Origin of the sequence: Streptomyces sedi (assembly GCF_006335015.1) — a bacterium.
Taxonomy (GTDB): domain Bacteria; phylum Actinomycetota; class Actinomycetes; order Streptomycetales; family Streptomycetaceae; genus Streptomyces; species Streptomyces sedi.
In genome coordinates this window covers 1-113796 of sequence record NZ_VDGT01000022.1, presented here as the reverse complement: position 1 = coordinate 113796, position 113796 = coordinate 1, and the positions used below count along the sequence as shown (strand labels likewise).

At 73.5% G+C, this 113796-nt stretch carries 101 protein-coding genes and 1 CRISPR repeat array; of the genes, 55 read left to right on the top strand and 46 right to left on the bottom strand.

Going from position 1 to position 113796, the window contains the following annotated elements; all coding sequences use genetic code 11:
- Positions 1-286: 286 nt before the first annotated feature.
- The gene (locus FH715_RS23925; protein ID WP_139648774.1) at positions 287-880 is read left to right on the top strand and encodes an Eco29kI family restriction endonuclease; all 594 of its coding nucleotides are present in this window, start codon (positions 287-289) and stop codon (positions 878-880) included.
- 299 nt (positions 881-1179) lie between these two features.
- Here FH715_RS23925 and FH715_RS23920 read toward each other — a convergent pair whose 3' ends face one another.
- The 3 genes from FH715_RS23920 to FH715_RS23910 form a co-directional block, all read right to left on the bottom strand.
- A complete protein-coding gene (locus tag FH715_RS23920) occupies positions 1180-1557 on the bottom strand; it encodes a thioredoxin family protein (protein WP_139648772.1) in 378 nt (125 codons plus the stop codon).
- A 10-nt stretch (positions 1558-1567) separates the two neighbouring features.
- On the bottom strand, positions 1568-1975 hold the full coding sequence (locus tag FH715_RS23915) for a MerR family transcriptional regulator (RefSeq protein WP_139648770.1): 408 nt from the start codon (positions 1973-1975) through the stop codon (positions 1568-1570).
- Between the two features lie 99 nt (positions 1976-2074).
- Positions 2075-3055 (bottom strand): glycosyl hydrolase, encoded by a 981-nt coding sequence (locus tag FH715_RS23910; protein ID WP_139648768.1) that lies wholly within the window; start codon positions 3053-3055, stop codon positions 2075-2077.
- Positions 3056-3345: 290 nt separating this feature from the next.
- Between FH715_RS23910 and FH715_RS23905 the strand changes: the two genes are divergently transcribed.
- Complete coding sequence (locus FH715_RS23905; RefSeq protein ID WP_139648766.1) at positions 3346-4506, top strand: pyridoxal phosphate-dependent aminotransferase; 1161 nt, start codon at positions 3346-3348, stop codon at positions 4504-4506.
- Between the two features lie 95 nt (positions 4507-4601).
- Here the strand turns inward: FH715_RS23905 and FH715_RS23900 are convergent, their stop codons facing one another.
- From FH715_RS23900 to FH715_RS23885, 4 genes are all read right to left on the bottom strand, one after another.
- The gene (locus FH715_RS23900) at positions 4602-6554 is read right to left on the bottom strand and encodes a DUF2264 domain-containing protein (protein WP_139648764.1); all 1953 of its coding nucleotides are present in this window, start codon (positions 6552-6554) and stop codon (positions 4602-4604) included.
- The gene (locus FH715_RS23895; protein ID WP_139648762.1) at positions 6551-7426 is read right to left on the bottom strand and encodes a carbohydrate ABC transporter permease; all 876 of its coding nucleotides are present in this window, start codon (positions 7424-7426) and stop codon (positions 6551-6553) included. Before FH715_RS23895 ends, FH715_RS23900 begins: the two co-directional genes overlap by 4 nt.
- Complete coding sequence (locus FH715_RS23890; RefSeq protein WP_246108934.1) at positions 7423-8286, bottom strand: carbohydrate ABC transporter permease; 864 nt, start codon at positions 8284-8286, stop codon at positions 7423-7425. The genes FH715_RS23895 and FH715_RS23890 overlap by 4 nt, the downstream gene beginning before the upstream one ends.
- 115 nt (positions 8287-8401) lie before the next feature.
- Positions 8402-9667: an ABC transporter substrate-binding protein gene (locus FH715_RS23885; protein WP_170184804.1), complete on the bottom strand. Its 1266-nt coding sequence runs from the start codon at positions 9665-9667 to the stop codon at positions 8402-8404.
- A gap of 189 nt (positions 9668-9856) precedes the next feature.
- Here FH715_RS23885 and FH715_RS23880 point away from each other — a divergent pair, with 189 nt between their 5' ends.
- Positions 9857-10990 carry a substrate-binding domain-containing protein gene (locus FH715_RS23880; RefSeq protein WP_139648756.1) on the top strand — a complete coding sequence of 378 codons (1134 nt, stop codon included), beginning with the start codon at positions 9857-9859 and terminating at the stop codon, positions 10988-10990.
- Between the two features lie 366 nt (positions 10991-11356).
- Here FH715_RS23880 and FH715_RS23875 read toward each other — a convergent pair whose 3' ends face one another.
- Positions 11357-12478, bottom strand: coding sequence for an ADP-ribosylglycohydrolase family protein (locus tag FH715_RS23875; RefSeq protein ID WP_139648755.1), 1122 nt, complete (start codon positions 12476-12478; stop codon positions 11357-11359).
- Positions 12475-15090 (bottom strand): bifunctional FO biosynthesis protein CofGH, encoded by a 2616-nt coding sequence (locus tag FH715_RS23870; RefSeq protein WP_139648752.1) that lies wholly within the window; start codon positions 15088-15090, stop codon positions 12475-12477. Before FH715_RS23870 ends, FH715_RS23875 begins: the two co-directional genes overlap by 4 nt.
- A gap of 207 nt (positions 15091-15297) precedes the next feature.
- On the opposite strand from FH715_RS23870, the gene afsR reads away from it, so the two are divergent.
- The 3 genes from afsR (at position 15298) to FH715_RS29395 (ending at position 19028) form a co-directional block, all read left to right on the top strand.
- On the top strand, positions 15298-18228 hold the full coding sequence (gene afsR / locus FH715_RS23865; protein WP_139648750.1) for an SARP-family global regulator AfsR: 2931 nt from the start codon (positions 15298-15300) through the stop codon (positions 18226-18228).
- 188 nt (positions 18229-18416) lie between these two features.
- A complete protein-coding gene (locus FH715_RS23860) occupies positions 18417-18725 on the top strand; it encodes a hypothetical protein (RefSeq protein ID WP_139648748.1) in 309 nt (102 codons plus the stop codon).
- A gap of 168 nt (positions 18726-18893) precedes the next feature.
- The gene (locus FH715_RS29395) at positions 18894-19028 is read left to right on the top strand and encodes a hypothetical protein (protein WP_281290774.1); all 135 of its coding nucleotides are present in this window, start codon (positions 18894-18896) and stop codon (positions 19026-19028) included.
- Between the two features lie 324 nt (positions 19029-19352).
- Here FH715_RS29395 and FH715_RS23855 read toward each other — a convergent pair whose 3' ends face one another.
- Entirely contained in the window at positions 19353-20108 is a 756-nt protein-coding gene (locus tag FH715_RS23855) for a helix-turn-helix domain-containing protein (RefSeq protein ID WP_139648746.1), read from the bottom strand.
- A 145-nt stretch (positions 20109-20253) separates the two neighbouring features.
- Between FH715_RS23855 and FH715_RS23850 the strand changes: the two genes are divergently transcribed.
- Positions 20254-21279, top strand: a complete 1026-nt coding sequence (locus FH715_RS23850; RefSeq protein ID WP_139648744.1) for an NAD(P)/FAD-dependent oxidoreductase — start codon at positions 20254-20256, stop codon at positions 21277-21279.
- A complete protein-coding gene (locus tag FH715_RS23845; protein WP_139648742.1) occupies positions 21276-22004 on the top strand; it encodes an SAM-dependent methyltransferase in 729 nt (242 codons plus the stop codon). Before FH715_RS23850 ends, FH715_RS23845 begins: the two co-directional genes overlap by 4 nt.
- A gap of 241 nt (positions 22005-22245) precedes the next feature.
- A CRISPR array of direct repeats spans positions 22246-22577; the repeat unit is 27 nt; unit sequence AGTCCCCGCGCGAGCGGGGGTGTTCCG.
- A gap of 116 nt (positions 22578-22693) precedes the next feature.
- Here the strand turns inward: FH715_RS23845 and FH715_RS23840 are convergent.
- A complete protein-coding gene (locus tag FH715_RS23840) occupies positions 22694-23719 on the bottom strand; it encodes an aminoglycoside phosphotransferase family protein (RefSeq protein WP_139648739.1) in 1026 nt (341 codons plus the stop codon).
- A 137-nt stretch (positions 23720-23856) separates the two neighbouring features.
- Between FH715_RS23840 and FH715_RS23835 the strand changes: the two genes are divergently transcribed.
- Positions 23857-24468: a dihydrofolate reductase family protein gene (locus tag FH715_RS23835; RefSeq protein WP_139648737.1), complete on the top strand. Its 612-nt coding sequence runs from the start codon at positions 23857-23859 to the stop codon at positions 24466-24468.
- Here the strand turns inward: FH715_RS23835 and FH715_RS23830 are convergent.
- On the bottom strand, positions 24402-26330 hold the full coding sequence (locus FH715_RS23830; protein ID WP_139648735.1) for a polysaccharide lyase family 8 super-sandwich domain-containing protein: 1929 nt from the start codon (positions 26328-26330) through the stop codon (positions 24402-24404). The genes FH715_RS23835 and FH715_RS23830 overlap by 67 nt on opposite strands.
- A 155-nt stretch (positions 26331-26485) precedes the next feature.
- Between FH715_RS23830 and FH715_RS23825 the strand changes: the two genes are divergently transcribed.
- On the top strand, positions 26486-27127 hold the full coding sequence (locus FH715_RS23825; RefSeq protein WP_170184803.1) for a TetR/AcrR family transcriptional regulator: 642 nt from the start codon (positions 26486-26488) through the stop codon (positions 27125-27127).
- Positions 27124-28368 (top strand): acyltransferase, encoded by a 1245-nt coding sequence (locus FH715_RS23820; RefSeq protein ID WP_170184802.1) that lies wholly within the window; start codon positions 27124-27126, stop codon positions 28366-28368. The genes FH715_RS23825 and FH715_RS23820 overlap by 4 nt, the downstream gene beginning before the upstream one ends.
- Here FH715_RS23820 and FH715_RS23815 read toward each other — a convergent pair.
- On the bottom strand, positions 28349-30169 hold the full coding sequence (locus tag FH715_RS23815) for an endonuclease/exonuclease/phosphatase family protein (RefSeq protein ID WP_139648732.1): 1821 nt from the start codon (positions 30167-30169) through the stop codon (positions 28349-28351). The genes FH715_RS23820 and FH715_RS23815 overlap by 20 nt on opposite strands.
- A gap of 120 nt (positions 30170-30289) precedes the next feature.
- Between FH715_RS23815 and FH715_RS23810 the strand changes: the two genes are divergently transcribed.
- Positions 30290-30883: a hypothetical protein gene (locus FH715_RS23810; protein ID WP_139648730.1), complete on the top strand. Its 594-nt coding sequence runs from the start codon at positions 30290-30292 to the stop codon at positions 30881-30883.
- A gap of 175 nt (positions 30884-31058) precedes the next feature.
- Here FH715_RS23810 and afsK read toward each other — a convergent pair whose 3' ends face one another.
- Positions 31059-33521 carry an outer membrane protein assembly factor BamB family protein gene (gene afsK / locus FH715_RS23805; protein ID WP_139648729.1) on the bottom strand — a complete coding sequence of 821 codons (2463 nt, stop codon included), beginning with the start codon at positions 33519-33521 and terminating at the stop codon, positions 31059-31061.
- A 386-nt stretch (positions 33522-33907) separates the two neighbouring features.
- Between afsK and FH715_RS23800 the strand changes: the two genes are divergently transcribed.
- Together FH715_RS23800 and FH715_RS23795 are read left to right on the top strand one after the other, a co-directional pair.
- On the top strand, positions 33908-34555 hold the full coding sequence (locus tag FH715_RS23800) for a TetR family transcriptional regulator (RefSeq protein ID WP_097232057.1): 648 nt from the start codon (positions 33908-33910) through the stop codon (positions 34553-34555).
- A 154-nt stretch (positions 34556-34709) separates the two neighbouring features.
- On the top strand, positions 34710-35870 hold the full coding sequence (locus FH715_RS23795) for a flavin-containing monooxygenase (RefSeq protein ID WP_139648727.1): 1161 nt from the start codon (positions 34710-34712) through the stop codon (positions 35868-35870).
- 427 nt (positions 35871-36297) lie between these two features.
- Here the strand turns inward: FH715_RS23795 and FH715_RS23790 are convergent, their stop codons facing one another.
- Both FH715_RS23790 and FH715_RS23785 read right to left on the bottom strand, forming a co-directional pair.
- Complete coding sequence (locus FH715_RS23790) at positions 36298-36789, bottom strand: ATP-binding protein (protein WP_211367753.1); 492 nt, start codon at positions 36787-36789, stop codon at positions 36298-36300.
- Positions 36790-37064: 275 nt separating this feature from the next.
- Positions 37065-37442 carry an STAS domain-containing protein gene (locus tag FH715_RS23785; RefSeq protein ID WP_139648724.1) on the bottom strand — a complete coding sequence of 126 codons (378 nt, stop codon included), beginning with the start codon at positions 37440-37442 and terminating at the stop codon, positions 37065-37067.
- Between the two features lie 278 nt (positions 37443-37720).
- On the opposite strand from FH715_RS23785, the gene FH715_RS23780 reads away from it, so the two are divergent.
- A complete protein-coding gene (locus tag FH715_RS23780) occupies positions 37721-38290 on the top strand; it encodes an RNA polymerase sigma factor (protein ID WP_139648721.1) in 570 nt (189 codons plus the stop codon).
- 131 nt (positions 38291-38421) lie between these two features.
- On the top strand, positions 38422-39681 hold the full coding sequence (locus FH715_RS23775) for an MDMPI N domain containing protein (RefSeq protein ID WP_246108933.1): 1260 nt from the start codon (positions 38422-38424) through the stop codon (positions 39679-39681).
- Between the two features lie 33 nt (positions 39682-39714).
- On the opposite strand, the gene purU is transcribed toward FH715_RS23775, so the two are convergent.
- The 4 genes from purU to FH715_RS23750 form a co-directional block, all read right to left on the bottom strand.
- Positions 39715-40614, bottom strand: a complete 900-nt coding sequence (gene purU / locus FH715_RS23770) for a formyltetrahydrofolate deformylase (RefSeq protein ID WP_139648720.1) — start codon at positions 40612-40614, stop codon at positions 39715-39717.
- A 33-nt stretch (positions 40615-40647) separates the two neighbouring features.
- Entirely contained in the window at positions 40648-41094 is a 447-nt protein-coding gene (locus tag FH715_RS23765) for an SCO4402 family protein (RefSeq protein ID WP_246108932.1), read from the bottom strand.
- 74 nt (positions 41095-41168) lie between these two features.
- Entirely contained in the window at positions 41169-42869 is a 1701-nt protein-coding gene (locus tag FH715_RS23760) for a hypothetical protein (protein WP_170184801.1), read from the bottom strand.
- A gap of 96 nt (positions 42870-42965) precedes the next feature.
- The gene (locus tag FH715_RS23750; RefSeq protein WP_139648714.1) at positions 42966-44387 is read right to left on the bottom strand and encodes an NsdA family TPR-like regulatory protein; all 1422 of its coding nucleotides are present in this window, start codon (positions 44385-44387) and stop codon (positions 42966-42968) included.
- A 659-nt stretch (positions 44388-45046) separates the two neighbouring features.
- On the opposite strand from FH715_RS23750, the gene FH715_RS23745 reads away from it, so the two are divergent.
- Entirely contained in the window at positions 45047-45877 is an 831-nt protein-coding gene (locus tag FH715_RS23745) for an ABC transporter ATP-binding protein (RefSeq protein ID WP_139648712.1), read from the top strand.
- The gene (locus FH715_RS23740) at positions 45874-47529 is read left to right on the top strand and encodes a transporter (protein ID WP_139648710.1); all 1656 of its coding nucleotides are present in this window, start codon (positions 45874-45876) and stop codon (positions 47527-47529) included. Before FH715_RS23745 ends, FH715_RS23740 begins: the two co-directional genes overlap by 4 nt.
- A 120-nt stretch (positions 47530-47649) precedes the next feature.
- On the opposite strand, the gene FH715_RS23735 is transcribed toward FH715_RS23740, so the two are convergent.
- The 3 genes from FH715_RS23735 to FH715_RS23725 all read right to left on the bottom strand — a co-directional run bounded on the left by FH715_RS23735 (position 47650) and on the right by FH715_RS23725 (position 50436).
- Positions 47650-48477: a hypothetical protein gene (locus tag FH715_RS23735; protein WP_139648708.1), complete on the bottom strand. Its 828-nt coding sequence runs from the start codon at positions 48475-48477 to the stop codon at positions 47650-47652.
- 62 nt (positions 48478-48539) lie between these two features.
- Positions 48540-49385 (bottom strand): alpha/beta fold hydrolase, encoded by an 846-nt coding sequence (locus FH715_RS23730; protein ID WP_139648705.1) that lies wholly within the window; start codon positions 49383-49385, stop codon positions 48540-48542.
- Positions 49386-49743: 358 nt separating this feature from the next.
- Positions 49744-50436, bottom strand: coding sequence for an iron-dependent transcriptional repressor DtxR (locus FH715_RS23725; protein WP_139648703.1), 693 nt, complete (start codon positions 50434-50436; stop codon positions 49744-49746).
- A 178-nt stretch (positions 50437-50614) separates the two neighbouring features.
- On the opposite strand from FH715_RS23725, the gene FH715_RS23720 reads away from it, so the two are divergent.
- Positions 50615-51370, top strand: coding sequence for an SIS domain-containing protein (locus tag FH715_RS23720; protein ID WP_139648701.1), 756 nt, complete (start codon positions 50615-50617; stop codon positions 51368-51370).
- A 28-nt stretch (positions 51371-51398) separates the two neighbouring features.
- On the opposite strand, the gene FH715_RS23715 is transcribed toward FH715_RS23720, so the two are convergent.
- Both FH715_RS23715 and pdxH read right to left on the bottom strand, forming a co-directional pair.
- Complete coding sequence (locus FH715_RS23715) at positions 51399-52817, bottom strand: PAS domain-containing protein (protein ID WP_246108931.1); 1419 nt, start codon at positions 52815-52817, stop codon at positions 51399-51401.
- Positions 52818-53305: 488 nt separating this feature from the next.
- Positions 53306-53929 (bottom strand): pyridoxamine 5'-phosphate oxidase, encoded by a 624-nt coding sequence (pdxH, locus tag FH715_RS23710; RefSeq protein ID WP_139648790.1) that lies wholly within the window; start codon positions 53927-53929, stop codon positions 53306-53308.
- A 339-nt stretch (positions 53930-54268) separates the two neighbouring features.
- Here pdxH and FH715_RS23705 point away from each other — a divergent pair, with 339 nt between their 5' ends.
- Positions 54269-55186 (top strand): PhzF family phenazine biosynthesis protein, encoded by a 918-nt coding sequence (locus tag FH715_RS23705; RefSeq protein ID WP_139648699.1) that lies wholly within the window; start codon positions 54269-54271, stop codon positions 55184-55186.
- A gap of 105 nt (positions 55187-55291) precedes the next feature.
- Here FH715_RS23705 and FH715_RS23700 read toward each other — a convergent pair whose 3' ends face one another.
- The 3 genes from FH715_RS23700 to FH715_RS23690 all read right to left on the bottom strand — a co-directional run bounded on the left by FH715_RS23700 (position 55292) and on the right by FH715_RS23690 (position 61470).
- Complete coding sequence (locus FH715_RS23700; protein WP_139648697.1) at positions 55292-56812, bottom strand: sodium:solute symporter family protein; 1521 nt, start codon at positions 56810-56812, stop codon at positions 55292-55294.
- 81 nt (positions 56813-56893) lie between these two features.
- Positions 56894-58153, bottom strand: coding sequence for a glucarate dehydratase family protein (locus FH715_RS23695; protein ID WP_139648695.1), 1260 nt, complete (start codon positions 58151-58153; stop codon positions 56894-56896).
- Positions 58154-58602: 449 nt separating this feature from the next.
- Complete coding sequence (locus FH715_RS23690; RefSeq protein WP_139648693.1) at positions 58603-61470, bottom strand: FAD-binding and (Fe-S)-binding domain-containing protein; 2868 nt, start codon at positions 61468-61470, stop codon at positions 58603-58605.
- Positions 61471-61624: 154 nt separating this feature from the next.
- Here FH715_RS23690 and FH715_RS23685 point away from each other — a divergent pair, with 154 nt between their 5' ends.
- The 7 genes from FH715_RS23685 (at position 61625) to serC (ending at position 68645) form a co-directional block, all read left to right on the top strand.
- A complete protein-coding gene (locus FH715_RS23685) occupies positions 61625-63142 on the top strand; it encodes an ATP-binding protein (RefSeq protein WP_139648691.1) in 1518 nt (505 codons plus the stop codon).
- On the top strand, positions 63139-63597 hold the full coding sequence (locus tag FH715_RS23680; RefSeq protein ID WP_139648689.1) for a roadblock/LC7 domain-containing protein: 459 nt from the start codon (positions 63139-63141) through the stop codon (positions 63595-63597). The genes FH715_RS23685 and FH715_RS23680 overlap by 4 nt, the downstream gene beginning before the upstream one ends.
- Positions 63594-63950, top strand: a complete 357-nt coding sequence (locus FH715_RS23675; RefSeq protein ID WP_139648686.1) for a DUF742 domain-containing protein — start codon at positions 63594-63596, stop codon at positions 63948-63950. The genes FH715_RS23680 and FH715_RS23675 overlap by 4 nt, the downstream gene beginning before the upstream one ends.
- Positions 63931-64542, top strand: a complete 612-nt coding sequence (locus FH715_RS23670) for a GTP-binding protein (protein WP_139648685.1) — start codon at positions 63931-63933, stop codon at positions 64540-64542. Before FH715_RS23675 ends, FH715_RS23670 begins: the two co-directional genes overlap by 20 nt.
- On the top strand, positions 64539-65816 hold the full coding sequence (locus tag FH715_RS23665; RefSeq protein WP_139648683.1) for a cytochrome P450: 1278 nt from the start codon (positions 64539-64541) through the stop codon (positions 65814-65816). Before FH715_RS23670 ends, FH715_RS23665 begins: the two co-directional genes overlap by 4 nt.
- Complete coding sequence (locus FH715_RS23660) at positions 65813-67078, top strand: cytochrome P450 family protein (protein ID WP_139648681.1); 1266 nt, start codon at positions 65813-65815, stop codon at positions 67076-67078. Before FH715_RS23665 ends, FH715_RS23660 begins: the two co-directional genes overlap by 4 nt.
- Before the next feature lie 448 nt (positions 67079-67526).
- Complete coding sequence (gene serC, locus FH715_RS23655; RefSeq protein WP_139648679.1) at positions 67527-68645, top strand: phosphoserine transaminase; 1119 nt, start codon at positions 67527-67529, stop codon at positions 68643-68645.
- A 76-nt stretch (positions 68646-68721) separates the two neighbouring features.
- Here serC and FH715_RS23650 read toward each other — a convergent pair whose 3' ends face one another.
- The 3 genes from FH715_RS23650 to FH715_RS23640 are packed head-to-tail and all read right to left on the bottom strand — an operon-like array spanning position 68722 to position 71219.
- Positions 68722-69300, bottom strand: a complete 579-nt coding sequence (locus tag FH715_RS23650) for a Uma2 family endonuclease (RefSeq protein ID WP_139648678.1) — start codon at positions 69298-69300, stop codon at positions 68722-68724.
- A 24-nt stretch (positions 69301-69324) separates the two neighbouring features.
- Complete coding sequence (locus FH715_RS23645; RefSeq protein ID WP_139648676.1) at positions 69325-70179, bottom strand: ABC transporter permease; 855 nt, start codon at positions 70177-70179, stop codon at positions 69325-69327.
- Complete coding sequence (locus FH715_RS23640; RefSeq protein ID WP_139648674.1) at positions 70176-71219, bottom strand: ATP-binding cassette domain-containing protein; 1044 nt, start codon at positions 71217-71219, stop codon at positions 70176-70178. Before FH715_RS23640 ends, FH715_RS23645 begins: the two co-directional genes overlap by 4 nt.
- A gap of 153 nt (positions 71220-71372) precedes the next feature.
- On the opposite strand from FH715_RS23640, the gene FH715_RS23635 reads away from it, so the two are divergent.
- Positions 71373-72212 (top strand): TetR/AcrR family transcriptional regulator, encoded by an 840-nt coding sequence (locus FH715_RS23635; protein ID WP_139648672.1) that lies wholly within the window; start codon positions 71373-71375, stop codon positions 72210-72212.
- A 7-nt stretch (positions 72213-72219) separates the two neighbouring features.
- Here the strand turns inward: FH715_RS23635 and FH715_RS23630 are convergent, their stop codons facing one another.
- Complete coding sequence (locus FH715_RS23630; RefSeq protein WP_246108929.1) at positions 72220-73275, bottom strand: esterase-like activity of phytase family protein; 1056 nt, start codon at positions 73273-73275, stop codon at positions 72220-72222.
- 128 nt (positions 73276-73403) lie between these two features.
- Between FH715_RS23630 and FH715_RS28645 the strand changes: the two genes are divergently transcribed.
- Both FH715_RS28645 and FH715_RS23620 read left to right on the top strand, forming a co-directional pair.
- A complete protein-coding gene (locus tag FH715_RS28645; protein ID WP_211367756.1) occupies positions 73404-74261 on the top strand; it encodes a hypothetical protein in 858 nt (285 codons plus the stop codon).
- Positions 74262-74537: 276 nt separating this feature from the next.
- On the top strand, positions 74538-75047 hold the full coding sequence (locus FH715_RS23620; RefSeq protein WP_139648670.1) for a hypothetical protein: 510 nt from the start codon (positions 74538-74540) through the stop codon (positions 75045-75047).
- A 171-nt stretch (positions 75048-75218) separates the two neighbouring features.
- On the opposite strand, the gene FH715_RS23615 is transcribed toward FH715_RS23620, so the two are convergent.
- Positions 75219-76058, bottom strand: a complete 840-nt coding sequence (locus FH715_RS23615; protein WP_139648668.1) for an NAD(P)-dependent oxidoreductase — start codon at positions 76056-76058, stop codon at positions 75219-75221.
- A gap of 55 nt (positions 76059-76113) precedes the next feature.
- On the opposite strand from FH715_RS23615, the gene FH715_RS23610 reads away from it, so the two are divergent.
- The gene (locus tag FH715_RS23610) at positions 76114-76473 is read left to right on the top strand and encodes a MerR family transcriptional regulator (RefSeq protein ID WP_139648665.1); all 360 of its coding nucleotides are present in this window, start codon (positions 76114-76116) and stop codon (positions 76471-76473) included.
- A gap of 85 nt (positions 76474-76558) precedes the next feature.
- On the top strand, positions 76559-77557 hold the full coding sequence (locus FH715_RS23605; RefSeq protein WP_139648664.1) for an aldo/keto reductase: 999 nt from the start codon (positions 76559-76561) through the stop codon (positions 77555-77557).
- Between the two features lie 292 nt (positions 77558-77849).
- Here FH715_RS23605 and thpR read toward each other — a convergent pair whose 3' ends face one another.
- The 4 genes from thpR to FH715_RS23585 all read right to left on the bottom strand — a co-directional run bounded on the left by thpR (position 77850) and on the right by FH715_RS23585 (position 81674).
- Positions 77850-78419, bottom strand: coding sequence for an RNA 2',3'-cyclic phosphodiesterase (thpR, locus tag FH715_RS23600; RefSeq protein ID WP_139648662.1), 570 nt, complete (start codon positions 78417-78419; stop codon positions 77850-77852).
- Between the two features lie 65 nt (positions 78420-78484).
- On the bottom strand, positions 78485-79660 hold the full coding sequence (locus FH715_RS23595; RefSeq protein WP_211367752.1) for a phosphotransferase family protein: 1176 nt from the start codon (positions 79658-79660) through the stop codon (positions 78485-78487).
- A gap of 104 nt (positions 79661-79764) precedes the next feature.
- Positions 79765-81123, bottom strand: a complete 1359-nt coding sequence (locus FH715_RS23590; RefSeq protein ID WP_139648660.1) for an MFS transporter — start codon at positions 81121-81123, stop codon at positions 79765-79767.
- 110 nt (positions 81124-81233) lie between these two features.
- Entirely contained in the window at positions 81234-81674 is a 441-nt protein-coding gene (locus FH715_RS23585) for a MarR family winged helix-turn-helix transcriptional regulator (protein WP_139648658.1), read from the bottom strand.
- Between the two features lie 201 nt (positions 81675-81875).
- Between FH715_RS23585 and FH715_RS23580 the strand changes: the two genes are divergently transcribed.
- Positions 81876-82181 carry a DUF2530 domain-containing protein gene (locus FH715_RS23580; RefSeq protein ID WP_139648656.1) on the top strand — a complete coding sequence of 102 codons (306 nt, stop codon included), beginning with the start codon at positions 81876-81878 and terminating at the stop codon, positions 82179-82181.
- Between the two features lie 34 nt (positions 82182-82215).
- Positions 82216-83094 (top strand): phosphotransferase, encoded by an 879-nt coding sequence (locus tag FH715_RS23575; RefSeq protein WP_139648654.1) that lies wholly within the window; start codon positions 82216-82218, stop codon positions 83092-83094.
- 4 nt (positions 83095-83098) lie between these two features.
- Here FH715_RS23575 and thrS read toward each other — a convergent pair whose 3' ends face one another.
- Positions 83099-84364 carry a threonine--tRNA ligase gene (gene thrS / locus FH715_RS23570; RefSeq protein WP_139648652.1) on the bottom strand — a complete coding sequence of 422 codons (1266 nt, stop codon included), beginning with the start codon at positions 84362-84364 and terminating at the stop codon, positions 83099-83101.
- A gap of 290 nt (positions 84365-84654) precedes the next feature.
- Between thrS and FH715_RS23565 the strand changes: the two genes are divergently transcribed.
- Positions 84655-84849, top strand: a complete 195-nt coding sequence (locus FH715_RS23565) for a hypothetical protein (RefSeq protein WP_139648650.1) — start codon at positions 84655-84657, stop codon at positions 84847-84849.
- Positions 84850-84919: 70 nt separating this feature from the next.
- On the opposite strand, the gene FH715_RS23560 is transcribed toward FH715_RS23565, so the two are convergent.
- A complete protein-coding gene (locus FH715_RS23560) occupies positions 84920-85321 on the bottom strand; it encodes a hypothetical protein (RefSeq protein ID WP_211367751.1) in 402 nt (133 codons plus the stop codon).
- A 156-nt stretch (positions 85322-85477) separates the two neighbouring features.
- Here FH715_RS23560 and FH715_RS23555 point away from each other — a divergent pair, with 156 nt between their 5' ends.
- The 4 genes from FH715_RS23555 to bla all read left to right on the top strand — a co-directional run bounded on the left by FH715_RS23555 (position 85478) and on the right by bla (position 87895).
- Positions 85478-86329 carry a helix-turn-helix domain-containing protein gene (locus FH715_RS23555; protein WP_139648648.1) on the top strand — a complete coding sequence of 284 codons (852 nt, stop codon included), beginning with the start codon at positions 85478-85480 and terminating at the stop codon, positions 86327-86329.
- Positions 86330-86341: 12 nt separating this feature from the next.
- Positions 86342-86545, top strand: coding sequence for a DUF397 domain-containing protein (locus FH715_RS23550; RefSeq protein ID WP_139648646.1), 204 nt, complete (start codon positions 86342-86344; stop codon positions 86543-86545).
- A complete protein-coding gene (locus tag FH715_RS23545) occupies positions 86542-86730 on the top strand; it encodes a DUF397 domain-containing protein (protein ID WP_139648643.1) in 189 nt (62 codons plus the stop codon). Before FH715_RS23550 ends, FH715_RS23545 begins: the two co-directional genes overlap by 4 nt.
- 163 nt (positions 86731-86893) lie before the next feature.
- The gene (gene bla / locus FH715_RS23540) at positions 86894-87895 is read left to right on the top strand and encodes a class A beta-lactamase (RefSeq protein WP_139648641.1); all 1002 of its coding nucleotides are present in this window, start codon (positions 86894-86896) and stop codon (positions 87893-87895) included.
- A gap of 12 nt (positions 87896-87907) precedes the next feature.
- On the opposite strand, the gene FH715_RS23535 is transcribed toward bla, so the two are convergent.
- Both FH715_RS23535 and FH715_RS23530 read right to left on the bottom strand, forming a co-directional pair.
- Positions 87908-88762 carry an endo alpha-1,4 polygalactosaminidase gene (locus FH715_RS23535; protein ID WP_139648639.1) on the bottom strand — a complete coding sequence of 285 codons (855 nt, stop codon included), beginning with the start codon at positions 88760-88762 and terminating at the stop codon, positions 87908-87910.
- The gene (locus FH715_RS23530) at positions 88750-91926 is read right to left on the bottom strand and encodes a sacsin N-terminal ATP-binding-like domain-containing protein (protein WP_246108928.1); all 3177 of its coding nucleotides are present in this window, start codon (positions 91924-91926) and stop codon (positions 88750-88752) included. The genes FH715_RS23535 and FH715_RS23530 overlap by 13 nt, the downstream gene beginning before the upstream one ends.
- 114 nt (positions 91927-92040) lie before the next feature.
- Here FH715_RS23530 and FH715_RS23525 point away from each other — a divergent pair, with 114 nt between their 5' ends.
- Positions 92041-92760, top strand: coding sequence for a sulfite exporter TauE/SafE family protein (locus tag FH715_RS23525; protein WP_211367750.1), 720 nt, complete (start codon positions 92041-92043; stop codon positions 92758-92760).
- Between the two features lie 21 nt (positions 92761-92781).
- Here FH715_RS23525 and FH715_RS23520 read toward each other — a convergent pair whose 3' ends face one another.
- Positions 92782-93552 carry a DUF3027 domain-containing protein gene (locus tag FH715_RS23520; RefSeq protein WP_139648637.1) on the bottom strand — a complete coding sequence of 257 codons (771 nt, stop codon included), beginning with the start codon at positions 93550-93552 and terminating at the stop codon, positions 92782-92784.
- A gap of 882 nt (positions 93553-94434) precedes the next feature.
- On the opposite strand from FH715_RS23520, the gene FH715_RS23515 reads away from it, so the two are divergent.
- The 4 genes from FH715_RS23515 to FH715_RS23500 are packed head-to-tail and all read left to right on the top strand — an operon-like array spanning position 94435 to position 98013.
- Entirely contained in the window at positions 94435-95814 is a 1380-nt protein-coding gene (locus tag FH715_RS23515) for an MFS transporter (RefSeq protein WP_211367754.1), read from the top strand.
- Positions 95815-95841: 27 nt separating this feature from the next.
- Positions 95842-96420, top strand: a complete 579-nt coding sequence (locus tag FH715_RS23510) for a hypothetical protein (protein WP_139648635.1) — start codon at positions 95842-95844, stop codon at positions 96418-96420.
- A 23-nt stretch (positions 96421-96443) separates the two neighbouring features.
- Entirely contained in the window at positions 96444-97163 is a 720-nt protein-coding gene (locus tag FH715_RS23505; RefSeq protein ID WP_139648633.1) for a futalosine hydrolase, read from the top strand.
- Positions 97147-98013, top strand: coding sequence for a 1,4-dihydroxy-6-naphtoate synthase (locus FH715_RS23500; RefSeq protein ID WP_139648630.1), 867 nt, complete (start codon positions 97147-97149; stop codon positions 98011-98013). The genes FH715_RS23505 and FH715_RS23500 overlap by 17 nt, the downstream gene beginning before the upstream one ends.
- A 68-nt stretch (positions 98014-98081) precedes the next feature.
- On the opposite strand, the gene FH715_RS29390 is transcribed toward FH715_RS23500, so the two are convergent.
- Positions 98082-98465, bottom strand: a complete 384-nt coding sequence (locus FH715_RS29390) for a cold-shock protein (RefSeq protein WP_139648628.1) — start codon at positions 98463-98465, stop codon at positions 98082-98084.
- A gap of 161 nt (positions 98466-98626) precedes the next feature.
- On the opposite strand from FH715_RS29390, the gene FH715_RS23490 reads away from it, so the two are divergent.
- Entirely contained in the window at positions 98627-98881 is a 255-nt protein-coding gene (locus tag FH715_RS23490; protein WP_342782188.1) for a hypothetical protein, read from the top strand.
- Here FH715_RS23490 and FH715_RS23485 read toward each other — a convergent pair.
- The gene (locus tag FH715_RS23485) at positions 98878-99606 is read right to left on the bottom strand and encodes an HAD family hydrolase (RefSeq protein ID WP_170184800.1); all 729 of its coding nucleotides are present in this window, start codon (positions 99604-99606) and stop codon (positions 98878-98880) included. The two genes, FH715_RS23490 and FH715_RS23485, sit on opposite strands and share 4 nt — an antisense overlap.
- 135 nt (positions 99607-99741) lie before the next feature.
- Between FH715_RS23485 and FH715_RS23480 the strand changes: the two genes are divergently transcribed.
- The 4 genes from FH715_RS23480 to FH715_RS23465 all read left to right on the top strand — a co-directional run bounded on the left by FH715_RS23480 (position 99742) and on the right by FH715_RS23465 (position 103804).
- Positions 99742-100797, top strand: coding sequence for a FecCD family ABC transporter permease (locus FH715_RS23480; protein WP_139648598.1), 1056 nt, complete (start codon positions 99742-99744; stop codon positions 100795-100797).
- 28 nt (positions 100798-100825) lie between these two features.
- On the top strand, positions 100826-101917 hold the full coding sequence (locus tag FH715_RS23475) for a FecCD family ABC transporter permease (RefSeq protein WP_139648596.1): 1092 nt from the start codon (positions 100826-100828) through the stop codon (positions 101915-101917).
- Positions 101914-102759, top strand: coding sequence for an ABC transporter ATP-binding protein (locus FH715_RS23470; protein ID WP_139648594.1), 846 nt, complete (start codon positions 101914-101916; stop codon positions 102757-102759). Before FH715_RS23475 ends, FH715_RS23470 begins: the two co-directional genes overlap by 4 nt.
- Before the next feature lie 76 nt (positions 102760-102835).
- Positions 102836-103804 (top strand): ABC transporter substrate-binding protein, encoded by a 969-nt coding sequence (locus FH715_RS23465; protein ID WP_139648592.1) that lies wholly within the window; start codon positions 102836-102838, stop codon positions 103802-103804.
- A 29-nt stretch (positions 103805-103833) separates the two neighbouring features.
- Here FH715_RS23465 and FH715_RS28375 read toward each other — a convergent pair whose 3' ends face one another.
- On the bottom strand, positions 103834-104886 hold the full coding sequence (locus FH715_RS28375) for a hypothetical protein (protein WP_170184799.1): 1053 nt from the start codon (positions 104884-104886) through the stop codon (positions 103834-103836).
- A gap of 407 nt (positions 104887-105293) precedes the next feature.
- Between FH715_RS28375 and FH715_RS23450 the strand changes: the two genes are divergently transcribed.
- From FH715_RS23450 to pstB, 5 genes are all read left to right on the top strand, one after another.
- Positions 105294-106091: a response regulator transcription factor gene (locus tag FH715_RS23450; protein WP_246108927.1), complete on the top strand. Its 798-nt coding sequence runs from the start codon at positions 105294-105296 to the stop codon at positions 106089-106091.
- A 259-nt stretch (positions 106092-106350) separates the two neighbouring features.
- Positions 106351-107463 carry a phosphate ABC transporter substrate-binding protein PstS gene (pstS, locus tag FH715_RS23445; RefSeq protein WP_139648589.1) on the top strand — a complete coding sequence of 371 codons (1113 nt, stop codon included), beginning with the start codon at positions 106351-106353 and terminating at the stop codon, positions 107461-107463.
- 118 nt (positions 107464-107581) lie between these two features.
- Positions 107582-108565 (top strand): phosphate ABC transporter permease subunit PstC, encoded by a 984-nt coding sequence (gene pstC, locus FH715_RS23440; RefSeq protein ID WP_211367749.1) that lies wholly within the window; start codon positions 107582-107584, stop codon positions 108563-108565.
- On the top strand, positions 108565-109662 hold the full coding sequence (gene pstA / locus FH715_RS23435; RefSeq protein ID WP_139648587.1) for a phosphate ABC transporter permease PstA: 1098 nt from the start codon (positions 108565-108567) through the stop codon (positions 109660-109662). The genes pstC and pstA overlap by 1 nt, the downstream gene beginning before the upstream one ends.
- Before the next feature lie 61 nt (positions 109663-109723).
- Entirely contained in the window at positions 109724-110503 is a 780-nt protein-coding gene (pstB, locus tag FH715_RS23430) for a phosphate ABC transporter ATP-binding protein PstB (protein WP_139648585.1), read from the top strand.
- A 79-nt stretch (positions 110504-110582) separates the two neighbouring features.
- On the opposite strand, the gene FH715_RS23425 is transcribed toward pstB, so the two are convergent.
- The gene (locus FH715_RS23425) at positions 110583-111437 is read right to left on the bottom strand and encodes a helix-turn-helix domain-containing protein (protein ID WP_139648583.1); all 855 of its coding nucleotides are present in this window, start codon (positions 111435-111437) and stop codon (positions 110583-110585) included.
- 189 nt (positions 111438-111626) lie between these two features.
- Between FH715_RS23425 and FH715_RS23420 the strand changes: the two genes are divergently transcribed.
- Positions 111627-113796 (top strand): helicase-associated domain-containing protein (locus FH715_RS23420; protein WP_139648581.1); only part of this gene is annotated, 2170 nt, incomplete at its 3' end.

The window sequence follows — 113796 nt, the reverse complement described above, 5'->3', positions numbered from 1 at the left end:
TCACTCCCGCAGCCAGGCCTGTGATCCGCCGATTACTGATGATCACCGCACGCGTTGAGTTCCCCACCACCTCACCATGATCAACCCTCCAGGCTCGACGACCCCTGCCTACCGTGCACGAGCTCGTTAGAGTGGCCATCCGCACCACGAGAAGCCGGTCAGGGGAGGGGACACGTCAGTGTCCGATGGACTTTTTGAGTCGCAAGGTCAGAAGCGGTCGCCACGAGGAGGCTGGAGACGGGACGCAGCGCGTCCCGATCCCTACGATCCGCTCAAGCTGGAGAACTTGGGGCGAAGCATCGAGGCAGAGATGCTACGGATGCGACCGAGACCCATCACGAACGTCCCCCCGATGTACGGCGCTGGGATCTACGCGATCTACTACGTGGGCGACCACGAGCTCTACCAGGAGATCGCCGATGAGTGCCGCACGCCTATCTACGTCGGAAAGGCGGCGTACAAGGGCGGACGCAAGGGGCTGACGACATCTGAGAAGGATCAGGCCCCGTTGTGGACGCGCATAAACGAGCACCGAGTATCGCTGGAGCACGCTCACGATCTGGACGCCGAGGACTTCCGCGCCCGGTACCTCGTCGCTGAGGAATTCTTCGTAACCTTGGCAGAACAACTCATGATCCGACAGTTCCGCCCAGTGTGGAATACGCTCGTAGATGGGTTCGGCAACCACGCCCCGGGCGGCAAGAGGACAGCCCAAGCTCGGCCGCCCTGGGACGAGCTCCACCCCGGTCGGCCGTGGTCCACCCCGGATCGCATGCCCACGCCAAGCAAGCAGTCTGCCGCCGAGTCCCGGAAACGCGTCCTGGCCCATTGGAGGCTGCGAAGGGAGACGCCCGTCGTTCCAGGCATCCCGATGGATTGAGGCCGTTGCGCTACCGCGGCGGAGTGCGACAGCCACCATGCCTTCGAGGGCCGACTTGCCAACTCAGATGACCTGGCCTAACCGCCCCGTCCGTAGAACGCACCGTGGTCACTTCTCGACTGTCTGGAGTAGTGCGGCCGTGGCGTGGGGGCCGGTGCCGGCCGGACGGAGCGGTCGGCGACATGGGCGAGCGTTCCGTCCTCGCACGCCAGGGAGCCGTCAGGGCGCGCAGCGTCAAGGCGGTGTCCTTCGGGTCGTCGCCGCCGGATGGCCGAATACCCGCGGGACGCGACGGGGGGCTACGCGGTGGCGCGGCCTCGCTGGGCGGTTTCTGGTGACAGCACGTCGGCCAGTTCCTCCGTCAGGCGGGCCTTGGAGCGGGCGCCGACGAGGGAGCGGATCGGTTGGCCGGCCTGGAAGAGGAGGAGGGTGGGGGCGGCGAGGACGCCGTAGGTGGTGGGGGTTTCGGGGTTGTGGTCGATGTCGAGGGTGACGACGCGCAGGGTGTCGGGGTGTTCGGCGGCGAGGGCGGTCAGGACGGGGGCCAGCATCCGGCACGGTGGGCACCAGTCGGCGGTGAAGTCGACGAGCACGGGGAGTTCGGAGGCAAGGACCTCCGAGGCGAAAGTGGCGTCGGTGACGGGGGTGACGGGGGCGACAGGGATGGGGTGGGGCATGGCGGGCCTCTCAGTGTGGGTGGGAGGGGGGTGTGAAGACGCAGGCGGGGGCGGGGGCGGGGGCGGTCGCGGCCTCGGCGTGTTGGAGGCGGCTGCGGACCTCGTCCCTGACCTGGGTCAGCTCGGCTATGACGGCGTCGAGTTCGGCGAGCTTGGCGCGGTAGGTGGCCAGCGAGGCGGGGCAGACGTCGCCGCTGGGGTGGCCGGCGCGCAGGCATTCGACGAAGGGGCGGGTCTCCTCCAGGCCGAAGCCGAAGTCCTGGAGGACGCGGATCTGCCGCAGCAGTCGGAGGTCGTTCTCGTCGTAGTCGCGGTGTCCCCGGTGGTCACGGCGCGCGGGGAGCAGCCCGAGTGACTCGTAGTGGCGCAGTGCGCGGGGGCTGGTGCCGGCCAACGCGGCCAGTTCTCCGATGCGCATGGGCTCCCCTCGGCCGTCGTGGCGACCGGCGGCGACCGGTCGTCCACGACGGTAGGCCCTGACGTCGGTGTCAACGCCAGCCCCCGGTGGGTGGGAGCGTCAGGCGAGGTTCGTGATGCGCGGGTGGTGGTAGAGGGCGCGGATGGCGGCGTCGGTGTTGCTGTCGGTCACGACGTCGGGCCAGGCCAGGAACCAGGTCCAGTGCGGCTGCTCGGCCAGCACCTCGGGCGTCGGCAGGTCGCCGACCTCGCCGAGGCCGAGGGGGCGTCCCTCGGCGAGGGTCAGCAGGTTGGCGTGGTGTTCGGGTTCGTAGTGGTTCTTGTAGGTGTCCATGGCCAGCACGTCCACGACGTCGTGGCCCGGGTAGTAGGGGGCGAACGGTGCGGCCTCCCCGTAGGCGGCGTTGGGGCTCCAGACCCACAGGAGGTTGCGCAGCCCGTGGTGGTGGACCAGCCGGTCGAAGAGCTGGCGCCAGAGGGCGACGAGGCGGGTGGGCTGGGCTCCCCACCAGAACCAGGGGCCGTTCATCTCGTGGTACGGCCGCCACAGCACCGGCACGTCGGCGTCGGCGAGTTGGCGCAGCACGGCCGCCGCCGTGTCGACCTGGGCGCACCAGCGGGCGTGGAGCGCGGTGCCCGGTTCCAGCACGGAGTCGAAGTCCGCCGGGGCGAGGTCGCGGATGATCCCACCCTGGAACTCGACGGGTTCGTCGTCGGTCGGGCAGACGGAGTGCCAGGTGTAGGTGATGACCGCGCCGCGCCGGTGCCAGGCGATGGCCTGCTCGGCGTTGGCCTCGCGGCGGTCGACGGCGTCGAGGGTGCCCGGCGCTGAGAAGCCGATCTCGCCGCCCCAGACGGCGGGGACGTGGTCGGTGATGCCGGTGAGGCGTTCGGTCCAGGCGGAGCCGTGGCGTGGCTGGTTGTGCTGGCCGGAGAGGGTGGTCTCGCCGGTGGCGCGGTGGAGGCGGTCGAGCAGCCGGCGGGCGGCCGGGGTGGCGTCGGGGGTGACGGGCGGGAACGGTGCGGCGGTGGACTGTGCGGCGCTGGACTGTGCGGCGACGGGCGGCTGTTGGGGTGGCATGAGGGCACGGTACCGGCGCTGAGCTGGGGTGACGAGGGTCGGTCCGGGCCGCGGGGCCGGGGAACGGACGGCACGCGGTCGGGAGCCGGCGCGTGGCCGGAACCGGGCGGCCTGAGGAGGGAGAGTGGGCCCGAGCGCGTGGTCGGCCACCTGCCAGTCCACGGTCAACTCGCGCTGGTCAAGGAGAGTGAGGCAGAAATCGACGCCCGGTCAGTCCGCGCGCTGGGTGCGGTGGATCTCCCCATGATGTGATGGATCGCGCCAAGCATCGTCGATGGAGGGGGCCATTGATGCCCGTCAGCAGGCTGCGCGACATCCCGGGGATCGGGGTGGACGCGCTCGGGGACCGGGCAGACGCCCTGGCCGACCCCGAGCTGTTGCGGCTGGAGAATCTGGACACCGATCTGCGACCGCCGCACGCCGCGGTGGTCGCCACCCACCAGGCGATCGACCTGGACTCCGCCAACAGCTATCTGCCGTTCCAGGGCAGCGGCGAGCTGAGGCGGGCGGCGACCGCCCACGTGGGCAGGATCGCGGAACGTTCCTACGACCCCGAGACGGAGTGCGTCTCGGTGGCCGGCGGGCTCAACGGGGTGCTCAACGCGCTGCTGGCCACCGTCGAACCGGGCGACGAGGTGGTGCTGACCGACCCGGTCTACGCGGGGCTGGTCAACCGGGTGCGGCTGGCGGGTGGCGTGCCGCGGTTCGTGCCGTCGCGGCCGACGCCCGGGGGCTGGCGGGTGGAGCCCGAGGAGTTGGCCGCCGCCGTCGGACCGCGCACGGCCGCCGTGTTGCTGATGAGCCCGGCGATGCCGAGCGGGGAGCTGTTGGGCGCCGAGCACTGGGCGGCGCTGGCCGAGCCCTGCCGACGGCACGGCGCCTGGTTGATCTACGACGCGGCGATGGAACGCGTCCGCTTCGACGGCCTGCCGCCGCAACACCCGGCCGCCGAGCCGGGCTTGGCGGAACGCACCATCACCGTCGGCTCCGCCTCCAAGGAGCTGCGGATGATCGGCTGGCGGGTCGGCTGGGTGGTGGGCCCGGCGGAGATCGTCGCGGACATCAGGATGGTGGGGTTGACCAACGTGGTCGCCCCGGTGGGGCTGGCCCAACGCGCGGTGGCTGAGGCGCTGACCGCGCCGGACGCGGACGCCGACGTGGCGGCGGCGACGGACGAGTGGCGGCGGCGGGCCGAGACGGTGGTCGCCGAGCTGGCCGGCTATCCGCTGGTCCGGCCGGGCGGCGGCTGGTCGTTGCTGGTGGACGCGGATCAACTGGGCTTTACGGCGAGCGAGTTCTCCGAACGCCTGCTGACCAGGGGCAAGGTGGTCGCCACCCCGATGGACGGCTGGGGCCCGAGCGGCGGGCGTTACGTTCGGCTCGTCTACTCCAACGAGCCGGTGCACCGGCTGACGGGCCTGGCCGAACGGGTCAGGTCCGCCCTGCTGTGACCCTGACGGTGCGAGCGGTCGGCCGGACGGGGTGAACGGGCCGCGCGCGGGGGGCGCGGGGAAGTTCCCCGCGCCCCCGGCGTGCGTTCTGCCGTTCACTCCCCCAGGGGCACCGTCGTCTCGCCGCCGTCCGGCCAGCGGACCTGGGCGGTCTCCGCGTCCGGGAAGCTGACCGAGGGGGCGGGCGGCAGCCCGGCGTCGGCCTCGGTGCGGCCGAGGAAGACCGCCACCGCGTGTAGCTGCCCGGCGCCCCGGTAGGCGGGGGTCGCGCTGTGCGGGCCGAGGGCGTTGGTGCCCTCGGAGCGGTGCACCGTGATCTCGCCGCCCGCCGGGTGCAGCGGAAGCAGGGCGCTGGTCAGCCCGTCGGCGCGGCGCACCACACCGCCGGCGGAGGCGGCCGGCGGGAGGTCGTCGGCGAGTGCGTGGCCGCCGACCAGCAGCCGGTGGTCGCCCGCCGGGTGGCCGACGCGCGCCAGCCGCACCTCCCACGGGCCGCGCACCGCGGACGCCGTGGTCACCCAGGGGCCGCGCGCCCACCCCAGGCTGTCGGCGGTCTCCTCGTCCGGCCAGTGCGCGCGGTGCCGCGAGACGGCGAACTCGTCGGTGAGGGCGAGCCGTTGGAACGGGCTGCGGTGCGCGGGAACGCCGTCCGCGTCCAGCGGGGTGACCTGGCCGTCGTAGGCCACGCCGTCCCGCGCGTCGCCGTCCCGCTGGTGGATGTCGCGCCCGGCGGCGGGGGAACGGGTGGCGCCCAACTCGGGCCCGGTGTGGGTGGAGTAGGCGACGCGGGCGTAGAACGGGTCGTCGCGGCCCGGCTGGTGCGGCGGGGTGTGGTCGGTGCCGTGGTTGGCGACGCGGACGACGCCGTCGGCGCGGGTGCCGGAGGCGAGCCAGCCGGGCACGGGCAGGGCGCGGGTGAAGTCCCCGCGTTCGACGGGTGACTCCTCCTCGGTGGCGGCCCACACCGGGTGGTCGGCGGGCAGCAGCAGGCCGGCCATGCCCTTGCTGGCCCAGTAGGGCGAGGCGGGGCCCGAGTAGGTCTGCCGCACCGGCTCGAAGCGGTGGTGCCAGCCGAGGGAGAGCACCCCTTCCTCGGCGGTGGCGCCCCGGTCCACGAAGTGGCGGAGCATCCCGGAGGCGATCCGCCGGGTGCGTCCCGGCGGCAGCGGCGAGGCGTCGAAGACCGCGCCGGTCCAGAACGGCGCGGCGGCGGCGAACCGGTAGGTGAGCGAGCGTCCCTGGAAGAGCGGCCCGCCGTCGGCGGCGACCAGGTGTTCGGCGTCGGCGAGGAAGGCCCGCAGCCGCGCGCGGTACCGCTCGGCGAGCCCCGGCTCGGCGTCGGCGCCGGAGATCCGGGTGTACCAGAGCGGGTAGAGGTGCATCGCCCAGGCGTTGTAGTAGTCGAAGTTCCGGAACTGGCCGCGCTGTTGGGCGCCGTCGGTGTACCAGCCGTGGCCGGCGTACCAGCCCTCGGTCTCGTCGATGGCGTAGGCGATGTCGCTGGCCTGGTGGGGCGCGCCCACGGAGCGGAGGAACGCGGCGACGGTGGCGCGGAACCACACCCAGTTGTTCTCCGGGACCCAGACGTCGGCCATCTCGGACAGCCAGTCGACCGTCCGTTCCTGGACCTCGGCCGGCAGCCGGTCCCAGAGCAGCGCGCGGGTCTCGTGGAGGCCGAGGGCGACGGAGGCGGCCTCGACCCTGGCCTGCGGGATGTCCAGCGGGCGGGGCCAGGCGTGGGGGTGGGCGGGGTCGGTGCCGGCGGCCAGGCCCTCGGCGTAGGGCGCCAACAGCTCGGGCGCGCGCGGGTCTTCGAGGTTGGCGCCGCCGGTCCGGAACGCGGCGAGCAGGAACGTCCTGGCGTAGCCCTCAAGCCCGTCGCTGTGCTTGCCGGAGCGGCTGGGCGGCCCGGGGAGGTGGATGAGGGAGTTGCCGGGGGTCGCGTGCGGGCGCACGGCGGCCAGCAGCCGGTCGGCCGTGGCCAGCCAGTCCGCCCTGGTCCAGCCGGTGTGGGGGGAGAGTTCCGGGTCGTGGTGCGCTTCGGTCACTTGATGCCACCTTCGGTGAGTCCGGCCCGCCAGCGCCGCTGAAGCGGGATGAACAGCAGGATCAGCGGAATGGTGGCGACGGCGGAGCCGACGACGACCATCCGCGTGTAGTCGGGGTTCTGGTCGACGGCGGTGTTCCAGACGAAGAGTCCCTGCCCGAGGGTGAAGAGGTCGTTGTTGGTGATCATGACCATGGGCAGGAAGAAGTTGTTCCAGATCGCGATGAACTGGAAGAGGAAGATCGTCAGCGCGCCCGGCCCCATCAGCCGCAGCCCGACGGAGAAGAAGGTGCGCAGCTCGCCGGCGCCGTCCATGCGGGCCGACTCCAGCAGCTCGTTGGGGATCGCGCCCGAGGAGTAGGCGCGGGCGAGATAGACGCCGAACGGGTTGACCATGACGGGGATCAGCACCGACCACATGGTGTCGGTCATGCGGATCTCGGACATCATCAGGTACATCGGCACGACGATGGCGGTGTGCGGGACCAGCACGCCGGCGATCACCAGGCCGTACCACTTCTCCCGGCCGGGGAACTCGAACTTGTCGAAGGCGTAGCCGGCCGCGACCGACACCAGTGTGGCGACGGCGGCGCCGCCGAAGGCGTAGACGGCGGTGTTCAGCAGCCAGCGGCCGTAGAGCCCGCCGTCCTGGGTGAAGAGGTCGCGGACGTTCTCCCAGACGTGGAAGCCGGTCGAGGGCGCGAAGCCGTTGCTGCCGTAGAGGTCGGGCAGCGACTTGGTGACGCCGAAGAGCAGCCAGACCAGCGGCATCAGCGTGTAGAGCGCGGCCAGCGCGCACAGCAGGGTGGCAAAGGAACGCCGCATCCACCAGGCGCGGTCGCCGCTGCCGACCTGGGTTCCCACGGTGCTCATCGCAGCGCCCTTCTGTTGGAGATCTTGGTGACGGTGAAGGACAGCACGCCGGCCAGGACGGCGACGAGCACGGAGACCGTGGCCGCGTAGTGGTAGTCGTTGGACTGGAAGGCGGCGGTGTAGGACAGCATGTTGGGCGTCCAGGTGCTGCTCACCGAGCTGTTGCCGGAGGCCTGGAGGATGTACGGCTCGGTGAAGAGCTGGAGCGAGCCGATGATGGTGAAGAGCGTCGCGACCATCATCGCGGGCAGCACCTGCGGCAGCTTGACGCGCAGCCCGATCCTGGCCTCGCCCGCGCCGTCGAGCCTGGCGGCCTCGATGGTGGAGCGCGGGATCGCCTGGAGCGCGACGAAGATCAGCACCACGTTGAAGCCGAGGTTGCTCCAGACCGCGATGTTGACCAGGGAGAAGAGCACGGTGGCGCCGTGCAGGAAGTCGACTTCCCAGCCGAGCACTTCCAGCCCGTCGATCACCGGGCTGAGCCCCGGGGTGTAGAGGTAGAGCCAGACGATGGAGGCGATCAGGCCGGGGACGATGTGCGGCAGGAAGAGCACGGTCTGCCAGGTCTTGCGGAACGCGGTGACCGCGCTGTCCAGCAGCAGCGCGAAGACGGAGGCGAGCGCGATCAGCAGCGGCACGTAGATCAGGCCGTAGAGCAGCACCCGCCCGACGCCGGTGAGGAACTCGCTGTCGGTGAGCGCCCTGCTGTAGTTGTCGAAGCCGGCGAAGACCTTCTCCGGCCCGTCCCAGCCGATGCCGTCGAAGCGCTCGCGGAAGAGGCTGAGGCCGAACGCGTAGAGGATCGGGCCCAGATAGGTGAAGGCGAAGAGGAAGAAGAACGGTCCGAGCAGGAGCAGCACGCTGGAGCGTCGTCTCCCGCGCGTGGCCCGGGGCGTCCGAGGCGTCCGGGGTGAGGTGAGTGAGGCCATGGGGTGTCCCCTGGGTCGAGGAGTACGGGGCGGGTGGTGAGGTGGCCTAGTCGGCGACGTTGTAGCCGCGGAGGCGCAGCTGGTCGATCACGGCGTCGCCCCAGCCGGTCACGGCCCGTTCGAGCCCGCCGTCCCTGCCGATCCGCGCGCTGGTGGCGTTCGTCAGCCGGGCGAAGCTCTCGGTCATGTCGGGGCCCCACTCCCAGGCGGGGTTGATCTCCTCGGCGGCGGTGGAGGTGACCTCGGGCAGTCTCATGCCCTGCACCCACTCGTTGGCCGAGCTGACCTCGGTGGCCCAGGTGTCCTGGAGGTTGATGTTGGCCGGGTAGGCGGTGGAGGCGGGCGCGGCGGCGGCGACGGCGTCGGGCGAGGTGGAGGCCCAACGGGCGAAGACCATGGCCGCGTCCGGGTTCGGGGAGCCGACGGGCAGCGCCATGGTGGAGCCGCCCAGGTTGCCGGCGGACGGTTCGTCGTCCCACCGCGGGATGGGCGCGACGTCGAACGTGCCGGCCAGCTCGGGCAGGTAGCGGGAGAGATGGCCGGCCGACCAGGGGGCGCCGACCAGGGTCAGGGTCCGGCCCGCCTTGAGGTCCGAGATGTGCGACTCGGCGAACTGCGGCTCGGCGGTGACCAGCCCCTCGGTGATCATGTCGTCCCAGAGGGCCGCCATGCGCCGGGTGTTGTCGTCCCCGGTCTCGACCGACCACTCACCGGTCGAGGTGTCGAACCACTCGGCGCCGGACTGCCAGGCGAGCGAGGCCACCAGGCCAGCGTCGTTGTGGCCGAGCGAGGTGAGCTGCGCCTCCGGGTTCAGCTCCTTCACGCGCACGGCGGCCTCGCGGAAGTCGTCCCAGGTCTCCGGGGGCGTCAGTCCGTACTCCTCGAAGAGGTCGGCCCGGTAGAAGAGCACGGTCGGCGCCACGTCCCTGGGAAGCGCGTACACGTCCTCGCCCGTCGGGGAGATCTGCTCCCAGGTCCACTCCGGGTACTGGTCCTCCAGCTCCGCCACGTCCCAGTCGGTCATGGGCTGGATCAGGTCCTGGGTGATGAAGCTGTTGAGCTGCGGATACTCCACCGTCATGATGTCGGGCGCCTTGCCGGCGCGCACCGCGTTGAACATCTTGGAGTACCCGCCGTCGCCACCGCCCGGTATGAGCTGGAAGTCGACCTGGACGTCGTCGTGGGTCTCGTTGAACCGGTCGACGATCTCCTGCGAACCGGAGGTCCAGGACCAGTAGGTGATCGTGGTGGTGCCGTCATCGGAGGAACCACCCGAGAGCGCGCAGGAGGTCAGCAGGGCACCTGCTGCCACTGTCGTCAGGATGCTCCGCGACAGCGCATGGCATCGGCGAGGAAACACGAACGGCTCCGCTTCCTAGGTGACGGATGCCTGCACCCTGAACCAGCTTCAATCACGAGTCAAGGGAAAGTGTTCAAAAACGTTAATGAGCATCTACGAACAACCATTAAGCTCTACGACCAACCGAGAGGGGTCGCCGAGATGCTGGTAGAACAACGGCAGGAGCTGCTGCTGCGGGAGCTGCGCGCCAGCGGTGCCGTGCGTGTCGCCGAACTCGCCGCCCGCTTCGGGGTGTCGGCCGGCACCATCAGGCGCGACCTGGCGGAGCTGGCGGAGCTGGGGCAGCTCACCAAGGTGCGCGGCGGCGCGATACCGGTGGGCCGGCGCGGCGAACAAGGCGGCGAGCCGCCACCTGACGCGCCCCCGCCGCTGGCGCACCCCACGGCGCCGACGCCCGAGCGGGAACCGCCGTCGGCGGGACGCACCATCGGGCTGCTCGTACCCTCGGCCACCTACTACTACCCGAGCGTGGTCGCCGGGGTGCGCACGGTAGCCAACCGTCGGAACACGCGGATCGTCATCGGCCTCAGCCAGCACGACACCCCGCGCGACAACCAGCAGATCGAGGAGCTGTGCGCCGCCGGCGCCTCCGGGCTGCTGATCGCGACGGCCGGCGGCCACCACCTGCCGGTGCCCACGCTGGAGGCGCTGCGCGCCACGGGGCTGCCGTTCGTGCTGCTGGAACGGCGACCCGAGGACCCGTATGAAGCCTGCGAGTTCGTGGTCTCCGACCACCGGCTCGGCGCGTTCAACGCGCTGCGCCAACTGCGCGGCCTCGGCCACGAGTCGGTCGGGCTCTACCTCAACCACACGCCGACCGCGCCGCTGATCCTCGACGGCTACCGGCACGCGGTGGAACGACTCGGCCTCGACGCGACCGCGCCGGTCGTCCACGGGCGCCGCCCGGCGCCGGACGCGCAGGGGGCGGGGCAGGAGTACGACCGCTTCGTCGAGGGGCTGTTGGCGAGCGGGGCGCGCGCCGCGCTGGTGCACTCCGACTACGACGCGATAGAGCTGCTGCAACGGCTCCGGTCGAGGGGGCTGCGCACGCCGGACGACATGGCGCTGATCGCCTACGACGACGAGATCGCGTCACTGGCCGAGGTGCCGCTGACGGCGGTGGCGCCGGCCAAGCGGCTGCTGGGGGAGGTCGCGGCCGGGCTTCTGCTGGACCGGGTGGACGCGGGCCCCGAGGCCGACGCGATGGCCACGCGGCACGTGGTCCTCCACCCGCACCTCACCGTCCGCGACTCCTGCGGCGGGAAGGGGAGTTAAGCCGGCGGGAAGGTGTAGGCGGCGGGGGCGACCACGAGGGCGCGTCCGCTGCGGGCGGGGGTGACCACCGAACCGATCGGCCAGGTGCGCCGTCGACTGCGGCCCGTTGGACGGTTGCCCGCGCAGTTCCCCGCGCCCCTGGGGCCGGTAGGCGGCTTGGGAGCGCGGTCCGTGGCAGGGCGGGGGCGACCACCGAGCCGGTCGGCGAGGTGCGTCGTCGACCGCGGCCCGGCAGACGGTCGCCCGCGCAGTTCCCCGCGCCCCTGGGCCGGTAGGCGGCTTGGGGGCGCGGGGAACTGCGCGAATGCTGGGTGGCGGGGCGAGGACGACAACGGTCCGTCGTCGGCGAACGCGTCGTCGCTCCCGCTACGCCCCGCGAGGGTACCGTTCGAGCCAGACTCGGGCGGAGTCGCCGGGGCCGTGGAGGGCCGGGCCCTGGGTCATCTCCATCGCGAAGTCGTCCGCCAGTTCCAGGATCGTCGCGCGGCCCTCCAACTCCGCCAGCCACGCCGGCGGGAGGGCCGTCTCGCCGTGGAGGGCGCCGAGCAGGTTGCCGCAGATGGAGCCCGTGGAGTCGGAGTCCCCGCCGTGGTTGACCGCCAGCAGCAGCCCGTGGCGGATGTCCTGCGCGACCAGCGCGCAGTAGACGCCGATGGCCAGGGACTCCTCCGCCGTCCAACCCTCGCCGAGCGACGCGACGCGTTCCGGCGTCGGCAGGCCCTGGCGGACCGCGCCGAGGGCCTGCTTGAGCGCCTCGGTGGTCTCCTCGTGGCCGGGCCTGGTGGCGAGTTGGGCGAGGGCCTTCTGCACCGCCGCGTCCAGGTCGTCGCCGCGCACCAGCGCGTGCACGATGGCGGCGAACGCGCCGGCCGCCAGCATCCCCGTCGGGTGGCCGTGGGTCTGGGCGGCGCACTCGACGCCGAGTTGGAAGACCAGCTGCGGCTCCCAGCCGACGAGCAGCCCGAACGGCGCGGAGCGCATCACCGTGCCGCAGCCCTTGGAGTCCGGGTTCTTGGGCTTCTCGACGGTGCCCATCCGCTCGTCGGCCAGCCCGCCGAGGCAGGCCCGGCCCGGGGCGCGCTGGCTGTAGAGCCACTCCTCGCGCGCCAACCAGCCGTCGCCGGGACGGCGTTCGTCCGGACCCCACTCGCTCTGGGTGCGGTACCACCGCCGGTGGGCCGCGTGCACGTCGGTCGGCGGGTGCCAGGCGCCGGTGTCGCGGCGGACATGGGCCCGTATCAGGCCGTCCACCGTGAAGAGGGTCATCTGCGTGTCGTCGGTGACCGCGCCCCGCCTGCCGTAGGCGGGAACGTAGTCGGTGACGCCGTCCGGCCCGTGGGCCGTGCGTATCGCCTCCCACGAGTCGAACTCCACGCCGGCGCCCAGCGCGTCGCCTATCGCGCCGCCGAGCAGGCAGCCGCGCACCCGGCTGCGGAAGTCCTGCTGGTCCCCGCGCCCCCACAGGGCGCCGCCGACCGGGGCGGTCACCCGGCACCGCCGGCGAGCGGCAGCAGCCTGGGCAGTCGGCCGTCCTCGGCGAGGGCGGTGGCGACCCGTTCGGGGTCGACGGTGCCGTAGGTGGTGGTGCGCGGCCTGGCGGGGCGGCCGGCCAGTTCGGCGATGGCGGTCAGCTCGGCGACGCTGCGGTGCGAGCCGTAGGCCGAGCCGGCCATCCGCGAGATCGTCTCCTCCATCAGGGTGCCCCCCAGGTCGTTGGCGCCGGACCTCAGCATCTCGGCGGCGCCCTCGGTGCCGAGCTTGACCCAGCTGGTCTGGATGTTCCGGATGTGCGGGTGGAGCAGCAGCCTGGCCATCGCGGTGACGGCCCGGTTCTCGCGCGCGGTGGGCCCGGGCCTGGCGATGCCGGCGAGATAGACGGGCGCGTTGGTGTGGACGAACGGCAGCGTCACGAACTCGGTGAAGCCCTCGACGCCGCGTTCCTCGTTGCGCCGCTGGAGGTCGGCGAGCGTCCGCAGGTGCCCCAGCCAGTGGCGCGGCTGGTCGACGTGGCCGTACATCATGGTGGACGAGGAACGCAGGCCCAGCTCGTGGGCGGTGGAGATCACCTCGATCCAGGTGTCGGCGGGAAGCTTGCCCTTGGTGAGCACCCAGCGCACCTCGTCGTCGAGGATCTCGGCGGCCGTGCCGGGGATGGTGTCGAGCCCGGCGTCGCGGGCGGCGGTGAGCCACTCGCGGATCGACATCCCGGTGCGGGTCGCGCCGTTGACGACCTCCATGGGCGAGAACGCGTGGATGTGCATCCCGGGGACGCGTTCGCGCACCGCGCGCACCAGGTCGAAGTAGGCGGTGCCGGGGAGGTCGGGGTGGATGCCGCCCTGCATGCAGATCTCGACGGCGCCGACGTCCCACGCCTGTTGGGCGCGGTCGGCGACCTGGTCGAGGGAGAGGGTGTAGGCGTCCTCGTCGGTGCGGCGCTGGGCGAAGGCGCAGAACCGGCAGCCGGTGTAGCAGACGTTGGTGAAGTTGACGTTGCGGGTCACGATGTAGGTCACGTCGTCGCCGACGACCTGGCGGCGCAGTTGGTCGGCCACGTCGGTCAGCGCGTCCAGCGCCGGCCCGTCGGCGTGCAGCAGGGTCAGGGCCTGTGCGTCGGTGAGCCGGGTGGGGTCGTCGGCGGCGACGGAGAGCGCGGCGCGGGCCTCGCCGTCGAGGCGGGGGGAGGCGCCGGCGTCGGGGGTGAGGCCGGGCTGGGCGAGGGCCCGCAGCTCGTTCCAGTCGCCGTAGACGGAGTCGAAGTCGGCGCGCCGGTCGCCGGTGCGTCCCTCGGTGTCGATGGTGCGGTGGAGTTCGGTGCGGCCCCTGGCGGCGAGCGGTTCGTCGGGCTCCTGCCAGGGCAGGCCGCGGGGGGTCGCGTCCTCGTCGGCGAGCCCGGTCTCGGGGTCGGCCAGCGCCTGGACGTGCGGCAGCAGCCTGGGGTCCAGCCAGGGTTCGCCGCGGCGGACGAACTCCGGGTAGATGGTGAGGCGTTCGCGCAGCGTGAAGCCGGCGGCGCGGGTGCGGGCGGCGAGCTCGTCGATGGCGGGCCAGGGGCGTTCCGGGTTGACGTGGTCCGGGGTGACGGGCGAGACGCCGCCCCAGTCGTCGATGCCGGCGCGGATGAGCAGCGCGTACTCCTCGTCGACCAGGTTGGGCGGGGCCTGGAGGCGCGCGGAGGGGCCGAGCAGCAGCCGGGCGACGGCCACGGCCGCGGCCAGCTCGGCGAGTTCGGTGTCGGGCATGGCGCGCATCGCGGTGTCGGGCTTGGCGCGGAAGTTCTGGAGGATGACCTCCTGGATGCCGCGGTAGGTGCGGGAGATCCGGCGCAGCGCGAAGATCGACTCGGCGCGTTCGGTGAAGTCCTCGCCGATGCCCAGCAGCAGCCCGCTGGTGAACGGGACGCTGGAGCGGCCGGCGTCCTCCAGGGCGCGCAGCCGGACGGCCGGCTCCTTGTCGGGCGAGCCGTGGTGGGGGCCGCCGGGCTCGGACCACAGCCGGGTGGCGGTGGTCTCCAGCATCATGCCCATGGAGGGAGCGACGGGCTTGAGCCGCTGGAAGTCGGTCCAGGTGAGCACCCCGGGGTTGAGGTGGGGCAGCAGTCCGGTCTCCTCCAACACCCGGATGGCCATGGCCCGCACGTAGGAGAGGGTGTCGTCGTAGCCGGCCGCGGCGAGCCACTCGCGCGCCTCGGGCCAGCGGTCCTCGGGGCGGTCGCCGAGGGTGAAGAGCGCCTCCTTGCAGCCGAGGGCGGCACCCCGACGGGCGATTTCCAGCACCTCGTCCGGGGACAGGAACATCCCGTGTCCCTCTCGACGAAGCTTTCCCGGAACGGTCACAAAGGTGCAGTAATGGCAACGATCACGGCAGAGCCGGGTCAGTGGCACAAAGACCTTGCGGGAGTAGGTGATCACCCCGGGCCGTCCGGCCTCGGCGAGCCCCGCGTCCCGCACCCGGCCGGCAGCCTCGGCGAGCCGTTCCAGGTCAGCGCCGCGCGCCTGGAGCAACACGGCAGCCTCTGTCACGTCCAGGGCCACCCCGTCACGAGCCCGGCGCAGCGCCCGGCGCATGGCGTTGGCCGTGGGAACATCCGCGCTTCTCGTCATGGTTCGAGGATAAGAGGCCGCTCCCCGGCTCCACAGGACGCGGTGCGGGTGTGGCCTGGAGTGGCGCCTCTCACGGACACCGACTCCCGGCGGGGCCCACTCCGTGCCACACTGCGATGGCCACCTTGGTCTTTATCGGACTCCGTGATGACGGATAGACTCCAACGTTCGCCCCATACACGCAGAGGTTGAGAAGCAGAGGAAACCATGGCCGTTGGTGAGGGGACCACGGGGGGTTACACACCTACCTTGCGCTTCGCGGTGCTCGGGACGGTGCGCGCATGGCAGGGAGAACAGCTCCTGCCCCAAGGATCACCTCAGCAACGCGCCCTGCTCGCCACGCTGTTGCTGCGGCGCGGTCGGCTGGCCTCGGCGACGGAGCTGGTGGACTCGCTGTGGGACGAGCCGCCCCAGCAGGCGATCGCCGCACTGCGCACCTACGCCTCCCGGCTGCGGAAGTCCTTCGGCTCCCGCGCCTCGGTGCTGGTCAGCCAGTCCGGCGGCTATCTGCTGCGGCTGGGCCCGCGCGACGAGTTGGACCTGGACGAGGTCGGCAGGCTCAGCGCGGCGGCCGAGAAGGCCGCCGGCGGCGGTGACCTGACGCAGGCCCACGAGCTGTACGGCGCGGCCGTCGACATGTGGCACGGCGAGGCGCTCGCCGGACTGCCGGGCCCCGAGGCCGAGATGCAACGCAACCGGCTGGCCGAACAGCTGCTGACGCTGCGTGAGCAGCGGCTGGACGTCGGGCTCCAGGCCGGGCTGCACGCCGACTCCGTCGCCGAGCTGACCGCGCTGTCCGCCGCGCAGCCGATGCGGGAACGGCTGCGGGAGCTGCTGATGCTGGCCCTCTACCGCAGCGGCCGGCAGGCGGAGGCGCTCGCGGTCTACGCGGACGCGCGGCGGCTGCTGATAGACGAGCTGGGCGTCGAGCCGCGCGCCGAGCTGTCCGAGTTGCAGCAGCGCATCCTCAACGCGGACAGCTCGCTGACCCTGAAGACCGTACCCACGGGCTCCCCGGCGCGCCCCAGCGTGCGGCCGGCGCAACTGCCGGCCGCCGTGCCCGACTTCACGGGCCGCGGCGCGTTCGTCGCCGAGCTGGGGTCGCAACTGGCCGGCTCCGGCAGCCAGGTGATGGCCGTCTCCGCGGTCGCCGGCATCGGCGGCGTCGGCAAGACGACGCTGGCCGTCCAGGTGGCGCACTCCGTGCGGGAGCACTTCCCCGACGGGCAGCTGTACGTCGACCTCCAGGGCGCCGGCGACGCGCCCGCCGAGCCGACCGCCGTACTGGCGGCGTTCCTGCGCGCGTTGGGCATCCCGGACGACGGCATACCGGACGGCGTGGACGAGAGGTCCGGCCTCTACCGCTCGCTGCTGGCCGGCCGGCGGGTGCTGATCCTGCTGGACAACGCGCGCGACGCGGCGCAGGTCCGCGACCTGCTGCCGGGCGCTCCCGGCTGCGCGACGCTGATCACCAGCCGGCTGCGGATGGTGGACCTGGCGGGCGCGCACCTGGTCGACCTGGACGTGATGAGCCCCGAGGAGGCGCTGACCCTCTTCAGCAGGATCGTCGGCGAGGACCGGGTCTCCGGTGAGCGCAAGGCGGCGATGGCGGTCGTGGGCGCCTGCGGCTTCCTGCCGCTGGCGATCAGGATCGCCGCCGCCCGGCTGGCGGCCCGCCGCACCTGGACGGTCTCGACGCTGGCCAGGAAGCTGAGCGACGAACGGCGCAGGCTCGACGAGTTGAAGGCCGGCGACCAGGCGGTGAAGGCCACCTTCGAGCTGGGATACGGCCAGCTGGAGGCCGAACAGGCGCGCGCGTTCCGGCTGTTGGGCCTCACCGAGGGCCCGGACATCTCGCTGGCCGCGGCGTCGGCGCTGCTGGACCGCGACGCGGAGACGACGGAGGAGCTGCTGGAGTCCCTGGTGGACACCTCGCTGCTGGAGTCCGCGCCCCTGGGCCGCTACCGGCTGCACGACCTGGTGCGGCTCTTCGCCCGCGCCTGCGCGGAGCGCGACGAGCAGCCGCCGGCCGAGCGGGAGGCGGCGCTGGCGCGGCTGCTGGAGTACTTCCTGGCGTCCAGCGCCCGGGTCTACGCCTTCGAACGCCCCGGCGACCGGCTGATCGACCATCTGGCGCGCACCGACCATCTCGGGCTCACCTTCCGGGACCGCGCCTCGGCGCTCGACTGGCTCTTCAGCGAGGCGGAGTGCCTGCTGGCCAGCGTCCGCCAGCAGCGTTCGTCCGAGGGGCTGCGGCGCGCGGTCGACACCCTGCTGACGGTGCAGGACCTCTCCGAGTCCGGCGCGTTCTCCCACCAGTTCGACCAGGTGGTGCGGGGGATGCTCGCCACCGCGCAGGAGGCCGACGACGACCTGGTGCAGGGCCGGCTGCACGCGCTGCTGGCCCACGGGCACTCGGTGGACGGCCGGTTCGACGAGGCCGACGCGGAGAGCCAGCACGCGCTGCTCCTGGGCACGGCGGCCGGTGACCCGTACGCGGTCTCCACGGCGCTCAACGACCGGGGCATCATCGGCATCTACCGGGGTGACCTGGAGGCGGCCGAGAGCTATCTGGCGCGCGCGGTCGAGGAGTACCGCGCGGACGGCAACCTGCCGGGGCAGGCCAGCGCCCTGTGCAACCTGGCGCGCGTCCATCTGGACACCGGCCGGGTCGACAGCGCCATAGAGATGGCGCGTGACTGCGTCGCGATGCTGCTGGGCGGCGCGCGGCAGCCGCTGCGGCTGGCCAACGTCCGCTACACCCTGGGCGTGGCGCTCAACAGGGCGGACCGCCACCGGGAGGCGTTGGAGGAGTTCGACCGGGCGATGGAGGTCTTCCGGGCCACCCGGCAGCGGCTCTGGGAGGGCGTCACCCACTACCGCGTCAGCGAGGTGCACCTCGCGGCCGGCCGCCCGGGGGACGCGGCCCGGCACGCGGAGCGGGCGCTGGCGCTCGGCGGCATCGGCGGCGAATGGCGGCGCGGCACCGTGCTGTTGGTGCTCGGGCGGGCCCTGGCGGAGCTTCAGCAGACGGACCGCGCGCGGGCCTGTTGGCAGGAGGCGCTGAAGATCCTGGAGACGATGGGCGCGCCGGAGGCCGGCGAAGCGAGGAACCTCCTGACTCCCACCCGCGTCTAGAGACCCAGGACGGTTCGGAATATCTTGCGTTCAGACGTTTAGAGATCATTTATTTCGGCGTGCCAGGCTGCGGACCGTCTCGACAACACGGGGGCGGACGATCTTTGGCTGGGATCGACCGAAGCACAACGGGGGGTTGCTGCCTGACCGTGTCGCCCCATGACAGCCACACCGTCAAGGAGCTGACAATGACCGACACCACGACCGCGAGCAAGAAGCCCGAGCAGGTCCGTCCGCTGGGCGACCACTACGCCTCCAGCGAGCCGGCCGAGGGTTCCGTGGAGACCAAGGGCGACCACTACGCCTCCGGCGAGCCCGCCGAGGGTTCCGTGGAGACCAAGGGCGACCACTACGCCTCCGGCGAGCCCAAGGCGGCGGGCCACGTCCCCGAGCGGGACGGCGACGGCGAGGTCGAGACCAAGGGCGACCACTACGCCTCGGGCGAGCCGAAGGACAAGCCGGGCCCGGTGGCCCCTGTGGACCACTACGCGTCCTGAGCACACAATGGTCTTATCCGAGGCCGGCTCCCGTTGTCCCGGGGGCCGGCCTTCGTGTTGGAAGGCGCACGGCACCACCTCGCACGACGCCCGGTACCGCACGCGGTACCGGGTTCCACAACGCCACGGGAGGGGACGCGTGTCGGCGTTCCCAGTGAGGAGTCCGTCATGACCCGCATCAGGAAGTTCGCCGTCGGCCTGGCCCTGGTCACCGCGGTGTGGGGTGCCTCCGCGGGGGTGGCCCAGGCGGACCACTACAGCAGCGGCGGGCCCGGGGGGAGCGCGCAGGCCACGGGTAGCTGACGCCGGCTCAGCCACCGCCGGCGGCAACGGGCGGCCCCCTCGCGGGGGCCGCCCTCACGCGTTTATCGACTGTTTATGGCGGCCTGACATGCTCAGTGTTGTCCGGCCGCACAGGGGTGCGCGGCCGGGCCTCCCCGGTGGTGTGCCTGCTCGGCGGCGACGGGGGAGTCGCCGGGCAGGTTCCGAGCGACGGGTCGGGCGGCGTGGAGGGGGCGCCGTCCGAACCGGCTCGACAACCACCCAGACATCGGCCGCCGGTGGGGGCCGGCGGCCGATGTCCCAGGCGGGTCCGCTCCGTTCGGGCGGCCCCCCGGGCCCCGGGCCTCAGGCCCCGGCCCAACCCTCCTCGTCGGGCACCGCCTCGCCGGCGCCACTCGCGCCTTCCTCGCCGCCGGCGCCACTCGTGCCGCCCGCTCTCGGCCGGGCGCGGACATGCATCCGTTCCCCCTGGGCCCCGAAGAGGCTGAGGTACTCGGCCGGTTGCTCACCCGGGTTGCCGAACGCGTGCGGCACCCGGGTGTCGAACTCGGCCGCCTCCCCCGCCGACAGCGTCAACACCCGGTCCCCCAACCGCAGTCGCACCTGCCCCGAGAGCACGTAGCACCACTCGAACCCCTCGTGCACGCGCGGCTCGGCGTCGCAGCCGTAGCCCGGCGGCAGGATCTGCTTGTACGCGTGCAGCCCGCCGAGATAGCGGGTCAACGGGATGAACGTCTGCCCGTAGCGCACGAACGGGCGCGGATGGATCCTCGGGTCACCCGTCGTGGGCGCGCCCACCAGCTCGTCCAGCTGCACCCGGTACGCCCGCGCCAGCGGGAAGAGCAGCTCCAGCGTCGGCTTGCGGCGCCCGGACTCCAGCCGGGAGAGCGTGGAGACCGAGATCCCGGTCTCCTCGCTCAGCGCCGCCAGCGTGACGTCCCGCTCCCGGCGCAGCGCCCGCAGCCTCGGACCCACGTCGTTCAGCACCCGCGCCAGGTCGGTCGCCGCCGCTGCCGCCGCTGCCTTCTCGGCCGGCTCCGCCGTTCGCCGCTCGCCCTCGTTCGTGCCGCCGTTCGCGCTGTCGTTCGCGCTGTCGTTCATGGCCCCATCATGAGCCCATCCGCTCACTTTTTGCCATCCCGGCAACGAGGTTTGTCGTCCCGACCCCGCGTGCCGCAGGCTCCGAGTCAGTGGCAACGACATTCATGACGGCGAAGCCGTGAACGCACTCTCGCAGGAGGAAGCGATGACCGTGACCGAACGGACCCCGCCGCCCGGGGACCGCGCCGAGGCCGCGTACGACGTCGCGGTGATCGGCGGCGGCCCGGCCGGCCTCAGCGGCGCCCTGGTCCTGGCCAGGTCCCGCCGCGGGGTGCTGGTGATCGACGCGGGCGAGCCGCGCAACGCACCGTCCGCACACGCCCACAACTACCTGACCAGGGACGGCGCCCCGCCCGCCGAGATCCTGGCCGCCGGCCGCCGGGAGGTGCGCGGCTACGGCGCCGAGATCCTCAGCCCGGTCTCCGTCGTCGCCGCCGAGTCCCTGGGGGACGGATCCGGCGCGCCGCTCTTCCGGCTCGGCCTCAGCGACGGCCGTTCCGTCACCGCGCGACGGCTGCTGGTCGCCACCGGCGTGCGGGACGAGCTGCCCGACGTGCCGGGGCTCGCCGCGCACTGGGGCGCGTCCGTGCTGCACTGCCCCTACTGCCACGGCTGGGAGGCCCGCGACCAGCCGATCGCGTTGCTCGCCAGCAACGGGCTCGCCGCGCATATGGGCCTGCTCTGGAGCCAGTGGAGCGACGACGTGACCCTGGTCACCCACACCGCCCCCGCCTCCGCGCTCGACGACGCGAAGCGCGCGCGGCTCGCCGCCGCCGGCGTGCGCGTCGTCGACGACCGGGCCGACGGCGTCGCCGTCGACGCGGACGGCGCGCTCAGCGGACTGACCCTGGCCGGCGGCGGCTCCGTGCCGTGCCTGGCGGTGGTGGTCTCGCCGCGCTCGACCGTGCGGCTGGGTCCGTTGGCCGCGTTGGGGCTCGAACCCGCCGAGGTGGTCATGGAGGGCGACGTACTCGGTACCCAGATCGAGACCGACCCGACCGGCCGCTCCCCCGTCCCCGGCATCTGGGTCGCGGGCAACGCCGCCTCCCCTCACGAACACGTCGTCGGCTCGGCGGCGGCCGGCGTCCGCGCCGGCGCGATGATCAACATGGACCTCATCGAGGCCGACACCCCGTCCGTTCCCACCCCCTCCCGGAGGAGTTCCCGATGACCCGACACCAGCACGAGCGTCAGCACGACCACCACCACGGCGAGGAGCACGGCCACGGCGAGGAGCACGGCGGCGGCCAGGCGCGCGACCTGGACCAGCTCGACGACCACGCGTACTGGAACGGGCGCTACGCCTCCGCCCAGGGCGGCCACATCTGGAGCGGCAGCGCCAACGAGGTGCTGGCCCGCCAGACCGCCGACCTCTCCCCCGGCAGCGCGCTCGACCTCGGCTGCGGGGAAGGCGGCGACGCCATCCACCTGGCGCGCCTGGGCTGGCGGGTCACCGCCGTCGACGTCTCCGACGTGGCCCTCGGCCGCGCCGCCGACCACGCGGCGGAGGCCGGCGTCGCCGACCGGATCGAATGGCAGCGCCACGACCTGGCCGAGACCTTCCCGACCGGCGTGTTCGACCTGGTCAGCACCCACTTCCTGCACTTCAGGGACGGAACGCTCAGCCCGCGCGTCCTGCGCGCGGCGGCAGCGGCGGTGGCACCGGGCGGCACGCTGCTGATCGAGGCCCACGGCGGGCTCCCGCCGTGGCAGGACGAGATCAGCGACATCCACTTCCCGACGCCGGAGGAGACCGTCGCCTCGTTGGAGTTGGCGCCGGGCGCATGGGAGATCCTCCTCGCCGAACGCCACCCGCGCCAGCAGACCCACCCCCACACGGGCGAGACCGTCACCCGCACCGACCAGACGGTCAAGGCCCGCCGCCGAGCGGGGTGAAGGCAGGTGGGGGTGGCCCGTTGAACGATGAGACGTTGGCCGCCGCGCCGAGACAAGGCGGCCGACGGGCCCCCACACAACACCGCCGGGTTCCCGCCGGGGGCTACGAGCCGTCGGTAAGCTAAACCACCGTATCCCGCCCCCAGTTGGGAGCCCTAGCCTTGCCCACGGACCCCGCCCACCCCGCGCCGGCAGGCAAAAGGACGGCAAACCCGACCTAACACCCCCGGTCAAGAAGGGTAGTCCCCGCGCGAGCGGGGGTGTTCCGGACATGTTCGCCCGATGAGCCAGACCTCCGACGTAGTCCCCGCGCGAGCGGGGGTGTTCCGGAGGGGCTGACCCTCGCGCAGCTCCGCGAACTGTAGTCCCCGCGCGAGCGGGGGTGTTCCGCCGCAGGTGGTGCAGATGCCGCTGGTGGAGGGGCAGTCCCCGCGCGAGCGGGGGTGTTCCGGACCACGACCGGGCCCCCTCGGTGTCCTGGTCGTAGTCCCCGCGCGAGCGGGGGTGTTCCGAAGACACCCGCCCGAATCCTCCGGGAGATCGCGTAGTCCCCGCGCGAGCGGGGACGTTCCGACGGTCACGGCCGCCCACGCGGCGCAGCGGATGCAGTGCCGCCCCCGCGCACCCCGGTGTGGTGACCGTGGTGTGGCCGTCGCGCCCCCCGAACCGTTGGGGGCGCGGCGGCGTGGCTACAGCAGTTCCCGTAGCCACCGCGCGATGTGGGCGTCGCGGTAGGCCGTCGTCAGCGACATGCTCGGGAAGACGCGGTCCCAGGTGTCCGCGCGGCAGACGGCGGCCACGCGGCAGGCGACCGTCGCGAGGGTGCGCAGCTCGGGGAGGCCGGTGCCGCGTTCCGCCCAGGCGTCGAGGTAGGCGTCCCATGCTCGGGTGCGGGCCGCCGGGTCGCGGTCGAAGCGTTCGTCGAGGACGCGGCCGACGACCAGCAGGCTGGCGAAGGGGTGGGTGACGGAGGAGTCGCCCCAGTCGAAGAAGAGATAGCCGCCGTCGCCGGTCAGCGCGCCCGTCGGGGTGAGGTGTTGGCCGCCGGTGAGGACCGAGGCGGGGTGGAGGTCGGACTGGTCGAGCGAGCAGGCGACGGGGGAGTCCGCGAGGAGTTGGCACCACTCCTCGAAGCGGGGGGTCGCCGCGCGCAGCGTCTCGCGTTCGGAGTCACGGAGGCCGCCGGCGGTCTCGACGAGGCAGCGGTAGCGTTCGACGAGGCGCGACGGCCGGAAGTCGGGGACGCCCATGGCGAGCAACTCGTCGGCGTGCGACTCGACCTCGCGTTGCAGCTGGGCGTACTGGCGGAGCATGTCGCTCCAGGCCGCCAGGTCCTCGGGGTCGTTGGTGAGGACCTCGGCGAACATCGGTCCGGCGTCGGGGAGCAGGGACCAGGCGCGGGTGGTGTCGACGGCGAACGGTTCGACGACGCGGCCGGGGACCCAGCGGTGGAGGGCGGCCATGACGGCCGGTTCGTAGGCGGAACCGGGCGGGTTGGCCTTGAACCAGGCGGTGCGGCCGTCGGCGACGGGGACGCGGAGGACGACGGACCACGGGCGGAGCCGCGCCCAGACGGGGTCGTCTCCGGCGACCAGGTCGCGGTGGACGAGCCGCTCGGAGATCCAGGCGAGCGCCTCGGCGCGCCACTTCTCGTCCTCCCAAGGGGTCACGGCGCGGTAGCCGCCGGTCTCCACCACGATCCCATTGACGTCCATAGGACTACCCCATCACACAACTGCCCTTGACGTGCCTGAACTTGACGTCTTCCTCACTGGTTCCGCCCGCTCGTGATCTCCTGGGGTGCGCTGGGCGAACGTCTCAGCGTTCTCGTTCCGGAAAGGACGCGACGCTCATGGCCGGTCGACTGATCTACTCCGCCATCACCTCGCTCGACGGATATCTCGCCGACGAGAGCGGCGCCTACGAGTGGAGCGCACCCGATCAGGAGGGGATGGCGCTCGTCAACGAGTGGGAACGTTCCCTCGGCACCTATCTGCTCGGCCGCCGGATGTACCTGGAGTCGGTCTACTGGGAGACGGCCGGCGAGGGCACGGAACTGACGCCGTTGGAACGGGAGTTCGCCGACATCTGGCTGTCGGCGGAGAAGGTGGTCTACTCGCGGACCCTGGCCTCGGTGGAGACGGCACGCACCAGGATCGAGCGGGAGTTCGACGTGGAGGCGGTGCGGGCCATGAAGGCCGAGGCCACGGCGGACCTGGCCGTCTCCGGGCCGACGCTGGCCGCTCCCGCGTTGGCGGCCGGGCTGGTGGACGAGGTCAGGTTGCTGCTCCACCCGGTCACGGTCGGCGGCGGCCTGGCGGCCTTCCCGCGTGGACTGCGGCTGCGGCTCGGCCTGTTGGAGGAGCGCCGCCTCAAGAGCGGGACGATCGGGCTCCGTTACTCGGTGGACGGCGTCACGTCTGACGAGGGGGAGCGGCCGGAGAGCGGCGGCGCCCCGGCGTGATCCGCGTCCGGCTCGCCGAGGAACAGCGAGCCGTCCGGGTCGAGGCGCGCGGCGAGCACACGGCCGGTGCGGTCGCAGCGAACGGCCTGATGGGCGGGCTCGTTGACGAGCACCGTGACGCCGGGGGCGGCGGCACGGCGGCGGGTGGCCTCCGCGTCGGCGGCGGGGAGGATCAGCCAGGCGTAGCCGGCGTTCTCCGGGCGCGGGCCGTGGTCCACGCCGAGGTGGAAGACCCCGGCGGTGACCGGGTCGGAGGCTCCGCTGGTCGAGAGGTCGGACCAACGGCCGGTGCGTGAGGTCGCGTTGACGACGACCACGGGGTGCGCGGTCAGCGGAACGTAGCCGATCCGGCCGTGGTGCACCCAGGTCGGTGGCCCGCCTTCGGGGCCGCCGACGGTGGGGCGGGCGACGGCGAGCCGCTGGTCGACGGTGGTGACCACGGGGCGTTCCGCTTCGGGGGCGGTGATGCCGGAGCCGAGGGCGACGACGGCGTCGTCGAGGCAGAACCACGCCTTCCACCCGTCGGCGAACCGGTCCGTTCCGGCCAGCCGGAACACGGCGACGCCGTGGACGCCGTCGCTCCAGCAGCCGACCTCGTCGGCGGCGCCGTGCCGGTCGTTCGGGCGGGGGCGCAACCCGGCGGTGTCGGCGGGCAGTTCCACGGTGGTGCCGGGGAGGCGGGCCCAGTCCCAGACGGGGAGGACCCCCCGGTAGCCGTCCTCGGGGGCGCCGCCCACCCGCACGGTCGCGACGCCGTCGGCGAGGTGGCGGCCGAGCAGGTTCTCCCCGTTGAGGCACTCGGTGGGGACCGTGCGGGTGGAGGACATCCGCACGGCGAACGACCAGCCGGGGCGGCGGTGGACGAGGTGGTCCGAGCGCGGGTAGGCGCGGCTGCCGACCGGCCCGGCCGTCTCGCCGCCCTCGGCGGCCGTCCGCGACTCGGCCGCGAAGGCGGCGAGTTCGTCCCTCCGGTAGGGCGCGCGCGCCAGCAGCCGGTCGAGGGCGCGGCCCAACTCCCCCGCGACATGGTGCGCCTGGACGCGGGCGATCTCGCGGCCCATCAGCGTGAAGTCGTAGCCGTCTCCGTGGAGCGCCCAGCGGTGCGCGTCGAGGACATGGTCGACGAGGAGACGCTCCTCCGCCGGGTCGAAGGCCCAGGGTGTGCCGTGCACGGCGTGCACCCAGCGGGAGACCTCGGTGACGAGGGAACGTCCGTAGCCGCCCAGGTAGGGCAGGGCGCCGTGGTGGTGGAAGCTGAGGTCGTCCTGGATTCCCTCCTCGCGGGTGGGGCGGAGCACGGGCGCCATCCGGCGCACCGCGGCGGCCAACGCCCCCGGGTCCTCGGCGAGCACGGCGCGGCGCAGCTCGACGCCCTGGCTCCAGACGAGGTTCTGCCCGGTCAACTCGACGGGCCCGGCCGCCTCCGCCAACCATGCGGCCCAGTCGCGGCGTTGGGCGGGGGTGAGCCGGTCGTGGAGCAGCAGCACGGCGTCGCCGAGGTGCTGGGGCGCGCCGATCTCGTTGAACCACCAGTTGGCCGAGCGCGGGGCGAGCCGCCGCCAGGCGGCCAACGCGCGGAGTGCCGCCGGGTGTCGGGCGGGGACCCGGGCCAGCGTGACGGTGCGCAGGGCGTGGTGGAACGGCGGCCAGTCCGGGGTTTCGGTGTCGTCGTAGTCAAGGTCGGGCCAGCGGCCGTCCCCGGTGAGCGCGTCGGCGAGTGAGGCGGCGTCCAGGCCCCCGGGGGCCGGCCCAGGCGCCGCCAGAACGTGCCCGACCAGCCGTTCCCGCACTCGCGCGTACGCGTTGGCCTGCCCGCAGGCGTTCCCTCGTCCGTCCGGGTGCCCGTCGCCGTTGTCGCCCATGGCGGCACCCTTCCCGAACCGCCGCCGGGCCGCATCCCGTTAAGCGCGTCCCGTTGAGCGCGTGGCGTTGAGCGCGTGGCGTTGAGCGCGCGTGAGGGCACCCGATCTCGATACCGATGGGTACTGGATACCCGGAGGTATGCAACACTGGGGTCATGCCAGAAGCAGAGAGCCGCAGCCATCCACCGGGGCCCGTTCCCCGACTCCCCCGCGACGAGGTGCGCCGGCGGCTGCTCGCCGCCGCGGGGCGGGTGTTCGCCGAGCGCGGGTACGCGGACAGCAAGCTGGAGGACATCGCGCGCGCCGCCGGCTTCACCAAGGGCGCCGTCTACTCCAACTTCGGCAGCAAGCAGGAGCTCTTCGCGGCGATCCTCACCGAACGCTCCGAGGCGGAGCTGTTCGGCGTGATGGCCGGTCTCGACGCGGCGGCGGACGTGCCCGCCTTCATCGAGCAGGCCGCCCGCGCCGTCGCGCGGCGGATCATCGACGACACCGAGCGGGGCCGGCTCGGCCTGGAGATCGCCACCCGCGCCCTCCACGACGAGGAGACGGGGGCCGTCGTCGCCCCGATGCGCCGCGCCCAGCGCGCGGCTGCCGGACAGGCGGTCCGGGCGGTCACCGAGCACGCCGGGACCACACCCCCGGTCGACCCCGAGCTGGCCGGGACGATCCTGCACTGCCTGACCAACGGCCTGGCGATGGAACACCTGGTCGACGCCGAGGGCGTCGACTCCGACACCGCCGAGCGTGCGCTGCGCGCCGTGCTCGGCTGGCTGACCGAGGAAGCGGACAAGTGAAGCGCAAGGAACACATCGACTGGCTGCGGAACCTGGCCATTCTCTTCCTGTTCCCGTTCCATACGGCCAGGATCTTCAACGACAACCCGGAGTTCTATGTCAAGGGTCCGGAGAACGACTTCTCCTCGGCCCTGGTCAACGTCTCCTCCTTCTGGTTCATGCCGCTGCTCTTCCTGCTGGCCGGCATGTCGAGCTACTACGCGCTGCGCAAGCGTTCCGCGGGGAGCTATGCGAAGGAACGGTATCTGCGGCTGTTGATACCGTTCTTCTTCGGCTGCCTCGTCGTCGTGCCGCCGCAGGCGTACTACGCGATGAAGTTCCACGACGGCTACGAGGGCGGCTACTTCGAGTTCCTGGAGACCTACTTCACGGACTTCTCCGAGTGGACCGTGCTCACCGGAATCTCACCGGCGCACCTGTGGTTCATCCTGTTTCTCTTCCTGATCTCGCTCGCCCTGCTCCCCCTCATGCTCAGGGTGATCCGGAGCGGCTACACGCCGGACTGGCTGGGCAGGCCGGTTCTCGCCCTCGCTCCGGCGGTGGGCCTCGCGCTGCTGTCGTTCCTCCCGGAGATCGGAGGGGAGAACATCTTCGTGTACGCCGGCTATGTGCTGCTCGGATTCCTGATCGCCACCGACGACTCGATCACCGAAGCGCTGGTGAGGCACCGCCGCGCCTATCTGCTCATCGCCGTTCCCGGAGCGGCCGGAATCGTCGTCGAGCGCTTCACGATCGACAGTCAGACAAGCCTGCTCTTCACCGCCTGGCACTACCCGGTGTACTGGGCGACCGTGCTCGCCCTCCTCGGGTACGGGAAGAGGTATCTCGACCGCAGGTCGGCCTTCATGGACTATTTCAGCCGGGGCGCCTTCCCCGTCTACATCCTGCACCAGACCTATCTGATCGTGATCGCGTACTACGTTCTCCAGAGGGACGCACACGGTGCCGTCAATTTCCTGGCCATCATGGTGCCGGCGCTTCTTCTGAGCGTCGCCACCTACGAGGTCATTCGCAGGACTCCGGGGCTGAGGACCATGTTCGGCCTGCGGGCACCTCGCCGGTCACCGCGTCCGCTCCCGGCGGGGGAGGCCCGAACGGCGGAGCCCCGCGCGACCGCTCAGGAGAACACGGCCACGCGGCAGAACGCCGCCACTCCGCGAAGCGTGGCCACCCCGCGAAGCGCCGCCGCTCCGGAAAGCGCCGCCGCTCCGGAAAGCGCGGCTACTCCAGAAAGACGGTGACGGTCAACGGCAGATGATCCGAGGCGGCGGTGTCGATCAACTCGAAGCCGCCGAAGGCCACCTCGGGCGCTCCGAAGATCCAGTCGACGCGGCGCTCCGGGCGGAACGCGGTGTCCAGCGACGGGTCGCCGACCTCGTCCTGGGCGCTGCGCAGCCCGGTCCCGCGGACGGTCTCGATCTCCTCCGAGTCGGGGCGCGCGTTGAGGTCGCCCGCCAGCACCGCGCTCGGGTCGCCGGCGACCCGGTCCAGCAGCGGGTCGAGTTGGGCCAGCCGCGGCTCGGGCGACGAGCCGCCGTGCAGATGGGTGCCGACGATCCGGGCGGTCTCGCCGTCGGTGAGACGCACCGTCACGTCGGCGAACGAGCGGTCCATGTCGCCACCGGCGCGCGGGAGCGCGCCGGTCTCGGCGTTGACCACCGGCAGCGAGGTGAGGAGCAGGTTGCCGAACCGCTCGTCGGCGGCCGGCGCCCAGACCGCCGTCACGTCCAGCCTGCGTTCCAGGAACGCCACCAGGTCCAGCCCGCCGGCGCCCGGGGTGCCGCGCGGCACCTCCTGGAGGACGACGACCTGCGCCCCCGAGTCCTGGATCACCGAGCGGAGCTCGTCCGGCGTCAGCTCCCCGTCCCGCGCGACGGCCGAGTGCACGTTCCACGTCATCAGCCGGTACATGCCGCCGGCCGTGTCGGTCGGCAGCGGCTCGGGCCCGGGGCGCAGCGCGCCGACCAGCGGCGACCAGGCGAGCAGCAGCACCGCGGCCACCACCGGCACGAACGCCCGCGCCAGCGGCGGCGCCTCGGTGACGCGCGTCGCACGCGCGGCGAGAACGAGGGCGAGCAGCAGCGCGAACGCCCAGGGCAGCAGGCGGAACTCGTAGCCGGCGGCCAGCAGCACGCAGGACAGCCCGGTGCCGAGGCCCGCGAGCGCCAGGTCGAACTGCGGGCCGTGCCCGAACCCCGTCGGCACCGCGAGCGCCCGCCGCAGCACCGAGGGCAGCACCGCGAGCCCCAGCAGCGCCGACGGCGCGACCAGCGCCGTCGGGCCGAGCGTCACGCCGGCGACGGCCAGCGGCAGCGCGGCGGGCAGCGCCCAGCGCGTCCACCGGCCGAGGCCCGCCGGCTCCGGCAGCGAGAGCAGCGCGATCCCGGCCGCGGCGCCGGCCCCCAGCCACAGCCCCGCCGTGGTCAGCGAGACCCCGCCGGCCACCGCGACGGCGCCCGGCGCGGCCAGCACCATCGCGTAGAGGGCGAACGCGGGGCCCAGCACCGCGAGTTGCGCGCCGCCCTCGGGGCGGGTCAGCCGTTCCGTCGCCGCCGCCCTGGCCAGCGGGCCGAGCATCGCGGCCAGCGCCAGCACCAGCAGCCAGCCCAGCATCCGGCCGCGCCAGATCAGGTCCAGCAGGTCGAGCGGGAGGCGCAGCGCCAGGTCGAAGGCGACGGCCAGGCCGATCGCCCTGGCCGCGCGGCCGGGGCCGGCCGCCGCGTCGCCCATGTCGCGCCGGACCACCAGCACCAGCGCCACCAGCGCCGACGCGAGCGCGAACCCGACGAGCGGCACCGAGCGCCCCACCGGGAACTGCACCAGCAGCCGCGCGCCCGCCAGCACACCGACCGCGACGGTCAGCCCCTGACGCGACCCCAACCACCAGGTCAGCGGCCCGGCGAAGCAGGCCAACGCGGGCACGGCGGCGACCGCGACGGTGCCGGAACCGCCCAGCACCGTGGTCCCCAGCCGCAGCAGTTCGAGGGTGATCAGGGCGACGACGGCGGTGAGCAAGGGCAGCGGGCGCGCGACGGGGCTCATGGCCGGTGAGGTTAGTGCCCGCATCCGGTGCTCCGCCGTTCGGGGTGCGAGCCCGCCCGAGTGGACGTAGCGTCGAAAGCACGAGCCGGAATCAGACAGTCGTGCCTAGGGAGGCTCGTCATGGTGCGTAACACCCTCGGAGCGATACTCGCTCTGATAGCCGCCGTCGTGGGTATCGGCAGCGTGTTCTTCAACTGGTACGGAGGACGCGACGGCCATAACTACCGATGGTGGGACCTGTTCAACGGTGCCGGTGTGACAGGAGGGAACGCGGAGCTCTTCGCGGGCCTGTTCCTGCCGATGCTGGTCGCCGCCGCCCTGGCCGTGGCCGGAATTCTGCTGCGGTCCCGTCTGCTGACCACCCTGTCCGGCATCGCGATCCTCGCGTTCACCGTGCTGTGGATCATCCGTCAGTACAACGCCGGCAACGGTCTCACCGTTGGTGAGGGCGGCATGTCCTGGCCGGTGCTCGCCGCACTGGGCTCGGGCCTGCTGATGCTGTACGCGGCCACCACCATGGCCGGCCGTCATCTCGCGGAGCGTGGCCTGCGCGGTCACGGGCGCCACGAGCACGAGGGGCGCCCCGCTCACCACGGGCGTCACCGCGAGGAGAGGACGGGCGGCGAGGTGCGGCAGGGCCCGTGGCGCAAGCGCCACGAGGAGCACCCCGTACACGGTGAGCACGAGGAGCACGGCCGGCGCGACGTCGCGTAGCCACCCAGCAACCTCGTCGAACCACCGGTTCGCGCGCCACCGCCGCCCCCGCACGTGGGGGACGGCGGTGCGTCGCGTTTCGCCTCACCCGCGGGGCCCAGGACCACGGTCGCCCGCGGCCAGCCACCGGTCACACCCTGGCCCGCCACGGCCCGCCGCGGCCGGCACCGTGCGGTCAGGACTGCCGGGTGCCCCGCGCCGCGTCGAGGGCGTAGACGCAGTGGTCCTTGCTGCAGGCGAAGACCATCCCGTTCTCGGCCGCCGGTGTCCCGGTGATCGCGCCGCCGGTCTCCAGCTTCCAGCTGAGCCGGCCGCTCACCGCGTCCAGGGTGTACAGGCAGTGGTCCTCGGAGCCGAAGTGCAGCCGGCCGTCCCGCACCACGGGCGCGCCCACGATGGACTCCCCCGCGGCGAACCGCCAGCGCGGGGTGCCGCTGACCGCGTCGAGCGTGTACATCGCGGTGCCGCTGCCCAGGTGCACCAGCCCGTCGGAGACCAGCACCGGCTCCGTCGACTGCCGCGCCTCGGTGGCGATCCGCCAGCGGTCGTCGCCGCTCGCCAGGTCCAGGGCGTAGACCGTCCCCAGGTAGTCGGTGAAGTAGATGCCCGCGTCCCGGCCGCCCGCGGGCTGGTACGTCGGCGGGCAGAGGATCGCGGCGGGCGCGTCGAACCGCCAGCGCTCGGCGCCCGACGCGGCGTCCAGCGCCAGCACCCGGGAGCCGGCGCAGACGTACACCGTCCCGTCCTCGGCCGGTGTCACCCGGACGGGTACCCCGCCGGTGACCGAGGTGTCACCCACCGGGTAGCGCCACAGCTCCGCGCCGGTGCGCGCCTGGAGGACGTAGAGCTGTCCCTCGCCCCAGGCGTAGACCACGCCGTCCCGCAGCACGGGCACCGCGTCCTGCGTCTCGAAGTCGCTCTGCCCGCCGGTCAGCTCCCACAGCTGCTCGCCCGTTCCCGCGTCCCAGGCGGTGACCAGGCCGCCGCGCGAGGCGGTGAGCACCGTGCCGTGCTCGGCGCGCAGCCCGTAGATCCATCCGTCGGTGCCGACCCGCCAGCGGTCGGTGCCGTCGGCGGCGTCCAGCGCGAAGAGGCTCGGGCCGTCGGAGGCGAGCACGAGGCCGCCGTCCACGGCCATCGACCAGGCGACCTCCCGGGTGCGGAAGCGCCGCCGGCCGCTGGCCACGTCCAGCGCGTGGACCTCAAGGGAGGTGACGTAGAGCGCGCCGCCGTGAACCGTGGGCGATCCCCACAGGTCGTTGCTCATCCGGAAGCGCCAGGGCCGCCAGCGCGGGGTGGTGCCGGCCTCCTGGCCCATCGCGTGGTCGGCCGTCGAGCCCGGCTTGTGCATCTGGCCCGGGTGCGCCGTGTTGGGGCTGGGAACGGCCGCCTGCTGGTGGGCCGTCGGCGGTCTGCCCCACTCCTGCGGCTGCTCGCGCCGCGGCTCGGCCTGCGGCGGGGGCGGCTGCGCGGCCACCGACGGCTGCCGCACGATCGGCGGTCCGGTCGGCGGGCTGTCGTGCGTCGGCGGCGGAGGTGTGCTCGGCGGGGGTGTGCTCGGCGGGGGAGGCGGCGGCATCGACGGCATCGGCGGCGCGTAGGAACGCGGCGCCGCGCCGGACGGCTGCGGCTCGGGCCGCGCCTGGGAGGGCGGCGGCGGGGACGGCGGCATCTGCCCGCCCGTGGGCCCGGGCGGCGGGGGCGCGTCCGTGCCGCTCCACGGCTGCTGCCGGGGCGCCCCGCCGGGCCGGCCCCTGCGGGTCTCGATCATGGCCACGGCGTCCGGCGGCAGCCACGCGGAGGCGCTGCCGCCGTCGTCGCCGGCGGCGAAGAGGTAGGGCGCCAACTGGGCCTGGAGGTCGGCCGGCGAGGGCCGGTCCTCCGGCTTGTGCTCCATCAGCGACTCGATCAACGGCCGCAGCTCGTCCGGCAGTCCCGCGAGGTCGGGGCGCTCGCGCAGCAGCATGAAGACCGTCTCCACCGGGTTCCCCCCGTGGTACGGCGGGTGGCCGGTGGCGGCGAAGACCAGGGTGGAGGCGAGCGAGAAGACGTCGCTCGCGCCGTTGACCGAGCGGGAGTCCTTGGCCTGCTCGGGAGACATGTACGCCGGGGTGCCGACCGCGACGTTGGTCATGGTGAGGCGGGTGTTGGAGACGCCGGACGCGATACCGAAGTCGATCACCCGGGGGCCGTCCTCGACGACCAGCACGTTGGAGGGCTTCAGGTCGCGGTGGACCAGGCCGGCGCCGTGGATCGACTGGAGCGCCTCGGCGATGCCGGCGGCCAGCCAGCGCACCGACTGGGCGGGCAGCGGCCCGCAGTCGGTGATGATCTCCTCCAGGGACGGCGCGGGCACGTAGGCGGTCGCCAGCCAGGGAACGGCGGCGCGCGGGTCCGCGTCCACCACGGCGGCCGTGTAGAAGCCGCTGACGGCGCGGGCCGCCTCCACCTCCCTGGTGAAGCGCACGCGGAACAGCTGGTCCTCGGCAAGCTCGCTGCGCACGGTCTTGATCGCCACCCGCCGGCCCGAGGCCGAACGGGCCAGGTACACCAGTCCCATGCCGCCGGCGCCCAGCCGTCCGAGCACCTCGAACGGCCCGATCCGCCGGGGATCGTGCTGCGTCAGCTGCCCCACCATGTGCTTGCCACCTCCCCGTCTGGGCGCTTGCGTGTCCCGCCCCCCTCGCAGCATCTCATTGCCGTGAGACAGGGGCGGCCTTCCGAGACGATTCTTCCCCCCGACACTGACAGAGACGAACGCGGGGCGCGGGTGATCCCGACCGCCCCCGCCCGCCGGCAGCCCTCGGGACACGTCGGACCCCGCGGACGAAATGTGGCGGGTCGCACACGGCCACGGCCCCCGGGTGACCGGCGCCCCGCCGCCCGTCGTCCGTTGCCCTCGTCGACCGGAAGAGGCCCTGCCCACAGGCTGTGGACGGCCGCGCGTGGCCGGGAACGGCGGGTGGTTCCCCATTCGGATGCGATCAAATCGCGCCGAGTTCACGCGTCGATAAGCTGACTGGCATGACAGGAAAGGTAACGACCGTTGACGGCCGGGTCGCCGGCCGACGCGGTCAGGCGACGCGGCAGAAGCTCCTCGACTGCCTGGCGAAAATGCTCTCCGGCTCCCCGTATCGAGACGTCAAGGTGATCGACGTAGCGCGCAAAGCGGGCACCTCGCCGGCCACTTTCTACCAGTATTTCCCGGATGTCGAAGCCGCGGTGCTCGAACTGGCGGAGGAGACGGTGCGGGAGTCCGCCGCCCTCTCCGAGCTGGTGACGGGGCGCTCGTGGACCGGCAAGGCGGGCGCCGCGACGGCGGACAAGCTCGTCGACGGGGTACTCGCCTTCTGGCGCAAACACGACGCCATTCTCCGAGTGATCGAACTCGGCGCCGCCGAGGGCGATCGGCGTTTCGTCCGGATCAGGACCCGGGTGCAGGGCGCGCTGGTGAAGCCGTTGACCGAGGCGGCCGAGAGCCAGTTGGGGCGCGGCCGGGCCAAGCCACCGGCGTCGCCCGCCGCGTTGGCCGGCTCGCTGGTCACCATGCTGGGCGCGGTCTCCGCACAGTCCAAGAGCCTCCAGTCGTTGGGCGCCAAGCAGTCGGAACTGAAGCCGGCGCTCTCCCTCCTCGTGCATCTCGGAGTCACGGGTCGCAAGCCGACCAAGTGAGGGATCGGGCGGCGCCGCCCGGCCCCTGTCTCCGGGACGGCGCGTCCCGCCCCCTCCGCGCGCCGGCGCGCGGAGCCGGCCGACCAACGATCGGGCGTGTTCCGGCACCAAGGCCCTCTGCTGGTGAACGGGCCGGCTGCGTATGCTCCTGACCATGCCGAACCCGCCCACCCCCTCGGAGTCCACCGCGCCCGTGCACGTCATCGGGGCAGGCCCGGGAGGGCTCGCCACCGCGGCAGCGCTGGCCCGACGCGGCGTTCGCGCCGTGGTCGTCGAGAAGTCCCCCGACGTGGGCGCCAGTTGGCGCGGCCACTACGAACGCCTGCGGCTGCACACCACCCGACGGTGGTCGTCGCTGCCGGGACTGCCCCTCCCCAGGTCGGCGGGCCGCTGGGTGGCGCGGGACGACTTCGTGGCCTACCTGGAGGAGTACGCCCGCCACCACCGGATCGATCTCGCCGCGGGCGTCGAGGTGTTCCGAATAGAACGGGCGGCGGAGACCGGCGACTGGTCTCTCACCGCGACCGGCGGGCGCCGGCTGCGCGCCTCAGCCGTGGTGGTGGCCACCGGGTTCAACCACACGCCGCACGTGCCCGACTGGCCCGGCGCCGACGGCTTCGCCGGCGAGCTGGTACACGCCCGCTCCTACCGCGCGCCCGAGCCCTACCGCGACCGGGACGTGCTGGTGGTCGGCACCGGCAACACCGGCGCCGAGATAGCCGCCGAACTCGCCGCCTCCGGCGCGGGCAACGTCTGGCTGGCGGTGCGCACCCCGCCGCACATCATGCGCCGCGCCACCCTCGGCTGGCCCTCCCAGGCCAACGCCATCCTCTGCCGCCGGCTCCCGGTCGGCCTCGTGGACCGCGGCGCACGCCTGCTGGCCCGCACCCTCCCCGACCTCGGCCCCCACGGCCTGCCGCGCCCCGAGGCCGGCCTCTACACGCGCGTGCGGCAGGGCGCGATCCCCGTGCTGGACCGCGGCCTCGTGCGCGCGGTCAAGCGCGGACGGGTGCGGCCGGTCGCCGCGTTGACGGCGTTCGAGGGTGAACGGGCGCTGCTGGCCGACGGTTCGGAGCTGCGGCCCGACGTGGTGATCGCCGCCACGGGCTACCGGCGCGGGCTCGAACCGCTGGTCGGACACCTGGGCCTGCTGGACGGCTCGGGCCGACCGCTGGTGCACGGCAAGCAGTCCCATCCGGCGGCGCCGGGGCTGCACTTCATCGGCTACACCAACCCCATCAGCGGCACCCTCCGCGAACTGGGCTACGACGCCCCGAAGATCGCGACCGCCGTCGCCGACCACGTCACGCGGTAGGCAGCCACCCGCCTTGCCGGCGCGCCCACCGGCGGCGGCAGGGGCGCGGGGAACCCCACACCGGGCTCACGCCGACAACCCACCGCGCCGGTACGGCACCGTGGTCGTCTGCACGCCGCCACGAATGCACCGCGCAGTTCCCCGCGCCCCCAAGCAGGCCGCCCACGGCAGTGCAGGGGCGCGGGGAACTGCGCGAGCAACCACACACCGAGCCGAGGACGACAAACCCGCCCCCGCCGGCAAGGCGAAAAGCCGGGTGCCCCTCCCCGCCAGGAGGAGGGGGCCCGTCGGGTGGTCCGCACTCGCCGAGGGCTCCGGCCTCCGGCCGGCCTCGGCGTCCCCTCGCGGCGCTCCACCCGCGTCCGTTCGAGCCGGCCTCCACGGCCGAACGGAACCCTTCACAGGGTCATCAAGCCAATACGGGACGTCAATACCTGGCTGGAACCCGGCGTCCCACCCACGAGGCGCCGTCGGGGGGTTGACGCGACGGCGAGCAGTCCAACTCGCACCAGACGCGTTTGCCGTCCCCCTCGCGCTGCCACCCCCAGCGCGCCGCGAGGATCTCGATCAGCTCCAGCCCGCGCCCACCGGTGTCGCAGTGGGTCGCCTGGCGCGGCAGCGGCGCGACGGCGCTGCCGTCCACCACTTCGAGCCGCACCGGCGCGCCGGCGCATCCCCGTTCGGCCCGGGACGCCTCCGGGCTCCGCACCGCCAACCGCAGCAGCGCGGGACGGCCGGTGTGCACCACCGCGTTGGTCACCAGCTCGGAAACCAGCAACACCACCGTGTCTCCCGGGGTCGCGTCGGGACAGGCCAGGCAGGGCCGTCCACGACCGATCTGCGCCCGCGCCCAGCGGCGCGCGCGGGCCACCTCCGAGGACTCGGGGGCCACCTCCAACTGTCTTTCCAGCTCCTGCACCGTTCACACCATCCGAACCGCCGGACAAAACACCTCACACCGAGGCACAACCCCAGCTCAGGACAGCATGATTGACGGGCGAGTCGGACAACAAGCGCTTCCGGAATAATCCGGCGCAAAGGAGTAAGCCGGGGGGTGGCTGTGCGAGCCCCGAAACGTTCGCTCGAACAGGAGTAAGGCAAGGCTCATCAGGGTGAGTTCACCGACCGGCGACGACCGAACCCCAGCGAGCACCCGCCCCGAGAAAGCCCAGCGGCAGCGTCACGCGTCACGCGTCACGCGCTGAGCTGCGCGTCCGTCTCGCCGACGGCGGAGGCCAGGTCGGGGTGACAGTCGAAGAGGCGGCGCACGCCGAGCGCGGCGAGCACGCGGTTGACGTGGGAGCCGTCCTCGGCGCCCCTGGCGGGCAGGATCAGCCGCAACTCCCCCGCGCAGGAACGCATCAGCCTGCGGGCGCCGACGAGGACGCCGACGCCGCTGGAGTCGCAGAAGAGGACCTCGGAGAGGTCGAGCACCACCCGTCGTCTGCCGTCGGCAACCGCGTCGTGGACGCGCTGCCGCACGGTAGGCGAGGTCGCCAGGTCGAGCTCACCGACGACGCGCAGCACGGTCCACTCCCCCCGCTGTTCCGCCCGCACCGTGAGAGCCGTCATCACGCGTCCTTCCCTGCTCGCCGACCGGTCCCCATCGCACTCCTTCTACGCGACCTGCCCACTTTCCCGACGAGCACGCGTCACCATCCGTGTCCGGCCATGGCCGCCTCGGTCATCCGGCCACCGTACGCCCGGTCCCGGCGGCGGATTCGTGGGCGCTCCCGGCCCGCGCCCCACGGGGCTCCTCGCGCGGGGGAGCGCCGGGACAGCACCGCACACTACATTTGACGTCGGCGAGGTGCCTGAGGTTGTCGGCGGGCGGACGAAATGGGGGCCGAATGGCGCACGAGACGCCGCCACACTGGGACCGGAACATGCGGGAGCGGCTGCGCCGGGGCGAGGCCGCGGCCCTGGCCGAGCTGTACGACCGTTTCGCCTCGCTCGCGTTCGGCATAGCGCAGCGGGTGCTCGACGACGAGGCCGCGACGGGCCAGGTGACCCGTGAGGTCTTCGCCACCATCTGGGAGTCCCCCGACCGCTTCGACCCGCGCCAGTCGACGATGCGCGCCTGGATCGCGGGGCAGGCGCACCGGCTCGCGGTGAGCAGGCTCCGCCAGCGGGCCGCCGGGCCCGAGACCCACGCGCAGGTGCGGGACGCGGCGACGGCGGCGAGGGCCGACTACATCGTGACGGCGATGCCGGCCCCGCTGCGCGAGGCGCTCGAACTGACCCGCTTCCAACGGCAGGACTACCGGCAGATGGCCGAGCGGCTCGGCATCAACGAGAACGAGGCGAGGCGCCGACTGCGGCTGGGACTCCAGCTGCTGTCGTCGGCCGCGCGGTACGGGGCCGAGAGCGCGGAGGCGTCCGAGGCGCCGGCGCACGCGGGGGAGCGGGAGGCACGGTGAGCGCCCCTCGGCCCGGCGGGCGCCCACCGAACGGCGCCGGCGCGCGCGGCGCCTCCGACGATCCCGGGGAGAAGGGGGTGCCCGGGGGCGAGGCCGCGCGGGTGCCGAGACCGCGCCGAGGAGAGGCCGAAGTGGCGGGGAACCACGAGGACCACCGGGGGAACGCGGAGCGCCGGGGAGAAGTCGAGGCGGGGCCGCCGCCCGACGCCCATGAACGGGTGACGGCGCTGCTGGGCGCCTGGGCGCTGGTGGCCTGCTCGGTCGAGGAGTCGGTGCTGGTGGAGGGGCATCTGGCCGACTGCGCGGCGTGCGCCGACGAGGCGGACCGGCTGGCGGACGCGGCGATGCTGCTGGAGCCGCCCCGGAGCCTGGACCTGGCCCCCGAGCTGCGGGCTGAGGTGTTGGACGGCTGCCTGGCGAGGCGCCCGGCGCGGCTGCCGGTGCCGTCGTGGGCCGCGCCGTTGGACGCGGAGGCGGCGAGGCTGGACGCGTTGCTGCTGGACATGGCCGACGACGAGTGGCTGGCCAAGGTGCCGCTGCGGTGGTTCGAGGACGACGGGGAACGCGGTCACACCACGACCGTCGCCGGCGTTCTGGACCATCTGCGGGCGCTGGACGGGCTGTTGGCGCGGCTCATGGGGCTGCCCGACCCGCTGGCGGGACTGCCGGGGCTCGCCGACCCGGACGACCCGACCGCCCGCACGCTGGCGGCGTGGGCGACCACCGGCCACGGCTCCGCTGAGGCCACGGGGGGTGAGGGGAACGGGACCCGGGCGAACGGGGCCGCGTCCTGGGAGCCGTGGCGTTCCCAGACCAGGGCGCTGGTCTGGGCGGCCTCGCGCACCGGCGGCCGGATGGGGGAACGGCGGGTGCCGGGCGCGCTCGGCGACCCGGGGCGGCTGCCCGCGGTCGGCGGCGCGTGGTCGCTCTCCGACCTGTATCTGGAGCGGGCGTTCGCCTGTTGGACGCACGCGGGGGACATCGCCCACGCCGTCGAGTACCCGTACGAGCCGCCGCTGCCGCCGCATCTGCGGCTGCTGGTCGACCTGACGGCGCGCAGGCTTCCCGGCAGCATCGCCGGGCGCCGAAGAGCGGGGCTGGCCCGGTCGGCCACCCGGCTGACCACGGCCGGTTCGCCGGGGCGCACGCTCCATCTGGAGGTGGAGGGCGCGGGCGGCGGCGACTGGTACATCCCGCTGGACTCGCCGGTGGCCGGCGTCAGCCGCACGGCGGCGCGCGGGGCGGTGGCCCATGTCGCCCTGGACGACGTGGTCTTCTGCCAGCTGGCGGCCGGCCGGATCGCCCCCGACGAGGCGGCCTCGGGGGCCGAGGGCGATCCGGACATCATCCACGACGTGCTGACGGCGGCGGCCGGGATGTCCCGGCTGTGAACGCGCGGGCGCGCGGGCGGCCGAGGACGGCGGTCAGTCGAAGACGACCGTGCGGCGCCCGTTGAGCAGCACCCGGCGCTCGCTGTGCCACCGCACGGCGCGGGCCAGCGCGCGGCACTCGACGTCGCGGCCGACGGCGACCAGCTCGCTCGGGGTCAGCCCGTGGCCGACACGCTCCACCTCCTGCTCGATGATCGGCCCCTCGTCCAGCTCGGCCGTCACGTAGTGCGCGGTCGCGCCGATCAGCTTCACGCCCCTGGCGTGCGCCTGGTGGTACGGCTTGGCGCCCTTGAAGCTCGGCAGGAACGAGTGGTGGATGTTGATCAGCCGACCGGAGAGCCGCTTGCAGAGGTCGTCGGAGACGACCTGCATGTAGCGGGCGAGGACGACGAGTTCGACCTGTTCGCGCTCCACGATCTCCAGCAGCGCGGCCTCGGCCTCCGGCTTGTTGTCGGCGGTGACCGGGATGTGGTGGAACGGCACGTCGTAGGAGGCGGCCAGCTCGGCGAAGTTCGGGTGGTTGGAGACGACGCCCGCGACCTCGACCGGCAGGGCGCCGATCGAGGTGCGGTAGAGCAGGTCGTTGAGGCAGTGGCCGAACTTGCTGACCATCAGCACGACGCGCATCCGGCCGTCCGCGTGGTGGAGCTGCCAGTCCATCTGGAAGGTGTCACCCACGGCGGCGAAGCTGGCGCGCAGCTTCTCCAACGTCACCGGCGGCTGTCCCGAGAAGTGCACCCGCATGAAGAACAGGCGGGTGTCGTGGTCGCCGAACTGCTGGCTGTCCTCGATGTTGCAGCCCGTCATGAAGAGGAAGCTGGAGACGGCGTGCACGATGCCCGGCTTGTCCGGGCAGGAGAGGGTCAGCACGTACTGCTGGCGCCCGGGCCCCTCGGCAGGCTCCGGGCCCCGGTCGTCGGTGGTGAGGGTCATGGTGGTCAGCCTTACACACCCCGGAGGGCGCCGTCAGACGGCGCGGGACGCCGCGGCCAACTCGTCGAGGGAGCGCGGGGGCGCCTCGGGGTCGTCCCCGTCGCCGACCGCCATCCGCACGTGCGCCTCGCGCGCCGCCGCCACCGCCTCGGGCCAGCCGGCGTGGTGGAGGTAGTCGGCGACGGGGGCGTCGGCGCCGACCTGGTGCATGATGCGCAGCACCCGGAGCACGGCGGCGTCGACCAGCGCGGCCTCCTCGGCGTCCCGGAACACGGCGCCGACGTACTTCTCGGCCGACCAGTTGTCCAGCCAGGTGTCCTCGACCAGCCGGTAGACGGCGTCGGTCACGTCGCCGTAGCCGGGTACGCCGGCGAGCCAGCAGTTCTGGTGGAAGACGGGATCGGAGAGCATGTGCAGCGCCGAGCGAACGTTGGCCCGCCAGCGCCACCATGGCATGTCGTTGAGCGGCATACCCGCCATGGTGGTGGAACCGCGGGGTCGACGGGAAGACTTATCCGAAGCTTGCACGCCGACCGATGCTACGGGGCTCGTCGTCACAGCTGGGTGGCCGCCCTCTCCGGAAGCTCGTACTGGCCGGCCAGCGGGTTCCACAGGTTGGCCGCCCGCTCCTTGGCCTCGGTGGCGCGCCCGCTGGCCGCGTCGCCCTCGCCGGCCCGCTGGGTGTGCTTGGCCTGGCCGCCGCGGCAGACGTCGCGGCGGTTGGCGCGGGCCTCGTCCGCCCAGGCCGCGTAGTGCTCGTCGGCCTCGGCCGACGCCTGCCACGCCTCGGTCAGCGCGGCGATCAGGTCGCCGTTGTCCGGGAGTTCGTCCAGGGTCAGCTCGTTGAGCCGGTCCACCATCCCGGTGCGCTGGTCGGCGGCGGCCCGCAGGTCGTCGGCGGCGGCGTCCAGCCGTTCGCAGGAGCGGATGGCGGCGACCGACTCGATCACCGCGTCGCGGCTGTCGTTGCTGTCGGCGAGCAGCGCGGAGAGCGCCTCCGCCTGCGCGCGCGCCGGGTCGCCCTCGTCCTCGTCCGCGCCGCCCGAGGCGTCGTCCGCGCCGTCCGGCTCGTCGACCAGCGCCTCCGGCGAGACGTCGTCGCCCGAGCCTCCGCCCTCGTCGTCGTCACCGCCGCTGAGCAGGTAGCCCGCGAGCAGCCCCACCACGGCGCAGCCGGCGATGACGGCGCCGACCAGCAGCGCGGGGTTGCGGCGCCGGTCGGGCGCCGGCGGCGGTGGGCCGCCGTGGCCGGCGCCGTCGGCCCAACCCCGGGAGGGCGGCGGGGGCGGCTGCCGGCGGTCGGCGGCGGAACGGAAGAGCTGGTCGAAGTCCCCGCCGCCGACGGGCGGCAGTGTCTGCGTGGCCTCGACACCGCCCGCGCCCGGCGGGGGCGGCTGCGCGGACGAACGGTGCCGGCCCGGCTGTCTCGGCGGAACGGCCCGCAGCCTGGTCGTCGACTCGGGGTCGCCGCCGCCGTCCGCGGGCACCGGCGGAATCAGCTGGGTGGCGGCCTCCTGGGCGGCGCCGGGCGGCGGGGTGTCGTCGGTGACGGGCGCGATCAGCTCGGTCGCCGCCTCGTGGGGGTGGCCGTTGTTCCCGGGGAGACCGTTGTCGGGCGGGAAGCGGTCGGTGACCAGCGGGATCAGCTCGGTCGCGCCCTCGTCGACGGGCGGTTGGGCGGGCGGCTGGTGGGGCGGCGCCTGCGGCGGCTGCGCCGGCGGGCCCTGCGGGGCGTGGCGCCCGTGGCGCCCGCCGGGGCGCCGGCCCTCGGGGGGCGCGACGGCGCGCAGTTGGGTGGTGGTCTCGATCGGGGCGATCAGCTCCGTGGCGCCCTCGTGCGGCGCCGGCGCCGGCGGCCGGGAAGGCATCTGGGGCGTGGCCTGGGTCGGCAGCGCGTGCTGGCCGACCGGCGGCAGCCGCGGCTGCTGGGGCGGCGCCTGCGGGGGCGCCTGCGGCTGCCGGGGCGGAACGGGGGGCGCGGAGGCGGGCGGCGGCGGGGGCACGGCGGCGGGCGGCGGGGGCGCGCTGCCCCAGCCGCCGGGCGAGCCGTAGGCGCCGGGCGCGCCGCCGAAGGTGCCTGGCGCTTCCGGCACCGCGGCCTGCTGGTCGGGGCCCCAGTGCTGCCCCCACGCCTGGCCGGCGGGCGGCGCGGCGGGGGTCGGGTCGTGGTGGGCCTCGCCCGCGGCACCGCCGGAACCCGGGGGCAGGACCACGCCCTCGCGCGGCTCGTCGTCCCGTCCGTTGTGGCTCGTCACCCGGGGCTCCTCATTCGGCTCAACGCAGCTAGCCGGGCCACGGTACCGGCTCCCCGCAGACTGCTGCGCCGCCCGCCGGTCGTCAAGTCCGGTGCGTCAGGCCGGAGTCGGCACCGGCGCCCAGCGACTGGTGAACTCCCGCACCACCCGGTGCTCCCGATGCGGCTCCAGACGGCCCCTGAAGTCCGCGAAGTACTCGGCTCCGCGCCCCGAACGCAGCCCCGCGAGCAGCTCGCCGGCGCGGCCCGCCGTGTGGCAGGCGTGTTCGAGATCACCCTCCTGGAGTTGGCCGGTGGCCATCAGGACCATGCCTATCGCACGGCGGCGGGTGCGGCTCTCCGGGTGGCCGGCGACCGCGTCGGCGGCCCTCCGCTGGGCGGCTCGGCCCTGGCCGAGGTCGCGGTGGCAGTGCGCCAGCTCGTCCGCGAGGTAGGCGGCGTCGAAGTGCCGCACCCAGGTCGGCTCGTCCGCGTCGGAGCCGGCCTCGCCGGCACGTTCCTGCGCGGCCAGCGCCTCGGACGCGGCGCGGCGGCAGGACTCGCGGTCGCCGAGCTGGGCGTGGCCGCGCGCCTCCGCCGACAGGAACAGCGCCTCGGCGCGCGAGGGCACCCGCCCCCTGGTGCCCTCCTGCGCGGCGCGCGCCAGCTGGATCACCTCGCGCGGGTTGCCCAACTCGGCCGCGAGATGGCTCATTCCGGCCGCCAGCACGTAACCGCCGAAGCCCCGGTCCCCCGCGGCCTGCGACATCCGCAGCGCCTGGATGTAGTAGCGCTGCGCGAGCCCCGGCAGTCCGCTGTCCACGGCCATGTACCCGGCGAGTTCGGTCAGTCGGGCGGCGGCGGCGAAGAGCTCGCGGCCGATGGCCTCGCTGTAGGAGCCGGCGAGCAGCCCGGCCACCACGCCGTTGAGGTAGTGCACCACCAGCGGCCTGACCTGCCCCGAGCCCCAGCGGCGGTCCAGGTCGACCAGCGAGGCGGTGGTGTCCACCACGGCCGACACGTCGGCCTCGCCGACGCGGGGGCCGGCCCCGGCCCGTTCGACCTCCACGTCCGGCGGGGTGATCAGCCAGTCCCTGCTGGGCTCGACCAGCGCGGCGGGCGCCACCTGCGCGCCCCCGGGGGCGTACGGGTGGCTGCCGCGCTCGCCCTCCGTCCGCTGCACGTCGGAGCGCCACAGCTCGGCCGCCTGCTCCAGCGAGTCGCCGAGCCCGGCCGCGAAGTGCAGCCCGACCGAGGAGGTCAGCTGCCGGGTGGTGCCCATCCCGATCTCGTCGACGGTCACCGGGCGGCCCAGCTTGCGGCCGAGCGCCTCGGCGATCAGCTCGGGCGCCCTGCCGCGCGGCTGCTGGCCGCGGATCCAGCGGGCCACCGACGTCTTGTCGTAGCGGAAGTCGAGCGAGCGCTCTGCGGCGCACATGTTCACCCGTCGTGCCAGCCCGGCGTTGGAGCAGTTGGCCTCGCGTATGAGCGCCAGCAGACGCTCGTTGGGCTGTCGGGCGATCAGTGGTCTGGCGGACATCCGTGTCTCCCTTGGCCGATCGGCTCGCCGGGTCGATCCCGGGCAGAACCATGCCCTAGGAATGCCGGGTCCATCCCGTATGCCCCGGTGGATGCACCCATGCGCCCCGGCCATGGGACCCGGCGCACGCACCGGGGCCCGTGACGCCCGGCTGGCGTCGGCCGCCGCCGGGGCCCGGCCGCGGCCGACGGGCCCGGCGTGGGAAGCCGGCGCTCCACCAGCGCCGTTGCCGCGCGGGCTGGCGGGGGGCGCGGCCGGCGGCGGCGGGGGCGCCCGGAGGCGCGGGGGCGCGCGGGGGCCGGGAAACGGTGGCGTGCGGCCACACGGCCACACCGCGCCCCACGCCATACGTGCCGGTATGGAAGCGGGTGCGCGGGGCTCGCGCCTAGGGTCGTCTCGTTTGGATCTTCGTGGATCAGGGCGCGGCGTCAGATGCGGTGCATCGCAAGGCGCCGGATCGCAGCTCATACTTGGTCGTATTCGCGCGATCCGGTAACGCAGCGAGGTGCCGTAGCTGGCGTCGCGCCCCCGCGAAGATCCAAACGAGACGGCCTAAGTCAACGCCCCTCACCCCCGTCCGCCCCCGCCCGGGCGCCGTTCCCGACAAGGGGGACGTCGCGGGTCGTTGCGGGCGCGCACGGGTCGATAACGTGTCCGCCATGACCGAGAACACGGAAACGGGCATCCCTCCCATACCGGGAGCGTCGACGCCCGAGGGGGAACGGCCGCCGGCCGTGCGGGTGCGGGGCCTGTGGAAGACCTTCGGGGAACATGCCGCCGTCTCAGGCATCGACCTCGACCTGCCGGCCGGCCGCTTCGTCGGCCTGGTGGGCCCCAACGGCGCCGGCAAGACGACCACCCTGTCGATGGTCACCGGTCTGCTGCGGCCGGACTCGGGCACGGTCGAGGTGGTGGGCCGCGACGTCTGGCGGGACCCGGTGGACGTGAAGGCCAGGATCGGGGTGCTCCCCGAGGGGCTGCGGCTCTTCGAACGGCTCTCGGGCCGTGAACTGCTGACCTACATGGGCCGGATGCGCGCCCTGGACCCGGTCGAGCTGGAGTCGCGCACCGAGCAGCTGCTCGACGTCCTGGACCTCTCGGGCGCGCAACACAAGCTCGTCGTGGACTACTCGACCGGGATGCGCAAGAAGATCGGCCTGGCCGCCGCGCTGCTGCACAACCCCGAGGTGCTCTTCCTCGACGAGCCGTTCGAGGGCGTGGACCCGGTCTCGGCGCAGGCCATCAGGGGCGTGCTGGAGCGTTACACCGACTCGGGCGCCACGGTGGTCTTCTCCAGCCATGTGATGGAGCTGGTGGAGTCGCTCTGCGACTGGGTCGCGGTGCTGGCCGCCGGGCGGATCAGGGCGCACGGGCCGACCGCCGAGGTGCGCGGGGAGGCCGGGTCGCTGCACCACGCGTTCCTCGAACTGGTCGGCGCGCGGGGCAACCCCGACGGCGCCCGGCTCGACTGGCTGGGCGGCGCGAGATGAGCACCGCCGAGCTGCCGCCCGCGCCCGCCGTCGCACCACCGGACGAACGGATCACCGACCCGTCCGTCGCCGCGACCACCGCGGTCTTCGTCCGCCTCAAGCTGTCGCTGTTGCGCAACGGGATGCGGCAGTCGAACGGGAAGTCCGCGGCCTTCGTCGGCTCGGCCGTGCTCGCGGCGCTCGTCGGCGCCCTCGGCCTGCTGGGGCTGGTGGCGCTGCGGGGCAACGAGTACGGGCCGGACACCGGCGTGGTGCTGGTGGCGGTGATCGCGCTGGGCTGGGCGTTCCTGCCGCTGTTCGTCGGCGTGGACGAGACGCTGGACCCGGGCCGGCTGGCGATGCTGCCGCTGCGCCCGGCGCCGCTGCTGGTGGCGCAGCTGGCCAGCGGGCTGGTCGGCAGCGGGCCGCTGTTCACGTTGCTGCTGCTGACCGGCGCGGCGCTGGTCGCGGTGCACGGGGTGGCCGCGGCGCTGACCGCCGTGGTGGCGGTGCCGCTGGTGCTGGTCTTCTGCGTCGCCCTCACCCGCGCGCTGGCCACGGCCAACGCGCGGCTGCTGACCAGCCGCAGGGGGCGCGATCTCGCCGTGCTCAGCGGGCTGTTGGTGGCCTTCGGCCTCCAGGGGCTGAACCTCGCGCTCAGCCGGATGGCCAACGAGGACGGCAGCCTGGCGCCGACGCGTCCGCTGGCCGACGTGCTGGGGTGGCTGCCGCCGGCCAGCGCGGTGCGGGCGGTGCGGCTCGCGGACGAGGGGTCCGCGGTCGGGGCCGTGCTGGCGCTGGCGGCCACCGCCGGCTGCCTGGCGCTGCTGCTGCTCTGGTGGCGGCGCACCCTGACGGCGCTGCTCACCGCGCCCGACGCCTCCAGCCTCCAGCCGCCGCCGGACGCCGGCCCCGCACACGACCGGCGCGAGAACGGCCTCGCCGGGCTGCTGCCCACCGGCCGCACGGGCACGGTGATGCTGCGGGTGCTGCGCTACGCGTGGCGCGACCCCAAGGCCAAGATGGGCTGGGCCACCTCGCTGGGCATGGCGGTACTGCTGCCGCTGGTGCTGACCGTGCGGGACGGCGGAAGCGTGTACACGGCGTGCTGGGCCGCCGGGATGCTGGGGCTGCTGATGTACAACCAGTTCGGCAGCGACTACAGCGGCTTCTGGCTGGTGGCGCAGACCATCGCCGCACCGCGTGACGCCTTCGTCGAGCTGCGGGCCAGGATGCTGGTGATCTGCCTGCTCGGGCTGCCGCTGATGGTGGCGGTGGTGCTGGGCACGGCGGCGCTCTCCAACGACTGGGAGTCGCTGCCGACGGGGCTCGGGCTGACGCTGACGCTGCTGGGCGCGCTGCTCGCGGTGGGGGCGGTGACCTCGGCGTGGCTGCCGTACTCGATCCCGCAGGAGGGGGCGATGAAGAACGTCGCACCGGGACAGTCCGGGCTCGCCTGGGGCTCGATCCTGGGCGGCACGCTGGTGGGGGCGGTGCTCTCCGCGCCGGTCGGGCTGCTGGCGCTGCTCCTCCACGGGGGGCCGACCAACTGGGCACTGGTGCCCGCGGGGTTGGCGTGGGGTACGGCGCTGTGCTGGGGCGCGCTGTGGCTGGCCGCGCGCCGCACGGCCGCGGCGCTGCCGGAGATCCTCGCCGCGGTCAGCAAGGGCTGACGGCCGCCCCGCGAACGCGCGCGGGGCGCCGGCGGCGATCGCCGCCGGCGCCCCGACCGGGCGAACGGCCGGCGGGGGCGGCCCGTTCGGGACCGCCGCTCCGCCGAAGCCGCTCGACCGTCAGCTCATGAACGCGCCGGACTGCAGGTCCTCGATGGTGATGACCTCGCTGTCGGCCGGCCGGTCGCTGGGCACCGGCTCGTTGAACGCGCTGAAGTCGATGACGCCGGCGCCGGTGGCGGCGTCGTTGTTCTCGAAGCGCAGCGGGAACGGCTCGCCGTCGGTGGCGACCACGAGGCTGGCCTCCTCACCCTCGTGCAGGGTGACGCCGGCGACGCCGTCGATCTCGGTGGCCTCGCCCATGGTCATCCCGGAGGCGGAGCTGCCCTGGCCCATGCCGGCCAGGAAGGTGTCCAGGTTGCACGACTCGACGGAGGAGTCCATCGGCGCCTCGTCGGCCGGGCCGTAGAGGAAGAAGCCGTCCAACTGGCCCAGGATCGCCGGGTCGTCGATGCCCGCGGCGGTCTCCCAGAACTGGGTGTCCGGGCGCAGCCACGCCTCGTTCTCCAGCTTGATGATCTCGAACGAGCCCTGCGAGCTCATGGAGATCGAACCGGCGCAGTCGCCGGCGCTGCTCAGGGAGAGGTCGATGCCCATCTGCTCGCCGGCCTGGTCGATGTCACCCACCATGCGGAGCGATTCGGCGCTCATCAGGGCGTCGAAGGCCTGGTCGGCGATCTCGTCGGCCGAGGCGCCGCCGAACGCGTCGCTGTCCGAACCCTCGTCGCCCTCCGTGCCCTCGTTCTCGCCCTTCTCGGTCGAGCTCTCGTTGTCGGTCGGCGTGGTCTCCTCGTCGTCGCTGTCGCTGGAACAGCCGGCCAAGGTGACGACCGTCGCGGTGGCGACGGCGACCGCCGCCGCGCGCGTGCGTCTGGCTATGAACCTCATCGGGCCCCCCGGTGAGAGATAGTGCCTCGTGAAAACGGACCCGACGGTGTCGGTCCCAGGGGTCACGCTATCAACGCGCCCTCGACGAAATGCCGGAGTGTCTCCCGCCATGCGGTCGGCCGCTCCTTTTGCGGGAGATGCCCGGCACCGGGGATGTCCGCGTAACGGCCGCGCGGCAGCGCGCGCACCATCTCCTGCGCCTCCGCCCGCCCCAACTCGCCGTCCACGCCCCTGACCACCAGCGTGGGGCAGGAGACCTCGGCCAACTCCTCCCAGTGCGCGTCCCGCGCGAAGCCCTCGCGGGCCGCGAGTATCTGCTCCCGGCTGAAGACCGGCCGCCAGCCGTCCGAGCGCCGCGCCATGACCTCGCCGAAGAACCAACCACGGGACGGCAGCGGGGCGTTGAGCGTCGGATCCCGCTCGCCGAACCAGGCCCGCACCTCCTCGGGCGAGGCGAAGGGCAGCGGCCAGGAACCGAGCCAACGCCGCCAGCGGCGCTGGGCGTCGGCGCCGATGGCGGAGGCCCGCATCTCGCAGATCACCAGCGCCCGCACCAGGTCGGGGCGGCGGGCCGCCAGCCGCCAGGCGGTGAGCGCGCCCATCCCGTGGCCCACGAGCAGCACGGGGCCCAACCCGAGACGCTCGATCGCCCTCTCGGCGTCGCCGACGAAGGCCGCCCCGTCGAACGGGCCCTCCGGTGGCTTGGCGCTGCGGCCGTGCCCCCGCTGGTCCAGGGCGACGGCCCGGAACCGCGAGGAGAGCCAGCGCCCGGTCTCCTCCCAGTGCCCCGCGTGCCCCATCAGCCCGTGCAGCAACAACGCGCCCGGCCTGCCGGCCGGTCCACGCCCGAATTCCCGTGCCACCAATGGCAGTTCGCCGAACCCCGACACCTCGATCGCTCGCCCCATCGCCTGCCCCTCCTTCCCGTCTCCCCGTCGCTCCCCCCAGAATACCGAACAGATATTCGAACATGGGGGTATGGGAGGGCAGTTCCCTCTCACGGGTGACAGAAGCGCCCCACGGCACACGAGTTGGCCGTGGACATCAGCGGCGAGCCACCGACGACCTCGGCACCGGGGTGGACAGGTCAGCCGTCGACAGCACCCGGCGACGGGGCACCACACGACGAACCCCGCGCCCCCTCCGGGCCGGCGGACGGCTGGGGGGAGCGCGGGGAAACCACGCGGGAGAGACCATGCGCGGGAGACGACGGGAAGAGGGAGAACAGGGAACGGAGAGGCGGGGAACGGGACCCCGGGAAGGGGCTCAGCCCTTGTCGACGAAGACGTGCATCGCGACCTGCTGCTCCAGCTCAGCCGACTCCCCGCCGCTGCCGACCTGGACCGCTCCGCCCGAGGCCGCCGTGACGCTGACGGAGGAGCCGGGCTGCACCCCGGCCCGGCGCAGCGTGTGCATCACCTGCGCGTCCGTCTGCACCGGCTCACCGATCCTGCGGACGATCACCGTCTTCCCGCCGTCCACGTCCAGGTCGGCGAGCGCCACGACGCCCTCCGCGAGGAACGGGTCGGTCGTGCCCTTCTCCCCCAGCTCCGCGAGCCCGGGGATCGGGTTCCCGTAAGGGGACTCCGTCGGGTGGTTCAACAGCTCCAGCACCCGCCGCTCCACGGCGTCGCTCATCACGTGCTCCCAGCGGCAGGCCTCCGCGTGCACGTGCTCCCACTCCAGGCCGATCACGTCGACCAGCAGACACTCGGCCAGCCTGTGCTTGCGCATCACCCGCTCCGCCAGCCGACGCCCCTGCTCCGTCAGCTCCAGATGCCGGTCGCCGGCGACGGTGAGCAGGCCGTCCCGCTCCATCCTCGCCACCGTCTGGCTCACCGTCGGGCCGCTCTGTTCGAGCCGCTCGGCGATGCGGGCACGCATCGGGACCACGCCCTCTTCCTCCAGCTCCAGAACGGTGCGGAGGTACATCTCGGTGGTGTCGATCAGTCCGGACATAAGTGCCCCTCGAATTCGTGCGGTGGCCCTGTCGCCCATTCTGACGCACTGCACTGACAAGAGACCGGCCGCAGGTGGCCCAGCGTGCATATTGACACCGAACTGGTCTGGACCATTACGGTGTGCCGTACCAAGACCCGGAACGCCGCCACCGGCCAGCAGCAAGGGACGCCCGTAGATGCGCGAAGAAACTCTCGCCCACCAGTTCTTCGATGCCGCGATCGAGCTGCTGTGCCAGGTCAGAGACCAGGAGGCGGGGCACATCGCCGAGGCCGCGACGCTGATCGCCGACACGGTGAGCGGTGGCGGCAAGGTGTTCGCCAGTGGCGCTGGGCACTCGGCACTACCCGCCCAGGACCTAGTCTACCGGGCAGGCGGGCTCGCCCTGGTCAATCTTCTGGCCATTCCCGGCACCACCGGGGTCGACGTCTCACCGGCCACCCTGGGCAGCGCGTTGGAGCGGGTCAGCGGCCTCGCGCCGGCCACCCTCGACAACAGCCCGGCCGCCCCCGGCGACCTGCTGATCGTCATCTCGCTCTCCGGCCGCAACACCCTCCCCATCGAGCTGGCCCAGCACGCGCGGGAGAGCGGACTGCGTGTCATCGGCGTCACCTCCGTCGGCTACGCCACCGGCACCGAGTCGCGCCACGCCTCGGGCACCTTCCTCAAGGACCACTGCGACGTGGTGCTGGACAGCGCCATCCCGATCGGCGACGCGACGCTCACCAGCGAGGGCGTCGGCGCGCCGTTCGCCCCCGCCTCCACCGTGGTGACCTGCGCGCTGCTCCAGGCGGTCTTCGCCGAGGCCGCCGGCCGGCTCGCGGAACGCGGCGTCGAGCCGCCACTGCTGCGCTCGGCCAACGTGGACGGCGGCGGCGAGTGGAACGAACGCGTCTTCAGCGAGCACCGCGACCAGATCCTCTGGCGCAGGTAGTCCCGGCCGCGACGGAGCCGGCGCGGGCTCAGCGCGCGCCGAGCGCCCGCGCCAGGTCGAGGGAGGCAGCGACGCGCAGCGCGACCTCCTCGCCGTAGCCGACATCCAGTCGGTCGAAGGCACGGCGCCCGCCACCGCGCAGGAAGGTGAGCGCGCCCAGCACCCGCCCCCGGCTGCGCAACGGCACGCACAGCGCGTGCTCGGCCTCGGCCGGCCAACGGTGGTCGCGCGCCCACGACGAACGGGAGACCCCGCCGGTCGCCCGGACCGGCACCCCGCAGTCGACGGCCTGGAGCGCGGGATGCCCGGCGCGGTAGCGCACGGCGAGGCCGCACGCCGTGCCGCGGCCGGCGAGGCTCCCCGGGCTCTCCGCGATCCGGACCAGGCCGCCGGCCTCGCCCGCGGTGTCGAGCAGCGCGTGCTCGGCGAAGCCCGGCAGCGCGTAGTGCAGGTGCAGCACCGCGGCGTCCGTCGGGTCGGGGCAGTCCGCGGCGGCCCGCGAGGCGCGGCTGAGCTGGCTGTCACGGAACCGCTGGCGCGCCGCGCCCTGGCCGACCCGCTTGGCGTGGGTGGCGTCCTGGAAGACCCACGCGGCTCCCAGCGGCACGGGGTCGCCGACCACGGGCGAGCCCAGCTGGACGAAGCCGCTCACCAGACAGCGCCGCCGTTCCGGCGGCCCCTCGCCCAGCGGGCCGCCGTCCTCGCCCTCCCCCTCACTCAGGGTGAGCCACAGCTCGACCGGTTCCCTCGGCGGCTGGCCGGCCAGTGTGTGTTCGAGGGCGCTCTCCAACTCGTCGAGTCCCGCGCCGACGAACTCGGCCAGCGGCTCCCCCAGCATGTCGACGGGCGAGACGCCGAGCGCGTGCGCCGCGCGGCCGTTGACCGCGACGGTGCGCAGATCCGGGTCGGCGAGCAGCACTCCGAACGGGGCGTCGCCCAGCATCCCGTCACTCAGCGCGAGATGGCGCTCCAGGTCGAGTTGGGCGAGGGCCTCGCCGAAGGCGCAGTAGACGCCCAGCGGCCGGCCCTCGTCGTCGCGGACCGGCGTCACCGTCGCGCGCATCAGCACACGGGTGCCGTCGGCGTGCAGAAAGGGAAACTCCCTGGTCCGCCGGCCGACGCCCCCGCCAGGCCGCTCGGGGTCGGCGGCGCGGCCCACCTCCAGCAGCTGCCGCCGCACCTCGGCGGCGTCCGCCTCGCGCACCAGCCAGCCGCCGAGACCGGCGCGGCCCACCGCCTGCTCGGCGCTCCAGCCGAGCAGGCGGGTCGCGCGGTGGTTCCAGTGCGTGACGGTGCCGGACATGTCGACGGCGAAGAACGCCGCCTCCATCCCGTCCAGCAGCGCGGCCAGCAGGCCCCGGTCGGAGACGAGGAACGGAGAGGTGTCGCCTTCCGCGTGTTCCGCGTGCGGCGTCTCGGAGTGGACTGCTTCGGAGTGTGCGGTCACCTGTTCTACCCCCAGCACAGGAGAGTGGGCACCCGGTCGCGTGCGCACCGAACCATTCAACTCCACGGTGACGTCGGTCACATAGGGTTTCCACCAATCTCGTTGCCGCACCGAGATCCGCGTCGAGGCCGGCGTCGGGATCCGGCCCGTTAATTCGCTTGGCGGAGCCCGGGGGGCTCGCCTACGGTCGGAGGCACACGAGAAGGGAGGTGGTTCGGCAGATGTATGACAACCGGACGCGTGAGGTGACTGCGGCCTAGGTCGCTGGTTCACACGACACGTGGCGAAGCCGGCGCCGCCGGCCAATCCCAAGCAGTCACCCGATCCGCGAGCCGCCGGTAAGTCCGGCCGGCTCCCCGAGGCCCCAGCGGCCCCGGGGACCAAAGGCTCGCGGATCGCTGCGTTTGTGGAAGTCCGCGCGAGTTCGCGGAGGGGGAAGCCCCCGCGCACGACGGCCCGCCCGGGCCCCGTGCGCGACGGCGGGGGTGTCAGGGGCAGAGGCGTTCGACGGACCAGCCGGTCTCCGTGCGGCTGTAGCGCAGCCGGTCGTGGAGGCGGTTCGCCCGGCCCTGCCAGAACTCGACGGTCTCGGGGGCGACCCGGTATCCGCCCCAGTTGGGCGGGGCCGGCACGTCCTCGCCCTCCGGGTACCGCGCGGCCAGCTCCGCGTACATGCCGTCCAGCGCCTCGCGGGAGGCGACCGGCGCCGACTGCTCGCTCGCCCAGGCGCCCAGCTGGGAGCCGTGCGGGCGGGTACGGAAGTACGCCGCCGTCTCGTCGCGGCCGGTGCGGGTCACCGAGCCGGTCACGATCACCTGGCGGGCGAGGGGGTGCCAGGGGAAGAGCAGCGCGACCCGCGGGTTGGCCTCGATCTCGCGCCCCTTGCGGGAGGCGTAGTTGCTGAAAAAAACGAAGCCCCGCTCGTCGAACGCCTTGAGCAGGACCGTGCGCTGGCTGGGCGCCCCCGTCGCGTCGGCCGTGGCCAGCACCATCGCGTTGGGCTCTTCGAGCCCGCCGGCGACCGCGTCGTCGAACCAGCGCCCGAACTGGTCGAGCGGCCCCTCCGCCAGGTCCGCCTCGCCGAGCCCGGCCTCCCGGTAGCGCACCCGCATCTCCGCGGGGTCCGGAACGGGCTCGGGCGCGGCAGGGGGGCGGCCGACCTCGGTGAGCGAGCCGCGGGCGGCGGGGCGGGCGCCGCGTCCTGGGCGGGGGCGGCGGGACGGGCGGGGACGGTCGGAGTTCTCGGCGTGGGACACGGCCCATATCTTGCAGCATCGGACTGACACTGGCTCCCCCGGCGGAGATTCGTTCCCGTGCCTCGTGCCGGCCGGACACGCGTGGTTAAGGTCTCCGCCAGAAAGGGCCTCCCCTGCCCTCGTGGGCATCGCCGCCGCGCGGGTCCTCCGGTTTTCTCCGTGCGGGACGGCACGCGCCGTTCCTAGGGTGGGGGGATGATGCCACTCCCGGACGGCCGTCCGTTCCTGATCGCCGACGTCTTCACCGAACGCCCCTTCGGCGGCAACCAGCTGGCGGTGCTGCCCGACGCGGAGGGCCTGAGCGACGCGCAGCTCCGGGGGCTGGCAAGGGAGTTCGACTTCTCCGAGACCGTCTTCGTGCTGCCGCCCGAGGACCCCGCGCACAGCGCCAGGCTGCGCATCCTCACGCCCGAGGAGGAGCTGCCGTTCGCCGGTCACCCGACGGTCGGGGCGGCGGCGGTGCTGGTCGGGGAGGGGTTGCTCGACCCGGCGGCGACGGGTGGGCGGCTGTTGTTCGAGGAGGGGGTCGGCGTGGTGGGCGTCGAGGTGAGCGGCTCGTTCGCCCGGCTGACGTTGGACGCGCCCTACCGGTCGACGCCGCAGGCGCCGCCGTCGAGGGCCGCGGTGGCGGCGGCGCTGTCGCTGCCGGAGGGCGCGGTGGTGGACCACTGGTACGGCGGGATCGGGCTGGGGTTCCACTATGTGCGGCTGACGGACGCGGGCGCGGTGGACCGGGCGCGGCTCGACGCGTCGGCCTGGGCGGCCGGCCTCGCCGGTGGCTGGACGGAGGATCTCTACGTGTGCGCGGGCGGGTTGGCGGACGGCGGCCGGGTGCACGCCCGGTGCCTCCTGCCGTCGCTGGGGACCGAGGACCCCGCGACGGGGTCGGCGGCGGCCGGGCTGGTCGCGGGGCTGGTCGCCCGGCCGGGGCACGCGCCGGCCTCGGCGGAGGGCGAGGTGCGGCTCACGGTCGACCAGGGCGTGGCGATGGGCCGCCCCGGCGTGATCGAGGCGTCGGCCCGGTGGCGGGCGGGACGGCTGAGCGAGGTCTCGGTCGGCGGCCACACCGTGCTGACGGCACGCGGCACCATCGCCCCCGGGCCGGCCCGGTGAGTGCCGCCCCCGGTCGTAGTCGACGATGTCGATGGTCATGAGCCGCCACCCTAGCCAGCGGCCCCGGCCCCCGCGCGGTGTTTGGGGGGGCCGGGGCACGGGGCGTCAGCCGGTGGTGACCTGGTCGCGGCCGGGGCGGCCGTCGTCGGTGTCGTCCTCGCCGGGGTCGGAGTTGAGGGACAGCACCAGTTCCTCGCTCTCCGGGGTGCTCTCCGGCTTCAGGAAGCCGATGCCCAGGTAGAGCACGAGGGAGGTGAGCAGCGGCAGCCCGACGATCGCGGCCTCGGTCGAGCCGTCGATCTGGTACCGCACCACGTACCAGACGAGCAGGCCGCCCGCCCAGGAGACGATCGCCGCCGTCGGCCCGATCCTGCGGAACCAGGGCAGCAGCCCCAGCATCAGCGGGATGGAGATGGGGCCCATGGTGGCGGCGACGAGTTGCACCACGGTGTCGAGGACGAACCCCTCTCCCCTGGTGGTGATCGCGATCGTCATGCTGAGGCTGACGAAGAGCACGGTGGTGATGCGGGCGAACGTCAGCTGGGCGCGCTCGGTGAGGCGGCGGACCTTCGGGACCAGCACGGGCGCGATGTCCCGGGTGATCACGGCGGTGATCACGTTGGAGTCGGAGGCCACCATCGCCATCGTGTGGGAGAAGAAGCCGGCCAGCATCAGCCCGATCAGGCCGGCGGGCAGCAGCTCCTTGGCGAGCGCGACATAGGACTCCTCGCCGGCGGTGAGCCCGGGCACGATCAGCGGCGCCGCGACCATCGGCAGGAAGAGGATCAGCGGCCAGACCAGCCACAGCGCGCTGGAGAGCAGCGCCGAGCGCTTGGCCGCGGAGCCGGAGGGCGCGGCCATGTAGCGCTGCGCCAGGTTCCACATGCCGCCGTTGTACTCGAAGGTCTTCACGAAGAGGAACGCGATGATCAGCCAGGTGGTCACGGAGCCGCTGACCGGGTCGCCGTGGCCGTCGGGCAGGTCGCCCCACATGGTGAACGGGAAGTCGGCGCCGAGTTCGATCATCACCGCGAACAGCATCGCGAAGCCGGCGACGGCCTGGATCACGAACTGCCCCATGTCGGTGAGCACGTCGGCCCAGAGGCCGCCCACCGTCATGTAGGCCATGGTCGCGACCCCGGTGAAGATGATGCCGACCTCCAGGGGGATGTCGGCGAAGCCCTTCAACAGCACGGAGATCGCGACCCACTTGGCGGCGATGTCCACGACCTTCAGGGCGGCCCCGCTGTAGGCGAGGACCTGCTGGGTGGGCAGGTTGTAGCGGCGGGCCAGGTATTCGAGTGGCGACTTGACGTCGTGTTTGGCGCGCAGCCGGTTCCAGCGGGCGGCGAAGAGGAACGCGCCGACGCCGACGCCGAGTCCGATGGTCAGCGGCCACCAGAAGTAGACGGTGATCCCGTCGTCGTAGGCGACCGCGGCGAAGGCGACGAACATCACCGCGCTGTAGCCCGACATGTGGTGCGAGATGCCGGAGAGCCACCAGGGTATTCGGCCGCGGGCGGTGAAGAAGTCGGCCACGTCGTGGATGCGTTGCTTGGACCACCAGCCGATGGCGACCACCACGAGGAAGTAGCCGGCGACCACGATCCAGTCGAGTGCGGACATCGCGGCTCCTAAACGGAGGGGGCGGGGAACGGGGCTGTGCGCGGGTCCTGCCCGCCGCCAGCGCGCCGGGCCGGGCCCGACTCACCAGTGCGCGCGCTTCGGTTGGAACGTCGGGTCGAACCGCCGCATGTACGCGGTGTCGTCCCGCCGTTCGACGCCACATCGGAGGTAGTTCTCGTGGAGCGCGCCCAGCGCGTCCCGGTCGAGTGCGACGCCGAGTCCCGGTGCCTCGGGGAGCGGCACCGCGCCCTCGACGAACCGCAGCGCACCGGGGACCACCACGTCCTGGCCCTGTTGCCAGGGGGTGTGGGTGTCGCACGCGTGGTTCAGGTTGGGCACGGCCGCGGCCAGGTGCGTCATGGCGGCGAGGCTGATGCCCAGGTGGGTGTTGGAGTGCATGGAGAGTTCGAGCCCGAAGGTGTCGCAGAGCGCGGCGACCTGGGTGGAGCGCAGCAGCCCGCCCCAGTAGTGGTGGTCGGTGAGCAGCACCCCGATGGCGCCCTGGGCGAGGGCGGGCGGCAGATGGGCGTGGGTGACCACGCACATGTTGGTGGCCAGCTTCATCGGGACCTCGGGGGCGACCTTCGCCATGCCCTCGATCTCGGGGGCGGGGTCCTCCAGGTACTCCAGCACGCCGTCGAGGGCGCGGCCGACGCGGATCGAGGTCTCGGGCGTCCAGGCGGCGTTGGGGTCGATGCGCAGCGGCAGGTCGGGGAACGCCTCGCGGAGCGCGTGGACGGCCTCGATCTCCTCGTCGGGGGGCAGGACGCCGCCCTTGAGCTTGATCGAGCCGAAGCCGTACTCCTCGACGAAGAGCCGCGCCTGGGCGGCGATGCCCTCGGGGTCGAGCGCGGCGCCGAACCGGTCCTCGTCCTCGCCCGGGTGGCCGGCCCACTTGTAGAAGAGGTAGGCGCTGTAGGGGACGGCCTCCCGCACGGGCCCGCCGAGGAGGTCGGCGACGCGCAGCCCCGCGGCCTTGCCCCTGATGTCGAGGCAGGCGACCTCGAAGGGGGAGAAGACGGCGTCCACCGTCTTCTGGTTGCTGCCGGCGCCGGTCAGCCCGTGCTGGTCGACGAAGACGTCGCCGCCGACGGTCGCGGCGACGGCGGCGTACTGCGCGTGGTGCGCGTGCACCTCGACGCCGATCAACGCGGGGGCAGCCGCGCGCAGTCGCTCCAGGTGGGAGCGGTCGCCGTAGGTCTCGCCGAGTCCGCTCAGGCCGTCGTCGGTGATCACCTCGACGATGGTGCGCAGCGCCCAGGGCTCGTGGACGCCGCTGGCGTTGAGCAGGGGCGGGTCGCGGAAGGCGACGGGGGTCAGGTGGATCTCGCGTATGCGCATAGCCGACCATTCACATATTTGAATATGGGCCATTCTGGTGAACAGACGCGGCAACTGTAGAAGTGCCCCCGAGGGGCGTCAAGGGTCCGCACAGGCCCGACGGCGGACCTGGCGGGGGCGACGCTTGTTCAGCGGGGTGAACGGGCGCGGCCCCGGGGGAGGTTGAGGGCGACTCCGGGGGGACGGGCCGCGGCGCGCGGTTTCGGCCGTGCCGTCGCGACGCGCGGCGACGGCCAGGACGGCGCGCCGGCCAAGCCGCGCGAAGGCCCCGAAACGCGCCGGAAAGACGAGGACAAAAGGCAGCCGTCACGCACCGATATGGCGCTACCGCCTTCGGGGCGGCGGCCGACCCGGCCACCACCCCGAAGAAAGAAATTCATAATTCAAGAAAACCCGCTGAACGCCCACAGCCGAACGCCGAACGGGATACCGAACGCCCCTCCGCGTTCCTACCGTTCCAGGTGTTCCGCCAACACCTCGGCGAAGTGCCGCGCGCCGACCCCGGCCAACTGGTCGAGTTGCAGCCGGCAGGAGTAGCCGTCGGCGACCAGCACCGCGTCCGCTGGCGCCGTGCGCACCGAGGGCAGCAACTGGTCCTCCGCGCACGCCACGGACACCTCGTAGTGCCCCTTCTCGAAGCCGAAGTTCCCCGCGAGACCGCAGCACCCCGAGGAGAGCCCGCCGCTCAGCCCCGCCGCCGCGCGCAGCGCCCGGTCCGCCGCGTCGCCCAGCACCGCGTGCTGGTGGCAGTGGGTCTGCCCGGCCACCGGCCGGCCGATCACCGGCGGCCTCCAGTCGGGCGCCAGCTCCGTCAGCGTCTCGGCGAACGTCCGCACCGAGGCGGCCAGTCGGGCGGCGCGCGGGTCGTCCGGCAGCAGCTCGGGCAGGTCGGTGCGGAGCGCGGCGGCGCACGGCGGCTCCAGCACCGTCACCGTCCGCCCCGCCTCGATGTCGCCCTCCAGCCGGTCCAGGGTCCGCCGCCCCGCCGCGCGCGCCCGGTCCAGCTGGCCGGTGGAGACCTCCGTCAGCCCGCAGCAGACCGCTCCCGCCGGCAGCCGCGTCCCCAGCCCCGCGTCGTCGAGGACCCGGACCGCCGCCCGACCCGCCTCCGGCGACAGGTAGTTGGTGAAGCTGTCGGGGAAGAGCACCACGTCGCCCCCCGGCGCCCGCCCCTGCCGCGCCCACCAGCGGGTGAACGGCTCCCGCGCCAGCGGCGGGATGGCCCGCTCCGGCGCGATCCCGCCCAGCCGCTTGGCCACCGCCGCCAACGGCCCGATCCGGCCCGCCACGTTGGCGGGACCCGCCAGCCGCAGCGCCGCCGTCAGCCGCAGCCAGGTCGGCAGCCGCCCCATGGCGTAGTGCGCCGCGGGGCGCGGCCTCCCCGCATAGTGATGGTTCAGGAACTCGGCCTTGTAGGTGGCCATGTCGACGCCCACCGGGCAGTCGCTGCGGCACCCCTTGCAGGACAGACACAGGTCCAGCGCGTCCCGCACCTCCGTCGAGCGCCACCCGTCCGTGACCACCTCGCCCAGCAGCATCTCGTGCAGCAGCCTGGCGCGGCCCCTGGTCGAGTGCTCCTCCCGGCCCGTCGCCCGGAACGAGGGGCACATCACCCCGGAACCCGGCCCCGGCTCACGGCACTTGGCGACCCCGACGCAGCGCCGCACCGCCGCCGAGAAGTCGCCGCCGTCCCCGGGGTAGGAGAACGCGACCGGCGGCCGGCTCGGCATCCCGAGAAACCGCAGGTCGGCGTCCAGCGGCGCGGGCCGGGAGACCACCCCGGGGTTCAGCCCGCCGTCCGGGTCCCACAGGTCCTTGAACCGGTCGAAGACGCCGACCAGTTCGGGCCCGTACATCCGGCCCAGCAGCTCCGAGCGCGCCAGCCCGTCGCCGTGCTCCCCGGAGAGCGAGCCGCCGTGCGCCACCACCAGGTCCGCCAGCTCCACGCCGAACTCCCGGAACCGCGCCACCCCCGGCTCGCTCAGCAGGTCGAAGTCGATCCGGACATGGATGCAGCCGTCGCCGAAGTGCCCGTACGGCAGCCCGCGCAGCCCGTGGTCGCGCAGCAGCCCCCGGAACTCCCGCAGATAGGCGCCCAGTCGGGCCGGCGGCACCGCGCAGTCCTCCCAACCGGGCCACGCCTCGCCGCCGTCCGGCAGCCGGGTCGCGGTGCCCGAGGCGTCCTCCCTGATCCGCCACAGCGCGCGCTGCTCCGCCGGTTCGGTGAGCACCGCGCTGCCCGTGGACTCCTCCGCCGACGCCCGGCACACCGCCTCGGCGGCGGCCCGCGCCTCGCCCGGGTCGGCGCCGCCGACCTCGACGAACAGCCACGCGCCGCCGCGCGGCAGCGAGGCAGCCGCCGCGTCGCCCACCAGGTCGGCCGCCATCCCCTCCACGGTCAGCGGCCCGTGCGCCAGCAGCCCGGCCGCCGCCTCGGCCGCCGCGCTCTCCTGCGGATAGCCCAGCACCGCCAGCGCCCGCGCCGCCGGCGGCGCGACCAGCGCCACCTCCGCCTCGGTGAGCACCCCCAGGGTGCCCTCCGAGCCGGTGAACGCCCGCGCCCAGTCCCGCCCGCGCTCCGGCAGCAACTCGTCCAGCGCGTACCCCGAGATCCGCCGCGGCAGGTCGGGGAAGCCCGTGCGCAGCCTGGCCAGTTCGCCCGCGACCAGCGACTCGACGCCGGCCCGCAGCCGCTCGGGAACGCCCTCGCCGCCCCGCCCGAGCACCGCCTCCTCGCCCCGGTAGGTCAGCGCCGTGACCCGCCGCGTGTTGTCCGCCGTCGTGCCCCACGCGACCGAGTGCGAGCCGCAGGAGTTGTTGCCGATCATCCCGCCCAGCGTGCAACGGCTGTGCGTGGACGGATCGGGACCGAACGTCAGACCGTGCACGGACGCCTCGGAACGCAGCGCGTCACAGATCACCCCCGGCTGCACCACGGCCGTCCGCGCCTCCGGGTCGACGGACAGCACGCGGTTCATGTGGCGGGTGAAGTCCAGCACCAGGCCGAGCCCCGTGGCCTGCCCCGCGATGCTGGTGCCGCCGCCCCTGGCCACCACCGGCACCCCGCGCTCGGCGGCCACCGCGAGGGCGACGGCCACGTCCTCGGCGTCCCTCGGCGCCACCACGCCGAGCGGCACCCGGCGGTAGTTGGACGCGTCCATCGTCGTCAGCGCCCGGCCGGCCGCGTCGAATTCGACCTCGCCGCGCACCCGGGCGCGAAGCGCGGCGGCCAACTCCCGCGCTCCGGCGTCATCCGCCCCCTGCGCCGGATACTTCCCGTTTCTCTGATCGACCGTCGTTCGCCTCAGCCGTTCCATAACTCCCAGCCTGCACCCTTTTCGCGAGGTCGGGGCGTCGGAGCGCGCGGAAAACACCCGCAATTCCGAAAAGCATGAGACCGTGGAGGGTCTCAACTCACCCTATAGTGTTGGCCAATTAACGCCCCCTGACGTCCCCCCGAGGTCCCGTTTCATGACAGCGCACACCCGGCCGGAACGCCCGAGGCCGCAGCGCCCGGCGAAGCGTCAGATGGTGCTCGCCCTGCTGATCACCCTGATGGTCACGGGTCTCACCTGGACCGTCGCCGTCTCGCTCGCCGACGACTCCGTGCGGACCCCCCTCGCGTGGGGCGCCGGAGCCGCCGCGCTCGCGCTCTGCGTCGCGGTGCCCTGGGCCGTGCACGGCCGGGCCGAAACCCGACGCCTCACCGCCGAGCTGGCCGAACGGCGGCACCGCCTCGACGACTTCGCCGACCAGGAGGTGCCCGCGCTCGTGGGCCGCCTGCGCGGCGGCGCGTCGACCGACACGGCGCTGGGCGCCGCACGCCCGGACAACAACGCCGAGGCCAAGGTGCTGCGCACCCTCGCCGAGGAGGTCGGCAGGGCCGAGGCGGGCAAGGCCGCCGCCCTGGCCGCCGGCGCCGGCGCAGCCGCCCGGCTCCAGGCACTGACCATCGGCATGTTGGCCGAGCTGCGGGACATGGAGCACCGGCACGGCGACGAGGACGTCCTCGGCGACCTGCTGCTGCTCGACCACCGCACCGCGCAGGCCGGCCGCCTCGCCGACAGCATCGCGGTGATCACCGGCGCCCGCTCCGGCCGACGCTGGTCCAAGCCCATCGTGATGGAGTCCATCATCCGCGGCGCCATGGGCCGCATCGGCGGCTACCAGCGGGTGCGTTCCCACTCCACGGTCAACGTCGCCGTCGCCGGCCACGCCGCCGAGGGCGTGATGCACGCGCTCGCCGAGCTGCTGGACAACGCGGCCAACTTCTCCCCGCCGACGGCCGAGGTGCACGTCTACGTCGAGGAGGTGCAGACCGGCGTCGTCATCACCGTCGAGGACAGCGGCCTCGTGATGAGCGACGTGGCGCTGCGCCGCGCCGAACGCGCCGTCTCCGCCAAGGAGCTGGACCTCAGCACGCTCTCCGGCACCCGGCTCGGCCTGGCCGTCGTCGGCCGGCTCGCCCGCAAGCACGGGCTGCGGATCTCCTTCCGCCCGTCCGCCAGGGGCGGCACCGGCGTGCTGATGGTGATCCCCCAGGAGCTGATCACCCGCCCCCGCTCCCCCGAGGAGTCGCCGAGCCGCGCCGCCCCCGCGAAGACCGCCCCGGCCGCCGCGCCCCTCCCCGCGCCGACCCCGGCGCCCGAGGTCGAGCGCCCCGCCCCGCCCGCGGCACCGGCCGCCGACGACCGCCCGCCGGCCACGCGCGAGCACTCCCCCGCGGACCCGACCGGCACCGACGAGCTGCCGCAGTTCGGCGAGAGCGGCCTGCCCAAGCGCCGCAGGGGCCGCACCCTGGCCAACGCCAACCGGCAGGAACGCGCCCGCCAGGACCGCGCCGCCCCCGCCCCCGCGCACTCGCCGGCCGAGTCCGCCGCCAGGTTCGGCGCGTTCCGTCAGGCCCTCCAGGGACGGGACCGCGCCACCGGCGACCAGACCGAACTCTCCCCCCGAGAAAAGTCCCACCCGGAGGAACACACCCCATGACCACATCATCCGCCGGGACCCGGCATCCCTCCCCGACAGCGACGGCGGACGAGCGGCTCAACTGGCTGCTGGAGCGGCTGCTTGACCGCACCCCGGGCGCCCGGCACGCGCTGGTGCTCTCCCGCGACGGGCTGAAGCTCTGCCGGACGCCCGAGCTCTCCGAGGACCAGGCCGACCAGCTCGCGGCGATCGCCGCCGGCATCCAGAGCCTCTCGCACGGCGCGTCCATCGAGTTCGGCGACGGCTCGGGCGGCGTGCGGCAGTCGATGACCGAGTTCTACGGCGGCATCCTCTTCATCGTCGAGGCCGGCGACGGCGCCCACCTGGCGATCGTCGCCGACCAGCACGCCGACGTCGGCGTCATCGGCCACAACATGAACGAGCTGGTCGAGCAGCTCGGCGAGTACCTCAGCGCCGCGCCACGCGAGCAGGGCGGCGGAGGCGGGACCCCGTGACCCGCCCGGGGCGCGACGAGGACCCCGACCGCCTGTACACCGTGACCCGGGGTCGCAGCCGGGCTTCGTCGGACGCGTTCGACCTGGTCACCCTCGTGGTGAGCGAGTCGGACGCGACGCCGGGGATGCAGTCGGAGCACAGCCGCATCCTGCGGATGTGCCAGTACCCGACGGCGGTGGTGGAGGTCTCGGCCGAGCTGAAGCTCCCGGTCACCGTCGTCCGCATCCTCCTCAGCGACCTGCTCGACTCGGGCCTGATCACGGCCCGGCATCCCCAGACGGCCGGTTCGGCCGCACACCTACCCGACTCGAATCTCCTTGAGCAGGTGCTCGTTGGACTCCGCAACCTCTGACCGCCCGGCCCACCGCACCCCACTCGGCAGGTCAGCCGACAACGGTCTGAAGATCGTGGTCGTCGGCGGCTTCGGCGTGGGCAAGACCACCATGGTGCGTTCCGTGAGCGACATCCGTCCGCTCAACACCGAGGAGGTGATGACGCGGGCCGGCGAGCAGGTCGACGACGTATCCGCCATCCAGGGGAAGACCTCCACCACGGTGGCGTTCGACTTCGGCCGGATAACGCTCAACGAGCGCACCGTGCTGTACCTCTTCGGCGCCCCCGGACAGGAACGTTTCTGGTTTCTGTGGGACCGGCTCTTCACCGGAACGCTGGGCGCCGTGGTCCTGGTGGACACCCGGCGGCTGGCCGACTCCTGGTACGCGATCGACCGCCTGGAACACCACGGCACGCCGTTCATCGTGGCCCGCAACGACTTCGGCGGCCCCCAGCACAGCGCCGAACAGGTGCGGGACGCGCTGGACCTCTCCGAGGACGTCCCCATGATCGACTGCGACGCCCGCTCCCGCCCCTCCAGCAAGAACGTGCTGATCACGCTCGTCGAGCACCTGCACGCCCTGTCCACCGCCCAGGAGAGCGCTCAGTGACCACCCCCGCGTCCCCCTCGTCCTCCCCCGCCGGCGCGCCCGGGCTCGCCCCGGACGCCGTGCCGCTCAGCGGCGAGCGCTTTCACACCGACCCCCACGAGCTGTACCGGGAGATGCGGCAGAAGCACGGGCCCGTCGTGCCGATCGTGCTGGCCGGCGACATCCCCGCCTGGCTGGTCATCGGCTACCGGGAGCTACACCAACTCCTCAGCGACTCCGAGCTGTTCACCCGCGACTCGGCGCTGTGGAACCAGTGGGAGAACATCCCCGACGACTGGCCGCTGCTGCCCATGGTCGGCAAGCAGCCGTCGATCCTCTACACCACGGGCGAGGCGCACACCCGGCGGGTCTCGGTCACCAACGACGCGCTGGAGGCCGTCGACCAGATCGAGCTGCGCCGCATCGTCGAGCGCCACGCCGACGCGCTGGTGGACCGGATCTGCGGGCAGGGTGAGGCCGAACTGATCGGGGACTACGCCAAGTTGCTGCCCGTCCTCGTGCTGGCCCAGCTCCTGGGCCTCCCCGAGGAGGACGGCCCGGCGCTCAGCCAGGCGATGCACGACCTGGTCGACGGCACGGAGAAGGCCATCGACGGGCAGCAGTACATGGTGGGCTCCATCGAGCGGCTGGTCGCCTCGCGGCGCGAACGGCCGGGGGCCGACGTGACCAGCCGCATGTTGGCGACGCCGCGGGGGCTCACCGACGAGGAGATCGTCTGGGACCTGATGGTCTCCATCACCTCCGGACACCAGCCGACCGCCGACTGGATCGGCAACACACTGCGGCTGATGCTCACCGACGACCGGTTCGCCGCCTCGTTCTTCGGCGGGCGCAACAGCGTCGCCGAGGCGATGCGCGAGGTGCTCTGGGAGGACGCACCAAGCCAGATCATCGCCGGTCGCTGGGCCAGCAGGGACACCAGGCTGGCGGACCGTCACATCAAGGCGGGCGACCTGATGGTGCTCGGTTTCCAGGGCGCCAACGACGACCCCCAGGTGCGCGTCCACCAGCACGGCGGGGCCGGCGGGATGACGGGTGGCAACAACGCTTTCTTCTCGTTCAGTCACGGGGAGCACCGTTGCCCGTTTCCGGCGGTGGAGATTGCGGAAGTCATCGCGAGGACCGGAATCGAGGTGATCCTCGACCGGCTCCCAGACATGGATCTTTCCGTTCCACCGGCATCGCTCGTCCGGCGGCCCTCACCCTGGCTGCGGGGCATGACAGTGCTGCCGGTGCGCTTCACGCCGACACCGGCACTAGGAGGCCAGAGATGACCTGTCCCGTACACCACGCGGCCGATTCCCCCCGCGCGGACACGATCGTGCTCGATCCGTTGGTCCGCGACCTGGCGGGTGAGGGGGAGGCGCTGCTGGCGGCGGGGCCCATAGCGCGCGTCGAACTCCCGGGCGGGGTGTCCGCGTTGGCGGTCACCCGACACGAAGAGGCCCGCCGGCTGCTGAACGACCCGCGGCTGGTGAAGGACGTCAACGCCTGGGGCGCCTGGCAGCGCGGCGAGATATCCGAGGAGTGGCCGCTGATAGGGCTGGCCGCTCCGCCTCGTTCCATGCTCACGGTGGACGGCCCCGAACACCGTCGCCTGCGCGCCAAGGTCGCGCAGGCGCTGACCCCCCGCCGGGTGCACCTGCTGAGGCCCGGCGTCGAACGCGTCACCGAGCGGCTGCTGGAGGGCCTCGCGGCCCAGCCGGCAGGCGAACCGGTCGACCTCAAGGCACACTTCTCCTACCCGCTGCCGATGGCGGTCGTCTGCGAGCTGATGGGCATCGACCCGGCCGACGAGCCGGAGCTGCGCAAGCTCTTCAACGAGTTCTTCAACACGCAGACGCCGCCCGCCCGCGTCCCGAAGATGCTCGCCGAACTGCGCGTCCTCTTCGAGAAGACCGTCGAGGCCAAGCGCGCCCACCCGGGCGACGACCTGACCAGCGCGCTGATCCTCGCGGACGACGGCGGCGAGCGGCTCACCGACGACGAGATCACCAACACCCTCCAGCTGGCGATCGCGGCCGGCCACGAGACCACCGTCGCGCTGCTGAACAACGCGGTGCGCGGGCTGCTCACCCACCCCGACCAGAAGGCGATGGTCCTCGGCGGCGAGGTGCCCTGGGAGAACGTGATCGAGGAGACCCTGCGCTACTCCTCTCCGACCTCCCACGTGCTGATCCGCTTCGCCACCGAGGACATAGAGGTCGGCGACACGGTGATCCCCAAGGGCGAGGGCCTGATCACCTCGTATGTGGCCATCGGCTGGGACGAGGAGCAACACGGCCCGACCGCCCGCCAGTTCGACATCACGCGGCCCACCCCGATACGGCACATCTCCTTCGGGCACGGGCCGCACGTCTGTCCCGGCGCCCCGCTGGCCCGCCTTGAGGCGGCGACCGCGCTGCCGGCGCTCTTCGAACGTTTCCCCGATCTGGCTCCCGCCGTCCCCGACGAGGCGCTGACGCGCCGGCCGAACGTCACGCAGAACGACCTGCGGGAGCTGCCGGTTCTGCTCCACGGGGCGCTTGGTCGCTGAGGCTCTTTTACGGACGGGTGCCGGTCTCGTCGTCACCTTTCCCCCGCCACCCAGCATTCGCGCCGTTCCCCGCGCCCCCAAGCCGCCCACCGCCGGTGAAGGGGCGCGGGGAACTGCGCGAGCAACCCACCACCGGGCCGAGGACGACCACCCACCCAAGCCACGCACACGAGTAGTCGACCGCGGCCCGCCACGGATGCACCGCGCAGTTCCCCGCGCCCCTCAAGGCCGGCCCCGGCTACGGTGGGCCCACGCCTGACCGACCACGCCAGCCCCCTCCAGGGGCGCGGGGAACTGCGCGAGCAACCCACCACCGGGCCGCACGCCGACAATTCCCTCGGACACCGAGGTCCGTAGTCGTTCCCCCAACCCCCGGCAAGGGGCTGGGCACCGTCTCACCCCCCGGACGAGGTGCCGACAGCCCCCGGAAGGGACTACGCTCCGGCTCGTGGCCGATATCGAGATTCCCGCTGAGATCAAGCCCGCCGACGGCCGGTTCGGATCGGGCCCCTCCAAGGTGCGCGTCGAGGCGCTGAACGCCCTGGCGGCGACCGGCGACTCCCTGCTCGGCACCTCCCATCGCAAGGCGCCGGTGAAGAGCCTGGTGCGCCGGGTGCGCGAGGGGGTGTCCTCGCTGCTGTCCCTCCCCGAGGGCTACGAGGTGGTGCTCGGCAACGGCGGCTCCACCGCGTTCTGGGACATCGCCACCCACGGCCTGATCGAGGCCAAGTCGCAGCACCTGTCGTTCGGCGAGTTCTCGGCCAAGTTCGCCAAGGCCGCCAGCAAGGCGCCCTGGCTGGACGAGCCCACGGTGATCACCGCCGACCCCGGCACCTTCGCCCAGCCGCGCGCCGAGCGCGGCGTCGACTCCTACGCGTTCACCCAGAACGAGACCTCCACCGGCGTCGCCGCCCCGATCAACCGGGTGGCGGGCGCGGACGAGGGCTCGCTGGTGCTGGTCGACGCGACCTCGGGGGCCGGCGGGCTGCCGGTGGACATCACCGAGACCGACGTCTACTACTTCGCGCCGCAGAAGTCCTTCGCCGCCGACGGCGGCCTGTGGATCGCGGCGTTCTCGCCGACCGCGCTGGAGCGGGTCGAGCGGGTCGCGGCCTCCGGCCGGCACATCCCGGAGTTCCTGTCGCTGCCCACGGCGGTCGACAACTCCCGCAAGGACCAGACGTACAACACCCCGGCCGTCGCCACGCTGTTCCTGCTGGCCGACCAGCTGGAGTGGATCAACGGCCAGGGCGGCCTGGACTGGGCCGTGGGCCGCACCGCCGACTCCTCGGCGCGGCTGTACTCCTGGGCGGAGAAGTCCGAGTTCGCCTCGCCGTTCGTCACCGACCCGGCGGCGCGTTCGCAGGTCGTCGGCACGATCGACTTCGCCGACGGCGTGGACGCCGCCAGGATCGCCGCCGTGCTGCGCGAGAACGGCGTGGTGGACACCGAGCCCTACCGCAAGCTCGGCCGCAACCAGCTGCGGATCGCGATGTACCCAGCGGTCACCCCGGACGACGTCGAGGCGCTGACCCACTGCGTCGACCACGTGGTCGAGCGCCTCTGACCCGAGCGTTCCCCCGTCCACGGCGGAGGCCCGGCGCCCCACACGGGGTGCCGGGCCTCCGCCATGGCGGCGACGGTCAGCGGACGTAGCGCTTGAGGATCTCGGTGTCGAGATCGATGCGCACCGGCTCCGGCAGCGACACCCGCTCCCCGAAGTCGAAGGTGTGGGTCTCGCGATAACGACCCCGCTCCGGTGAGGCGTGCACGGTGACCGTGGAGTCGTCCCGGTCGACGAGCAGATAGACCGGGACACCGACGGCGGCGTAGGCCGCCGGCTTCTCGACCCGGTCCCGTCGGTCGGTGTCCTGGTCGTAGGAGGTGATCTCGACCGCCATGGACACGCCCTCGGGATCGGCCCACTCGCCCTGCCCGGCGAAGTGCCCCACGGGCGCCAGCACCCCGTCGGGGCGGGCCCGGCCCTTGCGGTAGCTCTCCACGACCAACCCCTGCTCGGGGTGCAGGTCAAGGTCGGGACGCGCCTGGATGCACTGCCTGATCATCCACATGATGATGGCCCCGTGATCACCGTCGGGCAACTTCTTCACCTCGATACGCCCGTCAAGGAACTCCAGCGACACCGTCTCCGGAGCGGACCGGGCCAGCTCCTCGAAGTCCTCGACCGGCATCTGGGCGCCACGCAGGGTTCCGGATGTCATGGCCAGCCACCTCCTCCCCTCAGTTTAACGACCCAGCGCCTGGTAGCGCCGGACGGCGAGGGGGACGAAGACCGCCGTGATGACCAGCGGCCAGACGATCGACATCAGCAGCGCGTTCTGCTCGATCCAGCTGTCGCCGGCGGGCATCGGGTTGCCGAAGAGGTCGCGGATCGCGTTGGCCGTCGAGGAGACCGGGTTCCACATGGCGATGGCGCCCAGCCAGTCCGGCATCATCGAGGGCGGGGTGAAGACGCTGGAGATCATCCCGAAGGGGAAGGCCACGGCGAAGAGGTTGCCCGCCGCCTCCTGGTTCGGGGTGATCAGGCCGAGGAAGACGCCGATCCAGATCAGCGCGAAGCGCAGCAGCAGCAACAGCCCGAACGCGCCCAGCGTCGCCCACAGGCCACCGTCGGAGCGCCAGCCGATGACCAGCGCGATGACGGCCATCACCAGCAGGTCGAACGACGCCTGCACGACGTCGGAGACCCCGCGCCCGGTGACCACGGCCGAGGGCGCCATGGGCATGGAACGGAACCGGTCGGTGATTCCCCGCTCCTTCTCGATCACGACGGCCATCGCGGTGTTCATGAACCCGAACGCCATGGTCATCGCGAAGAGTCCGGGCATCGCGAACGACTTGTAGTCCGCGCCCTCGCCGACGTCCATGGCGCTGCCGAAGACATAGACGAAGAGCAGCACGGAGACGATCGGGAAGCCCAACTGCCAGGCGACCATGGACGGTTGCTTGGCGAGGTGGGTCAACTCGCGTCGGACGATGGTCAGGCAGTCGGTGACGGCCCAGTAGAGCTTCCGTTCCGCCCCGGTGTCGTCGAGGGCGAGCGGCGGGCCTGGCCGCTCGGGCGCCGTGCTGTCGCTCATGCGTGGGTCTCCTCACTCGGCTCCGCGGCGGACGGGGCGTCGGCCGGCCGCCGCTCTGTCGGGTCGCTCGTCTGCCGGCCGGGCGCCTCGGAGGCGTCGCCGCCGGTCAGGCGGAGGAACACCTCGTCCAGCGTGGGGCGGCGCAGCCCGATGTCCTCGACGGAGACGCCGCGTTCCTCCAGCTCGCGCGCCACGGCGGTCAGCGCGGCCACGCCGTCGGCCACCGGGGTGTGCACCCGCAGGGCCTCCTCGTCCTGCTCGGGGCCGACGCCCCTGGTCACCCTGGCCATGGTCTTGACCGTCCGCTCCAGGTCGGCGGGGTCGGTCAGCACCACCTCAAGCCGGTCGCCGCCGACGGCGCGCTTGAGGCCGGCGGGGGTGTCCTCGGTGATGTTGCGGCCCTGGTCGATGACCGCGATCCGGTCCGACAGCTTGTCGGCCTCGTCCAGGTAGTGCGTGGTCAGCAGCACCGTGGTCCCGCCGGCGGCCAGGGAACGCACGGCGTCCCACACCTCGCTGCGCCCGCGCGGGTCCAGCCCGGTGGTCGGCTCGTCGAGGAAGAGCACCTGGGGGGCCAGGATCATGCTGGCCGCCAGGTCCAGCCGGCGGCGCATCCCGCCGCTGAACCCCTTGACCTGCTTGTCGGCCGCCTCCGTCAGGCTGAACTGCGCCAGCAGCTCCTCCGCCCGCCGCCACGCGGTGGCGTGGTCGAGGTGGTAGAGGCGGCCGAACATCCTGAGGTTCTGCCGGGCGCTGAGGATCTCGTCCACCGCGGCGTTCTGGCCGGTCAGACCGATCCGCCGGCGCACCCGCGCGGGCTCGGCCCGCACGTCGACGCCCGCCACCTCCGCGCGGCCCCCGTCGGCGCGCAGCAGCGTCGACAGGATCCGCACCGAGGTGGTCTTGCCGGCGCCGTTGGGCCCGAGCAGACCCAGCACCGTCCCGCGGCGGACGGCCAGGTCGAGCCCGTCGAGGGCGACCTTGTCCCCGTAGCGCTTGCGCAGCCCCTCCGCCACGACCGAGTAGTCGGACGACCCCATGCCTTTCTCCCCTCCCGCCGCGCGTCCGTTCCGGGACGCCGGCGACCGACTTCGCATTCGAGCGACATAACTGGGTACGCCGTACTGAGTACGACGTACCCAATGTAGCGTACGTTGTACTCGGTTCGTCGAGCGGTTTTAGGATGGTGCGCGATGACATCGGAGATCGAGCAGAGCCATGCCGCCATCAGCCGCAGCCTTGAGCTGCTGTGGCGAGGGCGTGGCCAGCGCAGTCGCGGACCGAAGCCCGGGTTGTCGCTGGACGCGATCGTCTCCGCCGCCGTCCGGCTGGCCGACCGCGAGGGGCTCGCCGCGCTCTCGATGCGCAGGGTCGCCGCGGAGCTGGGCGTGGGCACGATGTCGCTGTACCGCTATGTGCCGGCCAAGACCGAGCTGCTGTACCTGATGCTCGACCACGTCTCGGCGCCGAACGAACCGGACGAGGCGGAGATCGCCGGCGAGAGCTGGCTCACCCGCCTGGAGCGGACCGGGCGCGAGACCTACCAGCTCTATGTGGACCACCCCTGGCTGCTCCAGGTCAACCAGTCGCGGCCGGTGCTGGGCCCCAACTCCATGCTCGGCCTGGAGTACAGCCTCGCGACGCTGGACGGCCTCAGCCTCACGGACCCGGAGAAGATCCAGGTCATCGTCACCCTCGACTCCTATGTCACCGGCACCGCCCGCCACTACGCGCTGCTGCGGCAGGCCCACGAGGAGACCGGGATCTCGGACGAGGAGTTCTGGGCGGCGCAGGGCCCCGCGATCGAGGAGGCGATGAGGGAGTACTCGTTCCCTCACCTGATGAGGCTGAGCGGTGAGGCGTTCTCGATGTCGCAGCAGTCGATGCTCGACTTCGGACTGGAACGGGTACTCGACGGCATCGCCTCCTTCGTCGCCGCCTGCCAGGAGTCCCGGCCTGACGGCCCCCCGGAGACCGGGCAGGACCACGACTGCGGACCGGAGGACGGCGCCACCGCCGGCGCCGGCCGGTGAGGCCCGGCTACCTCCCCTTCGTCGGCAGGCGCCGCGACGCCAGCACCGCGACCGCGCCGACCACCAGCAGCGCGACGACCGCGTTGCCGCTCATGCCACCCTCGTCGTCCTTCCCGCCGTCGCCGCCCCCGCCGGCGGCATCCTCGCCCTCGTCGGTCCCGGTCTCCCCCTCCTCCCGCGCGGCGTCCTCGGCCGCGACACTCTCCGGCAGCAGCTCCCCCTCCAACTCCACCGGCTCGACCGGGCTGCTGGGGCCCTCCGAGCCGAACATCACATACCGTCCCCCCGTGGCGAAGGTCAGCGACTCCCCCTGCCGTTGAAGCGGGACCCGCACCCGCCGCTCCAACCGCTGGGGCTGCCCGTCCTCGCCCCACGCGTACATCCGCGCCGCGAAGTAGCCCCGCAGCAGCAACCTGCTGCCGTCCGGCGAGAACGCCCCGTCCGTCACCTCCAACTCGATGTCGGCCACCCGCTCGAAGACGTTAACGCCCGCCTCTGACAATTCCTCGGGACCCGCGTAGAGGCCGCCCTCGCCGTCCCCGTTCTTGCTGGCGATGTAGACCCTGCCCGTCTCCGGATGGACCATCAGCGCCTCGGCGTTGCGCGGCCCGTCCGCGTACTGGACGGTGTGGACGGTCGGCGTCACCGTCGCGTCGGCCAACTCCGCCGGCTCGGGCAGCCGGTAGATCCACACCTCGTCCCACGCGCCGTCGAAGTTGTCCCCGATGTCCGCGACATAGAGGTCGCCGTCGGGGCCCAGCGAGATCGCCTCGACGTCCCTCGCCGTCACGCCGGCCAGGTCGACGGTGGCCACCGTCTCGCCCGTGGTGCCGTCCACGGCGAAGATCCGGGCGGCGTCGTCGCTGTCGTTGTGCGTCCAGTAGACGTCCGGGTGGACCGAACTCGCCGCCAGCCCACTGGACTCGGTCAGCCGCTCGTCGGTGAGCGTGAACTCCTCGGGCGCCTCGTCCCGTTCCGTCTCCGCCACGGCCGGCGGCGCGGCGATCCACACCCCCGCCACCAGGCAGGGAACGACCAGCAGGCGCGAGATCCAGGTGGGCATGGCTCCAAGAGTGCCATCCCGCGCGCGCGGGCCGCCGGGCCAGTCGTCCCGTTCCCGGGGCCTCGCCGGACGAACCAGGTGACGCCGACCATTGCGCCGCGCTTGACTGCTTTCTAGTCTCGGTGTCCATGAGCGGATACGGACCGCCCGGTTACGGGCAGCAGCCCGGCCAGGGGCAGCCAGGCCAGGGCCAACAGCCCGGCTACGGATACCCCGGCCAGGGACAGCCCTCGGGCCCACCCACACCACAGCAACCCGGCTACGGCCAGCAGCCGCAGCAGCCCTACGGTCAGCCCCAGGGGCAACCGCAGGCGCCCGGCCAGCAGCCGCCGGCCTACGGACAGCCGCAGGCACCCGGCCAGCAGCCCGGCTACGGATACCCCGGCCAGGGGCAGCAGCAGCCGCCCGCCTACGGCCGGCCCCCGGGGCAACAGCAGCCCCCCTACGGCCAGCAGCCCGGCCAGGGCCAGCAGCCGCCGGCCTGGAACACCCCCGGCCCGCCGATACCGCCGTCGAACTCCGGCACCGCGCTGGGGCGTCAGCTGCACATCATCGGATTCGTCGGCTCGGGTCTCGCGGTCGTCGCGTCGTTCCTCGCCTGGGTCACGGTCGACGGCGACCTGGTCCAGGACAACGCGGGCGCGCGGGGCACCTCGGGTGACGGCATGTGGACGCTGATCCTCGGCATCGTCGCCGCCATCCTCTTCGGCGCGGCCCTGGCTGCCAAGAAGCCCGTGCTGAACGCGGCAGCCGCGCTTCCCGGGCTGGCGATCCTGGTCTTCGGCGCGCTCAACCTCGCCAACCTGGAGCGGCTCGCCCGCGCCGACGCGGAGGACGACCTGGGCTCGATCCCGGACGCGCAGTGGGACCAGCTCGCCTCGCAGGTCGACTTCAGCGCCGGCGCCGGGCTCTACCTGACGCTCACCGCCGGCACGTGCGTCCTGGTCGCCGGCATCCTGTCGGCCACCCAACTGCGCAAGAAGTAACTACGCGAGAGGTAAAGGCAGTTACGGCGCCGTCGGGGGGCGCGCGGCTCAACTCCCCTTTTCCATAAGGGAGTAACGAGCCGACGAGGGGGGAACCATAGGGGGCAGTCGCTCGTTGCACGGGCGTGCGAGTCATTCGGGTCGAAGCGGAACGCGGACTCCGAATGAAAACATTCTCGGTGGATGGATAAATTTACGCGAAGAAAAGGGCGGCATAAACCGCCTATCGGACAAGCGGGTTGCAGGGGAAGAGCCCGCTTCCTAGCGTCTGCCGGCATGAGTGCATATGGACAACAGCAGCCCGGCCCCTACTCCCCGCCCCCGGCGGCCCCGGCCGTTCCGGCCCTTCCGCAGCAGCTTCACATCGCCGGCCTGGTCGGCGGCGCGCTGGCCGCGCTCGGCTCGCTCGTCGCCTGGGCGAGCGTCGAGATCCAGGGCGAGAGCGAGAGCGTGAAGGGCCACGAGGTCGACGGCCTCTGGACCCTCCTGCTCAGCCTCGCCGTCATCGGCCTCTTCGGCGCCGGGATGGCCACCAAGAAGACCGTGCTCAGCGCTGCCGCCGCGGCACCGGCCGTGCTGGTGCTGATCTTCGCCGCGCTCAACTTCCTCGACCCCGAGCGCTCGGTCCGCGCCAAGCTGGAGGACGAAGGCGCCCCTTCCGAGCAGCTTGACGCCCTCGTCGAGCAGTTCGAGATCTCGGCAGGCTTCGGTCTCTACCTCGTGCTGATCGGCGCCCTCGGTGCCATCGTCGCCGGCGCCATCGCGGCCACCAAGCTGAAGAAGTGAGCCCCTGCCGACATCCGTTGGCAGAACCGAACAGAACAAGGCACAACCAAGCGGGAACACGCCCCGACGGACAGCACGTTCGCCGGGCGCGTTCCACGGTCGGTCATCACGGATGTGATGGCCGGCTTTCGCTTTTCCGGCCTCTTTCCGGGCCCCCGCCGGAGACCACGCCTACGGCGCGGCGAGGCGGGTGAAGCCCTCCGCCCCGTGGCCGGCGTCGACGGCCCGTCGCACGGCGGCGCGTCCGGCGGCGAGCATCGCGTCGTCCAGGCCGTTGGCCCGGATCGTGTCGAGGACGTCGTCCAGGACCGAGGCCGACGAGTCGAGCGACGACTCGTCGCCGGGGAAGCGGCCGGCGGCCACGTGCTCGGCGACCGCGTCGACCATCCCGGGCAGCAGGCCGCTCATGACCTGCGCGTAGCCGTTGAGTTCCCCCGGTGCGATGCCCTCGGCGGAGGCCAGCCGAAACGCGTGGACCACGCCGAACATCGAGGTCCAGAAGAAGTCGAGCAGCGCCATGTTGAACCCGGCCGCGCGCCCCGGGTCCTCGCCGACGTGCGTCGGCTTCCCGCCGAGCGCGGCCAGCGTCGCCTCGTGGGCGGCGTGCACCTCGGCCGGCCCGCCGTACAGCACGACCGCGTCCGGGCCGCCGACCGGCGTCATGATCACGCCGTCGAGATAGGCGATGCCGTGCTCCTCGGCCCAGCGGGCCGTGTCGCGTGCCTGCTCCGGCGAGCCGCCGGTGAGGTTCACCAGGGTGCGCCCGCGCAGCGCCTCGGGGTCGAGCACCGACCGCGCCGCCTCGTAGTTGATCACGCAGACGACGACCAGCGGGCTGGCGGCCGACGCCTCGGCGGCGGTCGTGGCGACGGCGGCGTCGAGGCCGTCCGCCTTCCCCGGGGTGCGGTTCCAGACGGTGACGGGGTGGCCGGCGGCGGCGAAGGCGGCGGCCAGGGCGCGGCCCATCGGCCCCAGCCCCAGGACGGTGACGGGGGTGGCTGTGGAAGTCATGCCGGGTAACGTAAAGCTTGACGTTGACGTGAGAGTCAAGCCGACGGAGGCGGACATGCGCATCGGAGAGCTCGCGCGGCGGACCGGCGTCAGCGAGCGGGCGCTGCGCTACTACGAGGAGCAGGGCCTGCTGCGCCCGGAGCGGCTACCGAGCGGCTACCGCGTGTACACGGAGCTGGATGTCGCGGCGGTCCGCCGGGTCCGCCTCCTGCTCGCTGCCGGCCTGAGCACCGCGCAGATCAACGAGGCCCTGCCGTGCATGGTCGACGAGGACGAGCTGTTGCAGCCGAAGTGCTCCGGGCTGGTGGACGCGTTGGCGGCGCACCGGGACCGGATCGAGGAGGCGATCGGCGAACTGGAGTCGACCCGTGCCAACCTGAACGCGCTGATCGGCCGCGCGCGCCCGGTGGGGTGAACCGTCCGGGGCACCGGACCTCAACGGCCCGCCGGCCGGCAGTGCCTCTTGCTTCGAGCGCACTCCAGGGCGTTGGCTTGCCCCCATGAAGTACACACAGCTGGGACGCACGGGGCTCAGGGTCAGCCGACTGGTCCTGGGGACGATGAACTTCGGCCCGCTCGCCGACGAGGCGACGAGCCACTCGATCATGGACACCGCGCTGGACGCGGGCGTCAACTTCTTCGACACCGCGAACGTCTACGGCTGGGGCGAGAACAAGGGCCGCACCGAGGAGATCCTCGGGACCTGGTTCGCCAAGGGCGGCGACCGGCGCGACAAGGTCGTCCTGGCCACCAAGGTGTACGGCAACATGGCGGGCGACGGCCAGCCCGCCTGGCCCAACCACGACAAGCTCTCGGCGCTCAACATCCGCCGGGCCGTGGACGCGAGCCTCCGTCGGCTCCAGACCGACCACATCGACCTGTACCAGTTCCACCACGTGGACCGGAACACGCCGTGGGAGGAGATCTGGCAGGCCGTCGACGTGCTGGTGCAGCAGGGGAAGATCCTCTACGCCGGCTCGTCGAACTTCGCCGGCTGGCACATCTCGCGCGCCAACGAGGCGGCGGCGCGGCGTGGTTCGCTGGGCCTGGTGAGCGAGCAGTGCCTCTACAACCTGGCCGAGCGCAGGGCCGAGATGGAGGTCATCCCGTCGGCGGAGACCTACGGCCTGGGCGTGATCCCGTGGTCCCCGCTCCAGGGCGGGCTGCTGGGCGGCGCCATCCGCAAGGAGCGGGAGGGCGGCGCCTCGCGCAGCTCCGGCGGGCGCGCGGCCGACGCGCTGGCGGACAGCGCCTTCCGGGCGAAGGTCCAGGAGTACGAGGACCTGTTGGCCAAGCACGGCATCGAGCCCGGTGAGGCGGCGCTGGCGTGGCTGCTGACCAGGCCGGGCGTGACCGGTCCGATCGTCGGGCCGCGCACCGCCGAGCACCTGGGGTCGGCGCTGCGCGCGGTGGAGCTGGAGCTGAGCGAGGAGATCCTCGCCGAGCTGGACCGGATCTTCCCCGGCCCCGGCGCCTCGCCGGAGGCCTTCGCCTGGTGACCGATTCCTGGTGACCGACGCCTGGTGACCGGCGTCTGGTGACCGGAGTCTGACGACCGGCGTCTGGTGACCGACGCCTGGCGGCACAAGTCTGGCGGCCCGTCGTCGCCTCGTGGCCCGTCGCCCGGATGCTCCCGGGTCGGCGGGCCCCTTCGTTCCCGACCCCGGCGAGCGGGCCCGGGTCAGCCGCCGAGGGCCGCGGCCACGGCGACCACGACGAGCATCAGGACGAGGGCGGCACTGACGATGCGTGCTCTGGTCTTCGCGTTCACATCCCCACGGTACGCCGGGCTCACGCACGTTCGTTCGCCGCTCCCAGCTGCCGGGTGTCCAGGACGCGGTAGCCGGTGCTGCCGCCCGGGTGGTCCTCGGCGCCCATCAGCACCAGCGAGGACGCCGTCCACCGCCGCCCCTCGAAGGCGGCGAGGGCGGCCAGCGGTCGGTCCAGGTCGCGGCCGGGACCCCGGCCGCGGGCCACGGTGAGGTGGGGGCGGTAGGCGCCGTGCGGCGTCCCGCCGGGGGTGCCGGCGGCGCGGCCGGCCACCGCACTCGCGGCGGCCAACCGGTGCAGCGGCTCCAGGTCGCCCTCCACGCCGGCCCACAGGTGACGCCGCCCGAACGTGCCCGCGCCGACCAGCCGCGCGGTGAACGGCTCGACGCTTCGCGCCGCCCGCGCCAGGCCGTCGCCGAGCGCCGTCAGCTGGTACTCCTCCGTCTCGCCGTAGAAGGCGAGGGTGACGTGCCAGCCGGCACGCGGGGCCCAGCGCGGCCAGTCCGTCGTCCGGTCATGCAACGGGGCGACGGCGTCGGCGAGTTGGTCGAGCGCCTCGGACGGCGGAAGCAGCGCGGAGAAGGTCCTCATGGCGGCTCATGCTAGGTCGGGGACGGGCGCGGTGGAGGGGTGGGGAGTTTTTTCGGCACTCAGGGTTACTTTTCGCCCCGGGGTTCGTTACTCTGTGTGTCGTGTTCGTCGCGTGGGGTGCGCGGCGCCGAGGGAGAGGGGGCTGCCCGATGGGCGACCGAGTGGGGAGCGGGACGGTCGGCGCGTGGGTCCGGGGAGCGGGGATGGCCCGGGCGTGGCTGGGACGGTTCGCGCGCCGCGCACTGATCCGGCTCGCCCGGGGCGGACACGCCTCCGGGCAGTGCCCGACGCCCGAGCCCGAGCAGTCGTCGCACCTCGGGGCGGCGGAGGAGTTCCACACACCAGACGAAGTGGCCGTCCTCGCCGGTCGAGGAGTAGATCGTGGCGGTGACCAGCGAGTACGCGGCCCGGTAGGTGAGCAGCGCCTCCCTGGGGTGCCCGAGGCGTTCGGCCATGGCGGCCAGCAGCGCCTCGTCGTGGGTGCGGGCCTCGGGCCCGTACATGTCGTAGAAGCCGGCGGCGGTGGCGGCGTCGAAGGCGTTGTCGCCGGCCGTGCTGAGGAAGCCCCAGTCCAGCAGCCCGACGACCGTGCCGCCGCGGTCGACCAGGATGTTGGGCGGGCAGATGTCCCCGTGCACCACGGCGGGGCCGGCCTGCGCGGGCAGGGAGCGCAGCCGCGCCAGCACCGCGTCGCGCGCGGCGTCCAGCTCGGGCAGCGCGCGGGCGAGCGCGGGGCGGCCCGCCTCGGTGCGGCGCTCGACGAGCGCGGCCAGCGCCTCGGGCCAGGTGGCGTGGCCCGCCCAGAGCGGCTCGGTCTCGCCGGGCGCGGGCAGGGCGCGGGCGGCCGGGCCGGCCGTGGTCGCGCCGAGCGCGGCCACCGCCTCGACGAAGGCGGCGTGCCCCGCCTCGGGGGCGAGGAAGTCGGCCTCGCTCAGCGGGGTGCCGACCATTTCGCGTTCCACGGTCACCACGACGCCCCGGTGCTCCTGCACGGCCACCGGCTCGGGTGTGGCGAACGGCAGCCCCTGGGCGGCCACTTCGCTGTGGAAGGCGGCGAGCCGCCGCGCGTCGGCCGCCGTTCGCCCGCCGTGCCAGACCTTGCCGACCAGCCCGTCGGCCAGCCGGTGGACGGTGCCCTCCATGCCTTGCCCGAGCAGGGCGAGGGGCCGGTGCCCCAGCGCGGTCAGCGTCTCGACCGGGGTCGGGCGTGGTTCGGCCTGGGTGGTGTCCGGGGTGGGCACGGTGTCCGTTCCTCTCGGGGGCGGGCGCCAAGGGGTCGGCGGCTCGGCGCCGGCCGCGCCGGTGAAGGCGTTCCCGGCCGGCGCCGTGTCGCCGGGGGCGTGGGTCAGCCGACGGAGCGGATGGCCGCACCCGCCGGGGCGGTCACCTCTTCCGGATCGCGCGGCACCAGGGCGAAGCCCCGGCTGCCGGCCCGCAGGCTGATGCGCAGCCGCAGCCCGCCGATCCTGGCGAGGATCAGGGCCACGCCGACGGCCGCGGCCAGGCAGACCAGGCCGCCGCTGATCAGCCCCACCCGGGCACCGAACTCGTCGCTGAGCCAGCCGACCAGAGGTCCGCCGATGGGGGTGCCGCCGACGAAGACCATCATGAAGAGGCTGATGACCCGGCCCCGCATCGCCGGGTCACTGGATATCTGGATGGTCGAGTTGGCGGTCACCTGGAAGGTCATTCCGGCCAGCCCGATCAGCGGCATCAGCACGGCGAAGACGACGAAGTTCGGCGCCGCCGAGGCCACCACCAGCAGAGAGGAGAAGACGGCCGCCGCCCCCACGGTGAACCGCGTCCGGTTGCTGCCGCGCCGGGCCGCCAGCAGGGCGCCGACGACCGAGCCCGCGGCCATCAGCGAGTTGAGCAGGCCGAAGGTGCCGGCACCCGAAGCGAAGACCTGGTCGGTGAAGGCGACCAGCCAGATCGCGAAGTTGTAGCCGAAGGTTCCGATGAAGCCGACCAGCACGATCATCCACAGCAGGTCCGGCCGCCCGCCGACGTAGCGCAGCCCGTCACGCAGCTGGCCGCGCCCGCGCGGCACCCGCTCGGCCGGGTTCAGCTCGGAGGTGCGCATCATCAGCAGCCCGATGATCGGTGCGATGAAGGAGAGTCCGTTCGCGAGAAACGCCCACGCGCCGCCCACGGCGGCGATCATGACGCCGGCCACCGCGGGGCCGATGAGCCGGGCCGACTGGAAGTTCGCCGAGTTCAGGGAGACCGCGTTGCGCAGCAGGCGCGGACCGACCATGTCGGAGACGAAGGTCTGTCGGGCCGGGTTGTCGACCACCGTCACCAGGCCGACGAGAAACGCCAGGACATAGACGTGGTAGACGTTCACCACGTCGGTGAAGGTCAGCGCCGCCAGCGTGAGGCCGGTGAGGCCGAGCGCGACCTGGGTGCCGATGAGCAGCTTGCGCTTGTCGACGCGGTCGGCGAGGACGCCGCCGTAGAGGCCGAAGAGCAGCATCGGCAGGAACTGGAGCGCGAGGGTGATGCCGACGGCGGCGGCGGAGTCCGTGAGTTCGTGGACCAGCCAGTCCTGGGCGATGCGCTGCATCCAGGTGCCGATGTTGGATATCGCGTTGCCGAAGAAGTGGATGCGGTAGTTGCGCACCCGGAAGGAGCTGAAGGTGGACACTTTGTCGGTTGCGGTCAGGGATGCGGGTGCGGAGCCTGCTCCGGGTCCCGGACTCAAGGGAGACTCTCCTTAGTACGTTCTCGTGCTGGTCGTGCTGGTCGTGCTGGTCGTGCCTGTGGTGCCTGTGGTGCCTGTGGTGTGGTTTCGGGGGTGGTGGCGCGAGGGCGCTACAAGTGGGCGAGCTTGTGGAGCACGGGGGCCGCGGCGCGCAGCGCGTCCCACTCCTCCTCGGTCAGCTCGTCGGCGAGCCCGGTCAGCCAGGCGTTCCGCTGCTCGCGGCTGGCGGCGAGCATCTCCTCCGCCGCGTCGGTGGCGGCCACCAGCTTCTGCCGGCGGTCCTCCGGGTGCGGCTGGAGGGCGACCAGCCCTCGTTCCTGCAACAACGACAGGATGCGGGTCATCGACGGGGGCTGCACATGCTCCTTGCGGGCCAGCTCCCCCGGGGTCATCGCGCCGCAGCGGGCGAGCGTGCCGAGGGCGGACAGCTCGGCGAGGCTGAGCGTGCGGTCGACGGAGAGGTGGCGCAGCCGTCGGGACAGCCGCAGCACCCCGACACGCAACGTGTTGACCGCCTCGGCGTCCTCCGGGCCGTCCATCGCGTGAGGCATCCACACCACCGTTCGCTCATTAGCTTGCCTAACGAAATATAGGACGATCGGAGGGCCCTGTACATTCCTGTGACCCACCGGAGTGAGCAACCGCACGACGTCCCCGCGCCCCCGCCCGCGCCCCGGCGCACTTCCGCGTGCCCCAGGACCCGGGGGTACGCTGAGCCGGCGGACGGTTCACTGACAGGGGAGGCTGGCGCGATGCGCTGGGGCGATCTGGCGGACGGCAAGCGAGAGGCACCCGAGCCGCTTGAGGGCGACCCGGTGCGCACGGTGCTCGTCGGCACCCTCGTCTGGGCCGCGCTCTTCGTCGTCCAACTCCCCTTCTACGGCTGGTTCGACGACCACGACCGCCTCTGGTGGCTCTGGACCTGCGCCGCCGGCGCCGGGCTCGGACTGATCGGCCTCTGGTACGTCCGCGCCCGCGACGCCGCCATCCGCCGCGCGGCCGAGTCCGAGCCCGCGAGCGGAGCCGGGGCCCCGCGGATGACCGAGCCCGAGGACTGACGCCGGCCCGCGGTGCCGGAGAAGGGCGGTCGGGGTGGCCGACACGCTGGCGGCGCTCGCGGCGCACGCCCTCGGGGTGGTCGCCGAGAGCGGAGGCGGCCCGCTGGAGTCCCGTTCCGGGGCCTGGGTCGGCCGGGTGCGGACATCCGACGGCGCCCCGGCGTTTCTGAAGGTCGCCCCCGGCGGCCCCGAAGCCCGCCGCGAGCTGCGCTTCTATCGGGAGATCGCCCCCGTCGTCCCGGTGCGGGTCCCGCCGCTGCTCGACTGCTGGGAGAACGGGAACGGGGTCGCCCTGCTCCTCGGGTTCGCCGGGGCGCCGCGCCCCGCCGCCGACTGGACGCCGGAGCAGTGGGCGGCGCTCGGCGCCGAACTGGCCGCGCTGCACGCCGTGGAGCCGCCGGCCGAGGGCTGGGAGCGGCCCGACCCGCTGCTCGCCGCGCTGGCCGACCCCGACCTCCGGGCCGTCGAGGCGTTCTGGGCGGAGGCCCTGCCCGAGCTGCCCGAGCTGCTGGCCGCCGTCGACGTCTTCCGCCACCGGATGGCCGCGCCGCTCGGGGCACCGGTCTTCGGGCACGGCGACTGCCACACGGAGAACCTGCCGCACACCGACGGCGCCCTCGTCTTCTGCGACTGGCAGGCGGCCGGAGTCGGCCGGCCCGTCTCCGACCTGGCGTTTCCGAGCGTCCGGGCCACCCCGGGCGGCACCGTGGTGCCCCGGACGTTGCTCGACGGCTATCTGGCGCACCGCGCCGGGGACGAGACGGCCTGGGAACGGGCGCTGGTGGCCGAGGAGTTGGCGACCTTCCTGTGGCTGTGGCCGCCGTTCGCCGCGTTCAACTCCCCTGAGGGCGTCGCGCGGGTGCGGCGCCGGGCCGGGGCGCTGGCGGAGCGCTTTCTGGCGCCCGCCGGCTGACCGTTCACGCCGGCGCGTTCTCCTCGACGACCGGAGCCGGTTCCCACAGCGCGGTGGAGTGCGCCGCCACCAGCGCCGACACCCGTTCCAGCACTTCCTCCGCCGGGAGCGGCGGCAGCCGGCGGCCGTCGCGCAGGCGGACGGCGACGAGTCCTTCCGCGGCCTCCGCCGGGCCGATGACCAGCTGGTACGGCACCAGCCTCGCCTCCCGGACGCGGGCGCCGAGGGTGCCGCGCTCCGGGTCGGCCACCACGGCCCGCAGGTCGCGGCCGAGGCCCCGGCGCGCCAACTCCTCGGCGGCCGACCGCTCCGCCTCGGTCACCGGCAGGATCGCCAGCTGTACCGGCGCGAACCACGCGGGGAACGCGCCGGCGTGCACCTCGATCAGATGCGCCACCGCGCGCTCCACGCTCCCCACGATGCTGCGGTGCACCATCACCGGCCGGTGCCGCGCCCCGTCGGCGCCGACGTAGCGCAGGTCGAAGCGTTCCGGCAGGTGGAAGTCGACCTGCACGGTCGACAGGCTGGTCTCCCGCCCCAGGTCGTCGACCACCTGCACGTCGATCTTCGGCCCGTAGAACGCCGCCTCGCCCTCGTCCTCCTCGTACGGCAGCCCCGCTTCGTCCAGCGCCTCCCGCAGCAGCGCGGTGGAGCGGCGCCACAGCTCCGGGTCGTCGACGTACTTCCCGCCCGGGCCCGGCAGCGACAGGCGGTAGCGGGCCGGGGCGACGCCCAGCGCGCGGTGGGCGCGGCGGATCAGCTCCAGGGCCTCGCGCACCTCGCCGGCCACCTGCTCCAACGCGCAGAACACATGCGCGTCGTTGAGCTGGATCGCCCGCACCCGGCTGAGCCCGCCCAGCACCCCGGACCGCTCGGAGCGGTACATCCCGCCCAGCTCCGCCATGCGCAGGGGAAGTTCGCGGTAGCTGCGGGAACGGGAACGGTAGATCAACGCGTGGTGGGGACAGAGGCTCGGCCGCAGCACCAGCTGCTCGTCGCCGACGTCCATCGGCGGGAACATGTCGTCCCTGTAGTGCGCCCAGTGCCCCGAGATCTCGTACAGCTCGCGCTTGCCGAGCACCGGCGAGGCGACGTGCAGATAGCCGGCGCGGCGTTCGACGGCGTGCAGGTACTCGGCCAGCGCGTGCCGCACGGCCGCGCCGTCCGGCAGCCAGTAGGGCAGCCCGGCGCCGATCAGCGGGTCGGTGTCGAAGAGGCCCAGCTCACGGCCGAGCCTGCGGTGGTCGTTGACGGCGGGGGTGGTACTCACGGTGGTCTCCTCGGTCTCTCGGGAGGACGGAAACCACGGGCGGGTGACCACGCGACGAAGCCCCGGGCCACTGGCCCGGGGCTTCGCAACGAACAACGGTCAGCGCGCCGGGACCCACTCCGGCGTCGTCGTCATGGCGGCACGCTGCATGACAGCTACGGTAGCGCGAGTCCGGAGCCGAGCGCCGCCGGTTTTCCCTCGTCGAGCGGTACGCGGACCCGCGTGAGGTCTTCCGCACGCTCCGCGCGGATCTGGAGTGGGACGGCGGGCCGCGCGCCGCCGCCGGGAGGGTGCTGGCGGCGCTGTGTGATCCGGCCGGTGCGGGCGCGGAGTTGGCGGCCTACGCGGTCGAGGCGTTGCGCGCCGGCGGGGTGCCGCGCGGGGACCGGCTGGCCATGCCGCTGCGGGCGCTGGCCGAGGAGACGGACCTGGAGCTGACGGCCGAGCAGGCCGCCGTCCTGCGGGAAGCGGCGCCGAGCGCCTGAGGCGTCCGCGCCTCTCCGGGGAGCGGCGTGCGCCCCCGCCCACGCCGTGTCCCCCGTCAGCGGAGCCGCTTCAACGGGGCGCCCGCCCCGCGACCGCCTCCGCGTCCCCTTCCCCTTCCCGTTCCCCTTCCCCGAGGTGTGGGCCGGGCCCGGGCCGGACGGTGGCCGTGGGCGGAGGGACGACGTCGGCCTCCGGCTCCGGGTCGGCCCAGACGACGCGGGCGCTGACCTCGGGCACCCGCTGGAACGGCAGCAGCACCCGGTCCAGGGTCCGCAGCCGCATGACGCGCCGCCCGTCGTCGCTGACGACGTCGAACCTGCCGTCCTCCTGCCGCATCCCCCACGCCGCCACCACGGCGTCCTCGTCCTCGCCGAAGACCTGCACCACCGCGAAGAGGCGCGGGCGCTGGCTCAACGCCAGTTCCCGCACCTCCGCGTCGAAGTCGACGCCCAGCTCGTCCCAGATCCGCATGTCCCGTTCTCCTTCGCCGAGTTGCTCTGGAGACAGGATGCTAGACGCTTACGTAAGCGGACAACATCACTCGAACGTGTGAATTCATTTCTCGCGCCGCGCACCTAAGATCGATCCAGGTCGGCACAACCGGCGTGATGTGAGGGGGCGTTATCCATGGCCAGTACTTCGGCGCAGCTGCGGCGACTCGGCGCGGAGCTTCGCAAGCTGCGGGAGCTCAGCGGGCGGACACAGGGTGATCTGGGGCAGGTGGTGGGGCGCACCCACGCCAGCGTGGTGAACTGGGAGCGCGGCAAGACGAAGATCGGCAAGTCCGATCTGGCCTGCCTGCTCGCGGAGTTGCGCGCGCCCGCCGAGGTGCGCAAGGGGCTGGAGGAGCTGCGGGTCGCGGCGAACCAGGGCCGCTCGCCCTGGGCGACCTACGGGCTGCCCGACTGGCTGCGACCGCTCGTCAGCTTCGAGGAGGACGCGGTCGAGGTGCAGACGTTCGAGCCGGTGCTGGTGCCCGGGCTGCTCCAGACCGAGGACTACGCGCTGGCCATTCACGAGGCCGGGCGGCACAAGGTGGACCCGGAGTTCGTGGAGCGGTGGGTGGCCGCCCGGATGCGTCGCCAGCTGCGGCTGGTCGACCACCGGCCGCTGCGGCTGCACGCGGTGATCCCGGAGACCACGCTCGGCCTGGCGGTCGGCGGTCCGCAGGTGTTCAAGCAGCAGCTGGCCAAGCTGCACGAGTTCTCCACGAAGGAGAACGTCACGATCCAGGTGCTGCCCACCGACCGCAGCGGCTTTGGTGGGGCGACGAGCAACTTCCTGACGTTGCACTTCGAGGACCCCGCGCAGGACTCTCCGTTGGGATGCTTCGACAGTCCGTTGGGCGGCTATATGATCAGCGACGAAGGCGATGTGGCGACGTTGGTCGCGATGTTCGACGATCTGAGCCAGTTGGCACTCTCGCCGAAGGATTCCACGGAGCTGCTCGCCAAGGCCCTTGCCGAGCAACCTGGATAAGGCACCCCTGTGATGAACGGAACGCCCCGGACCCCCTGGCGGACCTCCTCCTACAGCGACGCGGGCGGCAACTGCGTGCAGATCGCCGAGCTGACGGACGACACCATCGCCATCCGCGACAGCAAAACCCCCGACACCCCCCACCTCCACTTCCCCCGCACCCAACTCACCACCTGGCTCGGAACCCTCAAGCGGACGGAGGCGCCCCACGGATGAACGGAACGCCCCGGACCCCCTGGCGGACCTCCTCCTACAGCAACGCGGGCGGCGAGTGCGTGCAGATCGCCGAGCTGACGGACGACACCATCGCCATCCGCGACAGCAAAACCCCCGACACCCCCCACCTCCACTTCCCCCGCACCCAACTCACCACCTGGCTCGGAACCCTCAAGCGGTCCTGAACGCCACGCGAAACCCCCCTGCACGACCCGGCCCCGGGCGCCTCACGCGCCCGGGGCCGGCTGGTTGTCGCAGGTCGAAGGTACGGTGAGGAGAGATCGACGCGCCGCCGCAGGGCAGGGGGACCGAGCCGGCCGTCGCCGCGCGACACATGGGAGGGAACGGATGAGGCTGTCGGGACGCGGGGGACGCCCCGGGCGGGTCGTGGTCGCCGGGGTCGCGGTGCTGGGGCTGCTGGGCACGCTCGCCGCGTGCGGGACGGAGGAGGACGAGCCGGCGGTCGAGTCGGGCACGGCCGACCCGCGCCCGCCCGAGCCGCCGGGTGAGGCCGAGTTGGCCGAGGCCGCCGAGGAGTTCGAGGCGCTGGAGGACGAGTTCGACGCGCGGCTCGGGGTGTACGCCCTGGACACCGGCTCGGGCGGGGAGATCGCCCACCGGGACGACGAACGGTTCGCCTACGCCTCCACGTTCAAGGCGCTGCTGGTCGGCGCCGTGCTCGACGCGCACGGGACGGACGGCATCGAGGAGGTGGTCGACTACACGGAGGACGAGCTGGTCGACTACTCGCCCGTGACGGAGAACTTCGTCGACTCCGGCATGAGCCTCAGCCAGCTGAGCGCCGCCACCCTCTGGTACAGCGACAACACGGCGGCCAACCTGCTGCTGGACGCGGTCGGCGGCCCCGACGGCCTCCAGGAGGCACTGCGGGAGATGGGCGACGACACCACGGAGGTGTCGCGGTACGAGCCCGAGCTGAACGAGGCGACACCCGGCGACACCCGCGACACCAGCACCCCGCGCGCGATGGCCGACGACCTGCGGGCGCTGCTGTTGGAGGACGCGCTGGGCGAGCGGGAGCGCCACCTGTTGCGGCAGTGGATGGAGACCAACACCACCGGCGGCACCCTGGTGGAGGCCGGGCTGCCGGCCGAGTGGACGGTGGCGGACAAGAGCGGCAGCGCCGGCTACGGCGGGCGCAACGACATCGCCGTGGTCTGGCCGGACGACGGGGGCGACCCGATCGTGCTGGCCGTGCTCTCCAGCCGCGACGAGGAGGACGCCGAGCGTGACGACGCGTTGGTCGCGCGGGCGGCGACGGTGGCGGTCACCGCCCTGGGGCGGCTGGACCCGGCAGACTCGGACCCGCGGGTGGACGCCGGCGACTGACAGCGGACGGCCTCAGCAGGTCTCGCGCCAGGCGTCCAGGTCCCAGTTCTTGGCGAGCGAGCTGAGCCCCAGCCGGGTGGTGTCCGGGCAGAACTCCTCGGCACTCAGCTCGTACTCGACGTGGAAGACCGGCTTGTCGGCCTCGATGAACGGGGTGAGCAGCTCGCACTCGTCGTGCGCCGCGCACTCCTCGTTGACCGCGAAGTCGAACTCGTCGACCAGCTCCGGGATCTGGTCCAGGTCGTTCTTCAACCCGACGGCCAGCCCGCGCTCGTGCGCCAGCTCGGCGACCATGCGGTTGAACGCCAGCTGGTCGTCGGCGGTCAGCGGGAAGCCCGTGTCGTTCTGGTAGCCGTCGAGCAGGTCGGGCTCGACGGCGTCGAAGCCCTTCTCCACACAGAGGTCGAAGCGCTCGGCGAGCAGCGGCCGAAGGGTGTCCAACGCCCTGATGTCCAGCCAGCGTTCGCCGGGCCAGCCGTTCCCCTCGCCCAGCAGCTCCTCGGGGAACGCGTCGGCGTCCGGGCGAAAGTCCTCCCAGGCGCCGGCGTTGACGTAGCAGATGACCCGCACGTCCCGTTCGTGGAGCGCGGCGACGTCGTCGGCGCCGCTTTCGAAGGCGTCGATGTCGTAGACGGGGACGGGCAGTTCGAGGTCGAGCGGGCCGGTCAGCTGCCACTGCCAGTCCAGACCGGCCTCCGGCCGCCACCAGTCGGCGGCCCGCTCCGACGACGCGCCGTCGGACGCCCCGGGCTCCGCAAGCGCCTCCTCCTCGTCCGAGGACGACGAGCAGCCGGCCAGAAGCAGCAACGGCAGCGCGCCGGCGAGCAGCGGCCGGGCGCCGCGCCCGCGGGCCCTCAGTCGAACCATCGGGCCGTCTCCAACTCCGCCGCCCGCTCCGGGTCCTCCAGCAGCGCCGCCAGCTCGAAGCGGCGCGGCCACTGCCCCGTGGACCAGGCCAGGCCGGCGGCCAGGCCCTCGAAGGTGGCTGCGTGCAGCACGCCGGCCGGGGTGAGCCGCCAGTCCACCTCCTCGCCGTCGATCACCAGGCCGTCCTCGTGCTCGTGGTACTCGGCCGGAGCGCCGTCCCCCAGCAGCTCCCGCGCGCTGGCCGGCACCTCGCGGACCACGCCACCCGCCGGCGGCTCCGCCGGCAGCGCGGCGGACAGCAGCCGCACGTCGAGGACGGCGGCCAGCTCCGCCGCCGCCTGCGATGGCACCGGCAGCAGCGGCCGGCCGCCGGCCAGCGGCAGCAGGTCGGGGGCGTCGGCGACCAGCGCCTCGCCCGCCTCCACCACCCGCACCTCGCCGTCGACCACCGCGCGCAGCGTGTCCGGCAAGGTGACCGCCTCCGGGTCCAGATCGGCCAGCAGCCCGTAGAGCCCGTGCAACTGCCAGGCGGAGACCGGCAGTTCCGGGTCACCCAGCCGGGACAGCAGCTCGGCGGCGCCCCCCGGCTCGGCCAGCAGCGCCGCGGCCGTCGTCCGCACGCCCAGCGCGCGCAGCACCTCCTCGTCGGCCCGCGCGGTGTCCGCGTCCTCGTAGAGCCCCGCCAGCAGCGGGTCCCCGTCGGCCGAACGCAGCCCGGCCGGCCGGCGCCCGTCCAGCACGGGCGCGCCGCGCAGCCACCACGCGGTGTAGGAACGGGCGGTCTCCACCGTGCCGTCCGGCATCCGCACCCGCATCCTGGCGGTCAGCGCCTCGCGCAGCGGGGAGCGGCCCAGCAGCTCCAGCACCCTCGGCCAGCGTTCGTCGTCCACCAGCTCCAGGTCCCGCACCGCGACCACCTCGGCGGCGACCGGCGGCAGCGCGGCGTCCGGCAGGGCGTCCAGCGCGTCCTCGCACCAGACGTCGACCGAGTCCAGCAGGCCGATGTCGTCGGGCTCCGCGTAGGAGCCGTCACGCGGCTCCATCTCGTCCGGGTCGAGCACCACGTCGGCGGCGCGCACCAGCACGAAGTCGGCCTGCACGCCGACGGCGGTGAGCACGCGTTCGCCCCACTCCTCGACCAGGTCGGCGTCGCAGGCCGTCAACTCGTCCGGCCTGATGACCTGTTGGAAGAGGCTCTCCGGCAGCACCAGCTCGCCGGCCGGCGTCAGCTCGCCCGTCTCGTCCGGCAGCGCCAGCGCCGCCAGCCACGGCTCGTCGCCCGGCCCGAGGCCCGCCTCGCGGACCAGGGCGAGCACCGTGCCGGCCAACTCGGCGGCCGGCGGGGCGTCCTCGTCCCAGATCTCCAGGTCGGCCGAGGCCGCCACCGCGTGCCGCACCTGCGGGGTGTCCAGCACCGCGCGGGGCGTCGCGGGCGCGGCGCCCAGCTTCTCCAGCAGCGGGTGCGCCGCCTCCGGGTGCGCCACCTTCAGCCCCAGGCGCCCCAGCTCCGAAGGCTCGGTGCCGGCCGACGGCAGCAGCACCCGCAGCGGCCCGACGGTGGTCCTGCCGTCGGCGAGCGGCACCGGCAGCCCGGTCAGCAGGTCGGGGTCGACGCCGAGCAGCGACTCGTACAGCCGCCACCACCAGCCCGGCGGGCGGTCCACGCCGGCCAGCCGCTCGATGATCTCGCCGAGCGAGACCCGTTCGACCTCCAGCACCCGCAGCTCGGCCCGGCGTTCGAGACCGGCGGGCAGCAGCCCGGGGAACAGCTCGGAGAGCACGGCGACCGTGTCGACGCCCGCCCGCTCCACCAGCTCGGCCTCGGTGGGGCGCAGTGCCGCCGGCGGCCCCTGCTCGGCGTCCTCCTCGCCGGACTCGGCCGGCTCCGCGGGCTCGGGCGGGGCGGCGCCGGCCGCGGCGCTCGGCAGGAACGCGGTCCCCGGCAGCAGGTCGAGGACCAACCCCCGCAGCCTGCCGTCCAACTCGCCACGGCCCAGCGGCCCCGGCACCAGCGACAGGATCTCCGGGGTCACCGGCCGCCAGTCGGCCAGCAGCGCCGCGTACCCCTCGGCGGCCCGCGCCAGCAGGAAGTCGGTGAGCGGCCCGTCCGCGACATGGCGCCGCGTCGGCTCCAGCGGGAAGCTGCCGATCAGCAGCGCCGGCAGGCCCAGCGTGTCGTCGGTCGGCGTCGGCGCGTGCAGCACGGCCGCGCTCGTCGGCGGGGACGGCGCGCCCTCCGCGTCCACCGGCACCGCCCAGGTCAACGACCAGTGGCGGCGCTCACGCTCCTCCAGCGGCCGGTCCGCCAGCAGCGCCTCGTCCGCCTCGCCGGCCTGCGTGGCCACCCGCCAACGGGTGGAACGCACCGCGCTGCCCGCCGGCCCCGGCTCCTCGGTGATCTGCGTGTACGGGCCGAACTGCCTGCGGGTCAGCGCGCGCTTCCCCGACGGGGTGTCCAGCACGACCTCGACGAGCCCGGGCAGCGACAGCAGCAGCGTGTCGTCGACGGCCGCCAGCAGCCGGTCGGCGAGATCCTCGGCCGCCGCGTCGCGCAGCGGCATGGTGACGACCGTGTCGAACCCCTCGGGCAGCTCGAACTCGGCCAGCGGCAACGGCAGCCGCAGCAGCGGAACGGCGTGCCGCTCCCCCGCCCTGCGATCCAACTCGGCCTGGAGCTCCGGCAGCTCCTCCCCGATCTCCCGCGCCATCTCGGCCGCCTCGCCGAGCGACCAGCGCACCCCGCCGGCCTCCCCCGCGATCTCCGGGCGGTCGGTGACCGCGAGCGTCGCCGCGAAGCCGACGCCGAACCGGCCGACGCCCGAACCGGCGCGCTTCGCCGAGGCGCGCAGCGTGGACAGCGACTCGACGCCGGCGGCGTCGACCGGGGTGCCCGTGTTCGCCGCCGAGAGCACCCCGTCGCGCAGCGTCAGCAGCAACCGCCCTGGCTGGCCTGCGCGTTGCGCCGCGTCCGCCGCGTTCTGCGCCAGCTCGACGACCAGCCGGTCGCGGTAACCGCCGCGCGCGAGGTCCTCCTCGGCGTTGGCGTCCTCCCTGAACCTGGCCGGCGAGTCCCGCCAGGCGCGCAGCACGCGCCGCCGGAGCCGCTCGGTGTCGAACGGGTCGGGCAGTCCGGAGTACGGGTCATACGCGTGGTCGGTGGTCACAACGCCAGACACTATCGCCGTCCACTGACGACGGGCCCCCGGGCCGCTCGTCCGCCGGCGCGAAGGCCGGGCGCCGGTCGCGCTGTCGGTGACGGCTGCTACGTTCGGTGTCCCGTGACCGACATATCCGCCCTGATTCTCATGGGCTTCGCGGTGTTCGCCGGCTCCGCGCTCCAGAGCGGCATCGGCATGGGCCTCGGGCTGCTGGCCGCGCCGACGCTGGCGCTGGTCGAGCCGTCGCTGCTGCCCGGCGGCCTGCTGATCGCCTCGCTTGTGCTGCCGCTGTTGGGGATGGCCAGCGAGTGGCGGGACGTGGACCGGCGCGGCCTGGCGTGGGCGCTGCCGGCGCAGGCGCCGGGGGCGCTGCTCGGGGCATGGCTGGTCACGCGGTGGGAGGCCGACGCGCTGGCCGGGGCGGTGGGGGTGATGGTGCTGCTGGCGGTCGCCGCCTCGCTGGCGCGGACGCGGGTGGCGGTCGGGCCGTGGTCGCTGACGCCGGCCGGGGCGCTCGCGGGTGTCACGGGCACGGCGACGTCGATCGGCGGTCCGCCGATGGCGCTGCTCTACCAGCACGAGCCGCCGGCGCGCATGCGGGCGACGCTGGCGGCGTTCTTCGCGCTGGGCAGCGCGTTCTCGCTGGGCGCGCTGCTGCTGACCGGAGAGCTGGACGGGCGGCAGGTCGGCTACGGGCTGGCGGCGACGCCGCTGGTGGTGTCCGGCTTTCTGCTGGGGCGCACGCTGCGCCGGCGGATCGACGCGGACGCGCTGCGCACACTGCTGCTGGCCGTGGTGGCGCTGGCGGGCGCCGGCCTGCTGCTGCGCGCGCTGCTCTGAACGGGCCGCCGCCGGCTCCGACTACAGCGGGTCGGCGCCCATCTCGTCGATCACCGGGGGCGGAGGCGCCTGGTGCTTGGGCGCCTCGGCGGCCTCCGAGTGGGCGCCGCAGCCGTAGGCGAGGGAGACCACGCGGCCGTCGGCCGGCGCGAACTCGTTGCCGCAGACCCCGAACGCCTGCCGCAGGCTGCCGGCCAGCGGGATCAGAAAGCCGCAGCTCACACACGAGGCGGGCGCCGCCTGCGCCATCTGGGTGGCCGCGCCGAACTCCTCGTCCCAGCGGTCGGCGGCCTCCCGCAAACCCTGGAGGGAAAGCACCCTGCTGCGGCCGAGGCCCAGTTCGCCCGCGACATCGCGCACGGTGCCGCGCTCGGGCCGCTCGCCGTCCTCGTCGTCCTCGACCGGCGCGGTGTCGCCGGCGCCGAAGCCCGACTCCAGACGCGGGTCGTCGCCCTCGGCGGGCAGCAGGTCGCCGGGGCCGAGGTCGCCCGGGCGCAGCCGCTCGCTCCAGGGCACCCAGTCCGGCGCGAGCAGCGCCTCGGGCCCGGGGGTGAGCGCCACCTCGTCGACCGTGGCGTAACGGGCGCGGGAGGCGCGGGCGACGGTGACGCCCCAACGCCAGCCGGCGTAGCCGGGCACCTCACTGGCGAAGAAGTGGGTGACGAGCCGCTCTCCCTCGGCGACCATCCCCAGGTGCTCGCCCGGCAGGTGCGGGTAGGCCGCCTGCGCCGCCGCGTCGCGGGCCAGCTCCACCGCTTCGGCGCACAGCCGGTCGGGCGTCCGGCTTCGCATCCCAGCACTCACAGGCAACTCTCCTACCGCGTTGATCGAGGCGGGCGCCTCGCGGGCGAAGGAAGCCGACGGAGCGGACACCGGGACCGCTGCGACGTCGCACTCATCGAGGCCAGGCGCGCCGTCGGCCACGCTATCGCACGGCATGGACGCGACGCGCACGGGTTCTGGTGCGGGGCCGCCGGCCCAGGGGCCGGCGGCCGACAACCCACCTTGCCGGTGCGGCACCGTGGTCGTCTGCACCCCGCCACGAATGAGCCGGGGTGAGGACGACAACCCACCTGGCCGGCGCGGCACCGTGGTCGTCTGCACGCCGCCATGGATGCACCGCGCAGTTCCCCGCGCCCCCAAGCCGCCCACCGGCGTGACAGGGGCGCGGGGAACGGCGCGAGCAACCACACACCCGGCCGAGGACGACAACCCACCCAGACCGGCAAGGTCAGTAGTCGACCAACCCCCACCACCCAGCATTCGCGCAGTTCCCCGCGCCCCCAAGACCGCCACCGGCGTGACAGGGGCGCGGGGAACTGCGCGAGCAACCACACACCGGGGCGAGGACGACAACCCGCCCCGACCGGCAAGGTCAGTAGTCGACCAACCCCCACCACAAATGCACCACGCGTCCAAGACCGCCACCAGCGCGGAAGGGCGCGAGTGACCACACACCGGGGCGAGGACGACAACCCGCCCCGACCGGCAAGGTCAGTAGTCGACCAACCCCCGCCACAAACGCACCACGCGTCCAAGACCGCCACCAGCGCGGAAGGTCGCGAGTGACCACACACCGGGGCGAGGACGACAACCCGCCGATCTACGTACGGCGTTATCGTCGCCCCCGGCCCGGAGGGCCTTACGCTTGCGCCTGTGACTGCTGGCGGTCAGTTGGACTCGGGGACCGAGCACCGGTCCGGGGCGGTCGTGCGCGCCGGCCGGGCGCTGGGGCGTGCGTTCCTCGCGCCTCCGCGCCTCGTCACGCGCCGCGTGCGCCGCGTGACGCACGCTCACGGCGCGGGCGAGTCGGGTATGGCGAAGCTGATCGAGCTGCACGCCGTGCACTCCGCCGGCGACATGCTGATCACGTTCGCGCTGGCCTCCACCATCTTCTTCTCCGTCCCGACCGACGAGGCCCGCGGCCGGGTGGCGCTCTATCTGGCCGTCACCATGGCCCCGTTCATCCTGCTGGCGCCGGTGATCGGGCCGCTGCTGGACCGCGTGCCGCACGGCAGGCGCGCGGCGATGGCCGGCGCGCTGCTGGCACGCGGGATGTTGGCGCTGGTCATCGCGAGCGCCGTGGTGACCGGCGGGCTTGAGCTGTATCCGGCGGCGCTCGGCGTGATGGTCTGTTCGAAGGCGTACAACATCGTGCGGGCGGCGGTCGTGCCACGGCTGCTGCCGCCCCGGATCTCGCTGGTGAAGGCGAACGCGCGGATCACCCTCACCGGCCTGCTGTCGGCCGGCGCGATGGCGCCGGTGGGGCTGGCGCTCAACGCGATCGGCGAGCGCTGGCCGCTCTACGCCGCCTGCGCGATCACGGTGGTCGGCGCGTTGATGTCGTTCCGGCTGCCCGGCCGGGTCGACCTGGCGAAGGGTGAACGGACCGCGCATCTGGCCGAGTTGGCGGAGGTGCGTTCCGGTCAGGGCGGGGCTGAGAGCCAGCGCGGGGGCTTCCTGCCGAAGGTGGGCGACTCCCCGGTGCTGAAGGCGCTGGTGGCGAACGCCTCGCTGCGGGCGCTCTCCGGTTTCCTCCTCTTCTTCATGGCGTTTCTGCTGCGCGGGGAGCCGCTGCCGGGGTTGAGCGCCGCGCTCTCCCTCGGGCTGGTGGGCGTCGCCGCCGGCGTCGGCAACGGGCTGGGCAACGTCCTGGGCAACTGGCTGCGGGAACGTTCCCCCGAGCTGATCCTGCTGGTCGTGCTGGTGGTCGCGGTCGGCACCACCGTCACCGCGACGGTCAGCTATCTGGCGGTGACGGTGATCGCGGTCTGCGCCGCCGCCGGGGTCTGCCAGGCGCTGGGGAAGCTGGCGCTGGACGCGCTGGTCCAGCGGGACGTGCCGGAGGTGGTGCGGACGTCGGCGTTCGCCAGGTCGGAGACGACGCTCCAGATGTCGTGGGTGCTGGGCGGCGCGATCGGGATCTCGCTGCCGCTGGTGGGGCCGCTGGGCATGGGGGTGGCGGCCGTCCTGGTCCTGCTGGGTGCGGGGCTCAGCGTGCGGGGCCTGCTGGCGACCGCGAGACGCGGCTCGCCGCACCCGCGCGTCAGGTGACCGGTATCGGCCGGTAATCTGCGTGGCATGACTGCCATCGCCAGGAACCGGGGCCGCCGGGCCATCCGTACGACGCTCGCCCTCGGCACCGTTTCGCTGGGCGTCCTCGTGCTGTCGGCGTGTGAGAAGCCCTCGCCCAACGCGCACTTCACGCTGGACAGCAGCAGCTCCTCGAAGGAGACCGCGAGCGACTGCTACGGCCACGGCGAGCCGCTCGGCGCCGAGCGGGCGCTGGAGTGCTTCTCCACGGACGACAACCGCGCGACGTTCTCCAGCACGCCGGGCGACACGTTCCGGATCGGGGTGGACGCCGACGTCGCCGAGGAGGGCTGGCTGCTCTTCGTCAACGACCAGCTGTACCGCGCCGAGCCGTTCACCGGCACCTACCGCAGCTTCCCGAGCGACCAGCTCTTCCAGATGGTGCAGCAGCAGGCGACGCCCGGCGCGCCGCCGGTCGCCGAGGACCTGCGGCTGAGCGTGGCGCAGGTGCGCGAGGACTACGACATCGAGACGATCTGGTCCTCGCAGACCGAGGAGGAGTTCCAGGAGAACCTCTACGGCAGCGTCGAGGGCATCTGGAACGTGACGCTCACCCCGGGCGACTGAGCATCGCCGCCGCACGCGAACCGATGGACCGCACGCGGGCGTTGGTGGTGACGGCCGTGCCCGCCGAGCGGGACGCGGTGACGCTGGCGACGGGCGCGCCGCCCGACGCGTTCACCCTGCCGACCGGGCTGACGCTGCACCGGGGGCCGGCGTGGGACGCGGTGGCCGTGGGCGTGGGCCCGGCGGCGGCTGCCGCCGGCACGGCGACGGTGCTGGCGGTGGCGCCCGGCCGCTACGACCTGGTGGTGGCCGCCGGCATCGGCGGCGGGTTCGCGCCGGTCGCCGACGTGGGTGACACGGTGGTCGGCTCGGCGCTGGTCGCCGCCGACCTGGGCGCGGAGAGCCAGGACGGCTTCGTCGACCTGGCGGAGCTGGGCTTCGGCCGGACCAGCCACCGGCCGCCCGACGGGCTGGCCGAGGCGGTGGCCGAGGCCGCGGGCGCGGTGGTGGGCCCGGTGCTGACGGTCGCCACGGCGACGGGGACGGCCGAACGGGCCGCGGCGCTGGCCGCGCGCCACCCGGGCGCCGCCGCCGAGGCGATGGAGGGCCACGGCGTGGCGACGGCCGCCGCCGCCCACCGACTCGCGGTGCTGGAGATCCGCACCGTGTCCAACCCCGTGGGCCCACGGGACCGCGCGGCCTGGCGCATCCCGGCCGCGCTGCGCGCGCTGACGGACGCGTTCGCCGCCGTGGGGCCCGCGGTCGAGAAGTGGAGGCAGCAACCCCATGAGCAGCACGGATGACCGACCGCTGACCCTGACCTACTCTCCCTGCCCCAACGACACCTTCGTCTTCCACGCCTGGGCGCACGGGCTGCTGCCCGGCGCGCCGGGGGTGACCGTGGACTACGCCGACATCGATGTCACCAACGGGCGGGCGGAGCGCGGCGAGGGCGACCTGTTGAAGGTCTCCTACGCGGTGCTGCCCTATGTGCGGGACGAGTACGCGCTGCTGCCGTGCGGCGGCGCGCTGGGCCGGGGCTGCGGTCCGCTGGTGCTGACGGCGGAGGGCGGCGCCGCCTCGCCGGCCGAGCTGGCGGGGCGGACGGTCGCGGTGCCGAGCGAGCGGTCGACGGCGTATCTGCTCTTCCGCCTCTGGGCCGCCGACCTGGTGCCGGGCGGGGTCGGCGAGGTCGTGGTGCTGCCGTTCGCCGAGATCATGCCGGCGGTGCGGGACGGCCGGGTGGACGCCGGGCTGGTGATCCACGAGGCGCGGTTCACGTTCCACACGTACGGGCTGCGGCAGTTGGCCGACATGGGCGAGTACTGGGAGTCGACGACGGGGCACCCGATCCCGCTGGGCGCGATCGTGGCGCGCCGCTCGCTGGGCGAGGAACGGCTGGCGGCCGTCGCGGGCGCGATCCGCGCCTCGGTGGACCACGCGTGGGCCGACCCGTCGGCCAGCCGGGAGCATGTGCTGGCGCACGCGCAGGAGATGGACCCGGCGGTGGCCGACGCCCACATCGGGCTCTATGTCAACGAGTTCACGCGCGACCTGGGCGCCAGCGGTCACGCGGCGATCGACGCGCTGCTGGGCCGGGCCGCGGCGGCCGGCCTGGTGCCGGCCACCGCGCCGCTGTCACCGGCGCGGTGACGGCGGGCGGCCGTCGGGCCGGTCGGCCGTCGCCCCCGGAAGCGCCGCGGCGTCCGGGGGCCCGGACCTCAGACGTCCAGTTGGTCGGCGACGGCGCGGAGCATTCCCGCGATCTTGCGGCCGGCCGCGCGGTCGGGGTAGCGACCGCGCTCCAACTGCTGGGAGACGCCGTCCAGCAGCGTCGTCAGGTCCTGGACGATGGACGCCAGCTCGTCCGGCTTGCGGCGCTGCGCGGCGGCCACCGAGGGCACCGGGTCGAGCAGCACCACGGAGAGCGCCTGGTCCCCGCGCTGGCCGGCGACCACCCCGAACTCCACGCGCTGGCCCGGCTTCAGCAGATCCAGCCCGGCGGGCAAGGCGGAGGAGTGCACAAAGACGTCGCCGCCGTCGTCGCGGGAAAGGAAGCCGAAGCCCTTCTCGCTGTTGAACCACTTCACCTTGCCGGTAGGCACGTGTCCTCGTCCTCGCTCGCATAGCAGTGAGGCGGGCCACATCGGCCCGCCGATCCAAGGCTAATCGCCCCCGGCCCGGTGACAAGATGCTGCCGAGCCGTTTCGGAGGATCACTGCCCCCGGCCGGTCGTAAATATGCTCGTACCTGCGATCCTGTGGTGGTGAGTACCAACCAAGCAGGGGACAGGCTCGTGCGGATCGGCGGCGTGATCTTCGCCGTCGGGGCGCTGGCGACCCTGATCACCGTGATTCCGTTGCTGGTCGGGGCGGACGCGCTGCCGACCGCCGCCTATCTGGTCTCCATGCTGATGGGGGTGGGGTTCTTCGTCGCCGGCTGCGGGCTGATGCGCTCGGTGGCCGCGCAGCGCCGCGAGGACCGCGCGGCGCAGCGCGTGGCGGTGCCGGACTCCGCCTAGACCCCGGCGAGGTGGCCGGCCAGCCAGTCGGGGAACGCGGTGAGGTCGGTCAGCACCACGTCCGCGCCGGCCTCCCGAAGTTCGTCGGCGGGGCAGGGACCGGTCGCGACGGCGACGGAGACGGCGCCCGCGGCGCGCGCCCCGCGCACGTCCCCGACGTGGTCGCCGACGTACACGCCGGCGGTGTGCTCGCGCAGGGCCTCCGCCTTGCGTTCGGCCCAGAGCGAGCCGACCAGCACGTCGGCGCGCAGGCCCAGATGGTCCATGTGCAGCCGGGCGTTGGGCGCGTGCTTGGCGGTGACGACCACGCTGCGCCCGCCGAGCCCGCGCACGGTCTCTACGGCCTCGGCGGCGCCCGGCAGCAGCAGCGAGGGTTCGATCGCCAGCCGCACGTACAGCGCGCGGTACTGGTCGGCGACGGCCGGCACCCGCTCGGGCGGGAACCAGCAGGCCAACTCGTCCTCCAGCGGCGGCCCGAGGCGGCTGACGGCGAGGTCGGCGTCGATGGGCACGCCGGTCTCCTCGGCGAGCGCCGTGTAGGTGCGGTGGATGCCGGGCCGGGAGTCGACCAGGGTCATGTCGAGGTCGAACCCGACGGTGAACCGGGGGTGGGGCGCGCTGTCGGGCCCGGGGGCGCGCTCCGGGGGGCGTGCGGTGGCGCGTGCGGAGTCCGCTCCGGGGTCGCCTTCGGGGTTCTGGGGATGCGTCGGCGCTGCGAAGGACATGCGGCTATTGTGCCCCTGGCAGTTGCCTACACTTAGGCTCGCCTTACCTAACTGCCCCACGGTCTCACTGTCCCACGGTCTCATTGCCCACCCGCTCACCCGCACGCACCGCGCGAAGGACCCCCCCGAGGAACGATGTCCACGCTCGCCGAACGCCGGCCCCCCGTCGAACGCCGCGGCACCGCCGCGCGGCGGCTCGGCTGGCTGCTGGCCGGGGTGGCCGCCGTGGGGGTCGCGATGCTGCTCAGCGTCGCCCTCGGCAGCCGTTCGATCGGCTTCGACCAGCTGCTGCGCGCGCTGACCGAGTCCCCGGACGCGCTGACCGGCGAGGACGCCAGCGCGGCCAAGGTGGTGCGCGAACTCCGGGTGCCGCGCACCCTGATCGCGCTGATGGTCGGCGCCGCGCTCGGCATGGCGGGCGCGGCGATGCAGGGCCTGACCCGCAACCCGATCGCCGAACCCGGCATCCTCGGCGTCAGCCAGGGCGCCTCGGTCGCGGTGGTGCTGGCGATCGCCTACACGGGCGCCGACTCCCTCGACGACTACGTGTGGTTCGCGTTCGTCGGCGCCGCGCTGGCGGCCGTCGTCGTCTACGCCGTCGCCAACCAGGGCCGGGGCGGCGCGACACCGGTGCGGCTGGCGCTGGCGGGCGCGGCGATCAACGCGCTGCTGGCGTCGGTGATCGCCGGGGTGCTGACCACGCACGGCGCGACGCTGGACGAGTTCCGCTTCTGGCAGGTCGGCTCGTTGACCGGCAGGGACGCCGACATCGCCGCGCGGATATGGCCGTTCCTGCTGGCGGGCGTCGTGCTGGTGGCCGCGGCGGCGCGGGGGCTCGACGCGTTGGCGCTCGGCGACGACGTCGCGCGCGGGCTGGGCCAGAACGTGGCGGTGGTGCGGATCACCGGCGGACTGGGCGCCGCGGTGCTCACGGGCGCGGGGGTGGCGGCGGCCGGGCCGATCGCGTTCGTGGGGCTCGCCGTCCCGCACATCGGGCGGGCGCTGGTCGGCGGCGGGCACCGCTGGCTGCTGCCGATGTCGGCGCTGCTCGGGGCGGTGGTGCTGCTGGTCTCCGACGTGGTCGGCCGGCTGGTCTTCCCGCCGTCCGAGGTGCCGGCCGGGGTGACGACGGCGCTGGTCGGCGTGCCGTTCCTGGTCTATCTGGTGCGCCGCTCGGCGGTGCGCGGATGAACGGCTGGCGCACGAAGGGGGGAACGCGATGACCGCGACGCTGGGCGGCCCGCGCGCCGCCACGACCGGGCGCGGTGGCGCCCGCCCCACCGGCTACCGGGTGCTGCGGCTGCCGGGCGGCGCCTCGTTCCTGCTGCACGGCAGGGCGCTGCTGGCCGCGACGGTGCTGGCGCTGGTGCTGGCCGCCGGCTGTGTGGCAAGCCTGTCGTTCGGCGAGTCCACGGTGCCGCCGCTGGAGGCGATCCGTTCGGTGCTGGGGCTGACGGACGAACACGACTTCGTGATCGGGGTGTTGCGGCTGCCGCGGCTGACGGTGGCGCTGCTGGTCGGCGCCGCGCTGGCGGTGGCGGGCGCGCTGATCCAGACCGTCGCGCGCAACCCGCTGGCCAGCCCCGACATCATCGGCGTCAGCCAGGGCGCCGCCGCCGTCGCGGTGGTCGCCATGACCTACGGGCTGGCCTCCACGGCGGTGCTGCCCTACTGGGCGGTCGCCGGCGGGCTCGCCGCCGCCGGGCTGGTCTATCTCCTCGCGTGGCGCGGCGGGCTGCACGCCGCGCGGTTCGTGCTGGTCGGCATCGGGCTCGCGGTGGCGCTGCGCGCGGTCACCCAGCTCTTCCTCACCAAGGGCGACCACACCGTGGCGCAGCAGGCGACGGTGTGGATGACGGGCTCGTTCCACGGGCGCGGCTACGCCGAGGCCGAGCCGCTGGCCTGGGCGCTGCTGGCGGTGCTGCCCGCCGTCTGCTGGGCGGCGCGCGCGCAGCGGACCGTGACCCTGGACGACGACACGGCGACCGCGCTCGGCGTGCGGCTGAACGCGACCCGCCTGGGGCTGGCGACCGTCGGGGTGCTGCTGGCGGCGCTGGCCACCGGCACGGCCGGCCCCGTCGACTTCGTCGCGCTGCTCTCGCCGCAGATCGCCCGCCGGCTGACCGGCACGGCGCAGATACCGCTGCTGACCACGGCGCTGGTCGGGGCGAGCCTGACCGTGCTGGCCGACCTGCTGGCGCGGACGCTGTTCTCGCCGACGGAGCTGCCGGCCGGGGTGGTCACGGCGGCGATCGGCGCGCCCTACCTGCTGTGGCTGATCCTCAACAACCGCACCGGAGGCCGGACATGAGCACGCGTTCCGAGCGGGAGCCGGCCGGCCGGCTGGCGGCCAGGGGGCTGACCCTCGGCTACGAGGCGGACCGCCCGGTCGTCGACGGCCTGGACGTGGACATACCCGACGGCCGGGTCACCGTGATCGTCGGCCCCAACGCCTGCGGCAAGTCGACGACGCTGCGCGCCCTGGGCCGGCTGCTGAAGCCGCGCGCCGGCGCGGTGCTGCTGGACGGCGCCGAGCTGCACACGCTCTCCACCCGGCGGATCGCCCAGTCGCTGGGGCTGCTGCCGCAGACCCCGGTGGCGCCGGAGGCGATCACCGTCGCCGACCTGGTCTCCCGCGGCCGGCAGCCGCACCAGCGCTGGTGGCAGCAGTGGTCGCCGACCGACGAGGAGGCGGTCGCCGAGGCGATGGAACGCACCGACGTCGCCGGGCTGGCCGACCGCCCGGTGGACGCGCTCTCCGGCGGGCAGCGGCAGCGCGTCTGGATCGCGATGGCGCTGGCCCAGCGGACGGACCTGCTGCTGCTGGACGAGCCGACGACCTATCTGGACATCGCGCACCAGGTCGAGGTGCTCGACCTGGTGCGCCAGTTGGCCACCCCGACCGAGGAGGCGCCGGCCCGCACCGTGGTGACCGTGCTGCACGACCTGAACCAGGCCGCCCGCTACGCCGACCACCTGGTCGCGATGAAGGACGGGCGGATAGCGGCGCGCGGGCGCCCCGAGGAGGTCGTCACCGCCGAGCTGGTCGACGAGGTCTTCGGGCTGGCCGCCGTGGTGATCCCCGACCCCGTCACCGGCTCGCCGCTGGTGGTGCCCCGCGCGCCGGTCCCCGTTCCCGGGGGGCCGCGATGAACTCCCCCACGGCCTTGGCCCGTTCGCCGAAGTTCGCCGAAGACCGAGAGAAGACCGAGAGAAGGGCGTCCCGCTCATGAACCGACGCATCACCGCCTCCGCGCTCGCGCTGGCCTGCGCCGTGACGCTCGCCGCCTGCGGCGACGACTCCGGGTCCGCCGGCTCGGGGGGCTCCGACGGCGGGTCGGGCGGGGGCGGCAGGACCGTGGAGACCGCGATGGGGCCGGTCGAGGTGCCCGAGAACCCGGAGCGCGTGGTGGTGCTGGACACCGCCGAGCTGGACACGGCGATCACCCTGGGGGTCGTCCCCGTCGGCGCGGTGCAGGCCGACGCGACGCGGGAGTTCCTCGACTACCTGCCGCAGGAGCGGCTGACCGACGTCCGGAACGTCGGCAACATCGCCGCCCCCAACCTGGAGGCCATCCACGAGCTCGACCCCGACCTGATCATCGGCAGCAAGGTCCGCGACGAGCAGAGCTACGACGAGCTGTCGGCGATCGCGCCGACCGTCTTCAGCGAGACCGTCGGCGCGCCGTGGAAGGAGAACTTCCTGCTGCACGCCGAGGCCATGGGCAGGTCGGCCGAGGCGGAGGAGGCCGTGGCGGCGTACGAGACGCGGGTCGCCGAGGTCACCGAGGCGCTCGGCGGGCCGGAGGCGGCGGCCGGGACCGAGGTCAGCATGCTGCGCTTCATCGACGGCGGCAACACCCGGCTCTACGGCCGGGAGAACTACATCGGCACCGTCCTCGCCGACGTGGGCCTGGGCCGGCCGGCTATCGTCGACGAGGCCACCGACGGCTTCGCCGTGGAGGTCAGCCCCGAGCAGGTCGACCAGGCCGACGGCGACGTCATCTACTACTCCTCGTACGGCGACACCGACGCCTCGGGCGAGGACGCCGCCGTCGGCGGCCCGCTGTGGGAGGACCTGACCGCCGTGCGGGAGAACCGCGCCTTCCCCGTCAACGACCAGCTGTGGTTCCTCGGCATCGGCTACACGGCGGCGGAGGGCATCCTCGACGAGATCGAGGAGACCCTGGCGGGCTGAGGGCGCCGGCCGGCGGCCGGCGGCCGGCGTCACCCCTCCTTGACCGGTCTGCGGGCCAGGAAGAGGAGCAGCGCGGCGGAGGCGAGGCCGGCCAGCCGCAGCAGGGTGGGCCAGTCGTCGCGCAGCAGCTCGTTGGCCTGCCCGTCGGCGAGGGCCTCGCCCCAGTAGCCGCCGGCGCGGCCCATCAGCCAGACCCCGTAGCCGGTGGCGACCAGCGCCGGCATCCCGAACGTCGCCCACTGGCCGGCGCGTGGGGAGAGCCGGGGCGACCAGTAGGCGAGCGCCCAGCCCGCCAGCATCGCGGGGAACGAGCCGAACACCGCGCCGCCGGCCAGCGCCGCCACGCCCAGCAGCTCGACGATCCCGCCCCGGCGGCGGCCGGCGAGGACGGCCCTGGCCAGCCGGGCGCCCCGGCGCGGGCGCGGCGGGTCGGCGTCCTCGACCACCGGCCGGGCGAGGGCGGCCTCCGCGGCCTCGCGTTCCGCCTCGGCGGCCGTCAGCTCGGCCTCGGTCGCGGCGCCGGGCTCGGGGGCGGCCAGCCCGCTGGGGTGCATCAGCTCGGGGATGTCGATGCCGCCGCTGAAGCCGGCGATCTGCTCGTCGGAGCCCTGCTGCCAGCCGGTCACCCGCGGCTGGCCCTCCGCGGGCCAGCGCGCCGCCACCTCGGGGCGCGCCCCGGCTCGCGGGTCGGCCTCGCGCGGGGTGGGCAGCTCGGGGGCCGGCGCCTCGGGGGCGGGCGAGGCGGCGGACGAGGACGAGGCGGCGGACGAGGGCCAGGCGGGGCCGGCGGGGGACGCCGAGGGGCGGCTCGTCGACGCGCTGTGGGTGGGGCGCGCGGGCGCGGGCGGCGCGGAGCCCGCGGCCTCGGCGACCACGTCCTCGGGGCTGCCGATCCGCCCCAGGATGCGTTTGACCGAGGGCGAGCGGGCGTCGGAGGCGCCGCCGGAACGCTGCCGGCCGATCTCGTCCCGCAGCCGGTTGACCAGCCGGGCCCTCTCGGCCGACGACATGGCGGTGCCATGCGCCAGATCGCCCACCCGGCTCAGGTAGTCGAACACCAGCTTCTCTTCGTCGATCCCCACGGCATCGCCCCTGCGCTCGCCCTGCCCGGACCGCTCCCGGTCCCCAACACCCCCCACGTACCCACCTGATGCTACTGACGCGCGCCCCCCGATGGGGCCGGCACGCGCGGGGCGGCGGCCCGCCGGCGGGCGGAGGGGGCCGGAACCTGAGAGAACGCCGTTGTTCATCGCGGGTTCACCGAACGCCGCACAACCCGCTACCCACAGCTCGTTACATGGTGAACGTCGCTCGTGGACACCGTTTTCACGCCTCCCGGGAGCCGGGCGCACGGCCGCCGGTGCCCTGCTGTGCTCCCGTGGCGCGACGCGGCCTGGCCACCTCAAGCTCTGGCCGTTCCTTCACCGCCGAGACCGACAGCGAGGGAGAGCCCGTGGGCGCCTGGTTGAGTTCGACTCGGGCAACCGCCGTGCCTGGCACGGGGTTTGATGGTCCGGAGGACGACGTCCCGGCCTTCGGCGCCGGCGCCGGCGTCGGCGCCGAGCGGCCCGCGGAACCGGTGGGGCCGACACCGATACCGCTGGGGACGCACCCGGTGGTGCTGCTGGCCGACGCGGACGAGCGCATCCGGCAGGGTCTGACCACGCAGCTGGCCAAGTACCAGGTGTCGGTGGTCCACTGCGCCGACGGGGCCGCCGCGCTGCTGGAGGCGGGGCTGCGCAAGCCCGACGTGCTGCTGGTCTCGGCCGACCTGCCGCTGATCGACGGGGCAACCGTGCTGCGGCTGGTGCGGCGGCGGCTGTCGATCCCCGTGGTGCTGGGCGTGGGCCCGGAGGACACCGCCCAGGTCGCGCCCGCGCTGGCCGCCGGCGCGAGCGCCTGTGTCGCGCGCCCCTATCGCCCGCGCGAGGTCGCGCAGCTGCTCAGCCTGGCCGACCGGGGCCACAGGGGCTGGGACCAGCCGCTGGTCTGCGGGCCGCTGACGCTCGACCCGAGCACCTACGAGGTGCGGATGCACGGCGTCTCGACGGCCCGGTTGCCGCTGCGCGAGTTCCAGCTGCTTCACTTGCTGATGCTGCACGCCGAAAAGGTGATCACGCGCGATCAGATCAGGACGGAGTTGTGGGGCGAGGGCGCACGGCGCTCGAACACCATCACCGTTCACATTCGGCGACTCCGGGAGCGGCTCGGTGACGACCCGCACCACCCGGAGATCATCCAGACGGTGCGCGGCGTCGGCTACCGGCTGGTGCCGCCGGCGGGCTGAGTTTCCCCCGGGAATACGGCGGTCGGCGGGGCGTCCCGCACCTCCCGTGGCACCGCCGATCCCGGTCGCGATCGCCAGGCTTGCTCCTTAACGATTCCAACTCTTTTTGTGAAACGCCCGGTTCTGCCGAACCTATCTTTCTGTTCACCTTCTGGCCCTCACTGCTTCGCTGGCCGCTCCTACGTTCTGACTCGAAACACGTCATAGACGTCATCTCCACATCCCGGCCACGGGGCCGGTCAGGAACAAGGAGCAGGTCATGCGCAAGACGCGCGCTCGTCTCGCCGCGATAGCCGCGGTGTCCGCCCTGGCGTTGGTCACGGCGTGCAGCAGTGACAACGAGAGCGACAACGGCAACGGCGCCGGCGGCAGTTCCGGGGGCAGCGAGGGCGGCTCCGACCTGTCAGGCACCATCTCCGGCGCCGGCGCCAGCTCCCAGGCCGCCGCCCAGCAGGCGTGGCAGGCCGGCTTCCTGGCCGCCAACCCGGACACCACCGTCAACTACGACCCGGTCGGCTCCGGCGGTGGCCGTGAGCAGTTCATCGCGGGCGGCACCGACTTCGGCGGCACCGACGCCGCGCTGGCCGACGACGAGCTGGCCACCGCGACGGAGCGCTGCACCGAGGTCATCGAGGTCCCGGTCTACGTCTCCCCGATCGCGCTGGCGTTCAACGTCGAGGGCGTGGACGAGCTGAACCTCCAGCCCGCCACCATCGCCGGCATCTTCAACCAGGAGATCACCACCTGGAACGACGAGGCCATCGCCGCCGACAACCCGGACGTGGAGCTGCCCGACACGGCGATCACCCCGGTCAACCGGTCCGACGCCTCCGGCACCACCGAGAACTTCGTCGAGTACCTGCTCGCCGTCGCCCCCGACGCCTGGCCGCACGAGGCCAGCGACGAGTGGCCGGTCTCCGGCGGCGAGGCCGCCCAGGGCACCTCCGGCGTCGTCCAGGCCGTCTCCGGCGGCGACGGCACCATCGGCTACGCGGACGCCAGCCAGGTCGGCGACCTGTCCACGGTCAACGTGGGCGTCGGCGAGGAGTTCGTCTCCTACTCGCCGGAGGCCGCGGCCAACGTCCTCGAGGTCTCCGAGCGCCTTGAGGGCCGCGGCGAGTACGACTTCGCCTACGAGCTGGCGCGCGACACCACCGAGGCCGGCACCTACCCGATCGTCCTCGTGTCCTACGCGATGGCCTGCGCCACCTACGACGACGCGGCCAAGGCCGAGCTGGTGAAGGCGTACCTCTCCTACGTGATCAGCGAGGAGGGCCAGGCCGCCGCCGCCGAGGCCGCGGGCTCGGCGCCGATCTCCGACACCCTCCGGCAGGAGCTCCAGCCCGCCATCGACGCGATCGCGGCCGGCTGACGGTCCGAACCGCCAGGCGCGGGCGGCCATCACGGGACGCGGTCGCCCGCCCACGGGTGGCCGCCGTCCCGTGGTGGCCACGGCCCGTTCGGACTCCAGCCGAGAAAGGGAACGAAGAGTGTCATCGAGCACCGAGCTGAGGCACCCCGAGAACCAGCCCCCACCACCGCCGGGGGCGCCGCTGTTCGACAAGCCGGTGAGCCGGCTGGGGGACAAGCTGTTCTCCTCCGCCGCCACGGGGGCCGGCGTGCTGATCCTGGTCATCCTGGCCGGGGTCGCCGCGTTCCTGGTGGTGGAGGCGTGGCCCGCGCTGTGGGCCGACCCCGAGGAGGTGCCGGGCGGGGACGGCATCGTCCTCTACATCTGGCCGCTGCTCTTCGGCACGCTGCTGGCGGCGTTCTTCGCGCTGCTGATCGCCGCGCCACTGGCGGTGGCGATCGCGCTGTTCATCACGCACTACGCGCCGCGCCGGCTGGCGACGGCGCTCGGCTATGTGATCGACCTGCTGGCCGCCGTGCCCAGCATCATCTTCGGCCTGTGGGGCCTGTCCGAGCTGGCGCCGCTGACGGTGGAGCCGACCCGCTGGCTTGAGGACAACCTGGGCTTCATCCCCCTCTTCGAGGGCCCGGCCTCCACCACGGGACGCACCATGCTGGTGGCGTCGATCGTGCTGGCGGTGATGATCCTGCCGATCACCACGGCCGTGATCAGGGAGGCGTTCCTCCAGACGCCCCGGCTCCACGAGGAGGCGTCGCTGGCGCTGGGCGCCACCCGCTGGGAGATGATCCGGATGTCGGTGCTGCCGTTCGGCCGCTCCAGCATCATCGGCGGTTCCATGCTGGGCCTCGGCCGCGCGCTGGGCGAGACGATGGCCGTCGCGATCGTGCTCTCCCCCTCGGGCGGGATCACCTTCAACATGATCAGCAACGGGAACCCCTCCACCATCGCCGCCAACATCGCGCTGGACTTCCCCGAGTCCTCAGGGCTGGACATCAACATCCTGATCGCCTCCGGCCTGGTCCTCTTCGCCGTCACCCTGCTGGTCAACATGGCGGCCCGCGCGGTGATCAACCGCCGCCGTGACTTCTCGGGAGCCAACTGATGAGCACATCACCCCCCTCCCTCGACAAGGCGCCCGAGCCCGGCGAGCCGCCCGTGGTGCTGGAGCGCCCCGCGCTCACCCACGGTTCGCTGCCCCGCCGGGCGGCGCCCCTCGCGCTGCTGCTGTGGACGGCACTGGGCCTGGCCCTGTACCTGGGGGCCGACCTGAACCCGGTGGTCGCCGGGCTGATAGCCGCGGTCGGCTACACCGTGGTCATATGCGGCTGGTCGCGCTCCGTCGAGGGCCCGCGCAAGGCGCACGACCGGCTGGTCACCGCGATCGTGACCGGCGCCTTCCTGGTGGCGCTGCTGCCGCTGGTCTCGGTGCTCGGCGCGGTGCTCTCCCGCGGCCTCGAACGGTTCGACGCCGACTTCTTCAACAACTCCATGCGCGGCGTCGTCGGTGAGGGCGGCGGCGCGCACCACGCGTTGATGGGCACGTTGATCGTCACCGGGCTCGCGGCGCTGATCTCCGTGCCGATCGGCCTGCTGACCGCGATCTACCTGGTGGAGTACGGGCGCGGCGCGCTGGCCCGCTACATCACCTTCTTCGTCGACGTGATGACCGGCATCCCCTCCATCGTGGCCGGCCTCTTCGCCTACGCGCTCTTCGAGCTGTTCTTCGGCGCCGGCGTGCGGATGGGCATCATGGGCTCGGTCGCGCTGAGCGTGCTGATGATCCCCGTGGTGGTGCGCTCCACCGAGGAGATGCTGAAGCTGGTGCCGAACGAGCTGCGCGAGGCGTCGATGGCGCTGGCCGTGCCGAAGTGGCGCACGGTCCTGAAGGTGGTGCTGCCCACCGCGCTCGCCGGCATCGCGACCGGCGTGACGCTGGCCATCGCCCGCGTGATCGGCGAGACGGCCCCGCTGCTGGTCACCGTCGGCATCACGTCGAGCGACAACTTCAACCCCTTCGACGACCGGATGGCGACCCTCTCGGTCTTCTCCTACAACCAGTACGCGACGCCGGGCATCCCCCCGGAGCCGTTCCTGGACCGGGCGTGGGCGGCGGCGTTCACGCTGATCCTCGTCGTGATGGCGCTCAACCTGCTGGCGCGCCTGATCTCCCGCCTGTTCGCCCCGAAGACCCGCGCCTGACGGCCGCCGGGAGTTGGGTTCACACCAGTCCACACCGGACACGAAGAGGAAGCGAAGCACAGTGGCCAAGCGCATCGAGGTCAAGGATCTCGACATCTACTACGACAAGTTCCTGGCCGTGCAGGGCGTCTCGATGACGATAGAACCGCGCTCGGTGACCGCCCTGATCGGGCCCTCGGGCTGCGGCAAGTCCACGTTCCTGCGCACCCTGAACCGGATGCACGAGCTGGTGCCGAAGGCCAGGGTCGAGGGCAAGGTACTGATGGACGGCAACGACCTCTACGGCGCGCAGGTCGACCCGGTCGCGGTCCGCCGGCACATCGGGATGGTCTTCCAGCGGCCCAACCCGTTCCCCACGATGTCGATCTACGACAACGTGGTGGCCGGGGTGCGGCTCAACAACAAGCGGATGAAGCGCGCCGAGATGGACGCGCTGGTGGAGCGTTCCCTGCGGTCGGCCAACCTCTGGGACGAGGTCAAGGACCGGCTGAAGCGCCCCGGTTCGGGGCTCTCCGGCGGCCAGCAGCAGCGGCTGTGCATCGCGCGCGCCGTCGCTGTCCAGCCGGACGTGCTGCTGATGGACGAGCCCTGCTCGGCGCTGGACCCGATCTCCACGCAGGCGATCGAGGACCTGATGCTGGAGCTGAAGGAGGAGTACACGATCGTCATCGTGACCCACAACATGCAGCAGGCGGCGCGGGTCAGCGACGTGACGGGCTTCTTCAACCTGAAGTCGATCGGCGAGCCCGGCGGCCTCGTGGAGATGGACGAGACGACCAGGATCTTCTCCACGCCGAGCAACAAGGCGACCGAGGACTACGTCTCCGGCCGCTTCGGCTGACGCGACGCGCCCCGCGTGCCCGGCCCGTCGGGGGCGGGCACGCGGGGAAAACGTCTTCCACGCGGGGTGTGGGCGCGGCTCAGAGCATTCTGGCGATGTGGTGGATCAGCTGCCGCGACTCCTCCGGCTCCAGGGACCGCGCCGTGGCGCGCCCGAAGAAGACCCGGTAGTGCGCCAACTCCTCGTCCGCGCCCAGCAGTCCACCGCCGGTCGGGCCGTCCACCAGCACGGTGTCCAGCTGCGGCACCACCCCGTGGATGTAGAGCATCGGCTGGGTCACCTCGTAGAAGTCCTCGTTGGTGAACGGGATGACCCGCACCGTCACTCGCGGCGAGTCCGCCGCCTCCATCAGCGTCTCCAGCTGACGCCGCGCCACCTTGCGCCCGCCGAAACGCATGTGCAGCGCCGCCTCGTGCAGATACGCGCAGAACTCCGGCGGGTCGTCGCGGTCCAGCACCGCCTTGCGGCGCATCCGGTGCGCCACGCGGACGTCGATCTGCTCCTCGGTGGGCTCGGGCAGCCCGCCCTTGAAGAGCGCCCGCGCGTAGTCCTCGGTCTGGAGCAGCCCCGGCACCGTCACGGTCTGGAGGGTGCGCATCGCGGTGGCGTGGTGCTCCAGCTCGGCGACCGCCAGATACTGGGAGGCAAGGGTGCCACGATATTCGTCCCACCAGAATTGGCCACGGTGCTCCCTGGCGATCGCGCAGAGCGCTTCGAGCAGCGCCTCGTCGACGCAACCGTAGAAGTCGGCCAGCTTCCGGATGCGTTCCTCGCTGACGCCGATGCGGCCGGACTCTATGTGGCTGATCTTCCCCTGGTCCGTGCCCAGCATCGCCGCCGTCTCGCGCGCGGTATGCCCCGCCGCCACCCGCAACTTGCGCAACTCGGCGCCAAGTCGGGCCTGTCGGGCGGTTGGGTTCTCCCTCGGCGGCATCGTGGATCAGGTCCTTCCGTTGACTGGTTTCCCGAGTCTGCCGCGCTCCGACCTCGGCAGTCCACTCGCCGGGAAGGGGCCTTATGGCACGGTTGCCCCGGGGCAGTCGTCCCACAGAAACGGTTCATCCGACGCGCTGAACTTCCCTGGCCATGTCACCTGACACCGACTGCCGCTACGGTTGGCAGGATGACCAGCGGTTCCACCGACAGCCCGCGCACCCTCGCCGACGAACTGCGCTCCCGTTCCGACGAGGAGCTGTCCGAGCTGCTGCGCGCCCGCCCCGACCTGCTGTCGCCCCTGCCGGGCGACCTCTCCCAACTGGCCACGCGCGCCGGCGCGCGGGCCTCCGTGGTGCGCGCCCTGGAGCATCTGGACACCTTCACCCTCCAGACGGCGGAAGCGCTGGCCATCGCCGAGCGCCCCTGTTCACCACGCGCGCTCGAACGCCTGCTGCCGGGCGGCGGGGAACGACTGCCCGAGGCGCTGGCGACGCTGCGCTCCCGGGCGCTGCTGTGGGGCAGGGACGACGGGCTGCGACTGGTGCGCACCGCGCAGGAGTTGCTGGCGCCGAGCGCCGGCCGGCCGAGCGCCACCGGGCTCGGGCCGACGCTGGCGGAGGCCGCCGCCGGCATGGCGCCGAGCCGCACCCAGCAGCTGCTGGCGGCCTGCGGACTGCCCGCCACCCACGACCCGGTGAGCGCGATCGGCGCGCTCGCGGCGCTCTTCGGCGACCGCGAGCGGCTGGCCGCGCTGCTCGCCGGGGCGCCGGACGGCGCCGCCGCCACCCTGGACCGGCTGACCTGGGGCCCGCCCTACGGCACCCTCGGCAGCGGCCCCGAGGCGGCGCGCGCCGGCGCGCCGCTGCGCTGGCTCCTCGACCGCGGGCTGCTGATGCCCACCCAGCCGGGCACCGTGGTGCTGCCCCGGGAGGTGGCGCTCACCCTGCGCGGGGGGCGCGCGCACCGCGAGCCGCGCCCCGAGCCGCCGGCGGTGGCGGCGGTCGCCGCACACGCGCCCGACCTCGTCGACGCCACGGCCGCGGGCGCGGCGCAGCGCGCGCTGGACGTGCTGGAGAAGCTGCTGACGGCCTGGGAGGTGGAGGGCCCACCGGTGCTGCGCGCCGGCGGCCTCGGCGTGCGGGAGCTGAAACGCGCCGCCGTCATCCTGGACGTGCCCGAGCCCGAGGCGGTCTTCTGGCTCGAACTCGCCTACGTCGCCGGACTGTTGGCCTCCGACTCCGAGGCCGACGAACGTTACGCCCCCACCCCCGCCTACGACGACTGGCTGACCGCGCCCACCGGCGAACGCTGGCTGCGGCTGGCCACGGCGTGGCTGGCCGGCACCCGGGTGCCGTCGCTCGTCGGCACCCGCGACGGCAAGGGCCGGCTGCTCGCCGCGCTCGGCAGCGGCCTGGACCGGGGCGCGGTGGCGGCGCTGCGGCACCGGGCGCTGACCCTGCTCGCCTCGCTGCCGCCCGGCGGCGCGGCCGACCCGACGGCGGTGCGCGCCCGGCTGGACTGGGAGTGGCCCCGGCGGCTGGGGACCGAGCCCAGGCACCGGCTGACCGAGGCCGCCCTCGGCGAGGCCGAGGCGCTCGGCATCACCGGGCGCGGCGCGTTGGCCTCCTACGCCAGGCCGCTGCTGGAGACGCCGCCCCGCCCGGCCAGGGCCGCCGAGCTGCTGGCGCCGCTCTTCCCCGAGCCGGTCGACCAGGTGCTGCTCCAGGCCGACCTGACGGCGGTGGCGCCCGGCCCGCTCCGCAGGGACCTGCGGGCGACGATGGCGCTCGCCGCCGACGTGGAGTCGACGGGCGGCGCCACGGTCTACCGGTTCACGCCCGGATCGATCCGCCGCGCGCTGGACGCCGGCTGGACGACGGACGCGCTGCACGCGTTCCTCGCCGAGGTCTCCCGCACGCCCGTGCCGCAGCCGCTGGACTACCTGGTGGACGACGTGGCCAGACGCCACGGCCGGCTGCGGGTCGGCGCGGCGGGCAGCTATCTGCGGTCCGAGGACGAGACGGCGCTGGGGCAGCTGCTCGCCGACCGGCGGTGCGAGCCGCTGCGGCTGCGGCGGCTGGCGCCCACGGTGCTGGTCTCCGAGCTGTCGCCCGACCAGCTGCTGCTGCGGCTGCGCGAGTTGGGGCTCGCCCCGGCGGCCGAGACGGCCGAGGGCGCGGTGGTGACGCTGAGCGCGGAGCCGCGCCGCGCGCGGGCGGCGCGGGCGGCGCGGGCGCCGCCGGGCGTGCCGTCGCGGGAGGGCGTGCGCCTGACCGGAGCGCCCGCTCGGGTGCTCGCTGCGCGCGACGAAGGCCGAGGGGGCCGGCTGCGGCGGGCCGACCGCGGCGTGGAGCGCG

Coding starts and splice junctions, on each gene's coding strand:
- FH715_RS23630 (WP_246108929.1), bottom strand. CDS start 73,275: ATGCCCACCTGGATCTCGCGCCTGCTGGTCGTTCCCTGCCTGGTGGCG.
- FH715_RS23800 (WP_097232057.1), top strand. CDS start 33,908: ATGACAGGAAAGGTAACGACCGTTGACGGCCGGGTCGCCGGCCGACGC.
- FH715_RS23750 (WP_139648714.1), bottom strand. CDS start 44,387: ATGTCCGCCAGACCACTGATCGCCCGACAGCCCAACGAGCGTCTGCTG.
- FH715_RS23795 (WP_139648727.1), top strand. CDS start 34,710: ATGCCGAACCCGCCCACCCCCTCGGAGTCCACCGCGCCCGTGCACGTC.
- FH715_RS23765 (WP_246108932.1), bottom strand. CDS start 41,094: ATGGCGGGTATGCCGCTCAACGACATGCCATGGTGGCGCTGGCGGGCC.
- purU (WP_139648720.1), bottom strand. CDS start 40,614: ATGACCCTCACCACCGACGACCGGGGCCCGGAGCCTGCCGAGGGGCCC.
- FH715_RS23835 (WP_139648737.1), top strand. CDS start 23,857: ATGGCCGGTCGACTGATCTACTCCGCCATCACCTCGCTCGACGGATAT.
- FH715_RS23700 (WP_139648697.1), bottom strand. CDS start 56,812: ATGTCCGCACTCGACTGGATCGTGGTCGCCGGCTACTTCCTCGTGGTG.
- FH715_RS23620 (WP_139648670.1), top strand. CDS start 74,538: ATGAGTGCATATGGACAACAGCAGCCCGGCCCCTACTCCCCGCCCCCG.
- FH715_RS29395 (WP_281290774.1), top strand. CDS start 18,894: ATGACCCGCATCAGGAAGTTCGCCGTCGGCCTGGCCCTGGTCACCGCG.
- FH715_RS23895 (WP_139648762.1), bottom strand. CDS start 7,426: ATGAGCACCGTGGGAACCCAGGTCGGCAGCGGCGACCGCGCCTGGTGG.
- FH715_RS28645 (WP_211367756.1), top strand. CDS start 73,404: ATGAGCGGATACGGACCGCCCGGTTACGGGCAGCAGCCCGGCCAGGGG.
- FH715_RS23500 (WP_139648630.1), top strand. CDS start 97,147: ATGAGCAGCACGGATGACCGACCGCTGACCCTGACCTACTCTCCCTGC.
- afsR (WP_139648750.1), top strand. CDS start 15,298: ATGGCCGTTGGTGAGGGGACCACGGGGGGTTACACACCTACCTTGCGC.
- afsK (WP_139648729.1), bottom strand. CDS start 33,521: ATGGTGGGGCAGCTGACGCAGCACGATCCCCGGCGGATCGGGCCGTTC.
- FH715_RS23830 (WP_139648735.1), bottom strand. CDS start 26,330: ATGGGCGACAACGGCGACGGGCACCCGGACGGACGAGGGAACGCCTGC.
- FH715_RS23645 (WP_139648676.1), bottom strand. CDS start 70,179: ATGAGCGACAGCACGGCGCCCGAGCGGCCAGGCCCGCCGCTCGCCCTC.
- FH715_RS23705 (WP_139648699.1), top strand. CDS start 54,269: ATGATGCCACTCCCGGACGGCCGTCCGTTCCTGATCGCCGACGTCTTC.
- FH715_RS23470 (WP_139648594.1), top strand. CDS start 101,914: ATGAGCACGCGTTCCGAGCGGGAGCCGGCCGGCCGGCTGGCGGCCAGG.
- FH715_RS23580 (WP_139648656.1), top strand. CDS start 81,876: ATGCGCTGGGGCGATCTGGCGGACGGCAAGCGAGAGGCACCCGAGCCG.
- FH715_RS23695 (WP_139648695.1), bottom strand. CDS start 58,153: ATGCGCATACGCGAGATCCACCTGACCCCCGTCGCCTTCCGCGACCCG.
- FH715_RS23825 (WP_170184803.1), top strand. CDS start 26,486: ATGCCAGAAGCAGAGAGCCGCAGCCATCCACCGGGGCCCGTTCCCCGA.
- FH715_RS23850 (WP_139648744.1), top strand. CDS start 20,254: ATGACCGTGACCGAACGGACCCCGCCGCCCGGGGACCGCGCCGAGGCC.
- FH715_RS23680 (WP_139648689.1), top strand. CDS start 63,139: ATGACCACATCATCCGCCGGGACCCGGCATCCCTCCCCGACAGCGACG.
- FH715_RS23920 (WP_139648772.1), bottom strand. CDS start 1,557: ATGCCCCACCCCATCCCTGTCGCCCCCGTCACCCCCGTCACCGACGCC.
- FH715_RS23735 (WP_139648708.1), bottom strand. CDS start 48,477: ATGAGGTTCATAGCCAGACGCACGCGCGCGGCGGCGGTCGCCGTCGCC.
- FH715_RS23840 (WP_139648739.1), bottom strand. CDS start 23,719: ATGGACGTCAATGGGATCGTGGTGGAGACCGGCGGCTACCGCGCCGTG.
- pstA (WP_139648587.1), top strand. CDS start 108,565: ATGAGCACATCACCCCCCTCCCTCGACAAGGCGCCCGAGCCCGGCGAG.
- FH715_RS23915 (WP_139648770.1), bottom strand. CDS start 1,975: ATGCGCATCGGAGAACTGGCCGCGTTGGCCGGCACCAGCCCCCGCGCA.
- bla (WP_139648641.1), top strand. CDS start 86,894: ATGAGGCTGTCGGGACGCGGGGGACGCCCCGGGCGGGTCGTGGTCGCC.
- FH715_RS23905 (WP_139648766.1), top strand. CDS start 3,346: ATGCCCGTCAGCAGGCTGCGCGACATCCCGGGGATCGGGGTGGACGCG.
- pstS (WP_139648589.1), top strand. CDS start 106,351: ATGCGCAAGACGCGCGCTCGTCTCGCCGCGATAGCCGCGGTGTCCGCC.
- FH715_RS23615 (WP_139648668.1), bottom strand. CDS start 76,058: ATGACTTCCACAGCCACCCCCGTCACCGTCCTGGGGCTGGGGCCGATG.
- FH715_RS23725 (WP_139648703.1), bottom strand. CDS start 50,436: ATGTCCGGACTGATCGACACCACCGAGATGTACCTCCGCACCGTTCTG.
- FH715_RS23845 (WP_139648742.1), top strand. CDS start 21,276: ATGACCCGACACCAGCACGAGCGTCAGCACGACCACCACCACGGCGAG.
- FH715_RS23810 (WP_139648730.1), top strand. CDS start 30,290: ATGGTGCGTAACACCCTCGGAGCGATACTCGCTCTGATAGCCGCCGTC.
- pdxH (WP_139648790.1), bottom strand. CDS start 53,929: ATGCGGGTGCGCTACCGGGAGGCCGGGCTCGGCGAGGCGGACCTGGCG.
- FH715_RS23690 (WP_139648693.1), bottom strand. CDS start 61,470: ATGGAACGGCTGAGGCGAACGACGGTCGATCAGAGAAACGGGAAGTAT.
- FH715_RS23610 (WP_139648665.1), top strand. CDS start 76,114: ATGCGCATCGGAGAGCTCGCGCGGCGGACCGGCGTCAGCGAGCGGGCG.
- FH715_RS23560 (WP_211367751.1), bottom strand. CDS start 85,321: ATGCGGATCTGGGACGAGCTGGGCGTCGACTTCGACGCGGAGGTGCGG.
- FH715_RS23545 (WP_139648643.1), top strand. CDS start 86,542: ATGAACGGAACGCCCCGGACCCCCTGGCGGACCTCCTCCTACAGCAAC.
- FH715_RS23720 (WP_139648701.1), top strand. CDS start 50,615: ATGCGCGAAGAAACTCTCGCCCACCAGTTCTTCGATGCCGCGATCGAG.
- FH715_RS23550 (WP_139648646.1), top strand. CDS start 86,342: ATGAACGGAACGCCCCGGACCCCCTGGCGGACCTCCTCCTACAGCGAC.
- FH715_RS23860 (WP_139648748.1), top strand. CDS start 18,417: ATGACCGACACCACGACCGCGAGCAAGAAGCCCGAGCAGGTCCGTCCG.
- FH715_RS23520 (WP_139648637.1), bottom strand. CDS start 93,552: ATGCGAAGCCGGACGCCCGACCGGCTGTGCGCCGAAGCGGTGGAGCTG.
- FH715_RS23465 (WP_139648592.1), top strand. CDS start 102,836: ATGAACCGACGCATCACCGCCTCCGCGCTCGCGCTGGCCTGCGCCGTG.
- FH715_RS23910 (WP_139648768.1), bottom strand. CDS start 3,055: ATGCCACCCCAACAGCCGCCCGTCGCCGCACAGTCCAGCGCCGCACAG.
- FH715_RS23480 (WP_139648598.1), top strand. CDS start 99,742: ATGTCCACGCTCGCCGAACGCCGGCCCCCCGTCGAACGCCGCGGCACC.
- FH715_RS23485 (WP_170184800.1), bottom strand. CDS start 99,606: ATGTCCTTCGCAGCGCCGACGCATCCCCAGAACCCCGAAGGCGACCCC.
- FH715_RS23685 (WP_139648691.1), top strand. CDS start 61,625: ATGACAGCGCACACCCGGCCGGAACGCCCGAGGCCGCAGCGCCCGGCG.
- FH715_RS23740 (WP_139648710.1), top strand. CDS start 45,874: ATGAGCACCGCCGAGCTGCCGCCCGCGCCCGCCGTCGCACCACCGGAC.
- FH715_RS23635 (WP_139648672.1), top strand. CDS start 71,373: ATGACATCGGAGATCGAGCAGAGCCATGCCGCCATCAGCCGCAGCCTT.
- FH715_RS23605 (WP_139648664.1), top strand. CDS start 76,559: ATGAAGTACACACAGCTGGGACGCACGGGGCTCAGGGTCAGCCGACTG.
- FH715_RS23815 (WP_139648732.1), bottom strand. CDS start 30,169: ATGAGCCCCGTCGCGCGCCCGCTGCCCTTGCTCACCGCCGTCGTCGCC.
- FH715_RS23870 (WP_139648752.1), bottom strand. CDS start 15,090: ATGACGAGAAGCGCGGATGTTCCCACGGCCAACGCCATGCGCCGGGCG.
- FH715_RS23505 (WP_139648633.1), top strand. CDS start 96,444: ATGGACCGCACGCGGGCGTTGGTGGTGACGGCCGTGCCCGCCGAGCGG.
- FH715_RS23510 (WP_139648635.1), top strand. CDS start 95,842: ATGACTGCCATCGCCAGGAACCGGGGCCGCCGGGCCATCCGTACGACG.
- FH715_RS23585 (WP_139648658.1), bottom strand. CDS start 81,674: ATGCCTCACGCGATGGACGGCCCGGAGGACGCCGAGGCGGTCAACACG.
- FH715_RS23730 (WP_139648705.1), bottom strand. CDS start 49,385: ATGGGGCGAGCGATCGAGGTGTCGGGGTTCGGCGAACTGCCATTGGTG.
- FH715_RS23555 (WP_139648648.1), top strand. CDS start 85,478: ATGGCCAGTACTTCGGCGCAGCTGCGGCGACTCGGCGCGGAGCTTCGC.
- FH715_RS23535 (WP_139648639.1), bottom strand. CDS start 88,762: ATGGTTCGACTGAGGGCCCGCGGGCGCGGCGCCCGGCCGCTGCTCGCC.
- FH715_RS23660 (WP_139648681.1), top strand. CDS start 65,813: ATGACCTGTCCCGTACACCACGCGGCCGATTCCCCCCGCGCGGACACG.
- FH715_RS23640 (WP_139648674.1), bottom strand. CDS start 71,219: ATGGGGTCGTCCGACTACTCGGTCGTGGCGGAGGGGCTGCGCAAGCGC.
- FH715_RS23785 (WP_139648724.1), bottom strand. CDS start 37,442: ATGACGGCTCTCACGGTGCGGGCGGAACAGCGGGGGGAGTGGACCGTG.
- FH715_RS23745 (WP_139648712.1), top strand. CDS start 45,047: ATGACCGAGAACACGGAAACGGGCATCCCTCCCATACCGGGAGCGTCG.
- thpR (WP_139648662.1), bottom strand. CDS start 78,419: ATGAGGACCTTCTCCGCGCTGCTTCCGCCGTCCGAGGCGCTCGACCAA.
- FH715_RS23475 (WP_139648596.1), top strand. CDS start 100,826: ATGACCGCGACGCTGGGCGGCCCGCGCGCCGCCACGACCGGGCGCGGT.
- FH715_RS23780 (WP_139648721.1), top strand. CDS start 37,721: ATGGCGCACGAGACGCCGCCACACTGGGACCGGAACATGCGGGAGCGG.
- FH715_RS23650 (WP_139648678.1), bottom strand. CDS start 69,300: ATGACATCCGGAACCCTGCGTGGCGCCCAGATGCCGGTCGAGGACTTC.
- FH715_RS23880 (WP_139648756.1), top strand. CDS start 9,857: ATGCTGGTAGAACAACGGCAGGAGCTGCTGCTGCGGGAGCTGCGCGCC.
- FH715_RS23855 (WP_139648746.1), bottom strand. CDS start 20,108: ATGAACGACAGCGCGAACGACAGCGCGAACGGCGGCACGAACGAGGGC.
- FH715_RS23425 (WP_139648583.1), bottom strand. CDS start 111,437: ATGCCGCCGAGGGAGAACCCAACCGCCCGACAGGCCCGACTTGGCGCC.